Here is a 112,309-nt window from a genome sequence, read left to right on the forward strand (position 1 = left end):
ACCGCCGTCTTCGACCCGGGCGCCGAGGCGGCCCGCGCCACCGACGCGATCCTGCGCGACACCCTGCACGGCACCGACCGCGGAGTGGTGGTCGACTCCCCGCCGGGGGCCGGCAAGTCGACGCTCGTCGTCCGCGCCGCCCTCGAACTGGCTTCCGCGGGGCGCCCGTTGATGGTCATCGCGCAGACGAACGCGCAGGTGGACGACCTGGTGCTGCGGATCGCGGAGAAGGAACCGGGCCTGCCCGTCGGGCGGCTGCACAGCAGCGACTCCGACCCGTACGACAAGGCCCTCGACGGCCTGGACCAGGTCCGCAAGTCCACGAAGGCGGCGGACCTCGCGGGCCTGGACGTCGTCGTCTCGACCGCCGCGAAGTGGGCCCACGTCAAGGGCGTCGAGCCCTGGCGCCACGCCATCGTGGACGAGGCGTACCAAATGCGCTCGGACGCGCTGCTCGCCGTCGCCGGGCTCTTCGAACGGGCGCTGTTCGTGGGCGACCCCGGGCAGTTGGACCCGTTCGCGATCGTCGGTGCGGAGCAGTGGGCGGGACTCTCCTACGATCCGTCCGCGTCCGCGGTGAGCACGCTGCTCGCGCACAATCCCCAACTGCCGCAGCACCGGCTGCCGGTGTCCTGGCGGCTGCCCGCGTCGGCCGCGCCCCTGGTCTCGGGCGCCTTCTACCCGTACACACCGTTCCGCAGCGGCACCGGGCACGGCGACCGTCGGCTGAACTTCGGTGTCCCGTCGGACGGTTCGGGCACGGACCGGGTCATCGACGAGGCGGCCGAGTCCGGTTGGGGCCTGCTGGAGCTGCCGGCCCGGCACACCCCGCGGACGGACCCGGAGGCGGTCCGGGCGGTCGCCGGGATCGTACGGCGACTGCTGGACCGGGGTGGCTCGGCCACGTCGGAGCGGGCGGAGGAGCCGGTGCCGCTGACGGCCGACCGGATCGCGGTGGGCACGGCGCACCGCGACCAGGCCGCGGCCGTACGGGCGGCGCTGGCCGTTCTCGGCGTCGCGGACGTCACCGTGGACACGGCGAACCGGCTCCAGGGAAGGGAGTTCGACGTCACGGTCGTCCTGCACCCGCTGTCGGGGCGGCCCGACGCCACGGCCTTCCATCTGGAGACCGGACGTCTGTGCGTGCTCGCCTCCCGGCACCGGCACGCGTGCATCGTGATCTGCCGGGAAGGAATCACGGAGTTGCTGGACGACCACCCGTCGACCGAGCCCGTACAGCTGGGGGTGACCGTGAAGTTTCCGGATGGCTGGGAGGCCAATCATTCGGTGCTGTCGCATCTGGCGGAGCACCGAGTCGCCTGGCGGCCCTGAACCACGCTCCGGCGGCCCCCGAACCGTCACGGTCCTGGCCCGCAGGGGTGTACTCGACCTTCAAAGCTCTGTGCTCGACCTTTCAAGCTCTGTGCTCGACCCTTCGGGCTCCGCGCTCGGCCCTTCGGGCCCACTTGCGCGGGCGCGAGACAATGGACGGTGGCCCTTTTCCGAGAGGGGCCCCGAACCGTACGAGGAGGAGAAGACATGGCGGAGCCCACGCCGCGTCGGAACGAACCGCGGCTTCGCCCCGCGCCCCTGCTCTTCGAGCCCGCCGAGGCCGCCGGGGATCCGGAGCATTTCTTCGACCTGGAGTCGATCGACGATCCGCGCGCACTGCTCGACCGGTCCACGGAGCTGGCCCAGGCGTTTCGCGCCGCCGCCGACCGGGCCGTCGAGTTCCAGGCCATCGCGGCCGCGCAGCTCGCCGATCCGCGCCGTTTCGACCGGCTGACCACCGCCTCGATCGCCGAGCGGGCCGAGTGGACCGAGGACTACGCGAAGAAGATGGTCGAGTTCGGCCAGGAGTTGCTGCGGGGTGCGGAGGGGACCGGACACGGTCACGGGGTGACGGACACGCTCTGAGGTGGGGGACCGGGGCCGGGACGGCCGGTCTCACCCCGTCCACGCTCTGGCATATGCCAGCCGGGCAAGATACTCCACCTCACCCCCGCCTGTCCCGATTTCCGGCAACCCTCCGGAGCGGGGCGCTCACCACCGGTAGATGTATGCGGCATGAGCAGCACACGGAACCCGTCGAGCAGCAGCCCGCACAGCCCCGGAGCGATGGCGCCCGAGCGGCTGGACGTCTCGGGCGTCACGGCCGAGGGCGCCGCCTGGCTCGCCTCGGCGGGAGCGTATCCGCGCAGCACGCTCGCCCTGTGGCGCGAACGGCCCGACGCCCCGGTCGTCCTGCTCTGCGGCAGCGCGTTCGACGTCGTCAGCGCCTCCGCACTGTTCGGGCGGCGGATGCTCGACCGGCTCTGGGACGAGGGGCCGGGCTCGGGGCCGGTGGCGGCCTATCGCGGACGGATCCTGCTGTTCGCCGCGCCCGGCACCGCCCAGCGGCTCCCCTCGCTCATGGAGTGGGAGGAGTGGGGCGCGGGCGCCGCACTCGGAGGCGAGGGCCGCACGGGGCGCGAGGGCACCGTGGAGTGCGGTGAGCACCCCGGGGCCACCGGAACCAGGGGCGCCGGAACCGGTGAGACGGCCGGAACCGGACGGGCGGTGGCCGACGGGACGGTCGGAGCCGAGGCCGTCGGGTACGGCGGGCGCCCGGGGCGGTGCCGGGAGGTGCCGCCGCTTCTCTGCCACGGCACGGGCGACGCGGTCACCGTGCCGCCGCTGCGCCCCGGGACGGGCGGACCGGAGGCCGTCCGGGCCGAATCCCGCTGGCTGGTCGCCCCCGACACACGGCTGCCCTGGCTTCCCGGCCCCGAGGTTCTGCTCTGGGCGGCCGTACGGGCGGCCCGTGCGGCGGCCTCGGCGGCGGTACGGATATCGATTTTTCCTCGCGCCGATCAGGATGCTAAGGTCTACGACGTCAGCAGGCGCCGCTAGCTCAGTTGGTTAGAGCAGCTGACTCTTAATCAGCGGGTCCGGGGTTCGAGTCCCTGGCGGCGCACGCCAACGAGAGCGGGATGTTTCGCGGAAACGCGAACGTCCCGCTCTCGTCGTTTTCGGCCCCTCACCCCCGTGACCCGCTCGCCGCCCTTCGGGCACCCGGGCCGCGGGAAGGGTCACCGCTCAGCCCGTCGTGATCCTCACGGTCCAGGAACCCGAGGCCGTCCGGTCCTCCACCTGGATCCTGACGTTCGCGCCCGGCACCTTGAAGGTCTCGCCGAGGCGCACGGGGGCGTCCGCGAGCGGCGGGTACACCGAGTCCTCCCAGCAGGCCTCGGTGCGGGGGTGGGCGTCGAGGACCTGGATGGGACCGTTGCCGGACTCGGTCCCGCTGCGGACCCGGTAGACGAGGACGCCCTGCTCGCACGTCGAACTGTCGTTGCCCCCCGATCCGCGCGCCTCCAGGGCGATCGCGCTGTCCGGGCCCGTGGGCACCACCGCCAGCTTGGTGCCCCGGCCGGCCCCGAAGGGCTGCGAACCGGGCGGAGCCGCCACGCCCACCGCACTGGAGCCCACCGCGCCGGAGCCCACCGCACTGGAGCCCACCGCGCCGGAGCCCACCGCACTGGAGCCCTCCGCGCCGGAGGACGTGCGTCGCGCGCCCGCGGCACGCGAGGTCGTCCGCAGCGCGCCGGAGGGCACTCGCGGCCCCTGCCAGCCCGCCTCCCTCTCACGCGCCCCACGTGCCCCGCTCGACCCACCCGCCTTGGTCGACCCGTTCGACCCGTTCGACGAAGCCGACTCGCCCGCCCCGGAAGCCCCGTTCGACGCGCCCGACACACCCGACCCGTTCGACGCGCCCGACCCCGCCGCCTCCGACACCCCCGGGCGCCCCGCCGGCGTCCCCGCGGCGGTCGACGTCCCGGCACCGACCACTCCCCCCGGGCTCGCGCCGGCCGAGCCGACCGGCTGCCGTGCGGGTCCGGACTCCAGCGGTTCGAGCGTCAGCCGGGTGACGCCGGTGCCCGCGACGCACGCCACCTGGTGCGGTTCCAGCCATCCCAGCCGCCACTTGTGCCAGCCGAAGAGGTCGGGGGCGAGGCCGAACTGGCTGCCCATGAGGTCCCAGTCGCCCACATAGGTGTCCCAGTCGCCCTTGCCGTCGGTGGGGCGGTGGTAGAGGTCGGGCAGGTCGAAGACATGGCCGGTCTCGTGCGCGAGGACGAGCCGGTCCGGCGGATGCTTCTCGAAGACGGTGACCACCCGCCGGATGTCCTTGCCGTCGGCGCGCAGAGGCGTGTCCAGGTTGACGACCTTCGTGGCGTCCGAGTCGACGCCCGGCGCGTCGGGGTCCGCGATGAAGTACACGACGTCGTAGCGCGAGAAGTCGATCTTCGGATCGGCCACGGAGAGGGCGTCGCGCAGATAGGCGGAACGGTCGCCGGCGTCCCAGTCGCGCTGTATGGCGTACGACGTGGAGGCGTGCGGCATCCGGATCCAGGTCCGCTGGGGATGCGGCCGGACCGTGAACCTGCCGTAGGAGGCCTGCTCGAAGAAGCGGCTGGTCGCGGGGAAGTAGTCACCCGTCAGCTCGGAGGGCGCGGTGCGCGGGGCGGAGTCGGGGAAGGACAGGAAGACCATGACGGCGTTCAGGGGGCGCGAGGGGCGCTCATAGGCGGCGTTCCAGGTGTCCACGCCCTCCGAGTGGTGCGCGCCGGTCCGCGTCAGGGCGCACGGGGAGACCAGGGGTTCGGCGAGCGCGTGGCCCGGTCCCAGGGAGGTCGCGGCGAGCGCCGCCATCGAGGTGAACATGGCCGCGCCGCTGCGCCAGCGGGGTGCCCCCTCGCGGGCGCGACCGCGCGGGGCCCCGCGAGCGAGAACCCTCAGGGGGAGCGGACGCGGCACGTCGACCTCCGGATGCGGTTTCGGGACACCGCACCCAGCCTGATTGAATTTGTACTATTTCGCCCTGTTTGTCTGCACCGGAAGAGTGAGAGGTCAGGCGGGCCGACACCCCCGAACGTGCACGGAACGTCACGTTCGCTCGATGGGAGAGGGAACCGTCCGGATAACAGGCAGAAACGATCTGTCAGAACAGCTGGTTGTTCCTGGACACTGGACAGTGGCTGCACCGTTTCGCGGGCAGCCTCTATGATCGGCACACTTTCCTGCACGGACACGGCTTGTGCGGCCGCCCATCACCGGCCGACCGCCCCGAGAGACCCATACGAAGAACGAGTGCACTGCGGGAGCGAGCGGTGAGCGGAACGTCCGAAGGGCCGGCGCCCGCGGGAGACCTCGTCCGGCCGGCTGTCACAGAGCGTCACGTCGACACGTCTTCTCGTCCGTCCGCCGGGACCTCTCCCGGCCCATTCGCCCCCTCCGTACCGTCCGTGGCGCCGGGGCCGCCTTCCGGGACGCCCGCACCCCTGGCGGTCCCCGACGGAACGTCACTCCGCACCTTCCACGCGGCCTTCGCCACCGCCCCCCTCGCGATGGCGGTGGTCGACCGCGAGGGCCAGGTCGTCACCGCCAACGAGGCACTGGGCACGCTGCTCGGCGCCCGGGCGGGCACGTTCGTGGGCCGGCGGGCGGCCGATCTGGTGGACCTCGCCTCCGACCCCCGCACCTGGCACGCGTACCGCGAGATGCTGGCCGGGAGCCAGGCCCGGCTGCGCTGCACCCGCCGGCTCAAGCACCCCGACGGCCATGTGATCTGGGCGCAGGTCACGATCGCGCCGCTGCCCGCGCAGGAGGAGGCGGTCCTGATCTCGGTCACCGACATCGGCGTACGGCGTGAACTCCAGGCGCGGCTGCGCCACTTGCAGATGCACGACCCGGTGACCCGGCTGCCCAACCGGGTGCTGTTCTTCGAGCGCCTGTCGGCGGCCCTGGAGGCCGAGGCGTACGAGGAGTGCGGCACCGGCCGGATCGGGCTCTGCTATCTGGATCTGGACGGGTTCAAGGCGGTCAACGACACGCTCGGCCACCGGGTCGGGGACCGGCTGCTCGCGGCCGTCGCGGAACGCCTGACGCGCTGCGCCGAGGAGGCCGGTGTCACGAGGGCGGCCGCTCCGCTGGTGGCACGGCTGGGCGGGGACGAGTTCGCGCTGCTCGTCGAGGACTCCACGGGCACCGACCAGCTCGCGGACCTCGCCGAGTCCGTACTGAAGGCGCTCCAGGCGCCGTTCGACCTGTCGGGACAGCGGCTGTCCGTGTCGGCGTCCATCGGGGTGGTCGAGCGGCGCGCCGCCGGCACCACCGCGACCGGTCTGATGCAGGCCGCGGACACCACGCTGTACTGGGCGAAGGCGGACGGCAAGGGCCGCTGGACGCTCTTCGACCCCGAGCGCAACGCGCACCGCATGACCCGCCAGGCCCTGTCGTCCACGCTGCGCGCGGCCGTCGACCGGGGTGAATTCGCCCTGGAGTACCAGCCGTTGGTGGGTATGGAGGACGGCGGTGTGCACGGGGTCGAGGCGCTCGTGCGCTGGAACCACCCGAGGTTCGGGACCCTCACACCGAACCGGTTCATCGGACTGGCCGAGGAGGACGGCTCGATCGTCCAGCTCGGCCGCTGGGTGCTGGCGACCGCCTGCCGGCAGGCGCGCCGCTGGCAGCTGGACCGTCCTCAGGCCCCGCCGATCTTCGTCAGTGTCAACGTCGCGGTGCGCCAGGTGTGGGACTCCGACCTGGTGGCGGACGTGGCGAAGATCCTGACGGAGACCGGACTGGCCCCGCATCTCCTCCAGTTGGAGCTGACGGAGTCGGCGGTGATGGGCTCGGCCGGCCGCCCCCTCCAGGCGCTCCAGGCGCTGAGCGACATGGGGGTCCGCATCGCCATCGACGACTTCGGGACCGGCTACTCGAACCTCGCCTATCTGAGCAGGCTCCCGGTGTCGGTGCTCAAGCTGGACGGCGCCTTCGTGCGCGGCTTCCAGTACGAGAACGCCGACGGCTCGTCGGGCCACCCCAACCCGGCCGACGAGGTCATCGTCGAGGCGCTCATCCAGCTCGCGCACCGGCTCGGTCTGACGGTCACGGCCGAGTGCGTGGAGACCGCCTCGCAGGCGGCGCGGCTGCGCGGGATCGGCTGCGACACCGGCCAGGGCTGGCTCTACTCCCGTCCGGTGACACCGGAGCGCATCTCCGCGCTCCTGATGTCACCGGCCTGCCCTCAGACCTGAGCGGTCCGGCCCCCTCAGGCCCGAGCACTCCGGCCCCCTCAGGCCTGAGCGCTCCGGTCACCGGTCAACCCGTAGGCGTCCGCGATCAGTTCGTACGAGCGCAGCCGCACGTCACCGCTGTGCGCGTTGCCGGTGAGCATCAACTCGTCGGCTCCGGTGCGCTTCTGGAGGTCGTCGAGTCCGGCGCGCACCTCGTCGGCGGTGCCGTGGATGACGTTGGCGTTCCAGGATTCGACGAACTCCCGTTCCATCGCGCTGAATTCGTAGGCCTCCGCCTCCTCGGGGGTCGGCACCAGGCCGGGGCGTCCGGTGCGCAGGCGGACCATGCTCAGGGCGGCGGCCAGCACCTGGCGGTGGGCCTCCTTCTCCTCGTCCGCGGCGATGGCGGCGACCCCGATGAGGGCGTAGGGGGCGTCGAGGACCGCGCTCGGGCGGAAGGACTCGCGGTAGAGGTCGAGGGCCGGGATCGTGTTCTGCGCCGAGAAGTGGTGCGCGAAGGCGAACGGGAGCCCGAGCGTTCCGGCGAGGCGGGCGCTGAAGCCGGATGAGCCGAGCAGCCAGACGGGCGGCCGGTGCGGGGACTGGACTCCGCCGGGAGAGGTCGACTGGACCGGACCGGGAACGGCGTGGATCCGGGCGTAGGGGTGGCCGTCGGGGAAGTCGTCGTCCAGGAAGCGGACGAGTTCCGCGAGCTGTTCGGGGAAGTCGTCGGCGCCCTCGCCGAGCCGCTGGGTGCGGCGCAGCGCGGCGGCCGTCGCCCCGTCGGTGCCCGGGGCCCGGCCGAGGCCCAGGTCGATGCGGCCCGGGGCCATGGCCTCCAGCGTGCCGAACTGCTCCGCGATGACCAGCGGGGCGTGGTTGGGGAGCATCACTCCGCCGGAGCCCAGCCGGATGCGGTCCGTGTGGGCGGCCAGGTGGGCGAGGATGACCGCGGGCGAGGAGCTGGCCACGCCGGGCATGGAGTGGTGTTCGGCCACCCAGTAGCGGTGGAAGCCGCGGGATTCCGCGAGGCGGGCGATCTCGACGCTGGTGCGCAGGGCGTCGGTCGCGGTGCGGCCCGCGCCCACGGTGACGAGGTCCAGTACCGACAGGGGTACGGGGGCGGTGCCCTGTGCCGTGCCTCGGATCTCGTCCCTCTCGGCCGTCTCGTCCACCGGGGTGCCTCCTGTTGCGTACGCGTTGTCTCCTGCCCCGGGCAAACAGGAGGGTGTCTCCGGTTATTCCCTGCCCGCGGGACGGGAGCTCGCCCGGGTGGGGCGGAGGGGAGATGATTTCGCCCCTCCGCCCCTGCCCGTCCCTTCCTGGGGGCCCGGCCCCGGACCCCGCTCCTCAAACGCCGGAGGGGCTGGATGTCTCAGGCCTGGACGACCGGTTCCCTGGTGAAGAGAGCGCCCAGGCGGGGGGCGTTGACGCGGCGGTCCGTCAGGCGCAGTGCCTCCCAGACCGTGACCTGGCTCGCGGTGAGGACCGGTTTGGCCAGGTCCTTCTCCAGGGCCGTGAGGTGGGCGGCGGTGTGCAGGGCCGTGTCGGGCAGGAGGACCGCGTCGGCGTCCGGGTGGTCCGCCGCGCGGGCAAGTGCGAGGACCCGGGCGTAGTCCCAGCCGGCGGCCTCGGCGGCGGTGACGGCTCCGGAGCCGCCCACCGCGACCGCTTCCGTACCGGCCTCCTTCAGGAACTCCGCGAAGAGCGCGGCCACGTCGTCGGCGTAGGTGGCCGCGATCGCGACCCTCCTCGCGCCGATCTCCCGCGCCGCGTGCGCGAAGGCGAAGGACGTCGAGGAGGCGGGCAGCCCGGCCGCCTTGGCCAGGCCGCGCACCTGCTCGTGGGCGCCCCGCGCTCCGTGCACGAAGCTGCCACTCGCGGACGCCCAGACCACGGCCTCCGCTCCGGACAGGAGCAGCTCCTCGACGCCCGCCGCGAGCCGGGGTGCCGAGCCCATGTCGAGGAGCGCGTCCACGCCGTGGGCGTCGTCCCCCGGGTCCGTGTGGACGACGGTCAGGCGGACGTCGCTGCCGAGCATCTGCTCGATGCGCGGGTATTCGTCCTCGGCCGCGTGGCCGGGGTAGAGGAATCCGAGTGCGGTCATGCCCTGCCTTCCTTCGCTTCGAAACGTACGGGTCCCCTGTGGGCGGCCGGATCAATCAACCGCCGCCGAGGGCCCACCGCCCGGGTACCCGGTCGGAGCAATGCTGCCCACTTCGTCACCCGGCCGGCCGAGATCGCCGGTGTCCCCGCTTCCGCCTCCGGCCACGGGCAGGACGGAGGGGAACGGCCTTGGCGGGCGCCGGCGCGGTGGCGGGAAACCGGCGGGCAACGGACCGTATGCGAGCCCGTGTTGACGGCGGTAGGTTCGGCTGCGAGCGTGGTCGATCCGCGCATCCCGGACGCGTCGGCCCGCCCCGGCCCTCACTCGGCCCCCTCTCCCCCGGTCATTTCGCTCCAGGATCTCCAGAGAAGCGGACTCGCATGGCGAAACGGATTCCCCGATGAACGCCCGTACGGCCCCCGGAGCGTCCCGTCCGCCGTCCCCGGCCACCCTCCTCGTCCTGGACGCCGACCCGCTCCCCCGGCTGGGCCGGCTCACCGGCCGGGTGCGGATCGAGCACGCCGACGAGTCGACGCTCGCGGAGCTGCTGCCGGGCGCCGACGTGCTGCTCGTGTGGGACTTCGCCTCGCAGGCCGTACGCCGTGCGTGGCCGGGCGAGGGGCCGCGGCCGCGCTGGGTGCACACGGCCAGTGCGGGCGTGGACCATCTGATGTGTCCGGAGCTGGCCGCCTCCGACACGGTGGTGACCAACGCGCGCGGGGTCTTCGACCGGCCGATCGCCGAGTACGTGGCCGCTCTGGTCCTCGCCATGGCCAAGGACCTGCCGCGGACCTGGGATCTCCAGCGCCGGCACACGTGGCGGCACCGGGAGTCGCAGCGGGTGGCCGGGACCCGGGCCTGTGTGGTGGGGTCGGGGCCGATCGGACGGGCGATCGTGCGCACGCTCAAGGCCCTGGGTGTCACCACGGCGCTGGTGGGCCGCGTCCCGCGCACCGGGATCCACGGTCCCGGGGAGCTGGACCGGCTGATGGCGCGCGCCGACTGGGTGGTGTCCGCGGCTCCGCTCACCGCCGAGACACGCGGCATGTTCGACGCCCGGCGCTTCGGGATGATGCAGCCATCGGCCCGCTTCATCAATGTCGGACGCGGGCAGCTCCTCGACGAGGAGGCGCTCGCCGAGGCACTGTCGAAACGGTGGATCGCGGGCGCGGCCCTCGATGTCTTCCGGCACGAACCGCTCGGCCGTGACAGCCCCCTGTGGGACGCCCCCGGTCTGATCGTGTCGCCGCACATGAGCGGGGACACGGTCGGCTGGCGGGACGAACTGGGCGAGCAGTTCGTGGAGTTGTACGAGCGCTGGGCCGCGGGCAGACCGCTGGCGAACGTGGTCGACAAGAAGCGCGGGTACGTGCCGGGACACTGACCCGCCCCGGGGAAGGCCCCGGGAACCCGGGCCCGGACGGCCTGACCTCGGCGGACCGGCCGGTCTCACGGTCCGTGGTCCCGCGTGAGTCGGGAGCGATCGGCCGCGGGCGGGGCCGGGAGCGGTCCGCATACATCGCATGGTGTCGGGTAGCCGCGCGCCCATGGCTCCACCACTTGGGAACGCAGATGCGAACGCTACGGGAAACGACAGACATCCGCCCGGGACGACCCGCCGGTCGCTGCTCGCGGGGGTCGCGGCGCTCGGTGCGCTCGGCGCCTCCGGGTGCAGCCGCGTGGCCACGGCGTCGTCGGCCGGCGGAGGCGATCTCCTCGACCGGCTGAAGGCGCAGGGTGTCGTCCGTCTCGGCATCGCGGGCGAGATCCCCTTCGGCTACATCGACAAGGACGGCCGGCTGACCGGAGAGGCTCCGGAGCTCGCCAGAGCCGTGTTCGGGCGCCTGGGGATCCGCCGCGTCCAGCCGGTGCCGACCGAGTTCGGCTCGCTCATACCCGGGCTCAACTCGCAGCAGTTCGACGTCGTCTCCGCGGGGATGTACATCAACGCCGAGCGCTGCGGGCAGGTGATCTTCGCCGACCCCGACTATCAGATGCTCGACGCGTTCATCGTGCGCAAGGGCAATCCGAAGGGGCTGCACGACTACAAGGACGTCGTGGCGAAGCAGGCCACGTTCGCGACCGGGACCGGTTACGCGGAGATCCAGTACGCGGTCGAGGCCGGGTACAAGGAGAGCGACATCCTGATCGTGCCCGACCAGGTGGCCGGCCTGAACGCGGTCGAGGCGGGCCGTGCCGACGTCTTCGCGGGGACCGCGCTGACCGTTCGCGAGGTGGTGCGCAAGTCCACCGAGGCCGAGAGCACCAGGCCCTTCGCGCCGCTGGTCAAGGGCAAGCCCCATGTCGACGGCGGCGGCTTCGCGTTCCGTTCCCCCGAGACGCGGCTCCGGGACGCCTTCAACGTCGAACTGGGAAAGATGAAGGAGAGTGGCGAACTCTTCCGCATTCTGCGGCCGTTCGGCTTCACCAGGGCCGAGATGACCGACATGACCGCGAAGGAGCTGTGCCGCGGATGACATCGGGACTCTGGAAACTCGTCCTCGAAGGGATCTGGGTCACCGTCCAACTGCTGTTCCTCAGCGCATTGTTGGCCGGAGCCATGTCCTTCCTCGCGGGAATCGCGCGCACCTCGCGGCTGTGGGCCGTCCGCTTTCTCGCGGGCCTCTACACCGAGGTGTTCCGCGGCACCTCCGCGCTGATCATGATCTTCTGGGTGTACTTCGTGCTGCCGCTCGCCTTCGGCTGGCAGCTCGTCCCGCTGTGGGCGGGCACGCTGGCGCTGGGGCTGACGTACGGGGCGTACGGCTCCGAGATCGTGCGCGGCGCGCTGAACGCGGTCGACCCGGCCCAGCGCGAGGGCGGTATCGCGCTCAGCTTCACGCCCTGGCAGCGGATGCGGCTGGTCCTGCTGCCTCAGGCGGTGCCGGAGATGATCCCGCCCTTCTCCAACCTGCTCGTCGAACTGCTCAAGGGCACGGCGCTCGTCTCCGTGATGGGCATGGGCGATCTGACGTTCAGCGCCAACCTGGTGCGGCTCGCCCTCCAGCAGAGCGCGGAGGTCTACACGTACGTCCTGCTCATCTACTTCGTCATCGCCTTCCTTCTCACCCGGCTCATGCGCGGCCTGGAGAAGCGGCTGAAGGCGGGGGTCGGCAAGGCGCCGGACCGCGGGCCCGACCGCGAGACGAAGCGGGCGGCGACGGCCGGTGCGGGTGCCGGTGCGACCACCGGCGCCAGCGCGGGTGCGGGTGTGGGCGGGGGTGGCGCCTCATGAGCGCCGTACCTCTCGGGAAGACGACGATCGGTGGTGCCTCATGACCTGGGACTGGAACGCCGTCGGCGCCTTCATGCCGCACTTCTGGGACGGCCTGCTGGTCACGCTGGAGGCGCTGGCCCTCGGCTCGGTGATCTCGTTCGTCCTCGGACTGGTGTGGGCGCTGCTGATGCGCGCCCCGACGCGCTGGGTGCGCTGGCCGGTCGGAGCGGCCACCGAGTTCGTGCGCGACACCCCGCTGCTGGTGCAGCTGTTCTTCCTCTTCTACGTGCTGCCCGAGTGGAACATCACGTTCTCCGCGCTGACCACCGGGGTGATCGCGATCGGGCTGCACTACTCGACGTACACGATGCAGGTCTACCGGGCCGGCATCGAGGGCGTGCCCGCCGGCCAGTGGGAGGCGGCGACGGCGCTCGGCCTGCCCACGCGGCGCACCTGGACGGCGGTGATCCTGCCCCAGGCGGTCCGCCGTGTGGTGCCGGCGCTCGGCAACTACGTCATCGCGATGCTCAAGGACACCCCGTTGCTGATGACCGTCACCGTGCTGGAGATGCTCGGCGAGGCGCGGCTGTACTCACAGCAGCACTTCCAGTTCACGGAGCCGCTCACCGTCATCGGTGTGGCCTTCATCCTCATTTCCTACCCGGCTTCCCTGCTGCTGCGAGCCCTGGAGCGACGCCTTGTCCGCTGACACGAACATCGAGACCGGTCCCCTGGACGACCTCGCCAACCCCCCGGTGGACGGCAGCGAGCTGATCCGCTTCGACAAGGTCACCAAGCGCTTCGGGGACAACACCGTCCTCGACGGGCTCGACTTCCGCGTCGACTCCGGCATGCACGTCACGCTGATCGGCCCGTCGGGCTCCGGCAAGACGACGATCCTGCGGCTGCTGATGACCCTGGCCCGGCCGGACGAGGGCACGATCACCGTCGCCGGGGACCGGCTGTTCCCCGCGCAGGGCAAGCAGGTCCGCGAGGTCCGCAAGAAGATCGGGATGGTCTTCCAGCAGTTCAACCTGTTCCCGAACATGAGCGTGCTGCGGAACGTCACCGAGGCGCCCGTGACCGTCCTCGGCCTGTCCCGCGACGAGGCCGAGGAGCGGGCCCGCGGACTGCTCGACCTGGTCGGCCTCGCGGACAAGTGCGACCAGCGTCCCGGCCGACTGTCCGGAGGCCAGCAGCAGCGCGTGGCGATCGCCCGCGCGCTGGCCATGCGGCCGCAGATCCTGCTGCTGGACGAGGTGACGTCCGCGCTCGACCCCGAACTGGTGGCGGGCGTCCTGGACGTGCTGCGCGACATCGCGCGGACCACGGACATCACCATGCTCTGTGTGACCCACGAGATGAATTTCGCCCGGGACATCTCGGACCAGGTCCTCATGTTCGATTCCGGCCATGTCATCGAGTCCGGCCCGCCGGAGCGGATCTTCGGCGACCCGGAGCACGAGCGGACCAGGGAATTCCTCGGCGCGGTCCTCTGAAGCCGGGGAGCGGACACGGGGCGTGAGGGCGTGTTCCGGGGAAGGCGCGAGGTCCGGCCACCGGGGCATGCCCGAGGTTCCATGCCTTAGGCATATGCCAGCGTGGTGCGCTCCTGCTGAGAGGCATGGAGCGCACCAGGAATCTCGCCAACAGACCGCCACGGACGGCGTCTTGGCCGTTATCGTGTAAGGAGCCCAGCCGTCCGGGCCGACGTCATTTTTGAGCCGGGCCATGAAGCGCAGGGGGAAACCGTGGCGCTGATGAACGAGCCGACCGCGCCGTACCACTCGGCCCAGGACGCGCTGCGCGTCCTGGAGACGGTGTCGCAGCAGACCACCGGCGTCACCGCGACCGAACTCGCCCGCCGCGCCGGCCTGGGCACCGACCGGCTGACCGGGCTGCTACGCATGCTGCGCCGGGAGGGCTACGTCGAGCAGGTCACGGACGGCGCGTACGTCACCGGCGCCGCCCTCGGCCGGCTCGGTTCCGCCCACGGCCGCGAGCAGGCGCTGCGCGACAAGCTCCAGCAGACGATCGACCGCCTGCGCGACTCGGTCGGCGCCGCGATCTACCTCAGCCGCTACATCGACGGCGAGGTGCACGTCACCCAGTACGCGGAGAGCCCGGCCACCCCCGCGGTCAACGAATGGGTCGACTTCCGCTCCTCCGCGCACGCCAGCGCCGTCGGCAAGAGCCTTCTCGGCCAGCTCGACCACAACGGCCGCCGCGACCACCTCGCCCGGCACAAGATGGCCCGGCTCACCTCGCGGACCATCACCAGCGAGCGGCTCCTGCTGTCCCGTCTCGACTCCCAGCCGGCCACCGTGCCCGTGCTCGACCTCCAGGAGTACGCGATCGGCACGGTCTGCGCGGCCGTCCCGATCACGGCGGGCTCCTCCGTCGGCTGCCTCGCCCTGTCCCTTCCGGTCGAACACGCCCACCGGCTCCGCCGCGCCGCGGACACGCTGAACCGCGAGGCGACCCCGGTGCTGCTCTCCCTGGCGATCTGACAGCCGGCCCGCGCGGCCGGCGCGCGGCTGGTCGGAAGCACCCCCACGGACCAGGTAGTATTTCTTTTGTCGCCGACCGCGCAAGCGGTGGGCGAGAGTCATGCGCCGCTAGCTCAGTTGGTTAGAGCAGCTGACTCTTAATCAGCGGGTCCGGGGTTCGAGTCCCTGGCGGCGCACCTGAATGAAGGCCCTCCACTTCGTGGGGGGCCTTTCGCATGTCCCGGTCATCCGGTCCGCTCCGCCGTGACGAACTCGGTCAGCACCCGGGTCAGCAGCTCCGGATCGCGGGCCCCGCACAGTTCGCGCGCCGAGTGCATGGACAGCCCCGCCACCCCCACGTCGACCGTCGTGACACCGAGCCGGGCCGCGGTGATCGGGCCGATCGACGTCCCGCACGGCATCGCGTTGTGCGAGACGAACGGCTGCCACGGCACCCCGGCCCGCTCGCACGCGGCGGCGAAGGCGGCGACACCGACGCCGTCGCTGGCATAGCGCTGGTTGGCGTTGACCTTGATCACGGGGCCGCCGTTGGGCAGCGGCCGGTGGTCCGGGTCGTGGCGCTCGGCGTAGTTGGGGTGGACCGCGTGGGTCATGTCGGAGGAGACGCACAGGGTGCCGGCGACGGCACGGTCGAAGTCCTCGCGGCCACCTCCCCTGGCGGTCACGGAGCGGGCCAGCACCCGTTCCAGGAAGGGCCCCTGGGCGCCGGTCTCCGATCCGCTGCCGACCTCCTCGTGGTCGAAGGCGGCCAGCACCGGTACGGACGCGGGCGGGCGTCGCGAGCCCGCGGCGGCGACCAGGGCGGTGACCGCCGCGTGCACCGAGATCTGGTTGTCGAGGCGGGGCGCGACGATGAACTCCTCGTCGGCGCCCAGGAGTCCGGGCGGCTGGATGTCGTGCAGCATGAGGTCCCAGCCGAGGACGTCCGCCGCCTCGGCACCCGCCTCGTCCGCGAGCCGGGCGAGCAGGGCCCCGGGCTCACGGCCCCCGAGCCCCCACAGCGGGGTCATGTGCCGCTGGCGGTCCAGGGCGAGCCCGTCGTTGACGCTCCGGTCGAGGTGGATGGCGAGCTGCGGCACCCTCAGCAGCGGCTTGTCGACGCGGACCAGCCGGGTCGAACCGTCCCGCAGGGCCAGCCGCCCCGAGACGCCGAGGTCCCTGTCGAGCCAGGTGTTGAGCGGCACCCCGCCGTAGATCTCCACGCCGATCTGCCGCCATCCCGCCGAGCCGGTGTCCGGCGCGGGCTTGACCCGCAGGTTCGGTGAGTCGGTGTGGGTGCCGACGATCCGGAACGGGGTTCCGGCGGGCGCGCCCGGCGGGACGTACCAGGCGAGCAGCGCTCCCCCGCGGACGACATAGCGGCCGCCCTCGGCTCCGGCCGTCCAGTCCTCCCGCTCCCGCAACTCCGCGAAACCCGCCTTCTCCAGGCGCTGCGCCGCGCTCGCCACCACGTGGTACGGCGAGGGACTGGCCCTGACGAAGCCGAGCAGGTCGTCGTTGTGTCCGCGGTCGAGCATGTCATGTGTGGGGGACATGATTGCCTTTCGGATGCCGTCGTGGGGGTGGGGTGGGGGGCGTCGGACCGTCCTGCCGGTGCGCACCGTTCGGCCGGGCGGTGAGCGACACCACGGAAGTCGCCGACGCCGTCGACGCGGCCGATGCCACTGCCGTCACCGATACCGCCCGCTCGGACAGGAGCCGGGCCGGCCTCGCCCCGCGGCTTCCGTGTCCGCGACCCCGATCAGGCAACGCGACGCCCTTCTCCGCTCGGCCCGGGCCTCCGGCGCAGGGGCCCTTCGGCACATCCGCCCGGACATCCTCCCCGCGGAAGGCGGCCGGGAAGCCTCCCGCCGCCGGCGGACCCAGCGACATCACGGCCTAGCGGGTGAGCAGTTCCTCCCTGGCATGCGCCCGGTACCGGGCCAGCAGGGCGTCCGTGTCCGCCGACGTCAGCCTTCGGTACGACGGCTCGCCCGGGGGCCGCCACCACACGGGGTCGGCGCAGCGGAAGCCCTCGCGCCGCAGCGCCACCCGGTGGATCTTGTTGGTGGCGGTGACGGGCATCCGGTCCACGATCCGCAGGAACCGCGGCGCCATCTTGGTGCCGAGGTCCGGCTGGGCGAGCAGGAACCCGGCGAAGCCCGCGGGGTCGAAACGGGCGCCCTCCTTCAGCGCGAGCGCCGCCATGACCTGGTCGCCCGCCACCGGATCCGGCACGGCGTACACCGCCACGCCGGCGGCGTCCTCGTACCGGGCGAGGATGTTCTCGATCATCGCGGCGGCGAGGTTCTCGCTGTCGACGCGCAACCGGTCGTCGCTCCGTCCGGCGAAGTAGAGGAAACCGTCGGCGTCGCGGTAGAAGAGGTCCCCGGTCCAGTACCAGTCCTGCCCGGCACCCTCCGGTCCGGGTGACGTTCCCCGGCGCCGGGCCGCCTCCGCCTCGGGGTTGCGCCAGTACCCCTCGAAGAGACTGACGCCCCGGTTCACCAACTCCCCTATCGCCGCGTCGCCGTTGAGCAGGCGCCCGGCCCCGTCGAACTCGGCGGGCGGGCACACGCGCCCGGTGTCCGGGTCGATGACCGCGAGGTCGTCCGTGGGCGCCGCCCGGCCGATCGCCCCGGCCGGGGTGCCGGGCACGCGCTGGACGGCCGCGCCGCCCTCCGAGGAGCCGTACCCCTCGACGAGCCGCGTCCCGAAACGCTTCTCGAAGGCGGCGGCGTCGACCGCGCCGGCCTCCGTACCGAACCCCATGCGCAGGGGGTTGTCCCGGTCGTCCGGACGGGCGGGCGTGGCCAGCAGATACTGCACGGCGCGGCCGACGTAGGTGAAGTACGTGGCCCCGCAGGCCCGTACGTCGGGAAGGAACCCGGAGGCCGAGAAGCGGCGCCGCAGCGCGATCCCCGCACCGGCCGCCAACGCGGGCGCCCAGTCGGCGATCACCGCGTTGCCGTGGAACATCGGCATGCAGATGTAGTGGGTGTCCTCCGCGCGCACTCCGAAGTGGTCGGCCAGCGAGCGTCCGGCGGCGGAGATCCTGCCCTGGGTGCAGATCGCGGCCTTGGGCGCGCCGGTCGAGCCGGAGGTGAAGAGCAGCAGGAACCGGCTGTCAGGGCCCGCCCCCGTGTCGTCCGGCTTCGCGCCCTCGTAGGTCTTCAGGAGCTCGGCGTAGGCGTCCGTGTCGGTCACCAGGACGCGTACGCCGGGGAGTTCGAGTCCGTCGAGAAGCGGCAGACGGGCCCGCTCGGTGACCAGGAGGCGGCACTCGGTGTGCAGGATGTCCCGCGCCAGTTCAGGGCCGCGCCGGGTCGGGTTGATCCCCGCGACGGCGGCGCCGGCGAGCGCGGCGGCGCTCAACCACAGGGGATATTCAGGGGTGTTGTCGAGCAGCACCCCCACGTGCGGCCGGGCGCCGCGCGGCAGCGACTCGGCGAGCAGTGCCGCGCGCGCCGCCGCGCCCGCCGCCACCTGGTGATGGCTGATCACCCGGCCCTCGAACCACAGCCCCGGCCGGTGGTCGCCCCACCGCTCCCGCACGAGCTCCCCGACGGTACGCCTCCTGGACTCCATGGCGACGTAAGATAATTGACGCTCCGTCAGATGGGGAGCCTCCTGCGCTAACCCCCGAAGAACCCGTCCATGCCGGAGGACATCTGGTGGTAGGTGATCATGAAGCCGACGCAGAAGCTGACCATCACGCCGCAGAACACCAGCATGCCGAGGGTGCCCGCGACCGCCTTGCCCGGGCTCGGCGGCTGCGCCGTGGCCTTCTCGGGGCGCCCGGCGGTGTAGTACGCGGGGACGATGTCTCCCTCGACGACGGTCGCGGGGCCGTGGCGCTCCTCGAAGCGGATCGTGCGGCCGTCGCGGGTCGTGAACTCGTAGACATGGTGCAGGGTCGTGGTGACGGAGGTGTCGTTGCCTCCCCCGCCGACCGTCGTGTACGAGCGCAGACAGCGCGCCTCCGCGGTCAGTCCGCTGCTCCAGGCGTTGCGCAGTTCCAGCCCGCGGCGCACCGTGGCGGCCGCCATCAGGAGCACCCCGACGATGATCAGGCTGGGTATGGCATAGAAGAACACACTCATGACGATCCCCCGGTGGTCCGACACTGTTCCCCGCACGTCGGCATGGTCATGCCGACGTGCGGGGAACATACCCGCCCCGGCGCCGCCGGCGCCTCAAGGAAGGCTCAGAACTCGCCCCCCCCGAACCGGGGCCCCGGAACGCGGGCCTAGAACGTGACGTCCGCGCAGGAGTAGAAGGCGTTCGTCGTGTCGGCGACCGTCCACACGCCGAGGACGACGTGGTGCCCGGTCCTGCCGCCGGGCAGCGTGCCGGTGTGCGTGAGCGTGGCCGGGGGGCGCTGTCCGTTGTAGGGGACCGTCAGGAACGGGGTGGTCTCCAGGTCCGCGCGGGTCAGCGCGTGGTTCTGGTTCCAACCGGTCTTGGTGATGAAGTACTTGAAGTCGGTCGTCGCGTGCATCGCGGTGAACTGCCAGCGGAACGTGTAGGTCTGGCCCGCGGTGACCTTGGTCGTCGGCCAGGCCGCGCCCGCCGGAGTCCTCGGCTGGTCGAGCTGGCTGAAGTTGGCGTGTCCGGCGGAGCAGATGCTGCCGTCGGCCGGACCCGCCGCCGGGAAGCCCTTGAGGCCCTCGACACTCTGCGGCTCCCATTGGATGTCACCGCAGTCGGCCACGACGCCGCCGTTCGCGGCGCACATCTTCTGCCGGCTGAGGGGCTGGTCGGTGTAGCCGTGGGCACTGGCTCCGCCGGTGGAGAGCACGAAGGTGCCCGCCGTCGCGAGGCCCAGCGCCGCCGCGTACATCTTCGCTTTCCGGCCGGTGCGGGACCGGCCGGCGGGGTGATGGTTCGTCCGTGTGCGCATGCTGCCGCTCCTGGAGGACGTGGGGGATGTTCCCTGAGGCGCCCGCGCGAGGTTCAGGTCTAGACCAAGTGCCAGATTATTGCGGGTAGTTGAACATGTCCATACCAATAGCCGACCCGGCCGTTCCGCCCGGCGGCCTCCGCCCCGGTCCGCGATCCACGAGGTCGGCGAGGTCGGCGAGGTCTACGGGGCCAACCGTGTCGACGGGGTCGACGGGACCTACTAGGACACCTCCCCGCGTCCCGTGCAGAACGCCACCGTCAGGTCCTTCACCAGTGCCTTGCGTTCGTAGTCGTCCAGTTCGACCAGCCCGCGCAGGGTCAGCCGGGTCACCGTGTCCTCGACCGAGTCGACGACCGAGCCGAGCACGCTGTCGCGGTGCTGCGCGTCCAGGGCCGCGATCCGGCGGCGCTGCATCACGGCCGCGATCTCCGGCGCGTACTCGATCCGGGTCGGCTGCGCGGAGAAGACCTCCAGGCCGACCGGGGCCGTGTCCGCGGCCACCATCCGGGTCAGCGCCTCGCCGACCGCGTCCGTGTTGCGCAGGGTCAGGTCCCTGATGACGGCCGGCGGCAGCTCGGCCGGCAGCTGGGAGAGCACCCGGGAGAGGGCCGCCTCCACGCATTCGCGCAGATACGTCCGGTGGTCGTCGACCGCGAGGGTGGCCCGCGCGGTGTCCTTGACGCGCCACACGACGAGCACGACCACCCGCAGCTCGACCCCGTTCGCGTCGACCACCGACATCGGCTCGCTGCGCCAGTGCCGCAGCCGCACATCGACCCGGCGGCGCAGCACCAGCGGGTTGACCCACATCAGACCGGTGCGCCGGACCGTGCCGCGGTAGCGCCCGAACAGACCGAGCACCCAGGCCCGCCCGGTCCGGCCGCGGGCGAGACCGCCGAAGCCGAACAGACCGAGGGCGCCCGCTCCCGCGTACGCCGCCCACTGCGCGGGTCCGAGGCCCACGCCCGCGCGCCCGTGCAGCTCCAGCGCCGCCAGGACGGAGGGCGGCAGCAGACCCGCCCACCAGGTGGTGAGAGCACATCCGGCCACACCACAGGCCCCGGCCAGCACTCCCGCGACGCCGGGCAGCACCCGCGCCGCCCGTTCGACCAGCTCGGGATCGGCCTCCGGCACCGGGCGCGGAGGTCTGCCGGGCGCGGGCCGCCGTACCCTCGGCTGCTCCCCCGTACCGCGCCGGCGGCCCACGACGGCGGGCGCGAGCGGCACGGACACCGGGTCGGGGTCGTCACGGAAGAGCAGATGGACGGGGATCTCGGTGGTGACCTCGTTGTGGATGAGCCGGGCGGACCGGTGACCGCCCCCGCACTCGGCCGCCGGGTCGGCCCGGAGGTCCGCCGGGGGTGCTCCCTCGGACTCCGGGGTGTCTGACGTCGTCGTACTCATAGCTGCCTCCATGCCTCCGCGCCTGGAAGTGTGTTCACGAGCCGTGGGGAGCCCGGCCGCTCCGCTCAGGAGAAGAGCCGGCGCTCAGGAGAAGAGCCGCCGCCAGGTCTCCGGTCCCGGATAGCCGTCCGCCGCCCCGCCGCGCCAGCCCTGGGCCCGCTGGAACGCCTCGACGTTGCGCCGGTCCGCCTCGCCCCAGCGCGGCCCCGGGCCTGAGGTGTAGTACGTGCCGAACCCCTTTTCGACCAGCTGCTTTCCCAGCCGGGTCACCTGGGCGTCGTTCGCTCCCGGCCGGAACACCGCGCGCCCCGGATAGCCGGGCACGGCGTGCGAGGAACCCGGTCCCGCGGTCACGGCGGGAATGTTCCTGCCCTTCTTGCCGACCAGGTACGCCCAGGTCTTCGGCCCCGGCAGGCCGTCCGCCCCGGCGCCCTTCCAGCCCTGCGCCCGCTGGAACGCCTCGGTGGCCCGCCGGTCCGCGGCCGACCAGCGCGGCCCGGGTCCCCTGGTGTAGAAACGGCGGCCGCCCCGGTCCACCAGGAGTCGGCCGAGCTGGGTGACGTACGGGTTGTCGGCGCCGGTCCCGAAGTACGCGGCACCCGGATAGCGGGTCGTGGCGGACGGCGGCGAACCGCCCGAGCCCTCCGTGATCCCCCGGTAGCGATAGGGCACGTAGCGGTCCGAGTTCGTCCAGTACGCGTACGGGGTGGACTGCTTCCTGGCGTGCGGCGGAGCCTGTTCGTAGGCGACGTACTGCGTGTGCGTGTAGTCCGTCCAGCCGCCGAAGATGACGACGTGCGAGCCCTTCTCGGGGTTGTCGGGGTTGTGGAAGAGCAGGATGTCGCCCGGTTGGAGCCGGTCCCGGCTGATCCGCACCCCGAAGCTGTCGAGGCTTCCGGTCCATTCGTTGCCGGGCAGGTTCCAGGCCATCGAGACGAAGCCGGAGCAGTCCTGCCGGTACCCGTCCCGCCAGTAGTCGTCCATGCTGTACGGCACCTGCGCGTCGATCCAGGTCATGGCCCGGCTGAGGATCGCGGACCGGGTGGTGACGGTGGCCCGGACCGCCTTGCCCGGCCTGACGGGCAGCGCCGGTTTCCCCGCGGGTCCGTGCAGCGGAGACCGGTGCCCCTGAGGGGTGTCCTGCTGTCCGCCGGCCGGGGGAATGCCGGGCCGGAGGGGTCCGTGCACGGCGGCGACCGCCGGCACGGCGCCGAGCACGCTTCCCGCCGCCGCGGCAAAGGCCAGCGTCAGGGGGGCTCGCGCCGCGCCCGCGCGCGCGAGCACATGGGCGCGGGCCGCCGGGTGCCCCAGAGGTCCGGACGGCCCGAGCCGCGAGGAAATGGGCAGGACACGCGCCCAGTGGACGCATCCGGGGCAATCGCAGTCACTCGCGGGATCGACTTCCTCGAAGACCGGAGTCTTCATGTGATGCCCCTCACGCTCAGGATGGAAATGTCCGCAATTCTGCACATTCGTCAGTTTCTCAACTGTCATCCGGGGCCGCACGTTGACGGTCCGAATGATGTACAGGGCCGCCCTCACCCGCCCCGGAGTCGCCCGCCCGGTCGGGAGCACCCCCGAGGGTCGGGTAGAGTTTTCCCTGTCAGCAGGCGCCGCTAGCTCAGTTGGTTAGAGCAGCTGACTCTTAATCAGCGGGTCCGGGGTTCGAGTCCCTGGCGGCGCACAGACCGGAAGGCCTTCTCGTGAGAACGAGGGGGCCTTTCGTCATGCCCGGAGGCGGCTCGGACCGGAGCCCGCCCCCGCTCCCGCCGGGACCGGCGCCACTCACGGGGGCCGGGACCGCCCGGCGCGGACTTGGCGTCAAACAGTCTAGGAACCGTGGCGCTCACCCGTTCTAGGGTGGGCTCAAGTGGCCTCCATTACAGGCCAGTTGTCTGCTCAGGGCCCGAACGCGTCACTCCGGTGGACGGGCCGAGGACCTCCCGCGCCGGCGCCGGGTCACTCCCGCGACCCGTGCGCCCGCGGTCGAGGGCCGGCCCGGCCGGCGGCTTCGGGAGACCCGGCCGCCGGCCGGGCCCGGTACCGGTTACCGGGCGTGCTCCACCCGCACCCTCGCGAACCCTCGGCGCCTCACAGACCGCTCCCCGTGAGATACGCCGAGACGACCACGTTCGCCGTGTAGCCGCCGGTGGTGTGGTCGAAGGTCCCGCCGCAGGTGATGAGCCGCAGCTCGGCCCGCCCCGGCCGGTCCACCCCGTACGCCCGCCGGGCGTCGAAATGGTCGCGCGGCAGCACCTGCACGTCGTCCACGGTGAACTCGGCGACCGTCCCGTCGTCGCGCATGATCCGGACGGTGTCGCCGGGCTTGACGGTGCTGAGCCGGTAGAACACCGCGGGCCGGGTCTCGGTGTCGACGTGGCCGACCATCAGCGCCGTCCCCGCCGCCCCCGGCTTCGCCCCCGAGGCGTACCAGCCGACCACACCCGGCTGGTCGAACGGCGGCGGGTCGATCGCGCCGCGCCCGTCGAGCCCGCGCGCCACGACGGGGGCCTGCACGCCCATCGAGGGGATGTCGACGCGCTGCGGCCGGGCGGCGCCCAGGGGCTTGAGCGCGGGCGGCAGCCGCACCTCGGGCGGCCGTCCGACGGCCGCGATGTCCCCCGTCGTGGGCGACGACGTCCCCAGCGGCAGATCCGTCACCTCGCGGCCCCACAGCCACAGTCCGAGCAGCAGCACCAGCCAGGCCACACCCGTCAGCAGCCGGCCGACGCCGGGCGAACGCTCCGGTTCGGCCATCTCAGTCGCGGCCGTCGTCGCCCCGGCGCGTGCCGCGGACCACCACGGCGATCGCGGCCACGCTCGCGAGGACCAGACCGACCACGGCCTGCTTGATGCCGGGTCCGGCCGCGTGCGCGCCGTCCGCGGCGGCGAGCCGGGCGGTTCCACCGCCGCCCGCGTTCACGGGCGCGACCGGCGAGGCGGGCGCGGAGACGCTCGGGGAGGAGTCCGGTGCCGGGACGGTGAGCGTGCCCGCCACCCGGTCGCGGTGGCCGTCGCAGTCGACCTGGATGCCGTAGCGGCCCGGTGGCAGCGCGGTCCGCACACGGGTGTCACCGACGAGCCCGCCCCCGCCCGGACCGGTCAGCCGCGCGTCCGAGACGAAGGCGTCCGACGCGGCGGTGCCCGTCCGCCCCGCGCAGCCCATGGCCCGCAGCCTGACGTCGCTGCCCGCCGCCGGGAACACCGGGTTCACGGAGACACCGGCAGGTCCCGCCTCGGCCGCGTACGCGGCGGGCGTGAACGCGGCCGCGACCACCGCCCCGGCGCAGAGAGTGAGCCGCATTGAGCGCATCGTGAAACCTCCAGACAACTGGAGACTCCCCCTCGGGACGGCGGCCCGCATCTTCAGCGGGCCGCCGTTGCTCCGTACGGGTCCCTGCGCGCCGCGGCGGGTTTGGAACCGGCCCGGCTCGGGCGGGCGCCCGGTCCGCGTGCCCACAGGGCGCCCGACGGGCCCACCTGCCCCACCCTCCGGGTGATCAGACGCGGTCGACCAGGTCCGCGATCGAGTCGACGATCTTCGACGGCCGGTACGGGTAGCGCTCGATCTCCTCCGGCGTGGTCAGCCCGGTCAGGACGAGGAAGGTCTGCATCCCCGCCTCCAGACCGGCCAGGACGTCGGTGTCCATGCGGTCGCCGATCATGGCGCTGGACTCGGAGTGCGCGCCGATGGCGTTCAGGCCGGTCCGCATCATCAGCGGGTTCGGCTTGCCCGCGAAGTACGGCTGCTTGCCGGTGGCCTTGGTGATCAGCGCGGCGACCGCCCCGGTGGCCGGCAGCGGGCCCTCGGTGGACGGGCCCGTCTCGTCCGGGTTGGTGGCGATGAACCGGGCGCCGCCCTTGATCAGCCGGACGGCCTTGGTCATGGCCTCGAAGGAGTAGGTACGGGTCTCGCCGAGGACCACGTAGTCCGGTTCGTGGTCGGTCAGGACGTACCCGATGTCGTGCAGCGCGGTGGTCAGGCCCGCCTCGCCGATGACGTACGCCGTGCCGCCCGGCCGCTGGTCGTCCAGGAACTTGGCGGTGGCCAGCGCGGAGGTCCAGATGTTCTCGACCGGGACGTCGAGGCCCATGCGCTTGAGCCTGGCGTGCAGGTCGCGGGCCGTGTAGATGGAGTTGTTCGTCAGAACCAGGAACGGCTTCCCCGACTCCCGCAGCTTCTTGACGAAGGCGTCGGCGCCGGGGATCGGCACGCCTTCGTGGATGAGGACACCGTCCATGTCGGTGAGCCACGAATCGATCGGCTTGCGCTCTGACATGTGCTGGTCTCCTAGCCGTCCTGGCGTACGGACGCACGCGAACCCGGGGCTGCCGGAACGACTCCGTGCCGACGCGCTCAGCCTAGTCAGGGCACCTCGACCGCGGCCGGGCCGGGCCCGGCCGGGTCCCACGGCCGGGGTCCCGGACTCCGGGGTGTCAGCGGCGGCGCGGGCGGATCCGGCGAGCCAGGGCGAGGAGTCCGGCTCCGAAGGCGACGAGCACGAGCGCCAGCGCGGCCAGGGCGGGCCGGTTCGGGCCGCCGGGGCCGGTCATGGCCAGCTGGTCGGGGGACGGCGCCGTGGTGGCGCTCCCGGTGCCGGTCCCGCTGTCCGTGCCCGTACGGGCGCCGGTGTCGGTCCCGGCGTCCGCGGTGCCGTCCTGCTCCTCGTCGGTGCCGGGCTCCGTGCCCGTCCCCGCGTCCTCGTCCCCGGCGGTGCCCTCGATCCGGAAGCGGTAGGCGTTGGACTCCCCCACCCACTCGCCGTCGTCGTCGTGCTTCTGCACCACGGCGGCGTTCACGACGACGGAGTTCGGGGCGGTCGCGCCGGGGGCCAGGGAGAGCCGCACCTTCACCGTCAGGGTGCGGCCGGGGGCCACGGTGAAGCCGGGGAAGCCGTCGTCGAACGGTCCCACGTTCTCGGCCTCGTCGCTCCGCTCGAACCGCACCGCGTGGGCCCGCTCCCCGTCGTAGAACTCCAGCCGCGCCTGCTCCGGCCGCAGGGTCCGCTTCTCGTCCACGAGGACGACGACCGGGTGGATCGCGCCGCAGGGGTGGGCACTGGTGTTGGTGAGGTCGATGTACCAGGTCCCGAAGTCGCCGCCCGCCCGGTAGGTGTCGGGGCCGCCGTGGACCCGGGTCTTGATCGGGAAGTCGTGGGTGTCGGAGGAGACACAGTCCGGGCGGGTGTCCAGCGCCTGCGCCGGCGCCGACGTGAACGTCACGCACAGCGCCAGCGCGGTCGGGGCGAGGGCGGTCGGAGCGAGCGGATGAGACGTACGCAGTCGCATGAGGAGCCTTTGGCCGATCGGGAGAGGGCGGGGATCGGGAGGACCGAAAGCGTCAGTCGGTGCCGGGCAATGGCCCCGTGACCGTGCCATGCCCCACCCCGCCCGTCCGACCGCCACATGGGAAGTCACCCCCGTTCGGCCCCGGTTTTCCCACCATCCGGCGGCACCGCCGACACGGGAGGGGTGCCGCTACGGGACCGAGCGCCCCAAGCTGGGCGTCACGGGCGGGCCTCGCGGACCGAGCGCCGCGGGCCGAGCGCCGCGGGCCGAGCGCCGCGGGCCGAGCGCCGAGCGCCGAGCGCCGAGCGCCGCGGGCCGAGCGCCGCGGGCCGAGCGCCGCGGGCCGAGTCTCGCGGACCGAGTGGGCTCCCCCGGAAGCAGCGGTCCCCTCAGCCGTCCCCCCGTCCGAACAGCGGGGCCAGCAGGAGCTGGGCCGCGCCCTCGGCCACTCCCCGTGCTCCGCCGGGAGCCGGCCGGACCGGCACCGACGCGCCGCCCCCCTCGCGCAGGGCCCGTTCCTCCATGACCGCCCCGACGCCCCGGAGGAAGACCTCTTCGTGAGCGGCGACCGTGCGCCCGCCCAGCAGGACGAGGTCGATGTCGAGCAGCCCCACCAGGTTCGCCGCCCCGGCGCCGAGCACCCGGGCCGCCTCCGCCACGGCCCCCCGGCCCACCGCGTCCAGGCACAGCACCTCGATGCACCCGCGGTTCCCGCACTCGCACAGCGGCCCGTCCAGCTGGATGACCTGGTGCCCGAACTCCCCGGCCCCGGTCCTGGCCCCCCGGTGCACGGCCCCACCGATCACCAGGCCCGCGCCCAGTCCCGTACCGAGATGCAGATACGCGAACGACCCGCCGCCCGCGACGCCGGAACCGGGCCCGGCGCCGGTCCCCACCGCGACCCCGAGCGCCGCCGCGTTGGTGTCCTTGTCCACGACCACCGGCAGCCCGAGCCGCCCGGCCAGCGCGTCCCTGAGCGCGAACCCGTCCCACTCGGGAAAGCCCGTCACCCGGTGCAGCACCCCCAGCGTGTGATCGAGCGGCCCCGGCAGCGCCACCCCCACGCCCAGCGGTGACACCCCGCCGAGCAGGGCCGAGACCTCCCCGGCCGCCCCCTCGACCACCGCGTCGGCGCCGGCCCCCAGATCCAGCGGGGCGCGCCGCTCGGCCACCACGGCCCCGGTGAGATCGCACAGCACCGCGGTCAGCTCGTCCCGGTCGAGATGCAGCCCGACCGCGTGCCCCGCCTCGGGCACCAGCCGCAGCACCGTACGGGGTTTGCCGCCCGTGGACGCGAGCCGCCCCGCCTCCGTCGCGAGGCCGTCCGCCCTGAGCCGAGCGGTGATCTTGCTGACCGCCTGCGGGGTCAGACCGGTCCGCTCGGCGAGTTCCAGGCGGCTGATGCCGGAGGCCCCCGCCGTGCGCAGTAGATCGAGCACCAGCGCGGCGTTGTGACTGCGCAGGGCCGGCAGATTCACCCCCGCCACCCCGGACCCCACCCCGGACCCCACCCCGGAGCTCGCCCGGGAACCCGCCCCGGCGTCACCGTGCCGCCCCGGAGCACCGGCACCACCCCAACCTCCCGTTCCGCCCCCGCCCCGTTCCGCGCGGTCGCCCGAGCTCCGGGGTACACCTGGATTCCCGGGGGTCTCCTGCGTCCCGGCCCCACCCGCACTGATCCTGTTCACGCCCCCATTGTCTCCCGCGCTTGCACTTTGGCAACAGCGTTGCGAAAGTAGGACGCATGACAGGCATGACTGCTACTGGTACGCCCCTTCGCGTGGGTCTCGTCGGCTACGGCCTCGCGGGTTCCGTCTTCCACGCCCCGCTGGTCGCCACGACCGAGGGCCTCGCCCTCGACACGGTCGTCACCTCGAACCCGGAGCGCGAGGCGCAGGCTCGCGCCGAGTTCGGCGACGGACTCCGGTTCGCCGCCACGCCCGAGGACCTGCTGGAACGCGCCGACGACCTCGACCTGGTCGTCATCGCGTCCCCGAACAAGACCCACGTCCCGATCGCGACCGCCGCCCTGAAGGCCGGCCTCCCCGTGGTCGTGGACAAGCCGATCGCCGGCACGGCGGCGGAGGCGCGCGAGCTCGCGGCCCTGGCCGACGAGCGCGGTCTGCTGCTCTCCGTCTTCCAGAACCGCCGCTGGGACAACGATTTCCTGACCCTGCGCAAGCTGTTCGCCGACGGCGAGCTGGGCGACATCTGGCGCTTCGAGTCCCGTTTCGAGCGCTGGCGCCCGCAGCCGAAGGGCGGCTGGCGCGAGTCCGGCGACCCGGCGGAGATCGGCGGCCTGCTCTACGACCTCGGCAGCCACCTCGTCGACCAGGCGCTCGTCCTCTTCGGCCCCGCCGCCTCGGTGTACGCGGAGTCGGACGTCCGCCGTCCGGGCGCGCTGACCGACGACGACACGTTCATCGCGATCACGCACGAGAACGGGGTCCGCTCCCACCTCTACGTCTCCGCGACGACCGCCCAGCTCGGCCCGCGCTTCCGTGTCCTCGGCTCGCAGGCGGGCTACGTCAAGTACGGCCTCGACCCGCAGGAGGCCGAGCTGCGCGAGGGCAGGCGCCCCGGCGCCGGTGCCGCGTGGGGCGTCGAGCCGGAGGCCCTGTGGGGCCGCGTCGGTTCCGGCGAGTCCCCGCTGACCGGTGGCGGCCGTCCCGAGCCGACGGTCCCGGGCGCGTACCCCGCGTACTACGCGGCCGTCGCCGCCGCGATCCGTGACGGCGCCCCGAACCCGGTCACCGCCCACGAGGCCGCCGCCGCCCTCGACGTCCTGGAGGCGGCCCGCCGCTCCGCCCGCGAGTCCGTGGTGGTGTCCCTGTGAACGCGCCCGTCGCCCCGGAGATCGCCGAGCTGGAGGAGCAGGAGCGCCGGCTGACGCTCCCGCGGTTCACCCACGACGACGCCTGGGTCCTCGGCGGCCTCCTGGTCGAGCTCGCCCGTGAGCGCGAGGCACCGGTGGCCATCGACATCCGCCGCGGCGGCCAGCAGCTGTTCCACGCGGCGCTGCCGGGTTCCACCCCGGACAACGACGCCTGGATCGACCGCAAGCGCCGCGTCGTCGAGCGGTACGGCTGCTCGTCGCTGCTGGTCGGCTCGCGCTTCCGCGCCAAGGGCACGACGTTCGAGGACTCCTCGCGCCTCGACCCCGACACCTACGCGGCCCACGGGGGCGCCTTCCCGATCACCGTGACGGACACGGGCGTCATCGGCACCGTGGTGGTCTCGGGCCTCCCCCAGCTGGAGGACCACAAGATGGTCGTAGAAGCCCTGGATAAATTCCTGACCGCCTAGCCCCCCGGTTCCCCGCGCCCGCCAGGGGCGCGGGGAACTGCGCGCCCGGCCCCGACGCACCCGCAGGGACCCACCGGCGTCAAGCCCCGATAGGGGCGCGAGGAACGGCGCGAGCGACCACGACGCCCCCGCGGCCGAAAACGCACCCCGACCGGAGCGAACCCCACCGCGAACGAAGCGGAGCGCTCACGCGTTGGCGAGCACCTGCCGCTGCCGCCCCAGCCCCTCGATCTCCAGCTCCACGACATCCCCCGCCCGCAGGTACGGCTTCGGCTCGGGCCGCCCGAGGGCCACCCCGGCGGGCGTGCCGGTGTTGATGACGTCCCCCGGGTACAGGGTCATGAACCGGCTCACGTACCGGACGACCTCCGCGACCGGAAAGATCTGCTCCGCCGTCGTACCGTCCTGCTTGAGCTCACCGTTCACCCAGAGCCGCAGGGACAGCGCCTGCGGGTCGGGCACCTCGTCCGCCGTCACCAGCCACGGCCCCAGCGGGTTGAACGTCTCGCAGTTCTTGCCCTTGTCCCAGGTGCCGCCGCGCTCGATCTGGAACGCGCGCTCGGAGACGTCGTGCGCCACCGCGTACCCGGCGACATGCGCGAGCGCCTCCTCCCCCGACTCCAGATAGCGGGCGGTCCGGCCGATGACGACGGCCAGCTCGACCTCCCAGTCGGTCTTCACCGACCCGCGCGGCACGAGCACCGTGTCGTCGGGCCCGACCACGGTGTCCGCGGCCTTGAAGAAGATCACCGGCTCGGCGGGCGGCTCGGCCCCGGTCTCCTTGGCGTGGTCGTGGTAGTTCAGCCCGATGCACACGACCTTGCCGATCCGGGCCACCGGCGGTCCGACGCGCAGTCCCTCCGCATCCAGCACCGGCAGCTCACCGGCCGCGGCGGCGGACCGGATCCGGCCAAGCGCGGCGTCGTCGGCGAGGAGTGCCCCGTCGATGTCGGACACCAGGTCCGACAGGTCCCGCAGGGTCCCCTCGGTGTCGAGCAGCGCGGGCCGCTCCGATCCGGCCGTGCCGACGCGCAGCAGCTTCATGGTCACCATCTCCCTCGGTCGCGGGCCGTCGACCGGCGGGTGCGGCCGCCGGAGGACCGTGCGATCCTCCAAGCTCGCCGTCCGGTCCGCAAGACCCCGTTCAGGGACTGGACCGGCCCGGAGGGGCGCCGTCAGACGAGCGCCGCGGCCACGGGGGCGGTGACCCCGGGCATGTCCCGGTAGAGGACCGCCCGCTCCACCGCGCTCCAGGTCGCGCTGGTCACCACGTACAGCGCGGCCGCCAGCGGGACCACGGCCACGGTGAACAGGGTGAAGAACGACATGAACGGCATGAGCTTGGCGACCGAGGCGAGAGCCGCCGCCTGCTCGCTCCGGCCCTCCTCCGGCATCGGTGCGACGACGGCGGTCCGCTTCGTACGGACGTAGTTGAAGCAGGCCACGGCCGTGACGACGGCGAAGAGGCCCAGGTAGACGAGCCCGGCCGGCCCGAACAGGCCGCCGTCGCCGAGCGCGCCCGTCCACCGACCCCCGAGCTGTGCCCCGAACAGCTTGTGCCCGAGCAGGGTGTTGGCCTCGCCGCCGATCTTCGAGCTGGAGAACAGGTGGTAGAGGAGGAAGAAGGCCGGCATCTGGAGCAGGCTGGGCAGGCATCCGGAGAGCGGCGACACCTTCTCCTCGGCGTGCAGTTCCATCAGCGCCTTCTGGAACTTCTCGCGGTCCTTGCCGTGCTCCTTCTTCAGTTCGGCGATCCGCGGCCGAAGCGCAGCCTGGGCCCGCTGTCCGCGCGCCGCCGCCCGTGACAGGGGGTGCACGAGCAGTCGTACGAGCGCGGTGAACAGGATGATCGCCGCGGCGGCGGCCGAGGCGTGGAAGAGCGGCTGGAGCAGGTCGGCGAGGTGCTCGACCAGGTGCGCGAAAAGGGACATGAACGTGGACATGCGTGAGCCCTCCGGGGGTCTCGTCGTGCCGGGAGTACGGAATGCGGCATGACGACCCGCGCGGGTCACCCGTGAGGAAGGACCACTCGGCGCGCGTCACCGGACATCTCGGGGTGCGTCAACGGGAGTGGAGAGCCACCCGGGCGGCCGGTCGGTCGCAGGGGTGGAAAGGAAGGAGTGCCTACGCGGTCGCCTGGAGGGCGTGTCCGGGTGCTCGGGGGCGCGGCCGTCCGCTGGCGTCGGGATCGCGCTGCGGCAGGAAGGCCGTACGGCGGTCGCGGTCGCGGATGGTCGTACGGACCCGGGTGGGCGGCACGGCCGGCGCGCAGCGCGCCACGATCAGGGAGCAGGCGACGAAGGCGGACCCGGCCGCGGCCGTCGCGGCGAACGCGACGGTGGCGGTGAGGCTGCCGGTGTCGAGCAGCGCCACCTCGAGGAGCAGAAGCAGCAGTACGGCGGCGGGGCGGGCGTCGGCCCAGCTCCGGATCATCGGCCGCTCCTCCTCTCGTACGTGGTGCGCGCTCTCGTACGAGGTACGCGTCTTCCTGCGTTCGTTATACAGGATGATTCTCCGCCGACCGCCCGGAATCGGACGCGGTGTGCGCCACACCGTCCGGGCCGCGGTCCGTGTCGATCGGCTCCAGCAGCCGCCTCGGCGCGAGCAGGGCGCGGCTGACCGGATCGGCCGGGTTCCGGTCGAGTCCTGGGCCCGGGGTCATCTCGACGTCCGGGACGGGCACGATCAGGGCGCAGGCGGGGCATTCGCCGTACGGGCCCAGTTCCGTGCCGCAGGCCGCGTGGCGGAAGTAGCGCAGGCGGCTCTCGGTGAAGTGTTCGCGGCCCCACAGGCCGAGCGAGCGCAGGGTGGGCCACAGGCCGATACCGCGGTCGGTCAGGACGTACTCGTCCCGCGGCGGCGACTGCTGGTAGCGGCGCTTGTCGAGGATGCCCTCGGCGGTGAGCGCCTGGAGCCGGGCCGCGAGCACGGCGCGCGGGATGCCGAGGTGCACGAGGAAGTCGTTGTAGCGCCGTACGCCGTAGAGCGCGTCGCGGATGACGAGCAGCGTCCAGCGCTCGCCGACGATCTCCAGCGCGCGGGCGATCGAGCACTCCTGCGTCGCGTAGTCCTTGCCCAGTGCCATGCCCCCACTGTAGCCACTTTCCGACACGTTGGTTCATTGACCGAACCTAGGTGTTACGGTGGACGCCACGAGAAGGTTCAATGACCGAACTGACCAGGGAGGCGAAGGCACCTCATGACCCCGCTGAACCGGCCCGACACCAGGACGCGGCCCGCGCACACGGCCGGGACACCTCAGGCCCCCGTGGCGCACGACGCTCCGCGCACCACCCCGACCCTCGCCCTCACCAGCGCCGCAACCGCCGTGGCCCTGATGACGTACACGGCCCCCATGGTCACGCTCCCCGACACCGCGGCCGCCCTGCACACCTCCGTCTCCGCCCAGGCCTGGCTGCTCAACGGCACCCCGCTGGGCCTGGCCGCGTTGCTCCTGGTCGCGGGCAGCCTCGCCGACGACTACGGCCGCCGCCGGATCTTCCTGGCCGGCACCGTCGCCCTCGGTCTCACCACCGCGCTCGGCGCGCTCGCCGGCTCCACCTGGCTGTTCACCCTGACCCGCGTCGCGCAGGGAGCGGCGAGCGCCGCGATCCTCGCGAGCAGCCTGGGGCTGATCGTGCACGCCTTCCCGACCCCGCGCGGGCGGCTGCGCGCGACGGGCGTCTGGGGCGCCTTCGTCAGCGGCGGCATCGCGGCGGGCCCCCTCCTCGCGGGCGCGATCGCCGGCTGGAACTGGCGGCTGGCGTACGCCGTCCTGGGCGCCGCGGCCCTGCTCGTCGCCCTCCTGGGAACCCGCGCCCTGACCGAGTCCCGCGCACCGCGCGGCGGCCGGCCCGACCTCGCGGGGGCGCTGACCTTCGGCCTCGCCCTGGTGTCGCTGGTGGCCGCGCTGACACTCGGCCGCGACGGCTGGCTGCGCGCGCCGGTGGGCCTGCTGCTGGCCGCCTTCGTCGCCGTCGAGCGCCGCAGCGCGACGCCCATGATCGATCTGGGTCTGCTCAGGCACCGCCGCTTCCTCGCCTCGTCGGCGGGCGGGCTCTTCACGGGGCTCGCGGTGATCGGCCTGTTCAGCTTCCTGCCGGCGCTGCTCCAGCGGACGCTCGGGATGTCCGCCATGGACACCGCGTGGCTGTTCCTGCTGTGGTCGGGGCTCGCCTTCACGGTCGCCCTCCAGGCCCGCCGCCTCGCCGGCCGCGTCTCGCACCGCCATCAGCTGGCCCTCGGATTCGCGCTGCACGCCGTCGGCGTCCTGACGATGCTCGGCGCCATCGGCTCCGGCTCCTGGCTCCGGCTGCTCCCGGGGTTCGTGCTCTCCGGGGTGGGCAGCGGCCTGCTGAACGCCGCGCTGCCGCTGCTGGCCGTCGAGTCCGTGCCCGCGACCCGCGCGGCGATGGGCTCGGGCGCCCAGCAGACCTTCCGCTACATCGGCTCGTGCGCCGGGGTCGCCCTCACGATCGCCCTGGTCACCTCCAGCGGCGGACCGGCGCACGGCGCGAACGTCGCGATCATCGTGTCGGCGCTGCTGGCCGCGGTGGCCGCGGTGGCGGTTCTGGTGCTGCGGGAGCGGGCGTGAGCGGGCGGTGACCGCCAGGGCCGGCGCTCACGGGTGCCGCCTCCGCGGGAGTGACGGCGGAACCCGTGGCCGTCGCGGAACTGGTGCTCGTCAGCGGGGCCGCACGGAGGTGAGCTTGCCCCACACCGCCATGCGGTACCGGGAGGTGTACTCGGGGGCGCACGTGGTGAGCGTGATGTAGTAGCCGGGCAGGCTGTACCCGTACGACGGCCGGACGGTGCTGCGCGGCACCGGGCGGATCACCCCGACGTCCCGGGCGGAGGTCCGCGGGAGCGTCCGGTCGACGGTGTACGTGTAGACGGCGGCCTTCGTCTCGACGGTGATCGTGTCACCGCGCCGGAGTCTCGGGAGGTACCGGAAGGGCTCACCGTGTGTGTTCCGGTGCCCGGCGAGCGCGAAGTTCCCCGCCTGACCCGGCTGCTGGGTCGCCTTGTAGTGGCCGACGTAGCCCTTGTTGAGGACATCAGCCTTGCCTACACCCTCCGCGACCGGCACCCGCAGGGACAGCCGCGGAATGCCGAGGATCGCGTAGGCCTGGGACCGACGGGGCCGCGCCTGACCGCCGCCGCCTCCGGACCCGGACCCGGTCTTCCGCCCTGCCGTCCCGACGCCGGCACCGCTCCCCCCGCCGCCCCCACCTGAACCGGAGCTCATCCCGGGGCCGACATCCCCGCCGGCATGCCCCTGGACCGGGGTACCCCACACCCGCTCCAGCGCCTGCACCTTGCGCTCGGCCCCCTGGCGCGCCTCCCGGTTGGTCCACCACAACTGGTGCACGACCAGGAGGAGCAGCACCACACCGACGGTGACGAGCACCTCGGCACCGCTCCAGACGGCTCGCCGGTACGCGGCACGCCGTCGCCGCGTTCCGTGGTGCACGACCCCCGGAGCCCGCATCCGTACACCTCCCTCGCCGGGCGCACGATAGGCCCCACCTCGCCAACTCTCCAGCCCCGCGCGGCTCCTGGGCGCCCCGGGCACCCCGCCCCGCGGAACCGGCGACCTCCGCACGCCCCTTGAGACCCCTATCTGAACGGCGAGTCCCAGACGGTGCCTTTCGCGACGAGGTCGGTGCGGACGGCGGAGAGGTTGCCCGTTGGCGGCTGACGGCTGACGGCTGACGGCTGACGGCTGACGGCTGACGGCTGACGGCTGACGGCTGACGGCATGAGACCCCCTTCCGCACCCTCCGGAACTTCCACACCCTCCGGAACTTCCAGACATTCCACCGTTCCGGCCTTCGCGAATATGCCCTCGGGGACTCCCGCGTCTCTGGCCAGCAGGTCTCTCTCCTTGGCGGCCCGGCGGCAGTACGGTGTCCACCATGCGCCCCGACACGCCTGCCGAGAACGTCGACCACACCGCCGAAGCGGCTCGCCTGGAGCGGACCGCCGGCCTGTACCCGGAGGACGCCGAGCACCTGCTGCTACAGGCAGCGGCCCACCTCGAACTGGCCGGCGACCGCCCCGGCGCCACCACCCTCTACGACCGCCTCCTCGCCTCGGACGCTCCCCTGGAGAAGCCGTATCTGGTACGCGCCCTCAAGGCGTCGAACCTGTGGGAGTACGACCACGAGGCCGAGGCCCGCGCGATCATCGACGGAGTCAGGGCCGCGGCCCCGCGCGACCCGGCCCCCTGGGTCATCGTGGCGGAGGCCCTGGAGTCGCACGACGAACTGGAGGCGGCCCAGGACACCTTCACCGAGGGAACGACCCTGCTCCTGACGGACGTGGCCGAACCCCCGTACTCCACGCTCCCCCTCCTCTTCGGCCGTCACCGTGTGCGCCGCATGCTGGGCGCGGCGCACGACGAGTGGGACGCGCTGGCCGACACCCTGCACTCGTCCCCGATCTCCCTGGACGAGCTCCACGACCCGAAGCGGGTCTGGTCCCTCGGCTCGGACAACCCGGCGGAACTCCAGGCCGAGATCACCCGCCTCCAGGCCGAACTGGGCACCTACCGCGAGGCGTTGTCCCGCCCGTTCCCGGTGGCGGTCCTGCACTGGTCGGCCCCCGAACTCATCGAACTGACCTCGGCGTACCCGGACCTCACCACCGAGTACCCGTCCCACGACGAGCACCTCGCGACGATAGAGGCCTCCCTGCGCGAACTGGCCGGCTCGGGCACCCCGAACCTCGGCATCGTCACCGCCACGGTCCCCTCCTACGAGGCCTTCGCCGCCTCGGAGGCCTCGTCCCCCGCGGACACGACCCTGCTCCCCCAGTACGCGACGACCCTGGCAGCCCGAGGCCTTGCGGTGGCCTGGCCCCCGCAGCGGGGGGCTGGGTGCTGGTGCGGGTCGGGGGCTGCTTATGGGGAGTGCCACGGAGCCGCGTAAGGGCCGGCGGCACCGCCACGCTCCGTTGTTCCCATGAAGGTGCATCCCGAGCTACGCGTCAGTCGGGGTGCACCTTCGCTTGCATCCTTCATCCGCGACCCGCTCGTGTCAGTGGCCCCTGTTAGAACTGTGCATGACGCAATGAGCGATCAGGGGGGCCATCGTGGTTCAGTCCGGGGATCTGTCACAACCTGTTGCGGGTGTGTACGAGGAACTGATTACCGAAGGCGTGCAGGCACAGATCGACCAGCTGAACGCGGCCGGTTGGAAGCCGATTCACGCTGAGGTCAGTGCCGAGTCGTCACCCCATGTCCTGGCGCGCTACATCGGCGAGGCCGTGGGACGGCGGTTGAGCCGGCTGCCTCATGACAAGCAGGTAGCCGCGGCCAACCAGATCATGCAGTCCCTTGTCAGCAGCGTGCCGGACTCGGATGCAAACGAGCCGACGCCCACGATCGTCGACGGTCCTCGTCAGCTCTTGGCCTTGGCTGAGCGGGAGGCTCCAGGCGCCTACGCCATCAGGCCCCTGACTCCCCTGTCCGAAACAGCACTGATCACCAATGCGCCGGATGACCCGAGCTTGGGCGCGGAACTACGGGCCGAGCTCGCCACCGCGGACCGCATCGATCTGCTCTGCGCGTTCGTGAAGTGGTACGGGATAAGGGTTCTGGAGGACTCGCTCCGTGCGGCCAAAGAGCGTGGGGTCCCCATCCGGGTCATCACCACTACCTACATCGGCGCCACTGACCGACACGCCTTGGACCGACTGGTTCGCGAGTTCGGCGCCCAGGTGAAGGTCAACTACGAGATCAGATCAACGCGCTTGCACGCCAAAGCATGGTTGTTCCGGCGCAACACAGGGTTCGACACCGCATATGTCGGCAGTTCGAACCTCTCCAAGGCTGCCCTACTCGACGGCTTGGAGTGGAACGTGCGGCTGTCCTCAGTCGCCACACCGAGGGTGCTCGATAAGTTCGAGGCGACCTTCGACGCCTACTGGGCCGACACCGCCTTCGAGGCGTACGACCCTGACCGAGACGGCGAGCGGCTCGCTGAGGCACTTGCCAGGGCGGGTGGCACGGGCCCTGCTGGAGAACTCAAGATCAGCCTCTCGGGCCTTGAAGTACACCCCCTCCCCCACCAGAAGGACATGCTGGAGCGCCTCCGCGTCGAGCGCGATATCCGCGACCGCAACCGAAATCTCCTGGTCGCCGCGACGGGTACGGGTAAAACGGTCATGGCAGCGCTGGACTATCGCGAGATGCGTGACAAACGCGGCGGCGAGTTTCCCCGCCTGCTCTTCGTCGCTCACCGTAAGGAGATTCTGAACCAGTCCCTGCGCACCTACCGAGAGGTACTGGACAACGCCTCGTTCGGTGAGCTCCTCCACGGCGGCAAAGAGCCACGCGATTGGACACATGTCTTCGCCAGCGTCCAATCACTCAATCTTCAGCGCCTGGAACAGCTCGACCCCGAACACTTTGACGTCATCGTCATCGATGAGTTCCACCATGCCACGGCCGAGACCTACCGACGGGTGATCAACCACTTTAAGCCGGGCCAACTACTCGGTCTCACCGCGACCCCGGAGCGCATGGATGGTCGCAGTGTGCAAAACGAGTATTTCGATGGACGCATCGCTGCGGAGCTTCGCCTCTGGGAGGCCTTGGAGAACGACCTACTCTGCCCCTTTCATTACTTCGGGATTCCTGACGGCACGGACCTGACTCGCCTCAACTGGCGTTCGGGTAACTACGACCGAGATCAACTCGGCCATCTCTACACAGGTGACGAGGCTCGGGCGCGTATCGTCATCAAGCAGGTTGAGGACAAACTCTCGAACCCCGCGTCCATGCGGGCCCTCGGATTTTGCGTATCCAAGGCACATGCACACTTCATGGCGGACTGCTTCCGTCGCGCGGGATTCCAAGCGGCGGCTCTCGACAGCGACTGCCGCCCCGAGGTTCGTACGCAGACACTTGACGATCTCAAAGCAGGTCGCATTCAAGTGATTTTCTCTGTTGACCTCTTCAACGAGGGTCTGGACATCCCTGACGTTGACACGCTTCTGCTGCTGCGCCCGACCAACAGTGCGACCGTCTTCCTCCAGCAGCTTGGGCGTGGTCTGCGCCGCACACCGAACAAGCCGGTCCTGACCGTGCTCGATTTCATCGGTCAGCATCGAGCAGAGTTCCGCTTCGAAGAACAGTTCCGGGCCCTGACAAATCTGTCCCGCAACCGGCTCGTCAACGGAATCGAGCAGGGATTCCCGCAGTTGCCTTCCGGCTGCCAGATCATCCTGGAAGGCAAGTCCAAGGACCTCGTCCTGGACAACATCCGTACGCAGCTCAAGGCCACCATCACCACGTTGGCCAAGGAAGTCAGGGACTACAGCACCCCGCGCCTGGCAGAGTATCTACGCGAGAGCCGTCGGGACATCCAAGAGCTCTATAAGAGCGACAACTCCTGGACCAAGGTGCTGCGCAAGGCTGATTTCATCCGCGAAGAGGCGCCGCCAGGCGAGGCAGAACTCCTCAAGCGCGTCCATGCCTTCCTGCACGTCGACGATCCTCAGCGCATCCACACGTACCTACGTCTACTCGCAGATGACGCCCCTGACTACGACTCCCTGACCGTGCAGGATGCGGCATACGCCCGCATGCTCTTTTTCAACCTGTGGGACAACGGTGGCGGTTTTTCCAGCTACCGCCAGGGACTTGAGTCACTGCGATCCCAACCTATGTTGCGCGACGAGTTGCAACAGGTTCTCTCACACGCCCTCGAAGAGGCGGACCACTACCCCCTCCTACTAGAAGGCTCCCTCACTCACGTTCCCTTGAAGATTCACAGCTCCTACAACCGTTCCGAAATCCTCTCGGCCTTGGGAGTGGCGCGACTGAACGGTCAAATGCCGAGAGATTTCGGACAAGGAGTGCGTTGGGTGGAGGAACTCAAGACCGATGCCCTCCTCATCACCCTGGAGAAGAGCGAACGGGACTTCTCTCCCACAGTCCGCTACAAGGACTACGCCCTCAGTCCAACCCGATTCCACTGGGAGTCGCAGAGCACCACTCCGGCGGACTCCGCGACTGGCTTGCGTTACCAGCAGCACGACGAACTCGGGAGCCATGTCCTTCTTTTCCTGCGCCGCTACAAGCGCAACAGCATCGGCAAGGCCGAGCCGTGGATGCTGCTGGGACCGGCCACCTACTTCGAACACTCCGGCAGCAAGCCCATGGCGATCACCTGGGATCTGCACCACGAACTTCCTGCCGATGTGAGCTCGTACGCCTCGATCACGAGTTGACTCGCCATCCGTATGCCAGGGGGGCGCGTCACTCGGGTCAGCTCGGGCGCTAGCCTCGGGGGCGAACAAGGAGGCAGTCATGGCGAAGGTACCGGCCGCGGTGGTGGCCGCCGGGGGGCTTGTCGGTGGGTACGGCGTCGCCCGGTGGACGAGGAAGCGGCAGCTCGGCGGGGTCGTCCTCGCCGTCGCCGGAGTCGCCGCCGCCCGGCAGTGGAAGCAGGAGGCCGGCGGGACGGCCGCCGGAGTGCTGACCGCCGGGTACGTCGCCGCGTTCGCCGGGTCGCACCCCCTGGCCAAGAAGGTCGGCGCCTGGCCCGCCGTCTTCGGTGTCGCCGGCGCCATGGCCCTCGCCTCCTGGGCCGTCGCCGGCCGACGCGCCTGAGCCCGGAGCCGGGCAGACCCCCGGCCGAGCCGGATGGGGCAGACCTCCGGCCAGGCGAGCCGAGCCGGGCAGACCCCCGCCTGAGCCGGGTCAGACATGCTTCCGCCCGAGCCCTCGGTCGGACAGACCCGCCGCTGAGCCGAGATCGCGCGGACCCGCGCCTGAGCCGGGGCCGGGCGGACCGACACCCGAACCCCGGGTGGTACCGAAGCCCTCAGGAAGCCGGGGCCTCCGCCCCGCGGAATGCCCTCCGGTACGCGTACGGGCTCGTCCCCACCACGCGTTTGAAGCGGTCCCGGAACGCCGTCGGGGAGCCGAAGCCCGCCTGGGTGGCGATGCGCTCGACCGGGTACGTGGTCGTCTCCAGGAGGTACTGGGCACGGCGCACCCGGGCCCGGTGCAGCCACTGGAGCGGGGTCGTGCCGGTCTGTTCGCGGAAGCGGCGGTTGAGGGTGCGGGTGCTCGTGCCCGCGTGGAGTGCGATGTCCTCCAGGGTCAGCTCACGGTCCGCGTTCTCCTCCAGCCAGGCCAGCAGCGGCTCCATGGTCGTGCCCGCCGGGGCCGGCGGCCGCCCGTGGACGATGAACTGGGCCTGGCCGCCCTCCCGTTCGAGCGGCATCACGGACAGCCGGGCCGCGTGTGCGGCGACCGCCGAACCGTGGTCCTTGCGGATCATGTGGAGGCACATGTCCAGCGCCGCCGACGCCCCCGCCGAGGTGAGCAACCGGCCGTTGTCGACGTAGAGCACGTTCGGGTCCACGGTCACCGCCGGGTACCTGGCCGCCAGTTCCCCGGCCGCGACCCAGTGCGTGGTCGCCCGCAGCCCGTCCAGCAGGCCCGTCGCGGCGAGGACGAACGCGCCGACGCAGACCGAGGCGATCCGGGTGCCGTTCGCGGCCGCAGCGCGCAGCGCCTCCGCGACGCCCGGCGGGAGCGGGGCGGACGGGTCGGCCACGCCCGGCACGATGATCGTGTCGGCCTCCGCCAGGGCCTCCAGGCCGTACGGGGCGCGCAGGGTGAACGCGCCCGCGTTCACCTCCGCGTCCGCCGTCACCGAACACACCCGCGTCCGGTACGCGGGGCGGCCGTCGGGCAGCCGCGCCCAGCCGAAGGTGTCGATCGGGGCGGCGAGATCGAACGGGATGACCTGGTCGAGGGCCAGTACGGCCACGGTGTGCATGGCCAGAGCCTAGACAATCACCGGGTTCTCGTCATGCCAGTGCAACCGCTTGTCGGCATCTGATCAGGGCTGGAACAGCCGGAGACGGTGTGGCCGGAATCCGTTGGGTCCTGGCAGAAGTGCCACTTCTCCATGATCCGCCCGACCCCCTACCGTCACCCCGTGACCAAGTTCCTCCTCGCCGTCCATGTCATCGCCGCGATCGTCGCCGTCGGGCCCGTCGCCGTCGCCGCGAGCATGTTCCCGCCGGCCGCGCGCAAGGCTCTCGAAGCGCCGGACGACCCGGGTGCCCTCGCCACCGTCCGGCTGCTGCACCGCATCTGCCAGGTGTACGCGGTGGCCGGCGTCGTCGTCCCCGTGTTCGGGTTCGCCACGGCGAGCGACATGGGTGTACTGGGCGACACCTGGCTGATCGTCTCGATCGCGCTGACCGCGCTCGCGGCCGTCGTCCTCGCCGCGCTCGTGCTGCCCCGGCAGGGCGCGATCCTGGAGGGAACGGCCGGCGAGAAGGCCGTGGACCCTGCGGCCACCGTGCGGCTCGCCATGTTCACCGGGATCTTCAACCTGCTGTGGGCCGCCGTCACCGTCCTGATGATCATCCGGCCGGGGTCCACGACAGGCGCCTAGGTCGTGTCCGCAAGGTCGCGTCGTCCGCCCGGAGGGCGGGCCCGGCGGCATCATGGGGGTCCCCCCTGCTCGAGCGGAGCCGAGAGCTCGGGGGAGCGTGCTCTCGGCGTGCCGGGCGAAGACCCTCGTACTGGACGTACTTGGGTCTTCGCCCGGTGCGGCGAGTGGGGGTCCCCCCTGCTCGAAGAGCTTGGGGGAGCGTGCCAGGCGTCACCGGGCAGACGAGACTTTGCGGACACGACCTAGGGGCTGTTCAGCGGCGCCCGTTCCGGTGTCGGGCGCCGGGCCCTAAAATCCCGCCATGGACGCAAACCAGCAGCAGTCCCCGGCAGGCGCCTACCTGGCCTTCGTGGAGCGGCAGTTGACCGCCGACGGGTGTGCCACGCGGTGGGAGGACTGGGCCGGGGTGCCCGTACTCGTGGGGCGGCGGGGCGAGTTCCGGATGCGGTGGATGGGCACGAAGCTGCACCTGTTCACGGTGGCCGCGGCCGTCCCGGAGATAACCGTGCCGGCCATCTCCGGGTTCACCGACCAGGTGATGAAGTACGCCAAGGACACCAAGGGCGGTCTGCCGGTCGGGTTCCAGAACGGCATCGGCGCCTTCCCGTTGCTGGTCAGCGACCGGGTCGATCCGGCGGCCGTGCAGTGGGCCGAGGCGCAGCAGCGGGTCAAGTTCGCCTGTATGACACGGCCCGTCGTGGTCGACAGTTCGCGTCAGTACGTGGGGATGTACCGCGGCAAGCCGATGCTCGGGCGCGTCTACGCCTCGTACTTCAACGAGAAGGGCTCGGCGTACTTCCACGGCCAGGGAGCGTGAGCGTGTCACCTGGCCGGCCGCGGTGTCTCACCAGCGGCCCGCCAGGGCCGGTTCCTCCTCCTCGGCGTCCATCAGATCCGGCCTGAACTGCCGTGCCACCGCGCTCGCGACCAGCACCGCGGCGGCCCCGAGGAGCGTGACGGCCGCCCAGGTCAGCGGCCAGGCGTCGGCGAAGCCGTCCGGGGGTCCTGGATGGCTCCGCAGGGACACGTACAGCAGGGTCGCCGGAGGTACGGCGACCACGAGCAGGGGCCAGGCCAGCGCGTCCCTGAGCCCGAAGTGGACGGCCAGGAGCAGCAGGACGGCGGCCAGGGCGAGGACACCCGTGCCCGTCACCGGGGTGGTCTCCACCACGGAGCCGGGCGGCTCGGGGCGGTTGCGCAGGTCCCAGGGCAGGCAGACGAGGTACGCCGCGCAGGACAGGGCGGCGCCGAGCACACGCGTCAGCCAGCGTTCCGGCCAGGGGCGCGTTCGCAAGGGGCGGAGCAGTTTCTCGGTCATGCGTACGAGGGTTCCGCGCCCGGCGGGGCCGCGACAGAGTACGCGTACTCAGAACCGGCGCTCGGCAGCGAGATCGCTCAGGCCGCGTCCGTACGAGCGCGTCCCGGTCCGTACGAGCGCGTCGTACGGGCCTCTCGGACGAGCCGGTCACCCGGTCGCCCGGCTGCCAAGCCTCACGTCGTCCGTGCCGCGGAGGCCGACGCGGGGGCCGTAGACAGCGGGGCGGCGATGTCCTCCAGGGAGCGGCGCTCGGCCTTGACCGCGAGGAACACGGCGACCAGGCCCGCGGCGCACATCAGGGAGGCGCCGATCTGGAAGGCGAGCACCGTGTCGGCGACGACGCCGGACTTCGTGAGGTCGGCGAAGACCAGCGGGCCGCTGATACCGCCGGCCGCGGTGCCGATGGCGTAGAAGAAGGCGATGGCCATCGCCCTGGTCTCCATGGGGAAGATCTCGGAGACGGTCAGATACGCGCTGGAGGCGCCCGCCGAGGCGAAGAACAGCACCACGCACCAGCAGGCCGTCATCGTCACCGCGTTCAGGGAACCCTGGTCGAAGAGCCAGGCGGTGACGAAGAGCAGCAGACCCGAGAGCAGATACGTCGAGGAGATCATCACCCGGCGGCCCAGGGTGTCGAAGAGCTTGCCGAGCAGCAGCGGGCCGAGGAAGTTGCCGGCCGCGATGACGGCGAAGTAGTAGCCGGTGCCGCCCGTGGGCACGTCGAAGAACGTGGTGAGGATGGAGCCGAAGCCGAAAGTGATGGCGTTGTAGAGGAAGGCCTGGCCGACGAAGAGGGCGAGGCCGAGCACGGCTCGCTTCGGGTACCGGCCGAAGACCGTCTTCGCGATGGCGCCGAAGCCGATGCCCTTGCGCTGCTCGATGGTGATCTCGCCCCGTGCCTCCGGCAGCGGTTCCCCCCGTTCCTCTTCGATCTCCTCCTCCACGGAGGTGACCAGCTGGTCCGCCTCATCTCCGCGGCCGTGGATGAACTGCCAGCGCGGGCTCTCCGGCACATGCCGCCTGACCAGCAGGATCACCAGGCCGAGGACCACGCCGAGGCCGAAGGTCAGCCGCCAGCCGAGGTCCTTGGGGAAGATGTCCGTGTTCAGCATGACGATCGACAGCAGCGAACCGCCGATCGCGCCGAGCCAGTAGGTGCCGTTGATGATCAGGTCTACCCGGCCGCGGAACCGGGCGGGGATGAGCTCGTCGATCGCCGAGTTGATGGCCGCGTACTCGCCGCCGATGCCGAAGCCGGTGAGGAAGCGGAAGGTGAAGAACCACCAGGCGTCGAAGGAAAAGGCGGTCAGGGCCGTCGCCGTGAGATACACGGCGAGCGTGATCATGAAGAGCTTCTTGCGGCCGTGGCGGTCGGTCAGCCAGCCGAAGAACAGGGCGCCCGCACAGGCACCCGCCACATAGAGAGCCGCCGCGATACCGGTGACCTGTGCCGAGGAGATGGACAGGCCGCTGCCGGGCTCGGAGAGGCGGCCCGCGATGTTGCCGACGGTCGTGACCTCCAGGCCGTCCAGGATCCAGACGGTGCCCAGGCCGATCACGATCATCCAGTGCCAGCGGGACCACGGCAGCCGGTCCAGCCGGGACGGCACGTTCGTGGTGACCGTGCCGGCGGCGGCCGTGTCGGGGGCCGGTGAGGCGGGGGCTGGCATGAGGTTCCCTCTCCGTCGGGCGAGCCCGACCGGGTTGGTTCCCTCTCCGTCGGGTGAACTCCGGCCGGGTTCCCGCCCCCTGGCCGGTTAAGCCCCCAACGCCCGTGACACCACGTAGATCAGCAGTCCGGCCAGGGAGCCGACCACCGTGCCGTTGATCCGGATGAACTGGAGGTCGCGGCCGATGTGCGCCTCGATCTTCCGGGTCGTGTGCTCGGCGTCCCAGCCCGCGACCGTGTCCGTGATCAGCGAGGTGATCTCCTTGCGGTACGTCGTCACCACGTACACGGCGGCGCCCTCCACCCAGCTGTCCACCTTGGCCTGGAGCTTGGGGTCGGTCGCCATCCGGGCACCGAGGGACAGCAGCGAGGCCCGTACGCGCAGCCGCAGTTCGCTGCGCTCGTCCTCGGCCGCGGACACGATCATCGACCGTACGGCCGTCCAGGCGGAGGCGATGAGGTCCTGGACCTCGCCCCGGCCCAGCACCTCGCCCTTGAGCCGCTCCACCCGCGCACGGGTGTCGGTGTCGGACTGGAGGTCGGAGGCGAAGTCGGTCAGGAACCGGTCCAGGGCGCCGCGGGCCGGATGGGACGGGGAGTCGCGCATCTCGGTGACGAAGCGGAGCAGTTCCTTGTAGACCCGCTCACCGACCTTCTTGTCGACGAAACGCGGGGTCCAGCCGGGCGCGCCGCCCTGGACGGCGTCCATCACCTGGGCGTCGTGGAACACCAGCCAGTCATGGGCCCGGGCGACCACCAGGTCGACGAACCGTCGGTGACCGCCGTCCACGACGATCTTCTCCAGCATCTTGCCCATCCCGGGCGCGATCTCCTGGGCGTCCGCACGGCGGGTGATCGCCTCCCCGACCACGGCCTGGACGTCGGAGTCGCGCAGCACGGTCAGCGCGCCCCGCAGAGCGGCGGCCAGTTCGGCCGTGACCCGGTCCGCGTGCTCGGGGTCGGCGAGCCAGGCGCCGAGTCTGCTGCCGATGCCCACCGCGCGCAGCCGCTGGCGGACGACCTCCTCGGAGAGGAAGTTCTCGCCGACGAACTCGCCCAGCGAGACGCCCAGCTGGTCCTTCTTGGTGGGGATGATCGCGGTGTGCGGGATCGGCAGGCCGAGCGGGTGCCGGAAGAGAGCCGTGACCGCGAACCAGTCGGCCAGCGCACCGACCATGCCCGCCTCGGCGGCCGCCGCGACATACCCCGCCCAGGCGCCCGCGCCCTCGTTCGAGGCCCACTTGGCCAGGACGTAGACGAGCGCGACGAAGAGCAGCAGACCGGTGGCCGTCGCCTTCATCCGGCGCACGCCACGGCGCTTCTCCTCGTCGGCGGGGCTGAACGTGTTCATCGTCCGGCCCGGCGGCACGGTGGTCCCGCCGCCGTCCGGTTCACCCGCATTCATGCGTTCCATTCACTCCACCCGTTCGCCGACCACGTCACGCCCCGTGCACATTGTCCCTTTCTCCTCTCTCCCTGACCGACTCCTGGAACGCCTCGGGAGTTCCCGGCGTCTGTCCGGAGGGGGGAACCGACCGGGCCCAGGGGGCGAGTCGGAGTTCTCCGCCCCCATGCCGCATCATGGAGTGACCGCATCGGAGCCTCGGGCTCCCTCGTCCGAGGGGAAACGCACCGCATGACCAAGCGTCACGGTTATGCCCTGCTCGCCGCGGTCCTCGCCGTGGTCGTGGTCCTTTCCGCAGCCATGTACGCCGGTGTCGCGGCCGGCGACGGTCACACCGCCGAGGCAGCCGTCGCCGGTGACCGCACGTCGCACGACGCCGCCCCCGCCTCCACCGGCACCTGGGTCGGCGCCTGGTCCGCCTCCCCGGCCGGAGCCGAACCCGGCACGGAGCCCGACGGGCTGGCCGGCCGCTCCGTGCGCAACGTCGTGCACACGGCCGCCGGGGGTACGAGTGCCCGTATCACGCTGTCCAATCTCTACGGACAGGCCCCGCTGGCCATCACGCACGCCACGATCGCCGTCGCCGCGAGCGCGAACGACGCCGCCGCCGCGGCCGGCACGATGCGCCGCCTCACCTTCGACGGCGCCACCGCGGTCACGATCCCGGCCGGCAGGCAGGTCATGAGCGACGCCGTACGCGTGCGCATCCCGCACGGCGTGGACGTCCTCGTCACCACGTACTCCCCGACCCCGTCCGGCCCCGTCACCTACCACCGGCGCGCCCAGCAGATCTCGTACGTGGCCCAGGGCGACCGCACGGAGGACGTGAGCGCCGCCCCGTACACCGAACGGACCTCGTACTGGCGCTATCTGACCGCGCTCGACGTGCTCAGCGACGACACCACGGGCACCGTCGTCGTCCTCGGCGACTCGCTCACCGACGGCGTCACCTCCACCGTGGGGGCCAACCGCCGCTGGACCGACGTCCTCTCCCAGCGGCTGCGCGCCGTGGCCGGATCCGGTGACACGCCCCGCTACAGCGTCGTCAACCAGGGCATCAGCGGCAACCAGATCCTCGCCGCGGAACCCGGCAGGCCCGCCGACAACCCCAGCGGACTGAGCCGGTTCGGACGGGACGTCCTCGACCGTACGAACGTCAAGGCCGTCGTCATCGACCTCGGCGTCAACGACATCCTCCGCAACCCGCGACAGGTCGACCCGCGCACCGTGACCGACGGCCTGCGGACCCTGGTACGACGGGCGCACGCCCGCGGACTGCGGGTCGTCGGCGCCACCCTGATGCCCTTCCAGGGGCACCGCGGATCCACGGCCGCGCGGGAGGCCGTGCGCCAGGCCGTGAACGCGGAGATCCGGGCCGGGAAGGTGTACGACGCCTACGTCGACTTCGACGCCGCGCTGCGCGACCCGTCCGACCCGCGCCGGCTGCGCCCCGCCTACGACTCGGGCGATCATCTGCACCCCAGCGACCTGGGCTTTCGGCGGATGGCCGAGGTGTTCGACCTGAGGGACCTGAAGGGATCGGTTCCGGCGGACCTGTGATCCGCCGCCCGGCGCACGACACCGCCCGGGAACCGACACGCCGTCGCCTGGCCATGTGTTCAGTGGCCCGACGCGCCGTCGTCCGCCAGCTCTCCAGGAGTCGACGCGCTTCCGCCCGCCCGTCGTTCAGTAGCCGCCGCGCCGCCGGTGGCGGTCCTCACGGCGTTCACGGTGCCGCTCCCTGCGCTCCTCATGACGCTCACGGCGCTCCTCGTGCCGCTCGCGCCACAGATCGCGGGCCTCGTCCACCGCGTCGAGCACGTCGTCGAGGTCACCGCCCCGCGAACCCTGCAACTCCTTGCGGGCCTCCCGGCGCTCCAGCCTCTCCTGGCGGCGCTCCTCCTTGAGCCGCTGGCGCTCGGCACGGGTGAGCTTGCGCTCCACGCCCACACCGCCCCAGAACGCGAAGCCCGTGACGACCACCCGGGGCGCGCCGGGATCGCCCGGCCGGCCCTCCTCACGGTGGTCGAAGCCGCCCATGATGCCGATACCGCGGACGACGACCTCGACCCCGGGCGGCACGATCACGTTCAACCCGCCCATGAACGCGAAGCAGTTGATGACGACCTCACGGTCCGCGAAGTTCGCCTCGCGCAGGTCGATCTCCCCGCCGCCCATGAAGGCGAAGGAGGTGAAGCGCCCGGGCACCGTCCAGCGACCCTTGCGCTCGAAGCCGCCCAGAACCGCCACACCCCACGAGGACGAACCCTCGCCGCCGACGATCCGAGAACCCCAACTGCCGTCGTCCACCGGCTGCTTGACCATGGAGACCCGCGGGGCGGGCACCCCGCCCGGCAGATCACGGGTGATCGGCGTCAACTCCCCGTAGGTACGGGCCGTGTACGTCGCCTCCAGCCGCTCCTCGAACTCCTCCATGTCGAGACGGCCCTCCGCGAGGGCGTCCCTCAGCTGTTCGGCGACTCGTTCACGATCGGCGTCGGAGGCACGCAGCTCCGGGAGTTCGTCGGTCATGGACAGCAGCCTACGAGGTCCCCCGCCCGCTCGCTATCCGGCCCGCCCTCCCGAAATCCCCTCTACGACACCGCTTTCCCCGCGTACATACGGCTGATGACCGCCTCGATGTCCGGCTCCCGCACCGAGAGGTCCGCCAGCGGATAGTCCGCCGCGATCCGCGCCACCAGCGGAGCCGCCGACATCGCGGCCGGGAAGGCCAGCCACTGACGCGGCCCCTCCACCTTCACCACCCGCGCCGACTCCAGCTCGATCGGCGGCAGTTCGCGCTCCAGGTCCACGACCAGGGTCCGCTCGCTCTCCCCCACCTCGTGCAGCCCGCTCAGCGCCCCGTCGTACATCAGCCGCCCGTGGTCGATCACCATCACCCGCCGGCACAGCTGCTCTATGTCGGTGAGATCGTGCGTGGTGAGCAGGATCGTCGTACCGCGCTCGGCGTTCAGGTCCCGCAGGAACTCCCTGACCCGCACCTTGCTGACCACGTCGAGCCCGATCGTCGGCTCGTCGAGATAGAGCACCTCGGGGTCGTGCAGCAGCGCAGCCGCGATGTCGCCGCGCATCCGCTGCCCCAGCGACAACTGGCGCACCGGCACATCCAACAGAGCGCCCAGCTCCAGGAGTTCGACACAGCGGTCGAGGTTCTCCCGGAACCGCGCGTCCGGCACCCGGTACATCCGGTGCATGAGCCGGTACGAGTCGATCAGCGGAAGGTCCCACCACAGCGTCGTACGCTGCCCGAACACGACCCCGATCCGGCGCGCCACCCGGGTGCGCTCGCGGGACGGGTCCAGACCGGCGACCCGCAGGCGGCCGGCGGACGGGGTGAGGATGCCGGTGAGCATCTTGATCGTGGTCGACTTCCCGGCACCGTTCGGGCCGATGTAGCCGACCATCTCACCGCGTTCGACGGTGAACGAGATCGAGTCCACGGCCCGCACCTGACGCCGCTCACCCCGCAGGAACCCCGTCTTCTTGCGCACGTCGAAGACCTTCTCGACCCCGTCGAGCTCGATGAACCCGGTCCTCGGCCCCGGGTCCCCGCCCGGACCGGCCGGTTCCCTGTCTGCGGCGATGGTCACGACCGTTCTCCTAACTTCCCGTGCTGCGGTAGGCGCGCAGCCCCGCGCGCCAGGCGATCCCGGCCAGCGCGCAGCACAGCGCCGCCACGAGCGGTGGTGCGAACGCGACCCACACCGGCAGGTCGAGCGGATAGGGCCGCCCCAGCACGTACAGCGCGGGCAGCCAGTTGACGAAGGCGAGCGGAAGCACGAAGGTCACCCCGCGCAGCATGTCCTTGGCGAACACGGTCGGCGGGTACTGAAGGAGCGTATTGCCGCCGTACGTGAAGGAGTTCTGCACCTCGGAGGCGTCCTGCGCGACGAACTGGAAGGCCCCGCCCGCCACGAACACCGCCGAGAAGATCCCCGCGCCACTGAGCAGCATCATCGGCATCATCAGCACCTTGAGCGGTGTCCAGTGGACGTCGAGGACGGTGAGCGCGTACCCGAGGACGAGCAGGCCCTGGGTGATCCGGCCGAGGCGGCGCAGCGCGAAACGGTCGGCGGCGACCTGCGCGAGCACCGGCACCGGGCGCACCAGCAGGGTGTCAAGGGTGCCGTCGCGCACCCGGCGCCCCAGCCGGTCCATCGAGCCGAGCGCGAGGTCCGCGAACCCGAACGCGACACCGGACACCCCGTAGAGCAGGGCGACCTCGGGCAGGCTGTAACCGCCGATCCGGTCGACCCGGGAGAACATCAGCAGGATCGCCACGAAGTCGAGCGCGGTCGCCGCGAAGTTCCCGAACGCGGTCATCGCGAAGGAGGCCCGGTAGGCCATCGTGGAGCGGATCCACATCGCGCTGATCAGCCGGTAGGCGCGCAGCCCGTCCCGCAGCCGCTCGTACCCGCCCTGCCGCTCGAACGGACGGAAGTCCACCGCCCGGACCGGCGCCTCACGCGGCGGCCCGGTCACGACCCCCGCCGCCTTCTCCTCCACCGGGTCAGCCACCCTGGACCACCACCCTTCGCGTCGCCACCGACTGGACCAGCCGCCCGACCGCCAGCAGCCCGACCGCCCAGGCGGCCTGCACCGCGTACGTTCCCAGCGGATCCGCCGTGCCCAGCAGCACGTCCACGGGCGCCTGGATCAGCGAGGACCAGGGCAGCGCCCGCACCACCTCGCCGAGCGCGCCGGGGAACACGTTCAGCGGCAGCAGCATCCCGGAACAGAAGATCCCGGCGATGGACGTCAGCTGCGCCACCCCCGCGCCGTCGAGCAGCCAGAACGCCGACAGCGCCACCAGGTACCGGATCGCGAACCCGACGGCCACCCCGAGCGCGACCGCGACCAGGAAGGCGAGCCAGGTCAGCGGATCCGACGGCAGCGCCAGATCGAAGACGAGCGCGCCGAACAGCAGCGGGACCACACCGCGGCCCAGCAGATGGAACAGCGCCCGCCCCACGTCCTGGGCGAGCCACCACATCTGGAGATCGGCCGGCCGGTACAGGTCGATCGCGATGTCACCCGTACGGATGCGTTCGATCAGCTCGTCCTCGAAGCCGCCGCCCATCATCGCGACCACCATCAGCAGGCCCTGGCTGACCCAGACATAGGTGAGCGCCTGCGCCTGGTCGTAGCCGCCGAGGTGCGGCTTGCTGTCCCACAGGGCCATGAACAGATACGCCAGGATCAGCCCGAAGACCGTGTTGGTGAAGACACCCGCGGCGGTGGCGACCCGGTAGGTGGCGTACCGCCGGAACCCGCCGGCCGCGACAGCCGCGTACAACCGCGCCGTGCCCACAACCCGTCCCTTTCCTCAGCGTTGAGCCAAAGCGCAGGAGCCTAATCCCCGCCGGGCGTGGCCCGCCAGGCATTTTCCGGCGCGACGCGTGCCGGACCGGGGAACGGAACACATGGTGCGAGAGTCTTCAATACGGGGCGCACCAGGCGTATGAGGGCGTACAGGACAGTACGACGCGACACAGGAGTCCGGCGAACATGAGCGACGAGCCGCAGCAGCGCAGCCAGGGCTGGGCATCCAGGGAGCCGGGACCGGGACCGGGCGGGCCGGGCACCAAGCAGCAGCCCCAGCCGCGGAAGAAGCCGCAGGGCAAGCGGAAACAGCGGCCGAAGCGGACCGGCCTGCGCAGACTCGTCCCCACCTGGCGCATGGTGCTCGGCACGATCCTCGGCACGGCCCTGCTCCTGGCCGGCCTCTTCGCGCTCGGCTACTTCCTCGTCCGCATCCCCTCGGCGAACGCGGCGGCGGTCAAGCAGAGCAACGTCTTCCTGTACGCCGACGGCAGCCAGCTCGCCCGCGACGGCGACGTCAACCGCGAGAACGTCGCCCTGGAGCACATCTCCAAGGCCGCCCAGCACGCCACCCTCGCCGCCGAGGACCGCGACTTCTACAGCGAGTCCGCCATCGACCCCAAGGCGATGATCCGCGCCGGCTGGAACACCGTCACCGGCAAGGGCCGCCAGTCCGGCTCGACCATCACCCAGCAGTACGTCAAGAACTACTACCTCGGCCAGGAACAGACCGTCACCCGCAAGGTGAAGGAGTTCTTCATCTCGATCAAGCTCGACCGGGAGAAGAGCAAGGACGAGATCCTGGAGGGCTACCTCAACACCAGCTACTACGGCCGCAACGCCTACGGCATCCAGGCCGCCGCCCAGGCCTACTACGGCGTGAACGCCCGGGACCTCACCGTCGGCCAGGGCGCCTACCTCGCCGCCCTGCTCAACGCGCCCAGCGAGTACGACGTGATCGCCCACCCCGAGAACAGGGCCGGAGCCCTCGCCCGCTGGAACTACGTCCTCGACGGCATGGTCAAGCAGAAGTGGCTCACCCGGGCCGCCCGCGCCCGGGTCGCCTTCCCCGCACCCCGGCAGGCCAAGGGCTCGGCGGGTCTGTCGGGCCAGCGCGGCTATCTCGTCCAGGCCGTGACCGCCTATCTGACCTCGAACGGGATCCTCGACGAGGACACCCTCACCCGCGGCGGCTACCGCATCACCACCACGCTCCAGAAGTCCAAGCAGGACGCCTTCGTGCACGCCGTGAACGACCAGGTGATGGACCGGCTCGACCGCAAGAACCGCAAGGCGGACACCTACGTCCGCGCCGGCGGCGTCGCCATCGACCCCGCGAGCGGCAAGGTCCTCGCGATGTACGGCGGCATCGACTACACCAAGCAGTACGTCAACAACGCCACCCGCCGCGACTACCAGGTCGGCTCCACCTTCAAGCCGTTCGTGTTCGCCTCCGCCGTCCAGAACGGCTCGGAGACCGAGGACGGCCGCCCCATCACCCCGAACACCGTCTACGACGGCACCGACCGGCGCCCCGTCCAGGGCTGGAACGGCGCCGTCTACGCACCGGAGAACGAGGACGGCGAGTCGTACGGGGACATCTCCGTGCGCACCGCCACCGACCGGTCGGTCAACTCGGTGTACGCGCAGATGGCCGTCGACGTCGGCCCCACCGACGTGAGACGGACCGCCGTCGCCCTCGGCCTGCCCGCCGACACCCCCGACCTCACCGCCTCCCCCTCCATCGCGCTCGGCCCGGCCACCGCCAGCGTCCTCGACATGGCGGAGGCCTACGCCACCCTCGCCAACCACGGCAGGCACGGCCCGTACACCCTCGTGGAGAAGATCACCAAGGACGGCTCGGCGAACGTCCGGCTGCCGGCTCAGGACGGCACCGACGGCGAGCACCAGGCCGTGAGCCGCGAGGCGGCCGACACCACGACCTCCATGCTCCAGAGCGTCGTCGACGGCGGCACCGGACAGGCCGCGCAGAACGCGGGCAGACCCGCCGCGGGCAAGACCGGCACCGCGGAGGAGGACACGGCCGCGTGGTTCGCGGGCTACACCCCCGACCTCGCCACCGTCGTCGCCGTGATGGGCCAGGACCCCGACACCGGCGCCCACAAGTCCCTGTACGGCGCGCTCGGACAGGCCCGTGTCAACGGCGGCGGCTACCCCGCGCAGATCTGGGCCCAGTTCACCCGGGACGCCCTGGACGGGAGCGACTACACGGAGTTCGACCTCCAGCTCCAGCCGGGCGCGGAGGAACCGGACGACTCCCTCTACGACCCCGGCACCACGGACACCACCGGCGGCCAGGACAGCGGCGGCACCACCGACGGCAGCCAGGGCGGCGCCAACGGCAGCAGGCCGGCGCCGTCGGCGGGCCACACGCCGGGCCTGGGTCCGGAGCGAGGCCGGGAGGGGGGTCCCGCGCGCGGGCAGACCCACGGCAGGTCCGGCGGCACCGGCGCCTCCGGGGGCACGCACGGCACGAGCGGTGGCACGGGCGGCCGCGCGCACACCGGAGGTGCTCACACCGGCACCCGCACCGGTGGCACCACCACGGGCGGCGGCACCGGGGCGGGTACGGGGGCGGTCAGATCCCCAGGTCCTTGATGATCTTCGCCACGTGCCCGGTCGCCTTCACGTTGTACAGCGCCCGCTCGACCTTGCCCTCCTCGTCCACCACCACCGTGGAACGGATGACACCGACGACCGTCTTGCCGTACAGCTTCTTCTCGCCGAAGGCCCCGTACGCCTCCAGGACCGTCTTGTCGGGGTCTCCGACCAGGGTGACCTTCAGCGACTCCTTCTCACGGAACTTGGCCAGCTTCTCGGGCTTGTCGGGGGAGACACCGATCACGTCGTAACCGGCGCCCGCCAGCAGATCGAGGTTGTCCGTGAAGTCGCAGGCCTGCTTCGTGCAGCCGGGAGTGAGGGCGGCCGGGTAGAAGTAGACGATGACCTTGCGGCCCTTGTGGTCGGCCAGGGAGACCTCGTTGCCGTCGGCGTCGGGCAGGGTGAAGGCGGGGGCGGTGTCGCCGGGCTGAAGTCGCTCGCTCATCGGAACCTCACGTGGCCGGGGGGATGGAATGGATACGGAACGAGCGTAATGGGGGGTGCCGAGGGGTGCGGTCCGGTACGAACTGACAGACTGTCCGAATCAGGCAGTCCCTACACGACCACGGAGGCAGCGCGGTGTCGGATACGTCGAGAACGCCGGATACCAGGACTCCGGCGCAGATCGAGGCGGACATCAAGCACCGCCGCACAACGCTCGCCGACACACTCGACGAGATCGGCGTCCGGGTGCACCCGAAGACGATCGTCGGAGACGCCAAGGCGAAGGTCGCCTCGAACATCGACCACACCCTGGGACGCGCCTACGTCGGCGTCAACCGTGTCGTCGGCGACGTGAAGGGCCAGTTCGTCACCGAGGACGGCGCGCCCCGGCTGGAACGCATCGTGCCGGTGGCTCTCGTCGCAGTGGGGCTCGTCGGGCTGCTCGTGGTCGGGACGCGGCGGCGCAAGCGCTGACCCGCCCGCGTACGAAACCGGCCGGGACAGGTAGGTTCAGGGCGTGAGCGCCAACCGTGAAACGCACAGCACCCATGACGACAAGCTGCCCATCCGGATGCTGCACGACCGCGTGCTGGTGCGGCAGGACGCCGCCGAGGGCGAGCGGCGCTCCGGCGGCGGCATCCTGATCCCCGCGACCGCGGCCGTCGGCCGCCGGCTCGCCTGGGCCGACGTCGTCGCGGTCGGACAGAACGTCCGCACGGTGGAGCCGGGCGACCGGGTCCTGTACGACCCGGAGGACCGGGCCGAGGTCGAGGTCCGCGGGATCGCCTACGTGCTGATGCGCGAGCGGGATCTGCACGCCGTGGCCGCGGACCGCTTCGAAGGCTCCGAGGACTCGACCGGCCTTTACTTGTAGGGCATGGCTACCCCGAAGGGGCCGGTGACCATGGTCACCGGCCCCTTTCGCCATTCCTTGCTACGGTGGAGGGACCCCGACGAGACGCGCCGTACCGGGCTCAGCAAAGACGACGCAGCACGCTCCAGCCGTCGTCTCCCGGAGGTACGTCCCATGGCCTGGTTCCTGCTGATCATCGCCGGACTGCTCGAAGTCGGCTGGTCGATCGGGATGAAGTACACCGACGGCTTCACGCGGCCGATCCCCAGCGTCCTGACGGGCGCGGGCATCGTGGCGAGCATGGTCCTCCTGTCCTACGCGGCCAAGTCGCTCCCCATCGGCACGGCCTACGGCGTCTGGGTGGGCATCGGAGCGGCCGGCGCGGCCATCCTCGGCATGACCCTCCTGGGCGAACCGGCAACAGCCGCCCGCATCTTCTTCATCTGCCTGCTCCTGGCCTCGGTGGTAGGCCTGAAGGCGACATCGGGCCACTGACCCTCACCCAGGCCCCCTCACGGGGCGTAACCGTCCGATAAACGGTTCGTTAACCCGTACGAGATCGCGAACGCGCGGTCGAGAACAGAGGGGGACACGGACGTGCGGAGCACAGGCGAATCGGTGGCGCGGGCCACCCCAAGTCAGGTGGGGCCGGACTCGGACCCGTACCGCAGGGAACGCCTCGCACCGGTCGTCGCCCAGTCGCGCAACTGGACCGATCTGATGCGGCAGCTCGGTCTCAGACCGAGCGGAGGCCAACGCCGCGTACTACAGGAGAAGGTGGCGAGTCACGGACTCGACACCCATCACTTCGTCAAGCACAGTCCGTGGCGCAAGTACCCGGATGCCGTCATCGCAGAGGCCGCCGCCTCGTCGTCCTCGCTGCGCGAAGTCGCTCTGAAACTGGGCGCCACCCCGGCCACGGGAACGCTGTCGCACATCCGCCGTCGTATCAGCGCGGCAGGAATCGACATCGGCCACTTCATGGGCATGGATCGGCTCGAACTGGACCTGCCGTTCACCCCGGAGGAGTTGAGGGCCGCCGCGGCCGCGGCCACGAGCGTGCGGGGCGTGGCCCGCACACTGGGCGTTCCGGACGACAGCCGCTCGCGTGCGACGCTCAGCCGCATGCTGGCGGCCCATCGCGTCGACATCGGGCACTTCTCCCACCGGCGCACATCGATCGCCGATGACGCGTTGCGTGATGCCGTGCAGAGCTCCACCAGTTACGCCGACGTGATGCGCGGTCTCGGCATGGACGTCAACGACACCAATCACCGGCGTGTCCGGCGCGCGGCCTCCCGCCTCGGTCTCGACACCGGCCACTTCAGGCGCCGGGCTTGGGGGCGGCCTGAACGCCCGACACCCTCAACCGCGCAACGCGTGCTGGTCGTCCTGCCGGCGGGATCCACTCGCCCCAACCGGGCGCGGCTGCATTCGGCCCTCCAGGAGCTGGGAGTTGGGTACATGTGCGCGTCCTGCGCGAACGCTGGAACCTGGCTGGGGCGACCGATCACGCTTCAGATCGATCACGTCAACGGTGACTGGCTGGACAACCGGGTCGAGAATCTGCGATACCTCTGCCCGAACTGTCATGCGCTGACGTCGACATGGTGCCGCCGGAAAGCCGGGCGACCTTCAGAGGGCACGGAGTCACCCGTACACTGATCGGCACGTAGCAGCACGGACGGAAGGTATGTCCGTTTTTACGCGGTCGTGGCGGAATAGGCTATACGCGCGGGTTTTAGGTGCCCGTGGGAGCAATCCCGTGTGGGTTCGAGTCCCACCGACCGCACAGGTGCAGAAGAAGGCCCGGTCCGGGCAACCGGACCGGGCCTTCGTGCGTGTGGAGTTCGGCAAGCCGGACTCAGCCCAGCAGCTCCCGCACCACCGGTACCAACGCCCGGAACGCCTTGCCCCTGTGGCTGATCGCGTTCTTCTCCTCAGCCGTCAGTTCCGCGCAGGTGCGGGTGTCGCCCTCCGGCTGGAGGATCGGGTCGTAGCCGAAGCCGTTCTTGCCCGCGGGGGTGTGGCGGAGGGTGCCGAGCAACTGGCCCTCGACCACGCGTTCCGTGCCGTCGGGCAGGGCGAGCGCCGCCGCGCAGGCGAAGTGGGCGCCCCGGTGGGGATCGTCGATGTCGGAGAGCTGGGCGAGGAGCAGGTCCAGGTTGGCCTGGTCGTCGCCGTGGCGGCCGGCCCAGCGGGCGGAGAAGATGCCGGGGGCGCCGTTCAGGACGTCGACGCACAGGCCCGAGTCGTCGGCGACGGCGGGCAGGCCGGTGGCCTGGGCGAGGGCGTGCGCCTTCAGCAGGGCGTTCTCGGCGAAGGTGACGCCGGTCTCCTTGACGTCGGGGATGTCGGGGTAGGCGTCCGCGCCGACGAGGTCATGGGTGAGCCCTGCGTCGGCGAGGATCGCCTTCAACTCGGTGAGCTTTCCGGCATTGCGGGTGGCGAGGATCAGGCGGGTCATGCCCGCCAGTATCGCCGAGTCGGCCCCCTGATCCGGTCTCAGGTCGCCCCAGACGCCCGGTCCGGTCCAGCCCGGTCCGGCTCCCCCGTCCAGCCCGGTCCGGCTGAGCCCGTCTGAGCCCGTCTGAGCCCGTCCAGCCCGGTCCGGCTGGTCCAGTCCGGCTCGGCTGGCCCGGCTGACCCGGTCCGGCTGAGCCCGTCCAGTCTGGCTCGGCTGGTCCGGCTGACCCGGCTGGTCCGGCTGGTCCGGCTGGTCCGGCTGACCCGGCCAGCCCGGCTGCCCTACGGCGTGCACACCTTCGTCAGTTCGCCCGCCGCCGCCGTGACGGGGCTGATGTCGGGCGTGGTGTCGCCGTTCTTGACGGCGGTGCGGACGTTCGCGACGGCCTTGTTCAGCTCGTCGACCGCCTTGTTGACGTCGGCGTTGTCGGTCTTGTCGCCGATCCTGTCGAGGTTGTTCTCGATGGCGTTGAGGGACGCGTCGGTCTGCGTCGGGTCGTTCGCGGCGTTCTCGACGGCCTGTTGGAGCGCGGTGACGCTGTCGGCTATGGAGTCGGCGGTCTGCACGCAGTCGAGCGCCTTGCCGACCGCGTCACAGCCGACGGCCGCCGGCAGGGCGACGAGTGCGGCGACGAGTGCGAGTGCGGCGGTACGGCGGCGGTTGCGGTGGCGCGCGGCCATGGAACGGTCCCTCCCCGTGGGCATGGTGTGGTGCGGCCACGTCCGCGCACCGGACCGGTCCGCTGTGCGGTCGGCCCGGTCCGCCCGAAGGGGCCGACGGGCGCACGGCTGGACCGTACGCCCGTACCCATAAGAACGCTCAGGGTTAACCCGCGGTTGCCTGCGAGGCTTCTTCGAGTACCGCGCGCTGGATGGCGGCGAGTTCGTCGCAGCCGCCGACGGCGAGGTCGAGCAGGGCGTTGAGTTCCTTGCGGTCGAAGGGCTCGGCCTCGGCGGTGCCCTGGACCTCGACGAAGCGGCCGTCGCCGGTGCACACGACGTTCATGTCGGTGTCGGCCCTGACGTCCTCCTCGTAGCAGAGGTCGAGGAGGGGGACGCCGCCGACGATGCCGACGGAGACGGCGGAGACGGTGCCGGTGAGCGGTTTGCGGCCGGCCCGGACGAGCTTCTTGCCCTGGGCCCAGGTGACGGCGTCGGCGAGGGCGACGTAGGCGCCGGTGATGGCGGCGGTGCGGGTGCCGCCGTCGGCCTGGAGGACGTCGCAGTCGAGGACGATGGTGTTCTCGCCGAGGGCCTTGTAGTCGATGACGGCGCGCAGGGAGCGGCCGATGAGGCGGCTGATCTCGTGGGTGCGGCCGCCGATCTTGCCGCGGACGGATTCGCGGTCGCCGCGGGTGTTGGTGGCGCGGGGGAGCATGGAGTATTCGGCGGTGACCCAGCCTTCGCCGCTGCCCTTGCGCCAGCGCGGGACGCCTTCGGTGACGGAGGCCGTGCAGAAGACCTTGGTGTCGCCGAAGGAGACGAGGACGGAGCCCTCGGCGTGCTTGCTCCAGCCGCGCTGGATGGTGATGGGGCGCAGCTGTTCGGGGGTGCGACCGTCGATTCGAGACATGGTGTCGAGCCTATCCGCACAGGCGTGAGGGGCTGTCCGCCGGTGGCGGAATCAGCCCCTCACGGGTGAGCGGGTGAGCGGGTGCTCCTGAAGCGGTGGGCGGCGCGTGGCGCTCCCGGGTGGCTTCGGTGGGCCGGTTCGCTCGGGTCAGATGCTGGTCACATCAGGTCTTCGATGTCGGCGGCGATGGGGTCGGCGTCGGTGCCGATGACGACCTGGATGGCGTTGCCCATCTTGACGACGCCGTGGGCGCCTGCGGCCTTCAGGGCGGCCTCGTCGACGAGTGAGGGGTCCTTGACCTCGGTGCGCAGGCGCGTGATGCAGCCTTCGACCTCTTCGATGTTGTCGATGCCGCCGAGCCCGGCGACGATCTTCTCAGCCTTGGTGGCCATGTCCTATCTCCCTGATCAGAACCGCTTTGTCGCAGTAACCCACAGTTGGCCCATCTTCGCGAGCGGTCATGTCGTCGGTGCCGAAGGATGGCGGTCACGACAGAGCGACCCGTCGTCAACTGGTCTACACCAGTCAGCGGGTAGTCGCCAAACCGGCCCGCCCGGAGGACGCCCATGAGTGCCGTCAGTGATGTTTCGCCCGCGCGCGCCCGCTGGCACAAGGCTTTCCAGGGGCTGCAAAAGATGGGCCGCAGCCTCCAGTTGCCGATCGCGGTGCTGCCGGCGGCGGGCATCCTCAACCGGCTCGGCCAGCCGGACGTGTTCGGGGACGAGGGACTCGGGTGGAACAACCTCTCCAAGGTGATGGTGGGCGCGGGCGGCGCCCTGCTCGACGGCTCGCTCGGGCTGCCCCTGCTGTTCTGCATCGGTGTGTCGATCGGCATGGCGAAGAAGGCCGACGGGTCGACGGCGCTCGCGGCGGTGGCGGGCTTCCTCGTCTACTACGGCGTGCTGCACCAGTTTCCCCAGGGCTGCCCGGGCGGTTCGAAGGCCATTCCGGGCATCGGCTGCCAGGTCACCGAGACCGGCGGCGGCGTGACGGCGTTCACGTTCCAGAACCCCGGTGTGTTCGGCGGCATCGTCATGGGTCTGCTGGCGGCCTGGTTCTGGGTCCGGTTCCACCGTACGAAGCTGGTGGACTGGCTCGGCTTCTTCAACGGACGCCGCCTGGTGCCGATCCTGATGTCGTTCGTGGCGATCGGGTTCGCGGCGCTGTGCCTGTGGGTGTGGCCGCCGATCGGTGACGGCCTGGAGAGCTTCAGCGACTGGCTGCACCACGCGGGCTCGTGGGGCGCGGGCGTTTTCGGTCTCGCGAACCGGGCCCTGCTGGTGATCGGTCTGCACCAGTTCCTGAACGTGCCCATCTGGTTCCAGTTCGGCAGTTACACCAAGCCCGACGGCACGGTGGTGCACGGCGACATCAACATGTTCCTGGCGGGCGACCCGCACGCGGGGCAGTTCCTGACGGGCTTCTTCCCGATCATGATGTTCGCGCTGCCGGCGGCCGCGCTGGCGATGACGCACTGCGCGAAGCCGCACCGCCGCAAGGAGGTGGGCGGTCTGATGCTGTCGGTGGCGCTGACGTCGTTCGTCACGGGGATCACCGAGCCGATCGAGTACTCGTTCCTGTTCATCGCGCCGCTGCTGTACGCGGTGCACGCGGTGCTCACGGGGGTGTCGATGGCGGTGAGCTGGGGGCTCGGCGTGCACGACGGGTTCAGCTTCTCGGCGGGTCTGATCGACTACGTCATCAACTGGAACCTGGCGACCAAGCCATGGCTGATCATCCCGATCGGCCTGTGCTTCGCCGTCGTCTACTACGTCATCTTCCGGTTCGCGATCACAAAGTTCGATCTGAAGACCCCGGGGCGGGAACCGGACGAGGAGGTCGAGGACACCACGAAGGCGTAGACCTCCACACGAACCGCCTGGCGCGCTCTTGCGGAAGGCCCCTTGACCTGCCGGTCCGGGGGCCTTCCGCATGAGCGGAATCTTCTCTTCCCGTTATGGCCGAGGCCACAAAATTGGCACCTTCCTTATCCAGCCTTCACCGTGCTACAACAGGTCTACACCACTGGTGGTGTAGACCACATGGCCGCTGCCGAACCCTGTCGTACCCCTTTCCCGTCCCCCGGGCAGCGCCCAGCGCATGGAGGAACTATGAGCACCGCCACCGTCTCGGCGGCACCCGCGAAGAAGCGGGGATCAGGCCTGTTCCAGGGCTTGCAGAAGGTCGGCCGCAGCCTGCAGCTGCCGATCGCCGTGCTTCCGGCGGCGGGCATCCTGCTGCGTCTGGGAGTGCCGGACATCGCGCAGAAGCTGCACCTGCCCGACAAGGTCACGGAGGTGTTCGCCACCGCCGGCGGCGCGATCTTCGACAACCTGCCGATGCTGTTCTGCATCGGTGTGGCGATCGGCTTCGCCAAGAAGGCGGACGGCTCCACCGCGCTCGCCGCCCTGGTCGGCTTCCTGGTCTACAGCAACGTGCTCAAGGCCTTCCCGGTCACCGAGGCGAAGATCCAGAAGGGCGCCGACATAGCGGCGACCTACAACAACCCCGGTGTCCTCGGCGGCATCATCATGGGTCTGCTCTCCGCCGTGCTGTGGCAGCGCTACCACCGCAAGCAGCTGGTGGACTGGCTCGGCTTCTTCAACGGCCGCCGTCTGGTGCCGATCATCATGGCGTTCGTCGGCACGGCCATGGGTGTCTTCTTCGGCCTGGTCTGGGAGCCGATCGGCACCGGCATCTCCCACTTCGGCGAGTGGATCACCGGTCTCGGCACGGTCGGCGCGGGCCTGTTCGGTCTCATCAACCGCGCGCTCATCCCGGTCGGCATGCACCAGTTCGTGAACGCCGTGTCCTGGTTCCAGATCGGCGACTTCAAGAACTCCGCGGGCGTGGTCGTCCACGGTGACCTCAACCGGTTCTTCGCCGGTGACCCGAGCGCCGGAATGTTCATGTCGGGCTTCTTCCCGATCATGATGTTCGGTCTGCCGGCCGCCGCGATCGCCATCGCGCACTCCGCCCGCCCCGAGCGCCGCAAGGCCGTGATGGGCATGATGATCTCGCTGGCGCTGACCTCGTTCGTGACGGGTGTGACCGAGCCGATCGAGTTCTCGTTCATGTTCATCGCCCCGCTGCTGTACGCGATCCACGCGGTGCTGACCGCCCTGTCCCTGGCGGTCACCTGGGCGCTCGGTGTCCACGCGGGCTTCACGTTCTCCGCGGGCTTCATCGACTACGCGCTGAACTGGAACCTGGCCACCAAGCCCTGGCTGATCATTCCGATCGGTCTGGTGTTCGGCGCGATCTACTACGTGGTCTTCCGCTTCGCGATCACCAAGTTCAACCTCCCCACCCCGGGCCGTGAGCCCGACGAGGAGATCGAGGACCTCACCAAGGCGTGAGCCGTCCCGCCGTACGGCCGAAGGCCCCCGGAACCGTCTGGTTCCGGGGGCCTTCGCGTACGCCGGGGCGTCAGATCTCGTACATCGCCCCGGGTACCGCCAGGTCCACCGGGCCCTCGTACGCCGTACGGGCGTCCGTCAGGTTGGTGGCGGCGTCCGTCCACGGGGGGATGTGGGTGAGGACCAGGCGGCGGGCGCCCGCGCGGGCGGCGGTCTCGCCGGCCTCCAGGCCGTTGAGGTGGAGGCCGGGGATGTTCTCCTTGCCGTGGGTGAACGCGGCCTCGCACAGGAACAGGTCCGTGTCCCGGGCCAGTTCGTCCAGGGCCCCGGTCACCCCGGTGTCACCGGAGTACGTCAACGAACGTCCGCCGTGTTCCACCCGGATGCCGTACGCCTCCACGGGGTGCGCCACCCGTTCGGTGTGCACGGTGAAGGGGCCGATCTCGAACGTGGACGGCTTGACCGTGTGGAAGTCGAAGACCTCGCTCATCGAGGACGCGGACGGCGTGTCGGCGTAGGCCGTGGTCAGACGGTGCTCGGTTCCCTCGGGGCCGTAGACCGGGAGCGGGGCGCAGCGGCCGCCGTCGTGCCGGTAGTAGCGCGCGACGAAGTAGGCGCACATGTCGATGCAGTGGTCGGCGTGCAGATGGCTCAGGAAGATCGCGTCGAGGTCGTAGAGACCGCAGTGGCGCTGCAACTCGCCCAGGGCACCGTTGCCCATGTCGAGGAGCAGCCGGAAGCCGTCGGCCTCTACGAGGTAGCTCGAACAGGCCGATTCCGCGGACGGGAACGACCCCGAGCAGCCGACGACGGTGAGCTTCATAAAGCAGAAACCTCCGCTGGCGGGTATCAGCTGGAAAGGGGGGAGACGGGGGTCGTGCGGTCCGTCGAGCGTAAGGCGCAAAAGGGCGGGTCGCTCCTCCGCCAGGGGCCGTTGTGGGCGAACTCACCTGTGCTGTCACCGGTTCGGATGGACGTGGGGCGCGGCGTTTGGATCAGTTCGGACAGCCTTCCGGAAACGCGGGGTGTCCCAGGGCGGGCGGGGGTACGCGCGCGCCGGTACCTTCTTTGCTGTGGACACGTCCTGGTGGCTCGCGTTGGCGGCGGTGGTTCTGCTCGCGCTGGTCGCGGCACTGGTGGACGGCTGGGGGCGCCGCGGGCGCCGGCCGGCCGGACGGACGCGTCCGCCGGGCCGGGGCCGGGGACCGCGCCGCAGCGCAACCGGGCGCGGTGGGCGGCTGCCGCGGGCGGCGGAGATCTGGTGGGCGAACGTCCCGTACGAGGACGGGCCGGGGGCCAAGGACCGGCCGTGTCTGGTGTTGGTGGTGCGCGGGAAGCGGGTGACCGTCGCGAAGATCACCAGCAAGTACCACGACGAGCGGCCGGGGGTGATCCCGCTGCCTCCGGGTGCGGTGGGGGACGCCCAGGGGCGGCCGAGTTTCCTGGAGACGGACGAGCTGCGTGAGGTGCCGGTCGGTGACTTCCGGCGGCGGGTCGGTGTGGTGGACCCGGTGCTGTGGGACCAGGTCCGCTATCTGGCCCGCTGAACCGCTCCCCCGGCCGACCGTCGGACCCGTCGAACCGCTCCCCCGGCCGACCGTCCGACCCGATGAGCCGCTCCCGCGGGCCGACGGAAACGCCGAGGGGCGCGCGGACCGTCGTCCGGTCCGCGCGCCCCTCGGTGAGTCCGTGTGTGGCTAGGCCCAGAGCTGGCCTTGCAGTGTCGCGATGGCCTCTTCGGTCGTCGCCGCCGTGTAGACGCCCGTCGACAGGTACTTCCAGCCGCCGTCGGCGACCACGAAGGCGATGTCGGCCGTCTCCCCGGCCTTGACGGCCTTGTTGCCGACGCCGATCGCGGCGTGCAGCGCGGCTCCGGTGGAGACGCCCGCGAAGATGCCCTCCTGCTGGAGGAGTTCCCGGGTGCGGGTGACCGCGTCCGCCGAGCCGACGGAGAAGCGGGTGGTGAGGACGGAGGCGTCGTACAGCTCCGGCACGAAGCCCTCGTCCAGGTTCCTGAGGCCGTAGACCAGGTCGTCGTAGCGCGGTTCCGCGGCGACGATCCTGACGTCCGGCTTGTGTTCGCGCAGGTAGCGGCCGACGCCCATGAGGGTGCCGGTGGTGCCGAGGCCCGCCACGAAGTGGGTGATGGACGGGAGGTCGGCGAGGATCTCCGGGCCCGTCGTGGCGTAGTGGGCGCCGGCGTTGTCCGGGTTGCCGTACTGGTAGAGCATCACCCAGTCCGGGTGCTGGGCGGAGAGTTCCTTGGCCAGGCGCACGGCGGTGTTGGAACCGCCGGCGGCCGGGCTGGGGATGATCTCGGCGCCCCACATGCCGAGCAGGTCACGGCGTTCCTGGGAGGTGTTCTCGGGCATCACGCAGACCATGCGGTAGCCCTTGAGCTTCGCGGCCATGGCCAGGGAGATGCCGGTGTTGCCGCTGGTCGGCTCCAGGATCGTGCAGCCCGGGGTGAGCCTGCCGTCCTTCTCCGCCTGCTCGATCATGTGGAGGGCCGGCCGGTCCTTGACGGAGCCGGTCGGGTTGCGGTCCTCCAGTTTCGCCCAGATTCGGACGTCCGCGGACGGCGACAGTCGCGGCAGGCGCACCAGAGGGGTGTTGCCGACCGCGGCGAGCGGGGAGTCGTAGCGCATCGGAGACCAGGGTCCGATCAGGCCATGCCGCCGGCGACGGCCGGCAGGATGGTGACGTTGTCGCCGTCGGTCAGCTTGGTGTTGATGCCGTCGAGGAAGCGGACGTCCTCGTCGTTGAGGTAGACGTTGACGAACCGGCGCAGCTCGCCGCCGTCCACGATCCGGGCCCGGATGCCCGCGTGACGGGTGTCGAGGTCGGTGAACAGCTCGGCGAGGGTCGCTCCGCCGCCCTCGACGGCCTTCTCGCCGTTGGTGTAGGTGCGGAGGATGGTGGGGATGCGGACCTCGATGGCCATGGTTGCGGGCTCCTGTCGGAAGGTGTGTCAGGTCGGAAGACGCGCGGCAGCGCGGGCGGGGCAGGGGTACGCCGGTTGCGGAGCCGCGGCTCTCCGGCCGTACGACGGCGGCAGGTCAGTGCGTACAGATGGCGCTTTGCGACCTACAGAGGTCGACGTGCAGCCGCGCCACGAGCAGCATGCCCGGCGTCTTGTCGCTCACGTCGTTACGAACCATGGGCTCATCGTATCGATTCCCGGGACGGGCCCCGGAGTGTGATCTCGCATTCCGGACGCTTTGAGGCCGATGGGTGAGATCAGTAGGTCTCTACGACCTTGACCTCCTCCTCCGTGACCTCACCCTCCACGATGCGGTACGAGCGGAACTGGAAGGGTCCGGAGTCGTCGGTGTCCGCCGTGGAGACGAGGACGTAGTGCGCGCCGGGTTCGTTCGCGTAGGCGAGGTCGGTGCGGGAGGGGTAGGCCTCGGTCGCGGTGTGCGAGTGGTAGATGACGACGGGTTCCTCGTCGCGGTCGTCCATCTCGCGGTAGAGCTTGAGCAGATCGCCGGAGTCGAACTCGTAGAACGTGGGCGAGCGGGCCGCGTTGAGCATCGGGATGAAGCGCTCGGGGCGGTCGGTGCCGGCGGGGCCCGCGACGACGCCGCACGCCTCGTCGGGGTGGTCCTGGCGCGCGTGGGCGACGATCTGGTCGAACAGGGCCTCGGTGATGGTCAGCATGCTGGTCAGGATAGACAGAAGGGCCGTCCCGTACCGAGGCGTGGTACGGGACGGCCCGTATGCCGGACATCCTGAGCGGTGGCCTGTGGGCCGGACGTCCGTGGTGGCGGTCAGCCGACCTTTTCGAGTTCCGGCTCGCGGCGTTCGGTGACCTGGGGGTTGCGCGCCTTGAGGATCGCCCAGCCGACGGCGAGGGCGGCGGCCCAGACGGCCATCACGTACAGGCAGATGCGGGACTCGGCGTCGTAGGCGATCAGGCCGGTGACGAAGAGAAGGAACGCGACGGCCACATAGCTGCACTTCGCGCCGCCCGGGGCGGGGAAGGAGGAGGCGGGCAGCCGGCCGGCGTCGACGGCGCGGCGGTAGAGGATGTGGCTGACGAGGATCATCAGCCAGGTCCAGATGCCGGCCGCGGTGGCCACCGAGGTGACGTAGCCGAAGGCCTTCCCGGGGGCGACGTAGTTGAGGATCACGCCGATGCCCATGAAGAGCACGGAGACCGTGACGCCGAACGCGGGCGTCTTGGTGGAGGACAGCTTGCTGAAGACCTTCGGGGCCTCGCCGCTCTCGGCCAGGTTCCGCAGCATGCGGCCGGTGGAGTACATGCCGGAGTTGCAGGAGGACAGGGCGGCGGTGAGGACCACGAAGTTGACGATGCCGGCGCCGGCCGGGATGCCGATCTTCGCGAAGGCCGCGACGAAGGGGCTCACGTTCGGCGCGAACTCGGTCCACTTCACGACGCAGAGGATGACCGTGAGGGCGCCGACGTAGAAGAGGGCGATGCGCCACGGGAGGGTGTTGATGGCCTTCGGGAGGGTCTTCTCGGGGTCCTCGGACTCGCCCGCGGTGACGCCGACGAGCTCGACGGCGAGGTAGGCGAACATGACGCCCTGGAGGGTCATCAGGGAGGAGCCGATGCCGTTGGGGAAGAAGCCGTCGAACTGCCAGAGGTTGCTGACGGAGGCGGTGTCACCGGCGGAGCTGAAGCCGAAGGTCAGGACGCCGATGCCGATGATGATCATGCCGAGCAGGGCGGTGACCTTGACCATCGAGAACCAGAACTCGATCTCTCCGAAGAGCTTCACGGAGATCAGGTTGGCCACGAACAGGACGACCAGGAAGACCAGCGCGGTCACCCATTGGTGGACCGCCGGGAACCAGTAGTGGACGTAGATCGCGGCGGCCGTGAGCTCGGCCATGCCGGTGACCACCCACATCAGCCAGTACGTCCAGCCGGTGAAGTAGCCGAAGAACGGGCCGAGGAACTCGCGGGAGTACTCCGCGAAGGATCCCGAGACCGGGCGGTAGAGCAGGAGCTCGCCGAGCGCCCGCATGATGAAGAAGATGATCACGCCGGCGAGGGCGTACATCATGATCAGGCTGGGTCCGGCCTTGGCGATGTTCGCCCCGGCCCCCAGGAAGAGGCCGACGCCGATGGCGCCGCCGATCGCGATCATCTGGACCTGACGGCTGCCGAGCCCGCGCTCGTACCCCTCTTCGGGGGCGTCGCCGCCCACGGCCTCACTGCCGTCGTGACTCTTGCCGACCTGCGATGAGGTCATGTCTCGTGCGCCTTTCTCCAAACCGGTCCGAGCCGGTACCACGGCTTCGAATCGGCTTCCGATCCCCCCGGACAGGTGGAGCTTGTGCCTGGCCGGCGGTCCGCCGGCTCGGTGGCGCACCCGGCGGGACATGGGTGGTGTCCTGCCGGGCGGTCGTGAAGATCTATCACGGCGGCGGCGTTGATCGGGGGCGGCCGATGTTGCGCAGACCACAGGAAGAACCGGACAAAACGATGAACCGCGCCCCAAAGGACGCGGTTACGGTGACGTGATCGTTATCCGGATTTGAGCGTCCGCTGAGCGACCGCGAGCGGTGCCGTTCTCGGCCTGCGGATCAGGGCAGGAGCGTGCTGACCAGGGTCTCCTGGAGGCCGCCCAGCCAGAGGTACGCCATCACCATCGGCTTGCGCGGGTCCTCGTCGGGGAGGTGGTAGAGGAGTTCGGTGTCCTCCTCGTCGACGACGTCGAGCCGCGAACCGATGGCCAGGCGCAGGTCGTTGAGGGCGCGCAGCCACTGCTCGGACTGGGCGGCGGTCAGTTCCAGGACCGCTCCGCCGTCGCCGCCGGGTGTCAGCGCGTCGAGCGAGCGGATCACCGTGAGGGCGTTCTCCCGCTTGCCCGCGCGCAGGTCGTTCTCGGTGAAGCGGCGGAACTCGGCGGAGTGGGCCTGCTGCTCGTCGGCCTGCTCGGGCGTGTCGGCCTCGACGCCGGGGCCGCTGTAGGCGTCGGGGAACAGGCGCTTGAGGACCGGGTCGCTCGGCGGTTCGCTGGGGCCCTCGGCGAACAGCTCGGCGAGCGGGTCGGCGGAGGCGTTCTCCGCGGGACCGGGACCGATGAGCTCCAGGAGCTGGACGGCGAGGGTGCGGATGATGGAGATCTCGACCTCGTCGAGCGCGACGGCCGCGCCGCCGCCGGGGAGCGGTTCGAAGTGTCCGGGCATGGAGTGAGTTCGCTACTTCCGGTCCTGCGGGCGGTCGGTTGACAGGGGCCGGCTACTTCCGGTCCTGCTGAAGGGTGGCCCACAGACCGTAGCCGTGCATGGCCTGCACATCGCGTTCCATCTCCTCGCGCGTGCCGCTGGAGACGACGGCCCGGCCCTTGTGATGGACGTCCATCATCAGCTTGGTGGCCTTGTCCTTGGGATAGCCGAAGTACGACTGGAAGACATACGTCACGTAGCTCATGAGGTTGACCGGGTCGTTGTGGACGATCGTGACCCAGGGGACGTCCGGCTCGGGTACGGCGAAGACCTCCTCCGCCGACTCGGTCTTCTCGATCTCTAGAGGTGCGGGAGCCGTCACACGCCCATGCTCCCACCCGAGGGGGGCGCCCGCATAAACGGGCCCCGGAACAGGGCTCCGGACAGGGCTCCGGGCGCGCCGGGAATCGCCGGTCCGAGAGAAATCGTCAAACTGACGAAATGGGGGTACGATCCCTGCCATGAACACAGCGGACCTTGGGCTGCCGGTGGAAGTTCCGTCTACGGCGCTCTTCACGGACCAGTACGAGCTGACGATGTTGCAGGCCGCGCTCGCGGCCGGGACCGCCGGGCGTCGCTCGGTCTTCGAGGTCTTCACCCGCCGGCTGCCGGAAGGACGGCGCTACGGGGTCCTCGCGGGCACCGGACGCGTCCTGGACGCGGTCGAGAACTTCCGCTTCGACCCGGACATCCTCGGCTTCCTGCGTGAGCGCGGGATCGTGGACGAGCCGACCCTGGAGTGGCTCGCCTCCTACCGCTTCGGCGGGGACATCTGGGGCTACCCCGAGGGCGAGGTGTACTTCCCGGGCTCGCCCGTCCTGCGGGTCGAGGGCAGCTTCGCGGAGTGCGTGCTCCTGGAGACGGTGATCCTCTCGGTCCTCAACCACGACTCCGCCATCGCGGCGGCCGCCTCCCGCATGTCCTCCGCCGCCGGAACCCGCCCGCTGATCGAGATGGGCGCCCGACGCACCCACGAGCTGGCCGCGGTGGCCGCCTCGCGCGCCGCGTACATCGGCGGGTTCACCAGCACCTCCGACCTGGCCGCCGGCTTCCGCTACGGCATCCCGACCGTGGGCACCTCCGCGCACGCCTTCACGCTCCTGCACGACCACGAGCGGGACGCCTTCCGGGCCCAGGTGGACTCGCTGGGCCGCGGCACCACCCTGCTCGTGGACACCTACGACGTGGCCGAGGCGGTCCGCACGGCCGTCGAGGTCGCCGGGCCCGGACTCGGCGCGGTGCGCATCGACTCCGGCGACCTGCTGCTCGTCGCCCACCGGGTGCGCCGGCAGCTGGACGAGCTGGGCGCGCGGGACACGAAGATCGTCGTGACCTCGGACCTCGACGAGTACGCCATCGCCTCGCTCGCGGCGGCGCCCGTGGACGCGTACGGCGTCGGCACCCAGCTGGTGACGGGATCCGGCCATCCGACGTGCTCGATGGTCTACAAACTGGTCGCCCGCGCGGAGTCGGCCGACCCGAGGGCACCGCTGGTGCCGGTGGCCAAGAAGTCCACGGGCGGCAAGACGTCCGTCGGCGGCCGCAAGTGGGCCGCCCGGCGCCTGGACGGGCAGGGCGTCGCGGAGGCCGAGGTCATCGGCGTCGGGCCGGTGCCCGCCGAGCTGGCCGACCAGCAGCTTCTGGTCGAGCTGGTCAAGGGCGGTCAGGTTCTGTCCCGCGAGTCGCTCGACGTCGTACGGGACCGGCACGCGCAGGCCCGCGCCCGGCTGCCGCTGTCGGCGACCCAGCTGTCACGCGGCGAGCCGGTGATCTCCACCGAATACGTCTGAGACGCCCGGGGCGGGTGGTGCGGGCGTTACCGGGGTGGCACCGCGCATGAACCCACGGTGAGCGGGAATGCAACGGCAGCGTGCCCGCGCGGGCCGTGGAAGCCGAACGCCCCCTCCCGCACCGCCCCGGAATTCTCTAGGCTCGGTAGTTCAACGGCCGGGCCCGCACCCTTGTCTGCCGCACCCATAGCCGAAGGACACAGCCCATGCGCCGCGCCTTGATCGTCGTAGACGTGCAGAACGACTTCTGCGAGGGAGGCAGCCTCGCGGTGGCCGGGGGCGCCGACGTGGCCGCCGCCGTCACGGAGCTGATCGGGCAGGCGCCCGCCGGCTACCGGCACGTGGTCGCCACCCGGGACCTCCACATCGCCCCCGGGGGCCACTTCGCCGACAACCCCGACTACGTGCACTCCTGGCCCGCGCACTGCGTGGCCGGGACCGAGGGGGTGGGCTTCCACCCGAACTTCGCCCCGGCCGTCGCCTCGGGCGCCATCGACACGGTCTTCGACAAGGGTGCCTACGCGGCGGCGTACAGCGGCTTCGAGGGCGCCGACGAGAACGGGGTGGCCCTGGGCGACTGGCTGCGCGCCCGCGGCATCGGCGAGGTGGACGTCGTCGGCATCGCGACCGACCACTGCGTGAAGGCCACCGCCCTGGACGCGGCGCGGCAGGGCTTCCGCACGACGGTCCTGTTGGACCTGACGGCCGGAGTGGCCGAGGAGACGACACAGCGGGCGCTGGAGGAGATGCGCGCCGCCGGCGTCGAGCTCACGGGCAAGCCGGTGGTCTAGGTCGGGGCAGGCGAGGCTGTGCGGACACGACCTAGGACACGTTCCCGGACCTCCACGGCCCGGGACACGTGACGGCCGGCGGTGCCGGACGTCTGAGCAGGGTCCTGACCGGGTGCCACAGCTCCTGACTGAGCTCCGTGCAGCCGCTCTCGGGGGCCGTGCGCCACAGGAACCCGTCGGGGTGGTGCAGGACCGCGGTGATCTCGTCGGGGGTCGGCGGGGCCGCGTTGCCCCGGAGGTAGACGGCGCGCAGCCCCAGGTTCCGCAGCCGGGTCAGGGCGCGGGCCCGGTTGGGGGCGACGACCAGGAACCGCACGCAGCCGCCCGCCGGACCTGCCGGACTGGGCAGGTTCAGCGCCACGACGACGCTGCCGTTGGGCAGTCTGGAGAAGCCTCCTGCGGCCATGCGGTCACACCCCCGTGTGAGTCGGTGTCGATGTCGGTGTCAATAAGCCGGGCACAGGACGCACCTAAACACGATCGGCGGCAACCCGCCAGGGGTTGCCGCCGATACGCTTCTGACCTGCGAAAATGCTGTTACTTCACCGCAGGGCCGACCTTGAGGGAGATCGTCGAGCCGTCCTTGGCCTGCTGGACGATCTCGATCTTGGTGTTGGTGTCAGTGATCTTGACGCCGCCGGTCGGGTTCCGGTTGTCGTAGTAGTCGCTGGTGTGGTCGTTGAAGACCGACACGCCCTTCGACGACGGGATCTTCGTGGCGACGTCGGCGCTGTGCAGCGTGATACCGCTCGTGCGGTACAGGCTGAACGGGGAGTCGTAGGCCTGGATGCGGTTGCGCATCAGCGTGCCGTTGTCCCACCACAGGGCCTTCGGGTGCGAGTCGACCGGAAGCGCGAGGCCGACACCCGGGTGCTGGCTGGTGTTGTTGTCCGCCTGCGAGGTGTCCCACTTCCAGATCAACAGGCCGGGCTGGTAGGCGTAGTGCTCCACCCAGTCCGGACGGGTCGTCGAGAAGCCGAAGTTGTACGGGCCGACCTTGAGGGTCTTGTCGTACGAGACGTACTGGCGGTTCTCCGCGAGGTAGTACTGCGCGTAGCTCTTGGTGAACGAGCCGCCGATGCGGGAGAAGCCCGCGGCGGTCCAAGCGGGGTCGGCCGTCTCGGCGTTGTCCGAGAAGAGCGCGGTGCCGTCGGCGGTGACGCCGATCTCGTCGGCCGCGAAGCCCTTGAGCGCCACGCCGCCGTCGCTCTGGTAGCGGAAGCGGATGTCGATCTTCTTGCCCGCGTAGGCGTCGAGCGGGTACACGAGCTTCTTGTACGCGTCGACCGTGCCGGTGAGGGCGGGCTTGTCGCTGCCGTCGCGCGGGATGGCGGCGCCGTCCACCGTGCCGTCCAGGGCGGTCCAGTTGGCGCCGCCGTCGGTCGAGACCTCGGTGTACAGGTAGTCGTAGTTCGCCTCGATGTCGTACCAGCCGTCGAGGGTCAGCTTCGCCGAGGACTTGCCCGTGAGGTCCACGGACCGGGTCAGCGTGTTCTTCAGGTTGTCACCGCTGCCGCTCCACCACTGGGACGAGCCCTGAGCGGGGTTGACGACCGTGGTCGTGACGTCCTTGTCCGGCAGGTTGACGACGAGTGCCTGCTTGTTCCAGGTGTTGTACTCGGCGACGCCCAGCTTGTGGGTGGACTGCTTGCCGGCCTTGGCGGTGTCGTAGTTCAACCAGCCCAGCTGGAGCTTGTCCCAGGCGTTGAAATCGCCGGGGAGGTCGCCGATGGACTGCTTGCCCGTGCCGAGCCAGGAGCCCGAGGACATCAGGGTCCAGAAGCCGGTGGAGTTGTCGCCGCCGGCGGTGTCGTAGTGGTCCGGCAGACCGAGGTCGTGGCCGTACTCGTGGGCGAAGACGCCGAGTCCGCCGTTCTCCGGCTGGATGGTGTAGTCGCCGACCCAGATGCCGGAGTCGCCGATCTGCGCGCCGCCGAGCTTGTTGTCCGCGGGACCCGTGGCGCCCGCGTCGGTGCCGAAGGCGTACCAGCGGTGGGCCCAGATCGCGTCCTTGCCCTGGGCGCCGCCGCCCGCGGACTCGTCCTCGCCGGCGTGCACGATCTGGAAGTGGTCGATGTAGCCGTCCGGCTCGTTGAAGTTGCCGTCGCCGTCGTAGTCGTAGCGGTCCCACTGGTCGAACTGGGCCAGGTCCGCCTTGACGGCCGCGTCGGTCTTGCCGGCCGCCTTCTGCTGGGCGACCCACGCGGTGACGCCGTCCTTGACGACGTTCCACACGCTCGGGCAGTTCGTGCTGCCGCAGGCGTTGTTGCCGTAACGCGCCTCGTTGTAGGGCACCTTGACCCAGTCGGCGACCTCGCCGTCGACCGAGTAGCGGCCCGAGGACTGCGTCTCGTAGAACTTCTTCATCGACTCGGTGTTCTTGCCGGTGCCGAAGTAGAGGTTCTGGAAGTGCTTCTGGTTGTAGTCCGCCTGCCAGGCCGTGCTGTTGTCCTTCGCACGGTCCGGCGCGGCTATCTGGTTGTGCGCGGGCCCGGCGGTGCCGCCGAACTTGGGGTCCGTCTTGTCGCCGAACTCGACCAGGATCGTGAAGATCTTGTCGGTCTTCTCGCGGCCGAGCTCCACGTACTTGGAGCTGCCCTTCTTGCTCTTCAGCTGGACGACCTTGGAACCGTGACGGTTCTGGACCTTGGCGTCGCCGGAGATGACCTGGTTCAGCGCCTCCTGGCGCTGGGCGTTCTGGGTCTTGCTCAGCGGGCCGTCGAGGTCGTGGTCGACCGTGTTCCGGACCGGCTGGGGGTCGTGGCGTTCCACGACCGGTGACGCGTGGGCCGCATCGGCCTGCGCCACGGCGTACGTCGAGAACGTGGCGGTTGCCGCCGCGAGGGCGACGCCCACCGCGGCTGCTCTGAACGTCCATGGTCTGTTGGTCACTTGATGTCCTCCCCCGCGCACGTTCACGCGGAGGGGGTTCCGGGTCATGGAGGTCCGCGAGCGTCTGCGCGATTCAAGTGACGACATTTGACCGGAGTTACCAAAGAAAAAACAGATCTTGACTTGAACCTGGCAAGTGCATTATGCGGAGCCTACGTTCGGTATCCGAACGACCCCGAAACGCCCAACGGGCGCGCTCCCACGCCCACTTGCCAGACGTGATGACTCCGTGCGCCCCCTGTGCACCGGCACCGTGGGTAAGGTCACGCTTACCGGACGTTCCACTCGGGCATGCAGGCGAATAGAGTCGATTGGCGAAGCGTCGGAACCCGGCGGACAGCCACGTCGACACCGTTGTCCCACCCCCGACACCTATCCGCACCCTCCCCCATCGCGAGAGGCACCCGGGGGGAGAACCCCCATCCGAGGACACGATTGCCATGCCTCGTCCGACCGCCGCACAGCTCGCCTACGGTTCCTGCACCGTGATCTTCTCCACTCTCGCCATGTTGCTGCTGTCACAGGCGAGTTCGAGTCTGGGGATCGTGCTGATCACCCTCTCGGCGCTCGCCCTCGGACTGCTGGTGGCCATGACGGTCCCGCTGCCCAAGCCCTCACCGGCCGCCGCCGCACCCGTCGTCCACGAGCGGGTACCGGCGCGGCGCGAGACCGCGTCCGTGTCCGCCGCCGCGTCCTCCGCACCCGAGCCGGTGCGCGAACCCGCGGGGCCCTGAGGCCGCTTTCGCGAGCCCGCGCGACCCGGTCCCCGCGACCGGCGGACCGCCGGCATCCCGGACGCCCCGGCCGCTCACCGCGACGGCGGGCCCGTGAACCACGGGCCCGCCGTCGTGCCGTGTCCCCCCGCCGCCCGGCCCGTCGTACGGCCGTCCCGTGCGGCGGTGTCCCGCGGGAGCGGTCAGCCGGTGGTGTCGACCACCACCGTCTTGGCCGCCTTGTCGTGCAGGCCCTGCTTGTAGGGCTTGTCGAAGAAGCTCCAGCCGCCCGCGATCGCCGTCCAGATGCAGGCGCAGCAGAACGCGAACGGGATCCACAGGACCAGGGCGCGGACCAGGGAGGTCTGCACGGAGGGCGTCGAGCCGTTGTCGAGGTTGGCGACCCGGTGGTTGAACAGCCGCTTGCCGAGGGTCTGGCCCGTCTTGCTGATCATCACGGTGTCGTAGGCCACGTAGAGCACCGCGGCCACCAGGGACTGCCCGAGCGACTTGCTGTACTCGATCTTGTTCGAGTCCATGTTGTACTCGGTGACCCCGAACGCCCAGGACAGCAGCCACACCACGATGCCCACCAGGATCATGTCCAGGATCCTGGCCAGCACCCGCTTGCCGCTGTCGGCGAGCGGCGGCATGCCGGCGAGCGGGTCACCGCCGTAGGGGCCGCCACCGCCGTAGGGGTCGCCGCCTTCCTGGTACGGTCCCCCGCCCTCGCCGCCGAACGGGGGCGGCTCGCTGCCGTAGGGCGGGGTCCGGTCACCCGACGCGGGCGGCGGGTCGTACGGGGAACCGCCGCCGGACCCGGGCGGCGGGTCGTACGGGGAGCCCGTGCCCTCTCCCGGCGGGGGCTGCTTCTTGAACGGGTCGTCGTCCGGTGGCCGGCCGGGGCCCGGGGGCGGCGGTTCGCTGCTCATGGCCCGAGTCGACCGCGAACCCCCCGGCTCCGCATCCGGCGAAGGGCCGTCCGGGGGACGGGATTACCGGGCCGGCCCCGCCACGAAGGTGTGCGCCGCCTTGTCGTGCCAGCCCTGGCTCCAGGGCTTGTCGAACAGGCTCCACAGGACGCCGACGAAACCGACGGCCAGCAGGCAGGGAACGCTGAGGACGAACCAGCGGACCAGGGCCCGCCCGAAGCTCGGCGGTTCGTGACCCTCGATGTCGCGCACCTCGATGCCGCACAGTCTCTTGCCGAGCGTGCGGCCCCACTTGGCGGTGGGCAGGACTTCGTAGAGGACCCCGAGGACGAGCAGGACGGCGAGGACGGCGCCGAGGCAGGAGGCGGTCGTGCCGTCGATGAGCCAGACGGTGACCTTCTCGCCCGACTGCCTGGCCGCGTCGATCTTCCCGTCGATGTGGTCGGCCGCCCTGGTGCCCAGCGGCAGCGCGGCCGCCGCGGTGACACCGCCGACGACGACGGTGTCCAGCAGCCGGGCGGCCAGCCGTCTGCCGAGACCGGAGGGACGGGCCGACGCCTGCCGACGGGCGGCGGCCTGGAACACGTCGTCGACCGGAGGCTTCCAGGGGGCCACCCGCCCGCCGTCCTCGGCCGGGTCGCCCGCGAGCTGGTGCACCTGCTGGGCCCAGGAGGGCTGACCGCCACCGGCCCCGGAGGCCGAGGAGGCGGAACCGCCCGGCTGTCGGGGGGCGGCGGGAGCGGACGCGGCCGTCCTCGCGGACGGTGCGGTGGCGCCCGGTGCGGAGCTCCCCGCGGACGGCTGGGCGGGGGCGCCCGGCGCCGAGCTCCGCGCGGACGCGCCGGCTCCGAGGCCGGCACCGGCAGGCGCGGCGGGTGCGGCGGAGGGGCCGGGTGCGGCCGTACCGGTTCCGAAGCCGCCACCGGCCGATGCGGCGGGTGCGGTGGACGGACCGGGTGCGGCCGTACCGGTTCCGAGGCCGCCACCGGCCGATGCGGCGGGTGCGGTGGACGGACCGGGTGCCGGTGCCGGGTTCGAGGCGGCGGACACGCCCGGCGCATGCGCCGAGACCGTGCCCCCGGCCTGGCGCTCCGTACGCGGGGAGGGCGCGCGCGGCGCCGTGTCGCCGCCGGTGAGGAGGGGGTCCGCTGCGGCGGGAGTGACGCCGGCGCGCCCCTGCCCGGACGGTCCGGCACCGGGGCCCGACCCGCTCGGGCTCCCGCTCCGGGCGTCGGCCCCGCCCGAACTCGGCTCAGCCGTACGGCTCGCACCGTCCGTACGGCTCGTACCGCCGCCGTCCTCCGTGCCCTCGGCTCCCGTGGACGCTGCCGGGTCCGCGGGGCGGTGGAAGACCACGGGGCCCGCGGCCGCCGGGGGCCGGGGAGCGGCACCGGAGTCGGCGGGCGGGAAGTTCGCCGTCCCGTCCGTCCTCGCCGACGCCCCGTCGGGCGGACTCACCGGGTCGGCGGATCCCGCGTCACGCGGGTCGGACCCCCTGGGCGCGCCCCAGGACACCCGGCGGTCCTGGTCGCCGCCGAAGCCGGACTGCCGGGAGCGGTCGGCGCCCCACGAGGCGGCGGGCTCGGGCCGGCTGCCGTGCTGGGACTCGGCGGGGGCGGCGGCGCGGGGCTGCGGGTCCTCGTCGAAGAAGTGCGGACCCGTCTCCTCCGCGGCCGGCACACCCGTCCGCCCGCGTGGAGCCGTGAACTCCGGGGAGGACGCCGGGGCGGGCACCTGCGCGGGACGCGCCACGGCGGGCGGGGCGAGCGCCTCGCCCCCCGAAGGCGCCGGGCGGCTCGTGCCCGGCACCCAGGCCGCGCCGTTCCAGTACCGGACGTACCCGGGGATGGAGGGGTCCGGGTAATACCCTTCGCGGGGCCTGTCGTCACCAGGGGCCGGGGTTGGGGCGCTCATGTCCGTCGTCCCGTATCTGCTCGGGGGTCGTGTGGAAGGACCACATCTACCAGACTGGCGCACCCGTCACGGCCGGTCCCGCCGTACCCACTCCTTCGGGGCGAGGTTGCGCACCGCCGCGCGACCGGGCGGCCGAGGCTGTACGCGGTGCACCCGGAGGGAGGCCCGAGCGGGCCCGAAAGAATTTCCCGAACCCGCGTAATGGCAGCGGCGCGAGGCGCTCTCCACTCGTACGGGCCCACCCACAGGAGCCCGTACGACGAAGGGAGCGCTTCGACATGCACACCGTGGTGGAACGCGAGCTGGAGCTTCATCTCGTCCTGTCGCCCGAGCACAGCATCCCGGTGCCGGCGCGGCTGAGTTACCGCGCCGACGACCCGTACGCCGTCCGCATCATCTTCCATATCGGCTCCGACCATCCCGTCAACTGGACGTTCGCCCGTGAGCTGCTCGTCGAGGGGGTGTTCCGGCCCTGCGGCCACGGCGACGTGCGGGTGTGGCCGACGAAGGTCGGCGGCCGGAGCGTCGTCCTGATGGCGCTGAGCTCGCCGGACGGCGACGCGCTCCTGGAGGCGCCCGCCGCGCAGATCACGGCCTGGCTGGAGCGCACCCTCAGGGTGGTCCCGCCGGGCACCGAGGCCGGGCAGCTCGGCATCGACGCCGGTCTGGCCGAGCTGCTCGCGCCGTCCCCTCGGCTCTCGGCGTCGCTCGACCAGGCGGGAGGCCACTCCCCCGACGACCTGTGGCTGCGCGACCCGTGGCCGTCGGACGAGTCGGCGGACGGCGACCAGTCCTGAGGGCCGCCGGGCGGGCGGACCACGGCACGTCCGGGCCCGGGGCTCAGAACAGCTTGCCGGGGTTCAGCAGGCCCAGGGGGTCGAACGCCGATTTGATCGCCCGCTGCATCTCCACGCCCACCGGGCCGATCTCGCGGGCCAGCCACTCCTTCTTCAGCACGCCCACCCCGTGCTCACCGGTGATCGTGCCGCCGAGCTCCAGACCGAGGGCCATGATCTCGTCGAAGGACTCACGGGCGCGCCGGGACTCGTCGGGATCGGTCGCGTCGAAGCACACGGTGGGGTGCGTGTTGCCGTCGCCGGCGTGGGCGCAGACGCCGATGGTCAGGGCGTACTTCTCGGCGACGCGCTCGATGCCGTCGAGCATGTCGGCGAGCCGGGAGCGGGGGACGCACACGTCGTCGATCATCGTGGTGCCCTTGACCGCTTCGAGCGCGGTGAGCGACAACCGGCGTGCCTGGAGGAGCAGTTCGGATTCGGCGGCGTCCTCGGCGGGGACGACCTGGGTCGCTCCGGCGGCCTCGCAGAGGGCGCCGACCAGGGCGAGGTCGGCCGCCGGGTCGTGGGTGTCGAAGGCGGCGAGCAGCAGCGCCTCGGTGGTCTCGGGGAGGCCCATGTGCGCGAGGTCGTTGACGGCCTTGACGGTCGTCCGGTCCATCAGTTCGAGCAGGGACGGGACGTGGCCGCCCTCCATGATCCGGCAGACGGCGTCGCAGGCAGCCCGCGCGGAGCCGAACTCGGCGGCCAGCACGAGCTGTTGGGGCGGCTGCGGCTTCAGGGCGAGCACGGCCCGCACCACGATGCCGAGCGAGCCCTCGGAGCCCACGAAGAGGCGGGTGAGGTCGTAGCCGGCGACGCCCTTGGCGGTCCTGCGTCCGGTGGACATCAGACGTCCGTCGGCGAGGACGACGTCCAGGCCGAGGACGTACTCGGCCGTCACCCCGTACTTCACGCAGCACAGGCCGCCGGAGGCCGTGCCGATGTTGCCGCCGATGGTGCACGTCTCCCAGCTGGAGGGGTCCGGCGGGTAGTACAGGCCGTGTTCGCCGACGGCGCGGGAGAGCGTGGCGTTGACGACGCCGGGTTCGACGACGGCGATGCGGTCGACCGGGTTGATCTCCAGGATGCGGTCCATCTTGACCAGGGACAGGACCACACAGCCGTCGGTGGCGTTGGCCGCTCCGGACAGGCCGGTGCGGGCGCCCTGCGGGACGACGGGGACGCGCAGTGCGGTCGCGACGCGCATGACGTGCTGGACCTGCTCGACCGTGCGCGGCAGGACGACCGCGGCGGGTGCGCCCGCCTCGCAGAAGCTCGCCATGTCGTTGGCGTAGGAGGCCGTGACGTCCGGGTCGGTGAGGACGGCCTCGGCCGGCAGACCGCTCAGCAGACGGTCGAGGAGGCCTCCGGCCGCTGCCGTGTCCTCGTCGTGCGGGGCTTCGATACGGCTCATGATCACAGGTTCGCACCCGGGGCCATCGGTGTGAACCCCATACGCCCGGGGCTTCGCATGCCCGGGACGGGTCTTCGTATTGACGCACAGTGAGCGGCATGGAGATCGAAGAGCGACAGCCGGTGTCCGCCGGGGCAGGGCACACGGTGGCCCCCGGTCCGCGGTCCGGGGAGCCCGCAGGCGAGCAGTCCCCGCGGTCCTCCGGTCCGCGCCGCTCCCCGCTCGCCCGGCGCCCGCTGATCGCGGCGGCGGCCGGCTGTGCCGTGCTCGGCGGTGTGCTGGTGCTGCTGCCCTCGGCGGAGCGGGACGGGGCGCCCCGTCCCGCCCCGGGTCCGGTGGCGCGGGCGGTGAGCGCGGTGGGGGCCGGGGTGCCCGCGGCGCTGCCCGATCTCGCCGCGCTCGTCCGTGACCGCGAGGCCCGGGTCAGAGCCCGGCCGCGCGACGACGTGTCGTGGGCGGTGCTCGGAGCCGCCTACACGGAGCAGGCGCGGCGCACGGCGACGGCCGGGTCCTACCCGAAGGCCGAGAACGCCCTGCGCACCTCGCTCAGGCTGCGGCCCAGGGACAACGAGGCGGCGCTGGAGGGGCTGGCCTCCCTCGCCGGCGCGCGGGGCGACTTCCGGGCCGCGAAGCAGTGGGGCGAGGCCGCGGCGAAGCTGGCGCCGAAGCGGTGGACGACGTATCCGGCGCTCGTCGAGGCGTACACCGGGCTCGGTGACTACAAGGCCGTGGGCAGGGCCCTCGACCGGCTGCTGGCCCTGCGGGACGGGCCGGCGGCGCAGGCCGTCGCGGCGCGCGTGTACCGGGACCGCGGCCGGCGCGAGGACGCGGCGGCGGCGATCTCGGACGCGGCGGCGGGCGCGGCCGGCCCGGCCGAACAGGCGGCCTATCTCACCCAGGCGGGAGACCTCGCATGGGAACGCGGCGACCGCCGGGAGGCCCTGGACCACTACCGGGCCGCGGTGAGGACGGACGCCGACGCGTACGACGCGCTGGCCGGGCAGGGGCGCGCGCTGGCGGCGCTGGGGCGCACCGCGGAGGCGCTGCGCGCGTACCGGACGGCGCTCGCCGGGCGGCCGGTGCCGCGGTACGCGCTGGAGCTGGGCGAGCTGTACGACCAGCTCGGGCGCGGCGCGGACGCGCGTGCCCAGTACGCCCTGCTGCGGGAGCTGGGGCGGCGGGACGGCGCCGCGGGCGTGGACGACGAACCGGTCCTCGGGCTCTTCGAGGCGGACCACGGCGACCCGCAGGAGGCGGTACGGGCGCTGCGGGCCGAGTGGCGGCGCCAGCCCGGCATCGCGGTGGCGGACGCGCTGGGCTGGGCGCTGCACCGGGCCGGGGACGACAAGGAGGCGCTGGACTTCGCCGTGCGCGCCACGGACGCGGAGCACGGGGGCGGTGTGCGCAGTGCGCTGTACGCGTACCACCGCGGGCGGATCGAACATGATCTGGGGCTGGCGGGTCCGGCCCGCCGGCACCTGGCCGAGGCGTTGCGGATCAACCCGTACTTCTCGCCGCTGCTGGCACCGGAGGCCCGGCAGACCCTGGCGGCGCTCGGCGATCCGCCCGCCGGCGGGCCACCGGACTACTCCGTGGACGCGGAAGGGGTGGGCGCCGGGGACCCGGACGGGCCCGACCGCTCCGGCGATCCGACGGGGACGACGGGCGCGGCGGGTGCGGCGGGTCCGTCGGGGACGGCGGAGACATCGGGTCCGTCGGGGGCGGCCGGAGCACCGGGTCCGTCGTCCGGCTCCTCCGGCCCGGCGGGCTCGGCCGGCCCGGCCGACGCGCCGGATCGGCCCGCGCCCCGCTGAGCCGTGGAACGGGCGAGTCCGGCGGACGCCGTGGTGGCGTCCGCCGGACTCGTGGGACGGGCCCGCGGCCCGTCCCGACGGCTCGGAGACCGCCCGAGGGTCAGTGGCCGCCCGGGGGTTCAGTGACTGCCCGAGGGGTCAGTGGCTGCCCGGGGATTCAATGGCTGCCCCGGCGGCTCAGAGGTTGCCGCGCTTCTCCTGCTCGCGCTCGATCGCCTCGAAGAGGGCCTTGAAGTTGCCCTTGCCGAAGCCCATCGAGCCGTGCCGCTCGATCATCTCGAAGAAGACGGTCGGACGGTCCTGGACCGGCTTGGTGAAGATCTGGAGCAGATAGCCGTCCTCGTCGCGGTCGACGAGGATCTTCAGCTCGCGCAGGGTGTCGACAGGGACGCGGGTGTCGCCGGCCCACTCGCCGAGCGTGTCGTAGTAGGAGTCGGGGGTGTCGAGGAACTGGACACCGGCCGCGCGCATGGCCCGAACGGTCGCGACGATGTCGTTCGTGTTCAGCGCGATGTGCTGGACACCGGCGCCGCCGTAGAACTCCAGGTACTCGTCGATCTGGGACTTCTTCTTGGCGATGGCGGGCTCGTTGATCGGGAACTTGACCTTGAGCGTGCCGTCGGCGACGACCTTCGACATCAGCGCGCTGTACTCGGTCGCGATGTCGTCGCCCACGAACTCCTTCATGTTCGTGAAGCCCATGACCTTGTTGTAGAAGGCGACCCACTCGTTCATCCGGCCGAGCTCGACGTTGCCGACGCAGTGGTCGATGGCCTGGAAGGTGCGCTGGGCCGGCGGCTCGACGATCGGGGCGGCGGCCACGAACCCGGGCAGGTAGGGGCCGTCGTAGCCGCGTCGCTCGACGAGGGTGTGGCGGGTCTTGCCGTACGTGGCGATGGCCGCGAGGACGACCGTGCCGTTCTCGTCCTTCATCTCGTACGGCTCGGCGATCGAGCGGGCGCCGTGCTCGACGGCGTACGCGTGCGCGGCGCGGGCGTCCGGGACCCCGATGGCGAGGTCGACGACGCCGTCGCCGTGCTCCGCCACGTGCTCGGCCAGGAAGTGGCCCCAGGTGGTGGCGGGCTTGATCACCGAGGTGAACACGAAGCGGGCGGAGCCGTTCTCCAGGACGTACGAGGCCGTCTCGCGGCTGCCGTTCTCCGGTCCGGAGTACGCGACGAGCCGCATGCCGAAGGCCGTGGAGTAGTAGTGCGCGGCCTGCTTGGCGTTGCCGACGGCGAAGACGACCGCGTCCATTCCCTTGACCGGGAAGGGATCGGCCTGCCGGGCGGTGTCGGGAGTGTGGTGTGTGGTCTGCGTCATGGCCGCAGGCTCCCTCCGTTCCGCAAGGTGCGCAATAGTTCGCCTGTCGACTGAACAATATGTGCAGTGGGAGACCTGGACCGTCGGGCTTTCTGTACATGATGACCATCTCGGAGGCCGCCATGGCGATCGATCATCTGGACGGGCGGCTGCTGGTGCTGCTGGCGCGGGAGCCGCGTATCGGGGTCCTGGAGATGTCGCGGCGGCTCGGGGTGGCCCGGGGCACCGTGCAGGCCCGGCTCGACCGGCTTCAGTCGAATGGAGTCATCCGGGGCTTCGGTCCGCAGGTCGACCCGACCGCCCTCGGCTATCCGGTGACGGCGTTCGCCACGCTCCAGATCCGGCAGGGGCAAGGCGCGGACGTACGGGCCCATTTGACCACCGTGCCCGAGGTGCTGGAGCTGCACACGACGACCGGCAGCGGGGACATGCTGTGCCGGCTGGTGGCCCGCTCCAACGCCGATCTCCAACGTGTGATCGACCGGGTTGTCGGTTTTGATGGCATCGTCCGGGCCTCCACGGCGATCGTCATGGAGAACCCGGTTCCCTTGCGGATCATCCCGCTCGTGGAACAGGCGGCGACCGAGCGCTGAACCGAGAAGCGGGGTGACCTGGCGTGACCTTCTGGCAATACCTGAGCAGCCGCCACGAGCAGCTGCTCACGGACGCCTATCAACACGCCAGCGCGGTCTTCCAGTGCATGGTCGTGGCGACCTTCATCGGCGTACTGATCGGCGTCGTCACCTACCGCAGCGACTGGGCGGGCAACCTCGCCACCACGACGACCTCCGCGATCCTGACCATTCCCTCGCTGGCCATGATCGGTCTGCTGATCCCGATCGTGGGCCTGGGCGTCCCGCCGACCGTGATCGCCCTGACGCTGTACGGGCTGCTGCCGATCGTGCGCAACTCGATCGTCGGTCTGCGCGGTGTCGATCCCTCACTGGTCGACGCGGCCCGGGGGATCGGCATGTCACGGGTGTCCCGGCTGATGCGGGTCGAACTGCCGCTGGCCTGGCCGCCGATCCTGACCGGCATCCGGATCGCCACCCAGATGCTGATGGGCATCGCGGCCATCGCGGCCTACGCCTCCGGGCCCGGCCTCGGCAACGAGATCTTCCGCGGCATCAGCTCGCTGGGCAGCAAGAACGCGCTCAACCAGGTGCTCGCGGGCACGGTCGGGATCATCATCCTCGCGCTGCTCTTCGACGCCGCCTACGTCCTGCTCGGCCGGCTGACCATTCCGAGGGGGATCCGTGCCTGAGACCGCAGAGACTGCGGAGGGACCCGCGGACGCCGAGGGCTCCGCCGGCGCGGCGGCGGCCGCGCGGTCCGGGGGCGGGGGCACGTCGTCCACCACGGGCGCCACCATCGAGCTGGAGAACCTCACCAAGCGCTACCCGGGCAGCCGCGACGCGGCCGTCGACAGCGTCAACATGGAGATCAAGGCGGGTGAGCTGGTCGTCTTCGTCGGCCCTTCCGGCTGCGGCAAGTCGACCACGCTGAAGATGATCAACCGGCTGATCGAGCCGAGCGGCGGCCGGATCCGGATCGGCGGCGAGGACGTCACCGACATGGACCCGGTGAAGCTGCGCCGCAAGGTCGGCTACGCCATCCAGTCCTCCGGGCTCTTCCCGCACATGACGGTCGCCCAGAACATCGCGCTGGTACCGCGGATGACGGGCTGGCCCAAGGCACGGATCACGGCCCGGGTGGAGGAGATGCTGGACCTGGTGGGGCTCGACCCCGCCGAGTTCCGGGGCCGCTATCCGCGCCAGCTCTCCGGCGGCCAGCAGCAGCGCGTGGGCGTGGCGCGGGCGCTGGCCGCGGACCCGCCCGTGCTGCTCATGGACGAGCCGTTCGGAGCGGTGGACCCGATCACCCGCGACCACCTCCAGGACGAGCTGATCCGCCTCCAGCACGAGCTCCACAAGACGATCGTCTTCGTGACGCACGACTTCGACGAGGCGATCAAGCTGGGCGACCGGATCGCGGTGCTGCGGGAGCACTCCCACATCGCGCAGTTCGACACCCCGGAGGCGATCCTCACCAACCCGGCCGACGACTTCGTGTCGGGGTTCGTGGGCGCGGGCGCCGCGCTGAAGCGGCTCAACCTCAGCCGCGTACGGGATGTGGAGATCACCGACTATCCGACGGTCACCGTCGACGATCCGCTCCAGGAGATCTTCGGCAAGCTCCGGTCCAGCGGTACGAACGAGATCCTGCTGCTCGACCGGCGTGGCCGCCCCTACAAGTGGCTGCGGCGCGGCGATCTGATGCGGGCCAAGGGCTCGCTGGCGCGGGCGGGCACCCTGGTGCACGACACGGTGACCCGGGACGCGACCCTGCGGGACGCGCTGGAGGCGGTGCTCACGGACAACTCGGGCCGGGTCCCGGTGACCGGGCGGCGCGGCGAGTACACCGGGGTGGTCGACATGGAGACGCTGATGAACTCGGTGCACGAACTCCTGGAGGCCGACCGCCTGGAGGCCATGGAGCACCAGCACGAACTGGAGGAGGCGCGCGCGCACCAGACCCAGTTCGAGCAGGAGGGCGCCGACGACGGGGAGGCGAAGGCGTGAGCACTCCGCCCGCGTCCCGGCGTCCCGAGGGCGAGCACGAGGTCAAGGGGGTCGCCTTCCGCGACGACAGCGAGGGGGACGGCGAGGGCGAGCGGGAGGCTCCGCCGTCGCAGGCGCCCCCCAGGCGCCGGATCGGCTGGCAGAAGCTGACCTTCCTGCCCGCCGTGCTGATCGCCCTGCTGCTGGCCACCTGGATCTGGTTCCAGCAGGCCGACCTCGACGCGATCTCCAAGAACGCGCTGTCGAACGGCCAGGTGTCCAAGGCCCTGTGGCAGCACATCCAGCTGACGGTGATCTCCACGTTCTTCGTGCTGATCATCGCGATCCCGCTGGGGATCCTGCTGACCCGCAAGGCGTTCCGCAAGCTGACCCCGTTCGCCATGACGGTCGCCAACATGGGGCAGGCCACGCCGGCGATCGGTCTGCTGGCGCTGCTCGTGATCTGGCTCGGCACCGGCGAGAAGTCGGCCCTGATCGGCATCACGATCTACGCGATCCTGCCGGTCCTGTCCAACACGATCACCGGTCTGAAGGCCAACGACCCGACCCTGCTGGAGGCCGCGCACGGTATCGGCATGTCACCGCTGGGGGTGCTCACCCGGGTCGAACTGCCGCTGGCCGTACCGCTGATCCTCGCGGGCGTCCGTACGGCGCTGGTCCTGAACGTGGGCACCGCGACGCTCGCCACCTTCGGCGGGGGCGGCGGCCTCGGCGTGCTGATCACCACCGGCGTCACCACCCAGCGGATGCCGGTCCTGGTGCTCGGCGCGATCCTCACCGTCGCGCTGGCGCTCCTCGTCGACTGGCTGGCGTCACTGGCGGAACTGCTGCTGCGGCCGCGCGGTCTGGAGGTGGGGTCATGAGAGGGCGCGCTCCGGCGGCGCTGGCCGCCGTCCTCGTCCTGACCTCGGCGTGCGGGCTGACCAGTGGCTCCCCCATGACCGACAACGTCAAGCCGGGGACCATCGGGCGGGGCGAGCCGCTCAAGGGCGCGAACCTCACGGTGGCGTCGAAGGAGTTCACCGAGCAGCTGATCCTCGGCGCGATCATGGGCATCGCGTTCCAGGCGGCGGGCGCGAAGGTGATCGACCGCACCGGCATCCAGGGGTCGATCGGCGCGCGCGAGGCCATCAAGAACGGCGACGCGGACGCCATGTACGAGTACACGGGCACCGCGTGGATCACGTATCTCGGCAACAGCGAGCCGATCCCGGATCCGCAGAAGCAGTGGCAGGCCGTGCACGACGCCGACCCGAAGAACGGGGTCACCTGGCTGCCGCCGTCCGCCCTGAACAACACCTACGCGCTCGCCATGAACCAGGCCAACTTCAAGAAGTACGGCACGACCACGCTGTCCGGCGTGGCCGCGCTGTCGAAGTCGGACCCGAGCGCGGTCACCCTGTGCGTGGAGAGCGAGTTCGCCAACCGGGCCGACGGACTGCCGGGCATGGAGAAGGCGTACGGGATGCACATCCCCGCGAAGAACATCACGCAGATGGACACCGGGATCATCTACACCCAGGTGGCGAAGGGGAGTTGTACGTACGGTGAGGTGTTCACCACCGACGGGCGCATCAAGTCGATGAACCTGGTGGTGATGAAGGACGACAAGAAGTTCTTCCCCAACTACAACGCGGCCCCGGTGATCAACTCCAAGGCCCTGAAGAAGTATCCGCAGATCGCCGAGGTCATCGAACCGGTGACGAAGAAGCTGAACAACACGGTGGCGCAGGACCTGAACGCGAAGGTGGACGTGCAGGGCCAGGACCCGCACGAGGTGGCGCTGGACTGGATGACGTCGGAGGGGTTCGTGCAGCAGGACTGAATCCGGCCGGGCGGCGCGGTCCAAAGAAGTGGTTGCAAAGAACCCGTTGCAAGGAAGTCTTTGCAAGGCTATCTTTGTCCACATGACGGAGCAGCCCCCGCTTCCCCCGGAAGCACCCCTCCCCCCGGACCTACCCCTCCCCCCGCAGCCACCTCTGCCGCCCGAACCGCCGCAGCACCGGCGCCTCGACGCCCGTTCGCTGCGGGGGATCGCCCACCCCCTGCGGATGGAGCTGCTGAGCAGCCTGCGCCAAAAGGGGCCGGCCACCGCCTCGATGCTCGCCGAACGGCTGGGCGAGTCCAGCGGGGCGACCAGCTACCACCTGCGGCAGCTCGCCGCGCACGGCTTCGTCGAGGACGCCCCCGAGCGGGGCAAGGGGCGCGAGCGCTGGTGGCGGGCGGTGCACCAGGGCCTGGACTTCGGCGAGGACCTGCTCAGCAACCCGGACCCGGCGGTGCGCGGGGCGGCCGACATGTTCCTGCACGAGGTCGCCGGCAACCACGCCCGCGAACTGTCGACCTGGCTCGGGACCCGTGGCGACTGGTCGGACCAGTGGAGCCTCGCCTCCGACATGAGCGACTTCACGATCCGGCTCACGCCGGCGCAGTCCAAGGAGCTCATCAAGAAGATGCACGACCTGCTCGACAGCTACTGCGCCCTCGAACGCCCCAAGGACGACCCCGAGGCGGAGCAGGTGCGCTTCCACACGCACGTCTTCCCGCAGTCCTCGGACTGATCCACCCGGTCCGACACCGCGCACGGCTCGATCCCACCCGCTCGATCACACCGAGGAAAGGTCACAGCCATGCATCCCGAGACCCACCTCCAGTTGCAGCACGTGCGCGCCGCCGACCTGCGGGCCGAGGCGGACGCCTACCGGCTCACGACCGAGGCCAGGAACACCGACGGGCTGCGCGCCCGCGTCGGCTGGACACTCGTGGAGGTCGGCCTGCGGCTGGCCTCGGCGCCGAGGACGGCCGTCGTCGTCGCCTGCTGACGGACCGCACAGCCCGGCAGCCGCGACGCGCCGGACACGACCTAGCAGCTCGGAACCGAGCCCTTGTTCTTCTCCAGGGCCACAAGGGCGTTCACCGCCCCGTCGAGGCTGGTCACCGGGATCAGCCGGAGGCCCTTCGGCAGCTCCGCCTTCGCGTCCGAGCACTCCGCCTTCGGAACCAGGAACACGGTCGCCCCGTCACGGTGGGCGGCCTGGGTCTTGAGGCTGACACCGCCGACCGCGCCGACCGTGCCGTCGGCGTCGATCGTTCCCGTACCCGCGACGACCCGGCCGCCCGTGAGGTCGCCACCACTGCCGTCGCCGTCCAGCTTGTCGACGATCCCGAGCGAGAAGAGCAGTCCGGCGCTCGGTCCGCCGACATCGGCGAGCTTGAGCGTGACCTTCACATCGCCCTTCTCGTGCAGGTACCCCAGTGCCGCCTCGGTGGCGCTGTCCTGGGACTGCTTCATCTCGTTCGCGTTGTGCTGCTCGATCTCCTTGACGCTGCCTCCGCCCGGGTAGACCGAGTCGCGGGGCATCACGGCCTTGTCCGTGGCGAACCAGGCGCTGAGCACGTCACCGAGGGAGACGCTCGCGTCGGGTCCAGTGGCCTCGATGGTCGTCATCCGCAGCTGGCCGCTGGTCCTCCGGGTGGGCGCGCCGGTGATGGTGATCACCGGGTCGCCCTTGTTCTCGCCGAGGACGTTCGCCGTCAGGCCGGGCTGCGCCAGGGAGAACGGCAGCGGCGCGAACACCGCCGTGGCGAGCAGGGCCACGACGGGGACGGCGCAGACGGCGACGGCTTTGGGGCGCGTGAGGCGAGAGAGCACGGGGTCAATCTAACGTCACCGTCCGACCGCACCTCCGCACAGGTCCTACGGCCTCCGTACGAACCTGCGGCCACCGCGTCCCGCACCCACCCGAACCCACGACCCGCCGCGTCCCGTACCCGCCGGACGACCTCCGTACGAACCCACGGCCACGGCCCGCTGCTCCCCGCGCCCGCCGGACGACCTCCGTACGAACCCACGGCCCGCCGCATCCCGTACCCGTCGGACGGTCTCCGCGCCGATCACGCTCTCGGCAAGGCCCCCGGCCAGGTCAGCGCAGGGCGTCCGCCACCTCTCGGGCCGCGTCGACCACGCGCGGTCCGACCCGCTCCGGGACGGCGTCCGCCAGCATGACCACACCCACGCTGCCCTCGACCCCCGTCACCCCGATCAGCGGTGCCGCGGCCCCGCACGCGCCGGCCTCCAGCTCTCCGTGGGTGAGCGTGTAACCGGGCTCCCCCACCGGCGCCTGCCGGGCGGAGAGGATCGCGCGACCCGCGGCCCCCCGGTCCAGGGCGTGCCGGAAACCGGCGCGGTAGGCCACGTGATAGTCCGTCCACGTCGGTTCGACGACCGCGACGGCGAGCGCCTCGGTCCCGTCGACCAGCGTCAGATGGGCCGTCGCGCCTATGTCCTCGGCCAGTGCCCGCAGCGCGGGCAGCGCGGCCTCCCGTACGAGCGGATGCACCTGGCTGCCCAGCCGCAGCACGCCGAGACCGACCCGGGCACGGCCGCCGAGGTCACGGCGTACGAGCGCGTGCTGCTCCAGGGTGGCGAGCAACCGGTACACCACGGTCCGGTTGACGCCCAGTTTGTTCGACAGCTCGGTGACCGTCAGCCCGTGATCCGTGTCGGCGAGCAGCTTGAGGACGCGCAGTCCCCGGTCGAGCGTCTGAGAGGTCTCCGCGGTCACGACGCCCACTCCTTAGTGGTGAGGTCGACGGCCCTCGTACGGCGGATGCGGCACCGAGTCCCGTCGGCGACGCGCTTCAGAGGCCGCCGTTCGGCCGGCGCCCCGGGCTCTTCCCGGGCCGCAGTCGCTTCACGGCTGCGCTCCGCGGCGGCGCTGCCACGGGGCGTGTGCGTAGCGGGACAGTAGCGAGCCGGTCCGCTCAGCGGAAGCCTCCGTCCAGAATCCGGGCATCCACGGGTGCGAACTGATTCCGTTTGTCCCAGAACGCGGGGCGTGTGCCGCGCGGCGTGCACCGCTCGTATACAGAGCGCACAGGCCGTGGCGCACGCCCGCCTCGCCCCGGCGCGCCCCCTCCGTACGGCTTTCGCGCCTCGCTCCTGGGGTTCCGGATACCGCGGGCCGCGGAGGTAAACGGTCCGCCATGTCACTCAGCGCATCCGGGTGGCCCACTCCTGGACCTTGGCGATCCGCTGCCGGAGCTGTCCCGCCGTGGCCTCCGCGCTCGGCGGGCCGCCGCACACGCGGCGCAGCTCGGTGTGGATCACGCCGTGCGGCTTGCCGCTCTGGTGGACGTACGCGCCGACCATGGTGTTGAGCTGCTTGCGCAGTTCCAGCATCTCCTTGTGGGAGACGACGGGGCGGCGCTCGGCGGGGAGTTCGAGGAGGTCGGCCTCGGTGTCCGGCTTCTTGCGGCTGTGCGCGATCTGCCGGGCCTGCCGCTTCTGGAGCAGCAGCTGGACCTGGTCGGGTTCGAGGAGCCCGGGGATGCCGAGGTAGTCCTGCTCCTCCGCGCTCCCGGGGTGGGCCTGCATGCCGAACTCGGCGCCGTCGTAGAGGACCCGGTCGAAGACGGCCTCGGACTCCAGCGCCTCGAAGGAGAACTGCTCCTGCTCGCCGGTGTCCTCGTCCTGCTCCTTGTTCGCCTCCTCCATCTCCTTCTCGGACTCGGCGTACGGGTCCTCCTCGCCCTCCTTCTTGGGCTTGTCGAGGGCGTGGTCGCGCTCGACCTCCATCTCGTTGGCGAAGGTGAGGAGGTCGGGGACCGTCGGGAGGAACACGGACGCCGTCTCGCCGCGCCTGCGGGAGCGCACGAAGCGGCCGACGGCCTGGGCGAAGAAGAGCGGGGTCGAGATGGTGGTGGCGTACACGCCGACGGCCAGGCGGGGCACGTCGACGCCTTCGGACACCATGCGGACCGCGACCATCCACCGGTCGTTGCTCGCCGAGAAGTCGTCGATCCGCTTGGAGGCGCCGGTGTCGTCGGACAGCACCAGGGTCGCCTTGGTGCCGGTGATCTCGCGGATCAGCTTGGCGTAGGCGCGTGCGGAGTCCTGGTCCGAGGCGATGACGAGCGCCCCGGCGTCCGGGATGCCCTTGCGCACCTCGGTGAGGCGCTGGTCGGCCGCGCGCAGCACGCTCGGCATCCACTCGCCGCGCGGGTCCAGCGCGGTGCGCCAGGCCTGGCTGATGGCGTCCTTGGTCATCGGCTCGCCGAGCCGGGCGGCGATCTCGTCGCCCGCCTTGGTGCGCCAGCGCATGTTGCCGCTGTAGGAGAGGAAGATGACGGGCCGCACGACGTGGTCGGCCAGCGCGTTGCCGTAGCCGTAGGTGTAGTCGGCCGAGGAGCGCCGGATGCCGTCGTTGCCCTCTTCGTACGTCACGAAGGGGATGGGGTTGGTGTCCGAGCGGAACGGCGTACCCGTGAGGGCGAGCCGGCGGGTGGCGGGCTCGAACGCCTCCAGGCAGGCCTCGCCCCAGGACTTGCTGTCACCGGCGTGGTGGATCTCGTCGAGGATGACGAGGGTCTTGCGCTGCTCGGAGCGGTTGCGGTGGAGCATCGGGCGCACACCGACACCGGCGTACGTCACGGCGACGCCGTGGTACTCCTTGCTGAGGGGTCCGGCGCTGTACTCGGGATCGAGCTTGATCCCTATCCGCGCTGCGGCCTCGGCCCACTGCTTCTTCAGATGCTCGGTCGGCGCGACGACGGTCACCTGCTGCACGACGTGGTGGTGCAGCAGCCAGGACGCGAGGGTCAGCGCGAACGTCGTCTTCCCGGCGCCGGGGGTGGCTACGGCGAGGAAGTCGCGCGGCTGCTCCTGGATGTACCTCTCCATCGCCCCCTGCTGCCAGGCACGCAGCTTGTTGGCGGTGCCCCAGGGAGCTCGTCCGGGGAAGGCGGGCGAGAGGTGGTGGGTGTACGAGGAGGCGCTGGCGGCGGTGGTAGTCACGGTCTCCGGTCTGGGTGTCGATTGGGAGCGTCCGGGTCCGCGTGCGGCGCGTCGGATGGGGCCTGACGGGAGGCGCGCGGGCGGCTCGGCTACGTATGACAACCGGGCCACCCTACCGGCGCCCGGCTCCGGACGAGGTGCGGACGAGGCCGGGTCAGCGGTGGATGGGACTGAGCTCACACCGTCCCGGAGGGCCCCTTCGGGCCTCTGGCGACCACATGTCCGGGGGCTGGAATTCCCCGGAGCCGGGTCGTGACCCACGCTCCCAGCAGGGCCACCCCGGCCATCGGCAGGAACACCGCGGCGAAGGCCGCCGGGTGTGAGGCGGAGGCGCCGGACGCCGTCGCGGTGGCCGTACCGGCGACCGTGCCGCCGCCCAGGGCCGCGAAGGCGGCTCCGCCGACGGCGAGCAGCAGGACGTTCGCGAGGGCGTCGGAGATCTGGAGGGCGGCCGAGTTGGCGCCGGCCTCCTCGGGGGCCGAGAGCTGGAGCAGCAGCACGCTGGTCGAGGCGATCACCAGGCCCATCCCGAAGCAGCCGAAGGCCCAGGCGACGGCGACGGTCCACACCGGCACGGCGGGGATCAGCACGCTGGGCGCGGCGGCGACGGTCGCGGCGACCAGCAGCATGCCGAGGAACATCAGGCGCTCCCGGTACGGCTCCACGCGGGGCCGCGCCTGCACCCAGGAGCCCAGCGCCCAGGTCCCGCCGCCGGCCGCGAGGGAGAGCCCGGCGAGCGTCGGCGACAGCCCCCGTTGGGTGACGAGCATCAGCGGTACGAAGGACTCCGCGGCGATGAAGGCGCCGGCGGAGACCCCGCGCAGCAGCACCACGGACGGCAGCCCGCGGGCCGCCCGGCAGGTGCCGCGGGGCAGCAGCCCGCGCACGGCCGGAACGAGCAGGGCGGCACCGGCCGCTGCGGGTACGAGGGAGAGCGGGCGCAGGTCCTGTGCGGCGTACTGGAGCAGCCCCGCGCCCAGCGCGATCGCGAGGGCGAGCCGGATGCGCCGCCGGTCCAGCGGCGCGCGGTCGCCCGCCGTGGCGGGCCCGGAGGCCCGGCGGCGTATCTGCGGCAGCGCGAGCGCGAGCGGTACGCCGACCAGCGCGGGGATCCCGATGAAGACCCAGCGCCAGCCGAGGTGCTCGGTGACGGCGCCGGCGGCGAGCGGTCCGACCACGGAGGGCACCACCCAGGCCGCCGCGAACGCGGCCATGATCGCGGGGCGCAGCCGCTGCGGATAGGCCCGTCCGACGACGACGTACAACGCGACGATGACGAGCCCGCCGCCGAGCCCCTGGACGGCCCGCCCGAGGATGAACGTCCACATGCCGCCGGCCGTCCCGGACAGCAGCAGCCCCGCGGCGAACGCGCCGATGCCGGTGGCCAGGGAGGTCAGCGGTCCGTCGCGGTCGGACCACTGTCCGGCGAGCACCATGCCGAACAGGCTCGTCGTGAAGTAGCCGGAGAACGCGAACGCGTACAGGGCGACCCCGTCGAGGTCCCGTGCGGCGACGGGCATCGCCGTCCCCACGGCCGTCGCCTCGAACGCGATGACCAGGACCACGGACACGATCCCGATGGTGAGGGCGCGATGGGCCCGGCCCAGCACCCCGCCGTCCTCACCGCCGCCCGTGCCGCCGCCGTCGCCGTCGCCGCCGTCAGCGGTCCCGTTCCGGGACGGAGCCGTCGTGACCTCACCCGTTTCCCCTGCTGTCATGCAGGTCAGCGTAAGGTGCGCACCTTTCCTTGACTCCTGTCGGTGGTCGGTGATCAAGCGGTCCTTTGGACCTAGGACCTCCCTGTCCCGGCCTTCGTGAACGGCGTGTGGCAGTCGCGTTGCAGCCGCCCCCGAACCCTTGAGACCGCTCCCCCGCGCCGCCTACGGTCGACCCATCAGGTTCGGAACGAGTGAGCCGTGCCGCACCTGAGAACGGCCGTGTGCCCGAGTGGTTCAGGGGCTCGATTGCAAATCGAGTTACGTGGGTTCGATTCCCGCCACGGCCTCCACGCAGGGGTCGGCCGTCCCGGTTTCGGGGCGGCCTTTCTGCGTTTCCCCGTGGCCGCCGGACGGTCGGCCGGACGGCCCCGGCCCGTTACGCGTACAGCATGCCGACCGAGCGGTCCTCGAATATCTCCGGCCAGTGGCGGCGGCCGTCGTCGCCGGGGAGGGCCGGGGTCCGGTCGCAGGCGGCGGGGTCGACCGTGGCCAGGGTCTGGGTCAGGGTGGCGGCGAGCTGTTCGTAGGAGTCGCTGAGGTGGTGGGCCGCGTCGACGGTCTTCTCACGGTGGAGCAGCCAGAGGGTGAACGCCAGCGTGGAGATGTCCGCGTTGAGCGGGCGCAGGGTGAGGTCGGGCTCGCTCCAGGCGAGCACGGCGCCCGTGGTGCCGTCCAGGACCAGGCTCGTGTCCTCCAGGAGGTGGCCCAGGCGTATGAGACGGTCGGCGCCGGCCGGGAGCAGGCCGGCGGAGAACTCCTCGGGGCGCTCGTCCGCGTAGTACTCGACGAGGGCCGGGAGCGGCACCTCGGTGTCCAGCTGGAAGAGGAAGCCGTCCTCGGGCAGGCCCGACTCCCGCAGGAAGCGGCGGGTCGGCTCGTGGGTCAGGGCGGGCGGGAAGTCGACGTCCTCGAAGCGCATGATCCCGCCCGCTCCGAACTCCTCGTCGAGCAGCCGCTTCGACAGCCCGAGGACGAGCCCCTCGCCGGGTCCGGCGATCCGCGCGAGGGGGCGGATCAGGGCGGCCATGCGCCAGTAGGGAGCCACGTCCGCGCCCGCGGCGTCCTCGAAGACGGCACTCAGCCGGTCCGACGTCTGCGCGACCGCCTTCGGGCCGAACGGGCCGGGAAGGCCCCGGGACAGGGTCAGTTCCTCGGTGGCCGCGGCGAAGCTCAGCAGGGCGTCCAGGGAGGGCGCCAGGGGCGCGAGGTCCAGCCGGGCGGGGTGCTGCGGGACGTACGCCGAGGAGACCTCGCCCGTCGTCCCGTCCAGCAGGATCGACTCCAGGTCCCGGTCGAGGCTGCGCAGCGCCCCTATGACGAGCCGGTCGCGCAGTTCCCCGGCGAGTTTGTCGGCGTCGCCCGCCAGGTCGGCGACGGTGCGCAGGCCGTGCTCCCGCAGGGCGCCGAAGCCGAGCAGCGCGCCGTCGCGGGGCAGTCCGGGGCCGGTGAGCCGGTCCCGGGTGGCCGCGTGCGTGACGAACGGATCCAGCTCGTCGCCGGTCAGTGTGATCGCGCCTTTGACATCGGTGTCAGTCGTACTCATGGCTCCCCCGCGCATGTGAACGCTCCGTGCTTCCCCCGTGGGGGAACGGCCGGTCGTGCCACGGCAGTTCCCCATCGCTCCAGAACGATACGCCGACCCACTGACAACGCCGAAGGGGCGCGGGAAGAAGACGCGCACGCGAGCAAGACGGCCGGGGTGCGGGCCCGTCAGGTGAAGTACACGCCGCCCAGGACGACGACCACGGCCGCCAGCACGAACACCAGCACCCAGACCAGCAGCTTGCCCACGCTGGGCGGGGGTTCGTAGCGCGGCTGCCCGGCATCGGCGCTGGGGACGGCGGGGTCGAGGCCGTCCTGCGCGGGTTCGCCGGCCACCGGCTCCGGCGCGCTCACGAGGCCGTCACCACGGCCGCCTGGGGGCGGATGGGCAGACGGTTGACCGGCCGGCCGGTGGCCGCCCGTACGGCGGACGCGATGGCCGCGGGCGAGGTGACCACCGGCACGGCGCTGGCCGCCTTGGCGCCGAAGGGCGCGACGACGTCGCGCTCCTCGACCAGCTTGACGATGTGGATGTCGGGCGCGTCCAGGGCGGTCGGCAGGGCGTAGCCGGTGAGATCCGGGTGCCGGACCACGCCGCGGTTGGTCCGCAGGTTCTCGGTCAGCGCGGCGCCCACCCCCTGGGTGACGCCCGCCTCGATGCGGGTTCTGAGCTGTGCCGGGTTGAGGATCCGGCCGACGTCCTGGGCGAGCGCCAGCTCGACGACCCGTACCGAGCCCAGTTCGATGTCGACGTCCACCACCGCGCGGATGGCGCAGAACGCGAGGCCCACGAAGGCGTCGCCCTGGCCGGCCTCGTCCAGCGGTTCGGTCGGGTGCGGGCGGCACTGCGCGGTCGCCCACAGCTCCTTGCCGTCCATCGCCTCGGTGACGGTGGTCGACAGCACCCCGTCGTACGAGGTGATCTTGCCGTCGGTGATCTGGAGCAGTTCGGTGGACATGCCGAACTTGTGCGCCAGGGGCTGGAGCAGCTGGGTGCGGACCATCTTGGCCGCGCGTTCGACCGCTCCGCCGGACACCCAGGTGTGCCGGCCACGGCAGCTGGGGCCGGCCGGGGGCTGGTCGGTGTCGACGGGGGCCACGTGCACCTCGTCGATGCCGAGGGTCTCCTGGACGATCTGCCGGGCCAGCGTGGTGAAGCCCTGGCCGGTCTCCACGGCCGCGCAGAGCACGGTGGCGACGCCGTCGTGGACCTTCACGGTGGCCGTCGAGACCTCGTCGGCGCCCTCGGCGCCGAGCATGTGCACCATGCCGAGTCCGTAGCCGACGCCACGGCGTACGGCGCCGGGTTCGCCCGCGCCCTCGGGGCCGCCGGGCAGCAGCCACTCGTCCTCGGGCGTGTCCTTGGGCAGGGCGGGCAGCGGGTAGTCGCGCACGGCCTGGAGCAGTTCGGCGACGGGCGCGGGGCAGGTCACCGTCTGGCCGGTCGGCAGGACGTCGCCGGTGGCCATGACGTTGCGCAGGCGCAGTTCGGCGGGGTCGACGCCGAGCTTCTTGGCGAGCTTGTCCATCTGGGCCTCGTAGGCGGCGCAGACCTGGAGGGCGCCCTCGCCGCGCACATGGCCCGAGGGCGGGTTGTTGGTGCGCACGGCCCAGCCCTCGATGAAGGCGTTCGGGACGACGTACGGGCCGCAGGCGAAGGAGACCGCGGCGGCCAGCGACTCGCCCGAGGTGTCGGCGTAGGCGCCCGCGTCGAGCAGGATCTGCGCCTCGACCTTGACGAGGTTGCCCTCGGCGTCGGCGTGGTGGCGGTAGCGCAGCAGGGTCGGATGCCGGTGGGCGTGGCCGAGGAAGGACTCCTCGCGCGTGGTGGTGAGTTTCACCGGGCAGCCGGTCGCCAGGGCGAGGAGGCCGAGCGCGAGCTGGAAGCCCTGGTCCTCGCGGTCGGCGGTGGCTCCGGGGACGCCGGTGACGACGACCTTCACGCGCGCGGGTTCGAGGCCGTAGCAGGCGGCGGCGGCGTCGCGGTCGCTGTGGGGGTCGGTGGAGGCGATGTAGAGCTCGACGCCGCCGTCGGGGCGGGGCACGGCGAGTCCGGCCTCGGCTCCGATGGGGGCGGGGTCCTGGCGGCCGATGCGGTACAGGCCCTCGACGACGACCTCGCCGACCGCGTCCGGGTCGCCGTGGCTGAGCGGGATGTGCCGGATCAGGTTGCCGTCGGGGTGCAGTGCCTCGGCCTCGAAGGCGTGCTCCGGGTCGGTGACCGGTTCGAGTACCTCGTACTCGACGATGACGGCGGCGGCGGCCATCCGCGCGGTGTCGGGGTGGTCGGCGGCGACGGCCGCGATGGGCTCGCCGTGGTGGCGTACGACGTCGGAGGCGAACACCGGGCGGTCGGCTCTGCCGCGGCCGTGCAGCGGGGTGCCGGGCACGTCCTCGTGGGTGATGACGGCGCGTACGCCGGGCATCTCGCGCGCGTGGCTGGTGTCGATGGACAGGATGCGGGCGTGCGGGTGGGGCGAGCGCAGGACGGCGGCCCACAGCAGGCCCTCGGCCCACAGGTCGGCGGCGTACGGGAACGTGCCCTCGGTCTTGGCGCGGTCCTCGGCGGCGGGCAGCGAGACGCCGAGCCCGTGCGGCAGGGGCTCGGGGCCCGCCTCGGGCGCCGCAGGTGTCGCCGTCGCGGCTTGGTTGGTCACGCCTGGCCTCCGTCCTGGCCGTACGGCTGGTCGTGCTGTGCCGGTACACCGTAGGCGGCGCCGTCCTCGTAGGCGGAGGGGTGGACGCCGCCGGCGCCGGGGCCGGCCTGGTGCGGGATACGGGCCTCGTCGGGCTCGGGGGCGGCCTCGGCAGCGGCGGCGGAGTGCGCCTCGCGTTCGGCGACGACCTCGCGCACCGCGTCCAGGACACCGCGGTAGCCCGAGCAGCGGCACAGGTTGCCGCACAGGGCCTGACGGGTCTCCAGCTCGGTCGGCGCGGGGTTGCCCTCCAGCAGGTCGTGCAGGGTCATCGCCATGCCGGGGACGCAGAAGCCGCACTGCACGGCGCCGCACTTGGCCAGCGCGCGCTGGACGTCGGAGGGCTGTCCGTCGGCGGCCAGGCCCTCGACGGTGCGTACGTCGCTGCCGGCCGCGGTGACGCCGGGCACCAGGCAGGACGCCACGAGCCGGCCGTCCACCTGGACGTTGCAGGCGCCGCACTCGCCCTGCGAGCAGCCGTCCTTGGCGCCCGCGAGGCCGAGCCGCTCGCGCAGCACGTAGAGCAGCGACTCGCCGATCCAGGCGTCGGTGACCGGCCGGTCGGCGCCGTTGACGCGCAGGACGTAGGAGGCGAGGGGGTGGTCGTCGGGCCCGGCCGGGGTCAGGAGCTCCGCGTCGGAGCTCTCCTCGTCCGTCGCGGTGGCCTCGTGGGCCGGATCCGGCTCGGACACCTCGCGGGTCTCCGCCGTCACCGGTTCGGGGTCGGCCGCGAACTCGGGTGCCTCGTGAGCGGGCTGTACGGGGTACTGGGCGGCCTGCGCGGGCGTTTCGACCCCAGGAGCCCCCGCGAGTCCGGCGGGGGCCTCAGCGGTCGCTTCGTGGACGTCGGCGGTCCAGGGCTGTCCGATCTCGCCGGCCCATGGCGCGGCCGCGCCGCCGGGGAGCGTGGGAGGCGGCGTGCCGCCCCACTGCTCGACCAGCGCGGACGTGGTGAACTCGCCCGATTCGTCCGGGAGGTCGCCTCCGGCCACCGGGATCGACCACTGGCCGGTCACGTCGTGCCCGGGGCCCTGCCCTTGGCCGTGCCCGGCGCCGTCGTCGAACTGCCACTGTCCGGTGGACCCGGGCGTGTACGTGAACCGGTCGTCGTGACCGCCCTGGCCCGGCCGGCCGGGGTCGCCTTCCTGCCAGCGACCGGTGCCGCCCTGTCCTGCCCAGGTTCCGCCCCGGTCCGGGTCCGCGGGCTCGGGCGGGGCGGGGGTGATCTGCGGGGGCACATAGCCGTGTCCGGGCGCGGCGAGGGGCTCCCGGGCGGCGAGGAGGGCCTCGATGCCTCCCTCGGGGAGCTTGACGAAGGCGGTGGCGCCGTCGTCGTAGTCGCCCTGCGGCAGCGGGTCCCAGCGGCTCCCTCCGCGCGCGGCGCCCTCTTCGTGCTGGTCGTCGGTCACGACAGTGCCCTTCCAAGTGCTCGTCGGGCCAGCGCGGCTACGGTGCGCCGCAGATGCAGTACGGCGGGCGGGAGCGGTGTCAGGGTGCCGTCCTCGGCGGGGACGGGGTCCGGGATGCAGGCCGCGGCCACGTACTCGCCGAACGCGTGCAGCGCCTCGGGGACGATCGCGCGGCTGTTGTCCCAGTCGATCAGCTGGGCCACCCAGGCCTCGGCGTCCAGGGGGCGCAGCGGCATCGGCGCTATGGCGCCGACGGCGCAGCGCACACCGCGCCGGGCCGGGTCGAGGACGACCGCGACCGAGGCGATGGCGCGTCCGGGTCCGGTGCGTCCTGTGGCCTTCAGGAAGACCTGCGGGGCGTGCAGCAGCGGCACGCGCACATAGCCGATGAGCTCTCCGCCGCGGAGCATGTCCACGCCGGCGAGCAGGTGCGACACGGGGATCTCGCGGCGGGCTCCGCCCGGCCCCGCGATGATCAGCGTGGCCTCCAGGGCGGCCAGTACGGGCAGCGCGTCCCCGGTGGGGGCGGCCGAGGCGATGTTGCCACCGAGGGTGCCGGCGTTGCGGATCTGCGGCGGTCCCGCCGCCCGTGCGGCGGCCGCGAGCGCCGGGATGAGCGCGGCGAAGTCGGGGCGGCCCATGCGGGCGTGCGTGAGGCCGGCGCCGAGCAGCGCGTGGCCGTCCTGGTACTGCCAGCCCCGGATCTCGGTGATCCGGCCGAGGCCGACGAGCGCGGCCGGCCTCAGCTGTCCGGAGTTGACCGCGGCCATCAGATCCGTGCCGCCCGCGACCGGAACGGCCGTGGGCATGGCGGACAGCGCCGCCACCGCCTCGTCCAGCGAGACGGGCAGCGTCACGGCCTGCGCCGTCCGCGGTGCGTGCGTGGTCAAACCGGTTGCCCCTTCCCGCTGCCCCACCTGGTCCCACCTGTGCTGCCGTACGGTACGTGCTGACAGGGCGGACGTGGCAACTCTGGCACATCTTCCCGGCCCCTCGACGCGGGGGTCCGCTAGGAGGCATTCGCCCGCCTCACCAGGGAGATGGACCGTTTTCGCACGGCATCGGCGCCGGCGGCCCATTGTCACTCTTCGGTGACCCTTGGGGGCCTTTTTCCTTGTGGTGCAACGACTCCGGGGCATCCGCCCCGGAGCCGGGGGACCGTGAGCGGTCTCACACGTTCGGGGGCGCCCCCTCGATCGGGCGTCCGAGCACGCCGGGCCGCCGCTGCCAGGGCCTCGGGCCCGAGGGTGCCCGGTAGGCCACGCCGAGGGCGTCGAGCCGCCCGTAGTGGGCGTCCATCCGCCGCTCGAAGCCGGCGAAGTCCCGTTCCGCGGGGGCCGGCAGACGGCTCCAGGCGACCTCGGCGAAGGCGGCGAGCCTCGGGAAGGCCTGGTAGTCCACGCGCGCGGGGTCCTCCATCACCTCGGTCCACACGTTGGCCTGGGTGCCCAGCACGTGCCGCGCCTCGGCCTCGGTGAGCTGCGGTGGAACCGGCTCGAAGCGGTAGACGTCCTCAAGGGTGCGCACGTAGGCGATCGGCACCGGCTCGTCCTCGCCCGCGGCCTGACGGTAGTCCAGGTACACATGCTGCTCGGGGCACATGACGACGTCGTGGCCCGCGCGCGCGGCCGTGACGCCGCCCTGGTAGCCGCGCCACGACGACACCGCGGCGCCCGGCGCGAGTCCGCCCTCCAGGATCTCGTCCCAGCCGATCAGCCGACGTCCGCGCGCGGACAGCCAGTTGTCGAAGTGCCGGATGAACCAGGCCTGGAGCCCGTCCTCGTCGGCGAGTCCGAGTTCCCCGATGCGCGCCTGGGCCGTGGCCGACTCCTTCCACTGGTCCTTGGCGCACTCGTCGCCGCCGATGTGGAAGAAGCCGGAGAACTCCGGGAAGCGGCCGGGATCCGCCGGGAACAGGTCGAGGAGTTCCTCGAAGACCCCCTCGTAGAAGCGCAGGGTGTTGTCAGTGGGGGCGAGTACGTTTTTGGAGACGCCCCAGTTGTCCCAGACGGTCAGGGAGGTCGTGTCGATGACATCGGTGTTGCCCAGTTCCGGATACGCGGCGATGGCGGCCTGCGAGTGCCCGGGGATGTCGATTTCGGGGACGACGGCGATATGCCGCTGGGCCGCGTAGGCGACGATCTCGCGGATGTCGTCCTGGGTGTAGAAGCCTCCGTGCGGCTTCTCCTCCCACAGCGGTGAGGCCCGGTGGCCGAATTTGCTGCGCGCCCGCCAGGAACCGATCTCCGTCAGCTTCGGGTAGCGATTGATCTGGACACGCCACCCCTGATCGTCGGTGAGATGGAAGTGGAAGACGTTGAGTTTGTGCGCGGCCAGCAGATCGAGGTAGCGCAGGACGCCTTCCTTGGGCATGAAGTGCCGGGAGACATCGAGCATCAGGCCGCGCCAGCGGAATCGGGGCGCGTCCTCGACGATCCCGTGCTCGATTTCGTACGCCGTCCGCGGACGGACCGGGGCGCGGCGGAAAGCGTCGGGGCCCAGCAGTTGACGCAGTGTCTGGGCACCCCAGAAGACGCCGGCCGCGTCACCGCCGCGGATCTCGACGCCGTCGTCGCCGACCTGGAGCCGGTAGGCCTCCGGCCCCAGGGTGTCGTCGAGGAGCAGGCGTACGGCGCGCGGGGCGTCCCTCGGCCCAGGTCGCAGCGGTAGTCCGAGTGCGGCGCCGAGTGTCGCGCCGAGCCAGCGGGCGGTGCCTTCCGTGCCGGGCGCGGCCCACAGGACGGTGTCCGCGTCCAGCGTGAACTGCCCCCCGCCGGCGCCTTCGACGGCGAGGGGGGCGGGAATCAGGCCCGTATCCATCATGTCCATCCGTCCTTCAGTCCTTTGCCGCCGCCGGGGCCGGAGACGGGTCGCTGGGGGTTCGCGTACGAACGAGACCGGCGGGTGAATGGCCGTCACCCGGGACGCGGTGCGCATACCGTCCGGTCGGGCTCCCCGGTTCACGCCGGGGAGCGGGGATTTCCGCGCGGACCGCGCGCGGCGGTGACGGGGAGAAGGGACTCCGGAACGGGAAACCCTTCCTCGTGGGCGGGCGCGGGAAAACGTCCCGGCGGCCGCGATCCGGAGGAACACGGAGGGGAAAGGGAGCGGCCGGGGATATCGCGCGCCACGCGCTCCGCCGGGTTCACGGACGCCTTCCGCGCGTCCGCGACGGCCTCGGCGGAACCGCGGCGCGGCACGGCCGGGAAGGGCGGCGGGGAACGCCGTGCGCGGTGGGGTCGGCGAACCGGCCCTGTTCGGCCGGTCCGAAGTCCCGCCCGCGGGGAAGAGGGGTTTGCCGGAGCCCCGACGCACATCGACGGGACGGCCGCGAACTCGATCGGCGAGGCCGTCCGGAATCGGAACCGGAATCGTCCCGGTGCCCCCGCCCGGAGATATCCGGTGAGCGCGACGACGAGCCCGGCGGGGTCCGCCGCGAGAAGGTGTCCGAGGAACCGGCGGACGAATTCCCGCCGCCCCGGGGCGCGCGGAAATGCCCGCGGACGGGCCACGACCCCAGCCCGGTCCGGAGCACCGCGGGCCACGACCCCAGCCCGGTCCGGAGCACGGCGGGCCATGAGGCCTCGGCGTCGCACGGCGCGGGGGACGTCACCGTTCGGGGCGCGGCGGTTCGGGGGCGCGGGGCTTCACCGGTGTCCTCCAGGCAGGGCGCGTTGCGGTGTGCGCAATGGCGGTTTCGCATCGCACAACACCCTGGAGGCTAAGGAGTGCGCGAGCCCGGCCACAAGAGGTCTACACCAGTCTGTGATCACGGAACACCGCGAACATCGCCCCCGCCTCGCACGAGCCGGCCCCTGCCCGGCACGCGACACGGCCGCGGCGCCCCCGTCGGGGGTGTCGCGGCCGTGGTTCGGTCGAAAGCGGTGTCCGGCTTCGGGAAGCGGGTGTCAGCTCCGGGAAGCCGGTGTCACTTCTTGTCGCCGCCCTTGCCCTGGTCGCCGCCGGCGCCCATGGACTCGAAGATCTCCTTGCACATGGGACACACGGGATACTTCTTCGGATCACGGCCCGGCACCCACACCTTGCCGCACAGCGCCACCACGGGCGTGCCGTCCAGCGCGCTCGCCATGATCTTGTCCTTCTGGACGTAATGGGCGAAGCGCTCGTGGTCCCCGTCGCCGTGCGACACCTGCGGCGTCGGCTCTACGAGGGTCCCCGTCCCCGTGCCTCGCTGGGGCTGGGTCTCAGGCTCAAGAGTGCTCATGAACCCAAGGGTACTGGGGCTCGGACCCATCAGTTGAGGGAAGGGTCGCGTGCTGCGGACGGAGGGCGCGGGCGCCGGTGGGCCGGTCAGTTGAGGGAGGGGTCGTCCGGGTACGTGGCCACCATCGCCAGCTCGCTGCGCTGGCGGCGCAGGACCTCGCGCCACAGGCGTTCCGGCGCCGGGGAGGAGACGTCACCGGGTTCGGACTCGACGACGTACCAGGCGCCGTCGATCAGTTCGTTCTCCAGCTGGCCCGGTCCCCAGCCCGCGTACCCGGCGAAGATGCGCAGGGAGCCCAGCGCGGAGGCGAGCAGCTCCGGCGGCGCCTCCAGATCCACCAGACCGATCGCGCCGTGCACCCGTCGCCAGCCGAGCGGCGCGCGCTCCCCCGCCGTGCCGCCCGGGATGACCGCCACCCCCAGCGCGGAGTCCAGCGAGACCGGGCCGCCCTGGAAGACGACACCCGGCTCCCCGGCCAGACCGGCCCAGTTCTCCAGGATGTCGCCGACACCGACCGGGGTCGGGCGGTTGAGGACGACACCGAGGGAGCCCTCCTCGTCGTGGTCGAGGAGCAGCACCACCGCACGGTCGAAGTTCGGGTCCGCCAGGGCGGGCGTGGCCACGAGCAGCCGCCCTGTGAGCGAGGACACCTCGGTCATGCCAGACATGATCCCGCACATTCCCTTCATGTGGGGAGCCAATACGCGTACGGGAGTGAATGCAGCTCAGGGCGCAACGAAGCGTTGCCCGCGCACACACGCGGCGGTGACCCCGTGTACGCGGCGCGGAACGGTTCGTGTTGTGGCCAAGCCATGACCCAGCTGAGTCCTCCTCGGGCTTACTGCACCGGGGTGGGTGGCCATTACCCTTGCTGTTCGGCTCCCGTACGACCGGCCTGCCGACGACCCACCGTGCCCAACTCATCGGAACGCGAGATACATGACCGTCAACGACGATGTCCTGCTTGTCCATGGCGGAACCCCGCTTGAGGGCGAGATCCGTGTCCGCGGTGCGAAGAACCTCGTACCGAAGGCCATGGTCGCCGCCCTGCTGGGCAGCGGGCCGAGCCGGCTGCGCAATGTCCCCGACATCCGCGACGTACGTGTCGTACGCGGGCTGCTCCAGTTGCACGGTGTGACCGTCCGTCCGGGTGAGGAGCCCGGTGAGCTGATCCTGGACCCCTCGCACGTCGAGAGCGCGAACGTCGCCGACATCGACGCGCACGCGGGTTCCTCGCGCATCCCGATCCTCTTCTGCGGCCCGCTGCTCCACCGGCTGGGCCACGCCTTCATCCCGGGCCTCGGCGGCTGCGACATCGGCGGCCGGCCGATCGACTTCCACTTCGAGGTGCTGCGGCAGTTCGGCGCGAAGATCGAGAAGCGGGAGGACGGCCAGTACCTGGAGGCCCCGCAGCGGCTGCGCGGCACCAAGATCCAGCTGCCGTACCCGTCCGTGGGCGCGACCGAGCAGGTGCTGCTGACCGCGGTCCTCGCGGAGGGTGTCACGGAGCTCTCGAACGCGGCCGTGGAGCCGGAGATCGAGGACCTGATCTGCGTCCTTCAGAAGATGGGCGCCATCATCGCGATGGACACCGACCGGACGATCCGCATCACCGGTGTGGACTCGCTCGGCGGCTACACCCACGCGGCCCTCCCGGACCGTCTGGAGGCCGCCTCCTGGGCGTCCGCGGCGCTGGCGACCGAGGGCAACATCTACGTCCGCGGCGCCCAGCAGCGCTCGATGATGACGTTCCTGAACACCTATCGCAAGGTGGGCGGTGCCTTCGAGATCGACGACGAGGGCATCCGCTTCTGGCACCCGGGCTCGCAGCTCAAGTCCATCGCGCTGGAGACGGACGTCCACCCCGGCTTCCAGACGGACTGGCAGCAGCCGCTGGTCGTGGCCCTGACGCAGGCCACCGGCCTGTCGATCATCCACGAGACGGTGTACGAGTCCCGGCTGGGCTTCACGTCCGCGCTGAACCAGATGGGCGCGCACATCCAGCTCTACCGCGAGTGCCTCGGCGGCTCCGTCTGCCGCTTCGGCCAGCGCAACTTCCTGCACTCCGCGGTCGTTTCGGGCCCGACGAAGCTTCAGGGCGCCGACCTGGTCATCCCCGACCTGCGCGGCGGCTTCTCGTACCTGATCGCGGCGCTGGCGGCGCAGGGCACGTCCCGCGTCCACGGCATCGACCTGATCAACCGCGGCTACGAGAACTTCATGGACAAGCTGATCGCTCTCGGCGCGAAGGTCGAACTGCCGGGCAAGGCCCTCGGCTAGCACCGGTCTCTCCGCCCCGGCCGGCCGCTTTCCGGCTGGGGGTCCGGGGGTTATCCCCCGGATGGGCACAGCATGGACAAGCTGATCGCTCTCGGCGCGAAGGTCGAACTGCCGGGCAAGGCCCTCGGCTAGCACCGGTCTCTCCGCCCCGGCCGGCCGCTAACGGCCTCTCCGCGGCGGATGCGTCCGTGTACGACGATGGGGCGGCCCCCCTGAAAGGGGCCGCCCCATTGGCGTTGCTGGGCCTTGTACGGGTCCCGCGTCCCGCGTCCGAGGGATCCGTACCGGCGCCCGGGCTAGTTGCCCTTGGCGGCTTCCTTGAGCTTGCTGCCCGCGGAGACCTTCACGCTGAAGCCGGCCGGGATCTGGATCGGGTCGCCGGTCTGCGGGTTGCGCGCGGTGCGAGCGGCACGGTGGGTGCGCTCGAAGGTCAGGAAGCCGGGGATGGTCACCTTCTCGTCGCCCTTGGCGACGATCTCGCCGACGGTCTCGGCGAAAGCGGCCAGAACGGCGTCGGCGTCCTTGCGGGTCACCTCGGCACGGTCGGCCAGCGCGGCCACCAGCTCACTGCGGTTCATGTTGTTACTCCCGTGTTCTTCTTGCTGTTGAGGCGTGCCACGCGGCGGAGCCGCATATCGGGCACAGTGAAGCCGATGCTGCCAGGGTCCTCGGTCGGCTCCCGGACCCGGGTCCGTGGCCAGACCGTCGCGCCCGAAGACGCATCCTGCCCCCACCTGCGGCGGGAAAGCCAATCCGGCACCCCTGGGAGTCACACGAACACCCTTGGGGGTCACACGAAGAGGCCCCTGCGAGGCCTGAGCCTGGCCGCCACCCTAGAGGCGGCCACAGGCCCCGCGTTCCGCGACGCGCCGGGTTCCGGGCGGTCGTGGCGCCCGTCACAGACGGGAGGACGGCCGGTACGGCACGGGCGTGCGGCCCGGCTCGGCCCGTACTACGCGCTCGTGTTGGCCGCGTCCGCCGCCCCCGCCGCCTTCGCCGCGTCGCGCACCGCTCCGGCGACCGCGCCCGCGACCTTGTCGTTGAAGACGCTGGGGATGATGTAGTTCGGGTTGAGCTCGTCCTCGGTCACCACGCTCGCGAGAGCGGCCGCGGCAGCCAGCATCATGTCCGTGTTGACGGTACGCGACTGGGCGTCCAGGAGGCCACGGAAGACACCCGGGAACACCAGGACGTTGTTGATCTGGTTGGGGAAGTCGGAGCGGCCGGTGGCCACAACTGCCGCGGTCTGGCGGGCGATTGCCGGGTCGACCTCGGGGTCGGGGTTCGCGAGCGCGAACACGATGGAGTTCTCGGCCATCGAGGCCACGTCGTCGCCGTCGATCACGTTCGGGGCGGAGACACCGATGAACACGTCGGCGCCCTGCACCGCCTCCTTCAACGTGCCCGTGAGGCCTTCGAGGTTGGTGTTGTCGGCGATCCAGCGCAGCGGCGAGTCGGGGGCGGCGTCGACGAGGTCGCCCCGGCCCGCGTGCACGACGCCGTGAATGTCGGCGACGACGGCGTTCTTCACCCCCGCGGCGATCAGCAGCTTGAGGATGGCCGTACCGGCCGCTCCCGCTCCGGACATGACGACCCTGATGTCGCCGATGGCCTTGCCCGCGACGCGAAGTGCGTTGGTCAGGGCGGCGAGGACGACGATGGCCGTGCCGTGCTGGTCGTCGTGGAAGACGGGGATGTCGAGGGCCTCGCGCAGCCGGGCCTCGATCTCGAAGCAGCGCGGCGCGGAGATGTCCTCCAGGTTGATGCCCGCGAAGCCGGGGGCGATCGCCTTGACGATCTCGACGATCGCGTCGGTGTCCTGGGTGTCCAGGCACAGCGGCCAGGCGTCGATGCCGGCGAAGCGCTTGAAGAGGGCCGCCTTGCCCTCCATGACGGGCAGCGCGGCCATGGGGCCGATGTTGCCGAGGCCGAGCACCGCGGAGCCGTCCGTCACGACCGCAACGGAATTGCGCTTGATGGTGAGGCGGCGGGCGTCCTCGGGGTTCTCGGCGATCGCCATGCACACCCGGGCCACACCCGGGGTGTAGATCATGGAGAGGTCGTCACGGTTGCGGATCGGGTGCTTGGACTGCATCTCGATCTTGCCGCCGAGGTGCATGAGGAACGTGCGGTCCGAGACCTTACCGAGGGTCACGCCCTCGATGCGCCGGAGCTGCTCGACGATCTCGTCCGCGTGCGAGGTGGAGCTCGCCGCGATGGTGACGTCGATCCGCAGCTTCTCGTGGCCGGACGCGGTCACGTCGAGGCCGGTCACCGAGCCTCCGCTGGACTCCACGGCCGTCGTGAGCTGGGAGACCGCGGTTCCGCTCGCGGGCACCTCCAGCCGGACCGTCATCGAGTAGGAGACGCTGGGCGCCGTTGCCATGGCCGACTTCCTCTGCTTTTCACCGTGTCACTGCTTGTGCCGTCCGATCGTCGCACCTACCCCTGAGTACGCGGTAGTCGCCCCGGATTGCGAACGTTTTGTTCACCGGTGGTGCCAGTTTCGGAAAACGGATTCCACTCTACGACAGTGGTCGGGTGACGAAAGAGGCCCACGTCACGGGTGACGTGGGCCTCTTCGGGTCCCTCGGTGAGGGACGACGTTCAATGACACCGACCCGCCATGCTCGCCTCGCGGCAAGTGGTCGCTCGTAGCGACGAAGGTTGGGCCCGGGGGCTTGGATCGGGCCGGTGTCACGTCAAAGGTAACAAAGGATTCCCGTAGAGCAATTCCCGTCCCGGGAGTTCTTTTCGGCCGGGACGGGACGAGGGGCGGGCTAAGGCCGCGGCCACGGCCCGGACGGGGCCGCAGCCGGGCCGGGAGCGCCCGGCACCCCCCTGCCCCGACGGAGCCGGCGCCCCTGGGCCGGACGGGCGACGCGAGGCGCGTCGGTCTCCCGGCCGAGCCGGGGCGTCGGTCCTACGGAACGCCCGGGGACCCCGTCCGCCGGGGCGTCAGTCCCGCAGGAGGTCGGGGACCCCGGCCGCGTCGGGTTCGTCGCGCCCGCTGGAGACGACGGTCAGCTGCTGCGTGGCCCGGGTCAGGGCGACGTACAGCACTCGCAGCCCGGCGGGCGACTCGTCGGCGATCTCCGCGGGCGAGACGACCACCGTCGCGTCGTACTCCAGGCCCTTGGCCTCCAGGCTTCCCAGGGCCACCACACGGTCCCCGAGCCCGGCGAGCCAGCGGGCGGCCTCCTCGCGCCGGTTCATGGCGACGACGACGCCCACGGTGCCGTCGACCCGGTCGAGGAGGTGGGCGGCCTCGGCGCGCACGGTCTGCGCCAGGGAGTCCCGTACGACCGCGAACCGGGGCTCGACGCCCGTGGACCGTACGGCGGACGGGGACTCGGAGCCCGGCATGGCGAGCGCGAGGACCTTGGCGGCCAGCTCGGCGATCTCCGCCGGGTTGCGGTAGTTGACCGTGAGGGTGAAGCGGCGCCGGGGGCGGGTGCCGAGCGCCTCGTCCCTGGCCTCCGCCGCCTCGTCCGGGTCGGACCAGGAGGACTGGGCCGGGTCGCCCACGACCGTCCAGGTGGCGTGCCGTCCGCGCCGGCCGACCATCCGCCACTGCATGGGCGTGAGGTCCTGCGCCTCGTCGACGATGACGTGCGCGTACTCGGTCCGCTCCTCGGCCAGCCGCTCCGCGCGCTCGCGCTGCGTCTCCTCGCGGTGGGGCATGAGCTCCTCAAGACCGGTGAGGTGGTCCAGCGGGTCCAGGTCGCGGCGCTTCCTGGGCCGGGCCGGCGCCCCGACGATCGCCTCCAGCTCGTCGAGCATGGCCACGTCGTGCACGGAGAACCCCTCCCGCTTGAGCGAGCGGGCCACCCGGCGGACCTCTCCGGGGTTGAGGATGCGGCGCGCCCAGCGCCCGAGGCGCCGCTCGTCGGTCATGGCGGCCAGCACCCCGCGCGGGGTCAGCTCCGGCCACCAGGCGTCCAGGAAGGCCAGGAAGCTGTCCTCGGAGGTGACGTCCTCGTCGAAGGAGGACCGCAGCTCGGCGGCCAGCTCCGGGTCCGCGTGCCGGGTCCCGGCGCCCGACTTCGCCCACAGCGCGTCCAGCAGCAGCCTGCGGGCCCGCGGGCGCAGCAGGTTGACCGGCGCGGTCCCGCCGAGCGCGTTGTGCTTGATGCGGTCCAGTTCGGCGGACTCCAGTTCCAGCCGGCGCCCGAAGGCCACGACCCGCAGCCGGGTGGGCGTGCCGGCGGGGGCCGTGTCGGGCTCGCCGAGGGCGAGCTGCCCGGAGGCGCCGCCGGCGGGTGCGGCCGGGGTCTCCAGCGCCCCGCGGGCCGCCTTCCGCAGCACCTTCAGCATCCGGTACGAGCCCTTGGCGCGGGCCACCGCCGGGGAGTCGTACAGCGTGGCGGCCACGCCGTCGACGAGCGAGCCGATCGCGCGGATCGCGACCTGGCCCTCCTCGCCGAGCGAGGGCAGCACGCCCTCGGTGTAGGCGACGAGCAGCGGGGTCGGGGAGACGATCAGGATGCCGCCCGCGTACCGGCGGCGGTCCTGGTAGAGGAGGTAGGCGGCCCGGTGCAGGGCGACGGCCGTCTTGCCGGTGCCGGGGCCGCCCTCGACATAGGTCACGGACGCGGCGGGCGCCCGGATCACCAGGTCCTGCTCGGCCTGGATGGAGGCCACGATGTCCCGCATGGTGTGACTGCGGGCCTGCCCGAGCGCGGCCATGAGCGCGCCGTCGCCGATGACGGGCAGCTCGTGGCCGTCGAGGGAGGCCTTCACCTGCGGGCGCATGAGGTCGTCCTCGACCCCGAGGACCCTGCGGCCCTTGGAGCGGATGACCCGGCGGCGCACGACCCGGCCGGGGTCGACCGGGGTGGAGCGGTAGAACGGGGCGGCCGCCGGGGCCCGCCAATCGATCACCAGCGGGGCGTACTCGGCGTCCAGGACGCCGATACGGCCGATGTGGAGCGTTTCCGCGATGTCGGCGGTGTTGTCCTCGCGGACCGTCCCCTCGGCGGGCTCCACGGCCGTGTAGGCGCCGTCGGGCCCCTTCACGCCGTCCTTGCCGCGGAGCAGGTCGATCCGGCCGAAGAGGAAGTCCTCGAACTCGTTGTTGAGACGGTTCAGGTGGATTCCCGCGCGGAACACCTGGGCGTCGCGCTCCGCGAGCGCCCCCGGCGTACCGACGTGACCGCGCTGGGCGGCGTCGTGCATG

At 71.6% G+C, this 112,309-nt stretch carries 102 protein-coding genes, 5 tRNA genes and 1 riboswitch (3 of these 108 only partly in view); of the genes, 46 read left to right on the plus strand and 61 right to left on the minus strand.

The features are described 5' to 3' along the window. A protein-coding gene (locus ACZ4AA_RS03545) for a hypothetical protein (RefSeq protein WP_467594524.1) crosses the window boundary here: on the plus strand, position 1 shows a 1-nt sliver of it. 1,592 nt of this gene lie to the left of the window's left edge; only 1 of the gene's 1,593 nt is visible here; its start codon lies beyond the left edge, outside the window; only part of the stop codon is in view: it crosses the left edge, with 1 base visible at position 1. Next, positions 1–1,332, plus strand: partial view of an AAA family ATPase gene (locus ACZ4AA_RS03550; protein WP_467594527.1) — the 3' portion only. It extends 3 nt beyond the left edge of the window; 1,332 of the gene's 1,335 nt are visible here — the last part of the coding sequence; the start codon falls outside the window, past its left edge; it ends in the stop codon at positions 1,330–1,332. Before ACZ4AA_RS03545 ends, ACZ4AA_RS03550 begins: the two co-directional genes overlap by 4 nt. A 207-nt stretch (positions 1,333–1,539) precedes the next feature. Continuing rightward, positions 1,540–1,917 carry a hypothetical protein gene (locus ACZ4AA_RS03555; protein ID WP_467594530.1) on the plus strand — a complete coding sequence of 126 codons (378 nt, stop codon included), beginning with the start codon at positions 1,540–1,542 and terminating at the stop codon, positions 1,915–1,917. Positions 1,918–2,067: 150 nt separating this feature from the next. Beyond that, a complete protein-coding gene (locus ACZ4AA_RS03560) occupies positions 2,068–2,892 on the plus strand; it encodes a hypothetical protein (RefSeq protein WP_467594532.1) in 825 nt (274 codons plus the stop codon). After that, a tRNA-Lys gene (locus ACZ4AA_RS03565) sits at positions 2,883–2,956 on the plus strand. Before ACZ4AA_RS03560 ends, ACZ4AA_RS03565 begins: the two co-directional genes overlap by 10 nt. A gap of 122 nt (positions 2,957–3,078) precedes the next feature. Here the strand turns inward: ACZ4AA_RS03565 and ACZ4AA_RS03570 are convergent. Beyond that, the gene (locus ACZ4AA_RS03570; RefSeq protein ID WP_467594535.1) at positions 3,079–4,800 is read right to left on the minus strand and encodes a M6 family metalloprotease domain-containing protein; all 1,722 of its coding nucleotides are present in this window, start codon (positions 4,798–4,800) and stop codon (positions 3,079–3,081) included. 353 nt (positions 4,801–5,153) lie between these two features. Between ACZ4AA_RS03570 and ACZ4AA_RS03575 the strand changes: the two genes are divergently transcribed. Next, positions 5,154–7,082: a putative bifunctional diguanylate cyclase/phosphodiesterase gene (locus ACZ4AA_RS03575; protein WP_467594539.1), complete on the plus strand. Its 1,929-nt coding sequence runs from the start codon at positions 5,154–5,156 to the stop codon at positions 7,080–7,082. A gap of 38 nt (positions 7,083–7,120) precedes the next feature. On the opposite strand, the gene ACZ4AA_RS03580 is transcribed toward ACZ4AA_RS03575, so the two are convergent. Further along, positions 7,121–8,236 (minus strand): LLM class flavin-dependent oxidoreductase, encoded by a 1,116-nt coding sequence (locus ACZ4AA_RS03580; RefSeq protein WP_467594542.1) that lies wholly within the window; start codon positions 8,234–8,236, stop codon positions 7,121–7,123. Positions 8,237–8,436: 200 nt separating this feature from the next. Then, positions 8,437–9,168: a maleate cis-trans isomerase family protein gene (locus ACZ4AA_RS03585; protein ID WP_467594545.1), complete on the minus strand. Its 732-nt coding sequence runs from the start codon at positions 9,166–9,168 to the stop codon at positions 8,437–8,439. Positions 9,169–9,568: 400 nt separating this feature from the next. Between ACZ4AA_RS03585 and ACZ4AA_RS03590 the strand changes: the two genes are divergently transcribed. The 7 genes from ACZ4AA_RS03590 to ACZ4AA_RS03620 all read left to right on the plus strand — a co-directional run bounded on the left by ACZ4AA_RS03590 (position 9,569) and on the right by ACZ4AA_RS03620 (position 15,071). Continuing rightward, on the plus strand, positions 9,569–10,552 hold the full coding sequence (locus ACZ4AA_RS03590; protein WP_467594548.1) for a D-2-hydroxyacid dehydrogenase: 984 nt from the start codon (positions 9,569–9,571) through the stop codon (positions 10,550–10,552). Positions 10,553–10,715: 163 nt separating this feature from the next. Next, positions 10,716–11,645: an ectoine/hydroxyectoine ABC transporter substrate-binding protein EhuB gene (gene ehuB / locus ACZ4AA_RS03595; RefSeq protein WP_467594551.1), complete on the plus strand. Its 930-nt coding sequence runs from the start codon at positions 10,716–10,718 to the stop codon at positions 11,643–11,645. Next, positions 11,642–12,403 (plus strand): ectoine/hydroxyectoine ABC transporter permease subunit EhuC, encoded by a 762-nt coding sequence (ehuC, locus tag ACZ4AA_RS03600; protein WP_467594554.1) that lies wholly within the window; start codon positions 11,642–11,644, stop codon positions 12,401–12,403. Before ehuB ends, ehuC begins: the two co-directional genes overlap by 4 nt. A gap of 40 nt (positions 12,404–12,443) precedes the next feature. Continuing rightward, the gene (gene ehuD, locus ACZ4AA_RS03605; protein ID WP_467594557.1) at positions 12,444–13,094 is read left to right on the plus strand and encodes an ectoine/hydroxyectoine ABC transporter permease subunit EhuD; all 651 of its coding nucleotides are present in this window, start codon (positions 12,444–12,446) and stop codon (positions 13,092–13,094) included. 7 nt (positions 13,095–13,101) lie between these two features. Further along, on the plus strand, positions 13,102–13,884 hold the full coding sequence (locus tag ACZ4AA_RS03610; protein WP_467595137.1) for an amino acid ABC transporter ATP-binding protein: 783 nt from the start codon (positions 13,102–13,104) through the stop codon (positions 13,882–13,884). 252 nt (positions 13,885–14,136) lie between these two features. Next, the gene (locus ACZ4AA_RS03615) at positions 14,137–14,895 is read left to right on the plus strand and encodes an IclR family transcriptional regulator (protein WP_467594561.1); all 759 of its coding nucleotides are present in this window, start codon (positions 14,137–14,139) and stop codon (positions 14,893–14,895) included. A 102-nt stretch (positions 14,896–14,997) separates the two neighbouring features. Further along, positions 14,998–15,071 (plus strand) — tRNA-Lys (locus tag ACZ4AA_RS03620). 48 nt (positions 15,072–15,119) lie between these two features. On the opposite strand, the gene ACZ4AA_RS03625 is transcribed toward ACZ4AA_RS03620, so the two are convergent. The 6 genes from ACZ4AA_RS03625 to ACZ4AA_RS03650 form a co-directional block, all read right to left on the minus strand. Next, entirely contained in the window at positions 15,120–16,430 is a 1,311-nt protein-coding gene (locus ACZ4AA_RS03625) for a M18 family aminopeptidase (RefSeq protein ID WP_467594564.1), read from the minus strand. 343 nt (positions 16,431–16,773) lie between these two features. Next, positions 16,774–18,462: a long-chain-fatty-acid--CoA ligase gene (locus ACZ4AA_RS03630; RefSeq protein WP_467594568.1), complete on the minus strand. Its 1,689-nt coding sequence runs from the start codon at positions 18,460–18,462 to the stop codon at positions 16,774–16,776. 47 nt (positions 18,463–18,509) lie between these two features. Next, complete coding sequence (locus tag ACZ4AA_RS03635; RefSeq protein WP_467594573.1) at positions 18,510–18,977, minus strand: DUF3592 domain-containing protein; 468 nt, start codon at positions 18,975–18,977, stop codon at positions 18,510–18,512. 146 nt (positions 18,978–19,123) lie between these two features. Then, positions 19,124–19,777 carry a lytic polysaccharide monooxygenase auxiliary activity family 9 protein gene (locus ACZ4AA_RS03640; RefSeq protein WP_467594578.1) on the minus strand — a complete coding sequence of 218 codons (654 nt, stop codon included), beginning with the start codon at positions 19,775–19,777 and terminating at the stop codon, positions 19,124–19,126. A 222-nt stretch (positions 19,778–19,999) separates the two neighbouring features. After that, positions 20,000–21,184 carry an SPFH domain-containing protein gene (locus tag ACZ4AA_RS03645; RefSeq protein ID WP_467594580.1) on the minus strand — a complete coding sequence of 395 codons (1,185 nt, stop codon included), beginning with the start codon at positions 21,182–21,184 and terminating at the stop codon, positions 20,000–20,002. Between the two features lie 84 nt (positions 21,185–21,268). Then, a complete protein-coding gene (locus ACZ4AA_RS03650) occupies positions 21,269–22,609 on the minus strand; it encodes a peptidoglycan-binding protein (RefSeq protein ID WP_467594583.1) in 1,341 nt (446 codons plus the stop codon). Positions 22,610–22,794: 185 nt separating this feature from the next. On the opposite strand from ACZ4AA_RS03650, the gene ACZ4AA_RS03655 reads away from it, so the two are divergent. Beyond that, positions 22,795–22,868: transfer RNA gene (locus ACZ4AA_RS03655), tRNA-Lys, on the plus strand. 407 nt (positions 22,869–23,275) lie between these two features. On the opposite strand, the gene ACZ4AA_RS03660 is transcribed toward ACZ4AA_RS03655, so the two are convergent. The 5 genes from ACZ4AA_RS03660 to ACZ4AA_RS03680 form a co-directional block, all read right to left on the minus strand. Then, complete coding sequence (locus ACZ4AA_RS03660) at positions 23,276–23,941, minus strand: class F sortase (protein WP_467594586.1); 666 nt, start codon at positions 23,939–23,941, stop codon at positions 23,276–23,278. Between the two features lies 1 nt (position 23,942). After that, positions 23,943–24,488, minus strand: coding sequence for a hypothetical protein (locus tag ACZ4AA_RS03665; RefSeq protein WP_467594588.1), 546 nt, complete (start codon positions 24,486–24,488; stop codon positions 23,943–23,945). A 196-nt stretch (positions 24,489–24,684) separates the two neighbouring features. Then, positions 24,685–25,464, minus strand: coding sequence for an HAD-IIA family hydrolase (locus tag ACZ4AA_RS03670; protein ID WP_467594591.1), 780 nt, complete (start codon positions 25,462–25,464; stop codon positions 24,685–24,687). A 157-nt stretch (positions 25,465–25,621) separates the two neighbouring features. Continuing rightward, complete coding sequence (locus ACZ4AA_RS03675; RefSeq protein ID WP_467594595.1) at positions 25,622–26,473, minus strand: hypothetical protein; 852 nt, start codon at positions 26,471–26,473, stop codon at positions 25,622–25,624. 389 nt (positions 26,474–26,862) lie between these two features. Further along, the gene (locus tag ACZ4AA_RS03680; protein WP_467594599.1) at positions 26,863–27,960 is read right to left on the minus strand and encodes an ROK family transcriptional regulator; all 1,098 of its coding nucleotides are present in this window, start codon (positions 27,958–27,960) and stop codon (positions 26,863–26,865) included. A 257-nt stretch (positions 27,961–28,217) separates the two neighbouring features. Between ACZ4AA_RS03680 and ACZ4AA_RS03685 the strand changes: the two genes are divergently transcribed. Both ACZ4AA_RS03685 and ACZ4AA_RS03690 read left to right on the plus strand, forming a co-directional pair. Next, entirely contained in the window at positions 28,218–29,309 is a 1,092-nt protein-coding gene (locus ACZ4AA_RS03685) for a Gfo/Idh/MocA family oxidoreductase (protein ID WP_467594603.1), read from the plus strand. Then, complete coding sequence (locus ACZ4AA_RS03690; RefSeq protein ID WP_467594608.1) at positions 29,306–29,779, plus strand: heme-degrading domain-containing protein; 474 nt, start codon at positions 29,306–29,308, stop codon at positions 29,777–29,779. Before ACZ4AA_RS03685 ends, ACZ4AA_RS03690 begins: the two co-directional genes overlap by 4 nt. A 186-nt stretch (positions 29,780–29,965) precedes the next feature. Here the strand turns inward: ACZ4AA_RS03690 and ACZ4AA_RS03695 are convergent, their stop codons facing one another. From ACZ4AA_RS03695 to ACZ4AA_RS03710, 4 genes are all read right to left on the minus strand, one after another. After that, the gene (locus tag ACZ4AA_RS03695; RefSeq protein WP_467594611.1) at positions 29,966–30,823 is read right to left on the minus strand and encodes a fumarylacetoacetate hydrolase family protein; all 858 of its coding nucleotides are present in this window, start codon (positions 30,821–30,823) and stop codon (positions 29,966–29,968) included. A gap of 131 nt (positions 30,824–30,954) precedes the next feature. Then, positions 30,955–31,710, minus strand: coding sequence for a YidC/Oxa1 family membrane protein insertase (locus ACZ4AA_RS03700; RefSeq protein ID WP_467595141.1), 756 nt, complete (start codon positions 31,708–31,710; stop codon positions 30,955–30,957). A 193-nt stretch (positions 31,711–31,903) separates the two neighbouring features. Next, complete coding sequence (locus ACZ4AA_RS03705; protein ID WP_467594613.1) at positions 31,904–32,212, minus strand: DUF6412 domain-containing protein; 309 nt, start codon at positions 32,210–32,212, stop codon at positions 31,904–31,906. A 64-nt stretch (positions 32,213–32,276) separates the two neighbouring features. Next, positions 32,277–32,864 carry a winged helix-turn-helix transcriptional regulator gene (locus ACZ4AA_RS03710; RefSeq protein ID WP_467594615.1) on the minus strand — a complete coding sequence of 196 codons (588 nt, stop codon included), beginning with the start codon at positions 32,862–32,864 and terminating at the stop codon, positions 32,277–32,279. Positions 32,865–32,978: 114 nt separating this feature from the next. On the opposite strand from ACZ4AA_RS03710, the gene ACZ4AA_RS03715 reads away from it, so the two are divergent. Continuing rightward, positions 32,979–34,373 carry an MFS transporter gene (locus tag ACZ4AA_RS03715; protein ID WP_467594616.1) on the plus strand — a complete coding sequence of 465 codons (1,395 nt, stop codon included), beginning with the start codon at positions 32,979–32,981 and terminating at the stop codon, positions 34,371–34,373. 90 nt (positions 34,374–34,463) lie between these two features. On the opposite strand, the gene ACZ4AA_RS03720 is transcribed toward ACZ4AA_RS03715, so the two are convergent. Next, positions 34,464–35,270: a class E sortase gene (locus ACZ4AA_RS03720; RefSeq protein WP_467594619.1), complete on the minus strand. Its 807-nt coding sequence runs from the start codon at positions 35,268–35,270 to the stop codon at positions 34,464–34,466. Between the two features lie 427 nt (positions 35,271–35,697). On the opposite strand from ACZ4AA_RS03720, the gene ACZ4AA_RS03725 reads away from it, so the two are divergent. The 3 genes from ACZ4AA_RS03725 to ACZ4AA_RS03735 all read left to right on the plus strand — a co-directional run bounded on the left by ACZ4AA_RS03725 (position 35,698) and on the right by ACZ4AA_RS03735 (position 40,400). Continuing rightward, on the plus strand, positions 35,698–36,711 hold the full coding sequence (locus ACZ4AA_RS03725; protein WP_467594622.1) for an SEC-C domain-containing protein: 1,014 nt from the start codon (positions 35,698–35,700) through the stop codon (positions 36,709–36,711). 163 nt (positions 36,712–36,874) lie between these two features. Then, a complete protein-coding gene (locus ACZ4AA_RS03730; protein WP_467594625.1) occupies positions 36,875–40,018 on the plus strand; it encodes a DEAD/DEAH box helicase in 3,144 nt (1,047 codons plus the stop codon). A gap of 79 nt (positions 40,019–40,097) precedes the next feature. Beyond that, positions 40,098–40,400 carry a hypothetical protein gene (locus ACZ4AA_RS03735; protein WP_467594629.1) on the plus strand — a complete coding sequence of 101 codons (303 nt, stop codon included), beginning with the start codon at positions 40,098–40,100 and terminating at the stop codon, positions 40,398–40,400. Positions 40,401–40,614: 214 nt separating this feature from the next. Here the strand turns inward: ACZ4AA_RS03735 and ACZ4AA_RS03740 are convergent, their stop codons facing one another. Further along, positions 40,615–41,580: a GlxA family transcriptional regulator gene (locus ACZ4AA_RS03740; RefSeq protein ID WP_467594632.1), complete on the minus strand. Its 966-nt coding sequence runs from the start codon at positions 41,578–41,580 to the stop codon at positions 40,615–40,617. Positions 41,581–41,742: 162 nt separating this feature from the next. Between ACZ4AA_RS03740 and ACZ4AA_RS03745 the strand changes: the two genes are divergently transcribed. Together ACZ4AA_RS03745 and ACZ4AA_RS03750 are read left to right on the plus strand one after the other, a co-directional pair. Continuing rightward, the gene (locus ACZ4AA_RS03745) at positions 41,743–42,207 is read left to right on the plus strand and encodes a DUF2269 family protein (protein WP_467594635.1); all 465 of its coding nucleotides are present in this window, start codon (positions 41,743–41,745) and stop codon (positions 42,205–42,207) included. 301 nt (positions 42,208–42,508) lie between these two features. Continuing rightward, positions 42,509–43,024: a levansucrase gene (locus tag ACZ4AA_RS03750; protein WP_467594638.1), complete on the plus strand. Its 516-nt coding sequence runs from the start codon at positions 42,509–42,511 to the stop codon at positions 43,022–43,024. Between the two features lie 27 nt (positions 43,025–43,051). On the opposite strand, the gene ACZ4AA_RS03755 is transcribed toward ACZ4AA_RS03750, so the two are convergent. The 3 genes from ACZ4AA_RS03755 to ACZ4AA_RS03765 all read right to left on the minus strand — a co-directional run bounded on the left by ACZ4AA_RS03755 (position 43,052) and on the right by ACZ4AA_RS03765 (position 46,608). Beyond that, positions 43,052–43,525: a hypothetical protein gene (locus ACZ4AA_RS03755; protein WP_467594641.1), complete on the minus strand. Its 474-nt coding sequence runs from the start codon at positions 43,523–43,525 to the stop codon at positions 43,052–43,054. A gap of 173 nt (positions 43,526–43,698) precedes the next feature. Then, positions 43,699–45,195 (minus strand): MFS transporter, encoded by a 1,497-nt coding sequence (locus tag ACZ4AA_RS03760; RefSeq protein ID WP_467594646.1) that lies wholly within the window; start codon positions 45,193–45,195, stop codon positions 43,699–43,701. Positions 45,196–45,282: 87 nt separating this feature from the next. Next, positions 45,283–46,608 (minus strand): DUF445 domain-containing protein, encoded by a 1,326-nt coding sequence (locus ACZ4AA_RS03765; RefSeq protein WP_467594650.1) that lies wholly within the window; start codon positions 46,606–46,608, stop codon positions 45,283–45,285. Positions 46,609–46,830: 222 nt separating this feature from the next. Between ACZ4AA_RS03765 and ACZ4AA_RS03770 the strand changes: the two genes are divergently transcribed. Further along, positions 46,831–48,159, plus strand: a complete 1,329-nt coding sequence (locus ACZ4AA_RS03770; protein ID WP_467594652.1) for an SGNH/GDSL hydrolase family protein — start codon at positions 46,831–46,833, stop codon at positions 48,157–48,159. A gap of 126 nt (positions 48,160–48,285) precedes the next feature. On the opposite strand, the gene ACZ4AA_RS03775 is transcribed toward ACZ4AA_RS03770, so the two are convergent. The 4 genes from ACZ4AA_RS03775 to ACZ4AA_RS03790 all read right to left on the minus strand — a co-directional run bounded on the left by ACZ4AA_RS03775 (position 48,286) and on the right by ACZ4AA_RS03790 (position 51,931). Then, positions 48,286–49,131 (minus strand): DUF1707 SHOCT-like domain-containing protein, encoded by an 846-nt coding sequence (locus tag ACZ4AA_RS03775; RefSeq protein ID WP_467594655.1) that lies wholly within the window; start codon positions 49,129–49,131, stop codon positions 48,286–48,288. 62 nt (positions 49,132–49,193) lie between these two features. Then, a complete protein-coding gene (locus ACZ4AA_RS03780; protein WP_467595144.1) occupies positions 49,194–50,204 on the minus strand; it encodes an ABC transporter ATP-binding protein in 1,011 nt (336 codons plus the stop codon). A gap of 16 nt (positions 50,205–50,220) precedes the next feature. Then, a complete protein-coding gene (locus ACZ4AA_RS03785) occupies positions 50,221–51,138 on the minus strand; it encodes an ABC transporter permease (protein WP_467594658.1) in 918 nt (305 codons plus the stop codon). Then, on the minus strand, positions 51,131–51,931 hold the full coding sequence (locus ACZ4AA_RS03790) for an ABC transporter permease (protein WP_467594661.1): 801 nt from the start codon (positions 51,929–51,931) through the stop codon (positions 51,131–51,133). Before ACZ4AA_RS03790 ends, ACZ4AA_RS03785 begins: the two co-directional genes overlap by 8 nt. A 197-nt stretch (positions 51,932–52,128) precedes the next feature. Here ACZ4AA_RS03790 and ACZ4AA_RS03795 point away from each other — a divergent pair, with 197 nt between their 5' ends. Then, the gene (locus ACZ4AA_RS03795) at positions 52,129–54,561 is read left to right on the plus strand and encodes a transglycosylase domain-containing protein (RefSeq protein WP_467594665.1); all 2,433 of its coding nucleotides are present in this window, start codon (positions 52,129–52,131) and stop codon (positions 54,559–54,561) included. Here the strand turns inward: ACZ4AA_RS03795 and bcp are convergent. Then, positions 54,542–55,009, minus strand: a complete 468-nt coding sequence (gene bcp / locus ACZ4AA_RS03800; protein ID WP_037619171.1) for a thioredoxin-dependent thiol peroxidase — start codon at positions 55,007–55,009, stop codon at positions 54,542–54,544. The two genes, ACZ4AA_RS03795 and bcp, sit on opposite strands and share 20 nt — an antisense overlap. A 134-nt stretch (positions 55,010–55,143) precedes the next feature. Between bcp and ACZ4AA_RS03805 the strand changes: the two genes are divergently transcribed. The 5 genes from ACZ4AA_RS03805 to ACZ4AA_RS03825 all read left to right on the plus strand — a co-directional run bounded on the left by ACZ4AA_RS03805 (position 55,144) and on the right by ACZ4AA_RS03825 (position 57,653). Next, positions 55,144–55,482: a DUF3618 domain-containing protein gene (locus ACZ4AA_RS03805; RefSeq protein ID WP_329299906.1), complete on the plus strand. Its 339-nt coding sequence runs from the start codon at positions 55,144–55,146 to the stop codon at positions 55,480–55,482. Positions 55,483–55,579: 97 nt separating this feature from the next. Continuing rightward, positions 55,580–55,882, plus strand: a complete 303-nt coding sequence (locus ACZ4AA_RS03810; RefSeq protein WP_103554526.1) for a GroES family chaperonin — start codon at positions 55,580–55,582, stop codon at positions 55,880–55,882. Positions 55,883–55,931: 49 nt separating this feature from the next. After that, a riboswitch (guanidine-III (ykkC-III) riboswitch) is annotated at positions 55,932–56,001 on the plus strand. A 34-nt stretch (positions 56,002–56,035) separates the two neighbouring features. Next, positions 56,036–56,356 carry a quaternary ammonium compound efflux SMR transporter SugE gene (gene sugE, locus ACZ4AA_RS03815; RefSeq protein ID WP_467594672.1) on the plus strand — a complete coding sequence of 107 codons (321 nt, stop codon included), beginning with the start codon at positions 56,036–56,038 and terminating at the stop codon, positions 56,354–56,356. A gap of 102 nt (positions 56,357–56,458) precedes the next feature. Then, positions 56,459–57,526 carry an HNH endonuclease signature motif containing protein gene (locus ACZ4AA_RS03820; RefSeq protein WP_467594676.1) on the plus strand — a complete coding sequence of 356 codons (1,068 nt, stop codon included), beginning with the start codon at positions 56,459–56,461 and terminating at the stop codon, positions 57,524–57,526. Between the two features lie 42 nt (positions 57,527–57,568). Continuing rightward, positions 57,569–57,653: transfer RNA gene (locus tag ACZ4AA_RS03825), tRNA-Leu, on the plus strand. A 72-nt stretch (positions 57,654–57,725) separates the two neighbouring features. Here ACZ4AA_RS03825 and rdgB read toward each other — a convergent pair. From rdgB to ACZ4AA_RS03845, 4 genes are all read right to left on the minus strand, one after another. Continuing rightward, complete coding sequence (gene rdgB / locus ACZ4AA_RS03830; protein ID WP_467594680.1) at positions 57,726–58,328, minus strand: RdgB/HAM1 family non-canonical purine NTP pyrophosphatase; 603 nt, start codon at positions 58,326–58,328, stop codon at positions 57,726–57,728. 281 nt (positions 58,329–58,609) lie between these two features. Continuing rightward, the gene (locus ACZ4AA_RS03835; protein ID WP_467594682.1) at positions 58,610–59,008 is read right to left on the minus strand and encodes a hypothetical protein; all 399 of its coding nucleotides are present in this window, start codon (positions 59,006–59,008) and stop codon (positions 58,610–58,612) included. Between the two features lie 145 nt (positions 59,009–59,153). Further along, positions 59,154–59,900, minus strand: coding sequence for a ribonuclease PH (rph, locus tag ACZ4AA_RS03840; RefSeq protein ID WP_467594688.1), 747 nt, complete (start codon positions 59,898–59,900; stop codon positions 59,154–59,156). 158 nt (positions 59,901–60,058) lie between these two features. After that, the gene (locus tag ACZ4AA_RS03845; protein WP_339129571.1) at positions 60,059–60,292 is read right to left on the minus strand and encodes a PTS sugar transporter subunit IIB; all 234 of its coding nucleotides are present in this window, start codon (positions 60,290–60,292) and stop codon (positions 60,059–60,061) included. 174 nt (positions 60,293–60,466) lie between these two features. On the opposite strand from ACZ4AA_RS03845, the gene ACZ4AA_RS03850 reads away from it, so the two are divergent. Beyond that, entirely contained in the window at positions 60,467–61,762 is a 1,296-nt protein-coding gene (locus ACZ4AA_RS03850) for a PTS transporter subunit EIIC (RefSeq protein WP_467594694.1), read from the plus strand. A 249-nt stretch (positions 61,763–62,011) separates the two neighbouring features. Continuing rightward, complete coding sequence (locus ACZ4AA_RS03855; RefSeq protein WP_467594696.1) at positions 62,012–63,259, plus strand: PTS transporter subunit EIIC; 1,248 nt, start codon at positions 62,012–62,014, stop codon at positions 63,257–63,259. A gap of 70 nt (positions 63,260–63,329) precedes the next feature. Here the strand turns inward: ACZ4AA_RS03855 and ACZ4AA_RS03860 are convergent, their stop codons facing one another. Beyond that, on the minus strand, positions 63,330–64,082 hold the full coding sequence (locus tag ACZ4AA_RS03860; protein ID WP_467594698.1) for an MBL fold metallo-hydrolase: 753 nt from the start codon (positions 64,080–64,082) through the stop codon (positions 63,330–63,332). A 250-nt stretch (positions 64,083–64,332) separates the two neighbouring features. Here ACZ4AA_RS03860 and ACZ4AA_RS03865 point away from each other — a divergent pair, with 250 nt between their 5' ends. Further along, positions 64,333–64,806 (plus strand): type II toxin-antitoxin system PemK/MazF family toxin, encoded by a 474-nt coding sequence (locus tag ACZ4AA_RS03865; RefSeq protein ID WP_467594702.1) that lies wholly within the window; start codon positions 64,333–64,335, stop codon positions 64,804–64,806. A gap of 150 nt (positions 64,807–64,956) precedes the next feature. Here ACZ4AA_RS03865 and ACZ4AA_RS03870 read toward each other — a convergent pair whose 3' ends face one another. The 7 genes from ACZ4AA_RS03870 to clpS all read right to left on the minus strand — a co-directional run bounded on the left by ACZ4AA_RS03870 (position 64,957) and on the right by clpS (position 69,785). Further along, on the minus strand, positions 64,957–65,907 hold the full coding sequence (locus ACZ4AA_RS03870) for a PLP-dependent cysteine synthase family protein (protein ID WP_467594706.1): 951 nt from the start codon (positions 65,905–65,907) through the stop codon (positions 64,957–64,959). Between the two features lie 17 nt (positions 65,908–65,924). Continuing rightward, entirely contained in the window at positions 65,925–66,203 is a 279-nt protein-coding gene (locus ACZ4AA_RS03875) for a MoaD/ThiS family protein (RefSeq protein ID WP_037619201.1), read from the minus strand. A gap of 115 nt (positions 66,204–66,318) precedes the next feature. Continuing rightward, complete coding sequence (locus ACZ4AA_RS03880) at positions 66,319–66,420, minus strand: putative leader peptide (RefSeq protein WP_467594709.1); 102 nt, start codon at positions 66,418–66,420, stop codon at positions 66,319–66,321. 79 nt (positions 66,421–66,499) lie between these two features. Then, entirely contained in the window at positions 66,500–66,922 is a 423-nt protein-coding gene (locus ACZ4AA_RS03885) for a M67 family metallopeptidase (RefSeq protein ID WP_467594712.1), read from the minus strand. A 110-nt stretch (positions 66,923–67,032) separates the two neighbouring features. Next, the gene (locus ACZ4AA_RS03890) at positions 67,033–68,484 is read right to left on the minus strand and encodes an amino acid permease (RefSeq protein WP_467594715.1); all 1,452 of its coding nucleotides are present in this window, start codon (positions 68,482–68,484) and stop codon (positions 67,033–67,035) included. 334 nt (positions 68,485–68,818) lie between these two features. Continuing rightward, entirely contained in the window at positions 68,819–69,424 is a 606-nt protein-coding gene (locus ACZ4AA_RS03895; RefSeq protein WP_467594718.1) for a DUF2017 domain-containing protein, read from the minus strand. A gap of 52 nt (positions 69,425–69,476) precedes the next feature. Next, positions 69,477–69,785, minus strand: a complete 309-nt coding sequence (gene clpS, locus ACZ4AA_RS03900) for an ATP-dependent Clp protease adapter ClpS (protein WP_467594722.1) — start codon at positions 69,783–69,785, stop codon at positions 69,477–69,479. Positions 69,786–69,924: 139 nt separating this feature from the next. Between clpS and ACZ4AA_RS03905 the strand changes: the two genes are divergently transcribed. Further along, complete coding sequence (locus tag ACZ4AA_RS03905) at positions 69,925–71,253, plus strand: nicotinate phosphoribosyltransferase (RefSeq protein ID WP_467594726.1); 1,329 nt, start codon at positions 69,925–69,927, stop codon at positions 71,251–71,253. A 206-nt stretch (positions 71,254–71,459) separates the two neighbouring features. Next, positions 71,460–72,044, plus strand: a complete 585-nt coding sequence (locus ACZ4AA_RS03910) for an isochorismatase family protein (RefSeq protein ID WP_467594729.1) — start codon at positions 71,460–71,462, stop codon at positions 72,042–72,044. A 31-nt stretch (positions 72,045–72,075) separates the two neighbouring features. Here ACZ4AA_RS03910 and ACZ4AA_RS03915 read toward each other — a convergent pair whose 3' ends face one another. Continuing rightward, positions 72,076–72,450 (minus strand): hypothetical protein, encoded by a 375-nt coding sequence (locus ACZ4AA_RS03915; protein WP_467594733.1) that lies wholly within the window; start codon positions 72,448–72,450, stop codon positions 72,076–72,078. Positions 72,451–72,581: 131 nt separating this feature from the next. Continuing rightward, complete coding sequence (locus ACZ4AA_RS03920; protein ID WP_467594736.1) at positions 72,582–74,936, minus strand: immune inhibitor A domain-containing protein; 2,355 nt, start codon at positions 74,934–74,936, stop codon at positions 72,582–72,584. A 440-nt stretch (positions 74,937–75,376) separates the two neighbouring features. On the opposite strand from ACZ4AA_RS03920, the gene ACZ4AA_RS03925 reads away from it, so the two are divergent. After that, positions 75,377–75,670 carry a hypothetical protein gene (locus ACZ4AA_RS03925; protein WP_467594739.1) on the plus strand — a complete coding sequence of 98 codons (294 nt, stop codon included), beginning with the start codon at positions 75,377–75,379 and terminating at the stop codon, positions 75,668–75,670. 182 nt (positions 75,671–75,852) lie between these two features. Here the strand turns inward: ACZ4AA_RS03925 and ACZ4AA_RS03930 are convergent, their stop codons facing one another. Next, the gene (locus tag ACZ4AA_RS03930) at positions 75,853–76,581 is read right to left on the minus strand and encodes an RDD family protein (RefSeq protein WP_467594742.1); all 729 of its coding nucleotides are present in this window, start codon (positions 76,579–76,581) and stop codon (positions 75,853–75,855) included. Between the two features lie 63 nt (positions 76,582–76,644). Beyond that, positions 76,645–78,495 (minus strand): RDD family protein, encoded by a 1,851-nt coding sequence (locus tag ACZ4AA_RS03935; RefSeq protein WP_467594745.1) that lies wholly within the window; start codon positions 78,493–78,495, stop codon positions 76,645–76,647. A gap of 278 nt (positions 78,496–78,773) precedes the next feature. On the opposite strand from ACZ4AA_RS03935, the gene ACZ4AA_RS03940 reads away from it, so the two are divergent. Continuing rightward, on the plus strand, positions 78,774–79,292 hold the full coding sequence (locus ACZ4AA_RS03940; RefSeq protein WP_467594748.1) for an SsgA family sporulation/cell division regulator: 519 nt from the start codon (positions 78,774–78,776) through the stop codon (positions 79,290–79,292). A gap of 43 nt (positions 79,293–79,335) precedes the next feature. Here the strand turns inward: ACZ4AA_RS03940 and ACZ4AA_RS03945 are convergent, their stop codons facing one another. Next, positions 79,336–80,751 (minus strand): FAD-binding oxidoreductase, encoded by a 1,416-nt coding sequence (locus ACZ4AA_RS03945; RefSeq protein WP_467594751.1) that lies wholly within the window; start codon positions 80,749–80,751, stop codon positions 79,336–79,338. A 92-nt stretch (positions 80,752–80,843) separates the two neighbouring features. On the opposite strand from ACZ4AA_RS03945, the gene ACZ4AA_RS03950 reads away from it, so the two are divergent. Beyond that, positions 80,844–82,559 (plus strand): tetratricopeptide repeat protein, encoded by a 1,716-nt coding sequence (locus tag ACZ4AA_RS03950; protein WP_467594754.1) that lies wholly within the window; start codon positions 80,844–80,846, stop codon positions 82,557–82,559. A gap of 177 nt (positions 82,560–82,736) precedes the next feature. Here ACZ4AA_RS03950 and hppD read toward each other — a convergent pair whose 3' ends face one another. Continuing rightward, positions 82,737–83,882 (minus strand): 4-hydroxyphenylpyruvate dioxygenase, encoded by a 1,146-nt coding sequence (gene hppD / locus ACZ4AA_RS03955; protein WP_467594757.1) that lies wholly within the window; start codon positions 83,880–83,882, stop codon positions 82,737–82,739. Positions 83,883–84,004: 122 nt separating this feature from the next. Here hppD and ACZ4AA_RS03960 point away from each other — a divergent pair, with 122 nt between their 5' ends. From ACZ4AA_RS03960 to ACZ4AA_RS03990, 7 genes are all read left to right on the plus strand, one after another. Further along, positions 84,005–84,475 (plus strand): Lrp/AsnC family transcriptional regulator, encoded by a 471-nt coding sequence (locus tag ACZ4AA_RS03960; protein WP_467594760.1) that lies wholly within the window; start codon positions 84,005–84,007, stop codon positions 84,473–84,475. Between the two features lie 23 nt (positions 84,476–84,498). Continuing rightward, on the plus strand, positions 84,499–85,146 hold the full coding sequence (locus ACZ4AA_RS03965) for an ABC transporter permease (protein ID WP_467594763.1): 648 nt from the start codon (positions 84,499–84,501) through the stop codon (positions 85,144–85,146). Beyond that, positions 85,139–86,464 (plus strand): betaine/proline/choline family ABC transporter ATP-binding protein, encoded by a 1,326-nt coding sequence (locus ACZ4AA_RS03970; protein WP_467594766.1) that lies wholly within the window; start codon positions 85,139–85,141, stop codon positions 86,462–86,464. Before ACZ4AA_RS03965 ends, ACZ4AA_RS03970 begins: the two co-directional genes overlap by 8 nt. Next, the gene (locus ACZ4AA_RS03975) at positions 86,461–87,327 is read left to right on the plus strand and encodes an ABC transporter permease (protein ID WP_467594770.1); all 867 of its coding nucleotides are present in this window, start codon (positions 86,461–86,463) and stop codon (positions 87,325–87,327) included. The genes ACZ4AA_RS03970 and ACZ4AA_RS03975 overlap by 4 nt, the downstream gene beginning before the upstream one ends. After that, positions 87,324–88,289, plus strand: a complete 966-nt coding sequence (locus ACZ4AA_RS03980; protein WP_467594772.1) for a glycine betaine ABC transporter substrate-binding protein — start codon at positions 87,324–87,326, stop codon at positions 88,287–88,289. Before ACZ4AA_RS03975 ends, ACZ4AA_RS03980 begins: the two co-directional genes overlap by 4 nt. Positions 88,290–88,371: 82 nt before the next feature. Further along, positions 88,372–89,025 (plus strand): ArsR/SmtB family transcription factor, encoded by a 654-nt coding sequence (locus ACZ4AA_RS03985; protein ID WP_467594775.1) that lies wholly within the window; start codon positions 88,372–88,374, stop codon positions 89,023–89,025. A 69-nt stretch (positions 89,026–89,094) separates the two neighbouring features. After that, positions 89,095–89,286: a hypothetical protein gene (locus tag ACZ4AA_RS03990; protein ID WP_467594778.1), complete on the plus strand. Its 192-nt coding sequence runs from the start codon at positions 89,095–89,097 to the stop codon at positions 89,284–89,286. A gap of 41 nt (positions 89,287–89,327) precedes the next feature. Here the strand turns inward: ACZ4AA_RS03990 and ACZ4AA_RS03995 are convergent, their stop codons facing one another. From ACZ4AA_RS03995 to ACZ4AA_RS04010, 4 genes are all read right to left on the minus strand, one after another. After that, a complete protein-coding gene (locus ACZ4AA_RS03995; protein WP_467594781.1) occupies positions 89,328–90,116 on the minus strand; it encodes a S16 family serine protease in 789 nt (262 codons plus the stop codon). 271 nt (positions 90,117–90,387) lie between these two features. Beyond that, a complete protein-coding gene (locus tag ACZ4AA_RS04000) occupies positions 90,388–91,029 on the minus strand; it encodes an IclR family transcriptional regulator (RefSeq protein ID WP_339129602.1) in 642 nt (213 codons plus the stop codon). 428 nt (positions 91,030–91,457) lie between these two features. Next, positions 91,458–93,260, minus strand: coding sequence for a DEAD/DEAH box helicase (locus ACZ4AA_RS04005; RefSeq protein WP_467594784.1), 1,803 nt, complete (start codon positions 93,258–93,260; stop codon positions 91,458–91,460). A 176-nt stretch (positions 93,261–93,436) separates the two neighbouring features. Beyond that, complete coding sequence (locus ACZ4AA_RS04010) at positions 93,437–94,978, minus strand: MFS transporter (RefSeq protein ID WP_467594787.1); 1,542 nt, start codon at positions 94,976–94,978, stop codon at positions 93,437–93,439. Positions 94,979–95,193: 215 nt separating this feature from the next. On the opposite strand from ACZ4AA_RS04010, the gene ACZ4AA_RS04015 reads away from it, so the two are divergent. Further along, a tRNA-Cys gene (locus ACZ4AA_RS04015) sits at positions 95,194–95,268 on the plus strand. Positions 95,269–95,354: 86 nt separating this feature from the next. Here the strand turns inward: ACZ4AA_RS04015 and ACZ4AA_RS04020 are convergent. From ACZ4AA_RS04020 to ACZ4AA_RS04055, 8 genes are all read right to left on the minus strand, one after another. Beyond that, entirely contained in the window at positions 95,355–96,521 is a 1,167-nt protein-coding gene (locus tag ACZ4AA_RS04020) for an SUKH-4 family immunity protein (protein ID WP_467594790.1), read from the minus strand. A gap of 167 nt (positions 96,522–96,688) precedes the next feature. Then, a complete protein-coding gene (locus tag ACZ4AA_RS04025; protein WP_467594793.1) occupies positions 96,689–96,874 on the minus strand; it encodes a hypothetical protein in 186 nt (61 codons plus the stop codon). Further along, positions 96,871–99,177: a xanthine dehydrogenase family protein molybdopterin-binding subunit gene (locus ACZ4AA_RS04030; protein ID WP_467594796.1), complete on the minus strand. Its 2,307-nt coding sequence runs from the start codon at positions 99,175–99,177 to the stop codon at positions 96,871–96,873. Before ACZ4AA_RS04030 ends, ACZ4AA_RS04025 begins: the two co-directional genes overlap by 4 nt. Further along, positions 99,174–100,625, minus strand: coding sequence for a (2Fe-2S)-binding protein (locus ACZ4AA_RS04035; RefSeq protein WP_467594799.1), 1,452 nt, complete (start codon positions 100,623–100,625; stop codon positions 99,174–99,176). Before ACZ4AA_RS04035 ends, ACZ4AA_RS04030 begins: the two co-directional genes overlap by 4 nt. Further along, the gene (locus ACZ4AA_RS04040) at positions 100,622–101,515 is read right to left on the minus strand and encodes an FAD binding domain-containing protein (protein ID WP_467594802.1); all 894 of its coding nucleotides are present in this window, start codon (positions 101,513–101,515) and stop codon (positions 100,622–100,624) included. Before ACZ4AA_RS04040 ends, ACZ4AA_RS04035 begins: the two co-directional genes overlap by 4 nt. A 280-nt stretch (positions 101,516–101,795) precedes the next feature. Further along, positions 101,796–103,454, minus strand: a complete 1,659-nt coding sequence (locus ACZ4AA_RS04045; protein WP_467594805.1) for a beta-N-acetylhexosaminidase — start codon at positions 103,452–103,454, stop codon at positions 101,796–101,798. A 1,099-nt stretch (positions 103,455–104,553) separates the two neighbouring features. Next, positions 104,554–104,850, minus strand: a complete 297-nt coding sequence (locus tag ACZ4AA_RS04050; protein WP_103554931.1) for a DUF3039 domain-containing protein — start codon at positions 104,848–104,850, stop codon at positions 104,554–104,556. A gap of 86 nt (positions 104,851–104,936) precedes the next feature. Further along, a complete protein-coding gene (locus ACZ4AA_RS04055) occupies positions 104,937–105,509 on the minus strand; it encodes a YqgE/AlgH family protein (protein WP_467594809.1) in 573 nt (190 codons plus the stop codon). Positions 105,510–105,789: 280 nt separating this feature from the next. Here ACZ4AA_RS04055 and murA point away from each other — a divergent pair, with 280 nt between their 5' ends. Beyond that, positions 105,790–107,130, plus strand: coding sequence for a UDP-N-acetylglucosamine 1-carboxyvinyltransferase (murA, locus tag ACZ4AA_RS04060; protein WP_339129611.1), 1,341 nt, complete (start codon positions 105,790–105,792; stop codon positions 107,128–107,130). Positions 107,131–107,426: 296 nt separating this feature from the next. Here the strand turns inward: murA and ACZ4AA_RS04065 are convergent, their stop codons facing one another. The 3 genes from ACZ4AA_RS04065 to ACZ4AA_RS04075 form a co-directional block, all read right to left on the minus strand. Continuing rightward, complete coding sequence (locus ACZ4AA_RS04065; protein ID WP_037619258.1) at positions 107,427–107,708, minus strand: HU family DNA-binding protein; 282 nt, start codon at positions 107,706–107,708, stop codon at positions 107,427–107,429. Between the two features lie 374 nt (positions 107,709–108,082). Continuing rightward, positions 108,083–109,516, minus strand: a complete 1,434-nt coding sequence (locus tag ACZ4AA_RS04070) for an NAD-dependent malic enzyme (RefSeq protein ID WP_467594813.1) — start codon at positions 109,514–109,516, stop codon at positions 108,083–108,085. 572 nt (positions 109,517–110,088) lie between these two features. Further along, positions 110,089–112,309: the 3' portion of a HelD family protein gene (locus ACZ4AA_RS04075; protein ID WP_467594816.1), read on the minus strand. Its footprint extends 170 nt past the window's final position; only the last 2,221 of its 2,391 coding nucleotides appear in the window; its start codon lies off the right edge, out of view; its stop codon occupies positions 110,089–110,091.

This window comes from Streptomyces sp. NPDC024698 (assembly GCF_055559015.1).

Coding starts and splice junctions, on each gene's coding strand:
- rph (WP_467594688.1), bottom strand. CDS start 59,900: ATGTCTCGAATCGACGGTCGCACCCCCGAACAGCTGCGCCCCATCACC.
- ACZ4AA_RS03875 (WP_037619201.1), bottom strand. CDS start 66,203: ATGGCCATCGAGGTCCGCATCCCCACCATCCTCCGCACCTACACCAAC.
- ACZ4AA_RS03625 (WP_467594564.1), bottom strand. CDS start 16,430: ATGTCCCCCACACATGACATGCTCGACCGCGGACACAACGACGACCTG.
- ACZ4AA_RS03890 (WP_467594715.1), bottom strand. CDS start 68,484: ATGACCTCATCGCAGGTCGGCAAGAGTCACGACGGCAGTGAGGCCGTG.
- sugE (WP_467594672.1), top strand. CDS start 56,036: ATGGCCTGGTTCCTGCTGATCATCGCCGGACTGCTCGAAGTCGGCTGG.
- ACZ4AA_RS03940 (WP_467594748.1), top strand. CDS start 78,774: ATGCACACCGTGGTGGAACGCGAGCTGGAGCTTCATCTCGTCCTGTCG.
- ACZ4AA_RS03685 (WP_467594603.1), top strand. CDS start 28,218: ATGACAGGCATGACTGCTACTGGTACGCCCCTTCGCGTGGGTCTCGTC.
- ACZ4AA_RS03675 (WP_467594595.1), bottom strand. CDS start 26,473: ATGCGACTGCGTACGTCTCATCCGCTCGCTCCGACCGCCCTCGCCCCG.
- ACZ4AA_RS03810 (WP_103554526.1), top strand. CDS start 55,580: ATGCTGCACGACCGCGTGCTGGTGCGGCAGGACGCCGCCGAGGGCGAG.
- ACZ4AA_RS04065 (WP_037619258.1), bottom strand. CDS start 107,708: ATGAACCGCAGTGAGCTGGTGGCCGCGCTGGCCGACCGTGCCGAGGTG.
- ACZ4AA_RS03985 (WP_467594775.1), top strand. CDS start 88,372: ATGACGGAGCAGCCCCCGCTTCCCCCGGAAGCACCCCTCCCCCCGGAC.
- ACZ4AA_RS03950 (WP_467594754.1), top strand. CDS start 80,844: ATGGAGATCGAAGAGCGACAGCCGGTGTCCGCCGGGGCAGGGCACACG.
- ACZ4AA_RS03640 (WP_467594578.1), bottom strand. CDS start 19,777: ATGCGCACACGGACGAACCATCACCCCGCCGGCCGGTCCCGCACCGGC.
- ACZ4AA_RS03710 (WP_467594615.1), bottom strand. CDS start 32,864: ATGGCACTGGGCAAGGACTACGCGACGCAGGAGTGCTCGATCGCCCGC.
- ACZ4AA_RS03585 (WP_467594545.1), bottom strand. CDS start 9,168: ATGACCGCACTCGGATTCCTCTACCCCGGCCACGCGGCCGAGGACGAA.
- ACZ4AA_RS03925 (WP_467594739.1), top strand. CDS start 75,377: ATGCCTCGTCCGACCGCCGCACAGCTCGCCTACGGTTCCTGCACCGTG.
- ACZ4AA_RS03590 (WP_467594548.1), top strand. CDS start 9,569: ATGAACGCCCGTACGGCCCCCGGAGCGTCCCGTCCGCCGTCCCCGGCC.
- ACZ4AA_RS03770 (WP_467594652.1), top strand. CDS start 46,831: ATGACCAAGCGTCACGGTTATGCCCTGCTCGCCGCGGTCCTCGCCGTG.
- ACZ4AA_RS04070 (WP_467594813.1), bottom strand. CDS start 109,516: ATGGCAACGGCGCCCAGCGTCTCCTACTCGATGACGGTCCGGCTGGAG.
- ACZ4AA_RS03725 (WP_467594622.1), top strand. CDS start 35,698: ATGCGCCCCGACACGCCTGCCGAGAACGTCGACCACACCGCCGAAGCG.
- ACZ4AA_RS04020 (WP_467594790.1), bottom strand. CDS start 96,521: ATGAGTACGACTGACACCGATGTCAAAGGCGCGATCACACTGACCGGC.
- ACZ4AA_RS03960 (WP_467594760.1), top strand. CDS start 84,005: ATGGCGATCGATCATCTGGACGGGCGGCTGCTGGTGCTGCTGGCGCGG.
- ACZ4AA_RS03560 (WP_467594532.1), top strand. CDS start 2,068: ATGAGCAGCACACGGAACCCGTCGAGCAGCAGCCCGCACAGCCCCGGA.
- ACZ4AA_RS03715 (WP_467594616.1), top strand. CDS start 32,979: ATGACCCCGCTGAACCGGCCCGACACCAGGACGCGGCCCGCGCACACG.
- ACZ4AA_RS03700 (WP_467595141.1), bottom strand. CDS start 31,710: ATGTCCCTTTTCGCGCACCTGGTCGAGCACCTCGCCGACCTGCTCCAG.
- ACZ4AA_RS03935 (WP_467594745.1), bottom strand. CDS start 78,495: ATGAGCGCCCCAACCCCGGCCCCTGGTGACGACAGGCCCCGCGAAGGG.
- ACZ4AA_RS03650 (WP_467594583.1), bottom strand. CDS start 22,609: ATGAAGACTCCGGTCTTCGAGGAAGTCGATCCCGCGAGTGACTGCGAT.
- ACZ4AA_RS04010 (WP_467594787.1), bottom strand. CDS start 94,978: ATGACAGCAGGGGAAACGGGTGAGGTCACGACGGCTCCGTCCCGGAAC.
- ACZ4AA_RS03895 (WP_467594718.1), bottom strand. CDS start 69,424: ATGCCCGGACACTTCGAACCGCTCCCCGGCGGCGGCGCGGCCGTCGCG.
- ACZ4AA_RS03750 (WP_467594638.1), top strand. CDS start 42,509: ATGGACGCAAACCAGCAGCAGTCCCCGGCAGGCGCCTACCTGGCCTTC.
- rdgB (WP_467594680.1), bottom strand. CDS start 58,328: ATGACCCGCCTGATCCTCGCCACCCGCAATGCCGGAAAGCTCACCGAG.
- ACZ4AA_RS03795 (WP_467594665.1), top strand. CDS start 52,129: ATGAGCGACGAGCCGCAGCAGCGCAGCCAGGGCTGGGCATCCAGGGAG.
- ACZ4AA_RS03990 (WP_467594778.1), top strand. CDS start 89,095: ATGCATCCCGAGACCCACCTCCAGTTGCAGCACGTGCGCGCCGCCGAC.
- ACZ4AA_RS03775 (WP_467594655.1), bottom strand. CDS start 49,131: ATGACCGACGAACTCCCGGAGCTGCGTGCCTCCGACGCCGATCGTGAA.
- ACZ4AA_RS03835 (WP_467594682.1), bottom strand. CDS start 59,008: ATGGCCGCGCGCCACCGCAACCGCCGCCGTACCGCCGCACTCGCACTC.
- ACZ4AA_RS03720 (WP_467594619.1), bottom strand. CDS start 35,270: ATGCGGGCTCCGGGGGTCGTGCACCACGGAACGCGGCGACGGCGTGCC.
- ACZ4AA_RS03930 (WP_467594742.1), bottom strand. CDS start 76,581: ATGAGCAGCGAACCGCCGCCCCCGGGCCCCGGCCGGCCACCGGACGAC.
- ACZ4AA_RS03670 (WP_467594591.1), bottom strand. CDS start 25,464: ATGTCAGAGCGCAAGCCGATCGATTCGTGGCTCACCGACATGGACGGT.
- ehuB (WP_467594551.1), top strand. CDS start 10,716: ATGGCTCCACCACTTGGGAACGCAGATGCGAACGCTACGGGAAACGAC.
- ACZ4AA_RS03660 (WP_467594586.1), bottom strand. CDS start 23,941: ATGGCCGAACCGGAGCGTTCGCCCGGCGTCGGCCGGCTGCTGACGGGT.
- ACZ4AA_RS03885 (WP_467594712.1), bottom strand. CDS start 66,922: ATGCTGACCATCACCGAGGCCCTGTTCGACCAGATCGTCGCCCACGCG.
- ACZ4AA_RS04050 (WP_103554931.1), bottom strand. CDS start 104,850: ATGAGCACTCTTGAGCCTGAGACCCAGCCCCAGCGAGGCACGGGGACG.
- ACZ4AA_RS03735 (WP_467594629.1), top strand. CDS start 40,098: ATGGCGAAGGTACCGGCCGCGGTGGTGGCCGCCGGGGGGCTTGTCGGT.
- ehuD (WP_467594557.1), top strand. CDS start 12,444: ATGACCTGGGACTGGAACGCCGTCGGCGCCTTCATGCCGCACTTCTGG.
- hppD (WP_467594757.1), bottom strand. CDS start 83,882: ATGACGCAGACCACACACCACACTCCCGACACCGCCCGGCAGGCCGAT.
- ACZ4AA_RS03740 (WP_467594632.1), bottom strand. CDS start 41,580: ATGCACACCGTGGCCGTACTGGCCCTCGACCAGGTCATCCCGTTCGAT.
- ACZ4AA_RS03980 (WP_467594772.1), top strand. CDS start 87,324: ATGAGAGGGCGCGCTCCGGCGGCGCTGGCCGCCGTCCTCGTCCTGACC.
- ACZ4AA_RS03870 (WP_467594706.1), bottom strand. CDS start 65,907: ATGCGCTACGACTCCCCGCTCGCCGCGGTCGGCAACACCCCTCTGGTG.
- bcp (WP_037619171.1), bottom strand. CDS start 55,009: ATGAGCGAGCGACTTCAGCCCGGCGACACCGCCCCCGCCTTCACCCTG.
- ACZ4AA_RS03855 (WP_467594696.1), top strand. CDS start 62,012: ATGAGCACCGCCACCGTCTCGGCGGCACCCGCGAAGAAGCGGGGATCA.
- ACZ4AA_RS03555 (WP_467594530.1), top strand. CDS start 1,540: ATGGCGGAGCCCACGCCGCGTCGGAACGAACCGCGGCTTCGCCCCGCG.
- ACZ4AA_RS03760 (WP_467594646.1), bottom strand. CDS start 45,195: ATGCCAGCCCCCGCCTCACCGGCCCCCGACACGGCCGCCGCCGGCACG.
- ACZ4AA_RS03860 (WP_467594698.1), bottom strand. CDS start 64,082: ATGAAGCTCACCGTCGTCGGCTGCTCGGGGTCGTTCCCGTCCGCGGAA.
- ACZ4AA_RS04045 (WP_467594805.1), bottom strand. CDS start 103,454: ATGGACATGATGGATACGGGCCTGATTCCCGCCCCCCTCGCCGTCGAA.
- ACZ4AA_RS03705 (WP_467594613.1), bottom strand. CDS start 32,212: ATGATCCGGAGCTGGGCCGACGCCCGCCCCGCCGCCGTACTGCTGCTT.
- ACZ4AA_RS03910 (WP_467594729.1), top strand. CDS start 71,460: ATGCGCCGCGCCTTGATCGTCGTAGACGTGCAGAACGACTTCTGCGAG.
- ACZ4AA_RS03665 (WP_467594588.1), bottom strand. CDS start 24,488: ATGCGGCTCACTCTCTGCGCCGGGGCGGTGGTCGCGGCCGCGTTCACG.
- ACZ4AA_RS03915 (WP_467594733.1), bottom strand. CDS start 72,450: ATGGCCGCAGGAGGCTTCTCCAGACTGCCCAACGGCAGCGTCGTCGTG.
- ACZ4AA_RS04055 (WP_467594809.1), bottom strand. CDS start 105,509: ATGACCGAGGTGTCCTCGCTCACAGGGCGGCTGCTCGTGGCCACGCCC.
- murA (WP_339129611.1), top strand. CDS start 105,790: ATGACCGTCAACGACGATGTCCTGCTTGTCCATGGCGGAACCCCGCTT.
- ehuC (WP_467594554.1), top strand. CDS start 11,642: ATGACATCGGGACTCTGGAAACTCGTCCTCGAAGGGATCTGGGTCACC.
- ACZ4AA_RS03755 (WP_467594641.1), bottom strand. CDS start 43,525: ATGACCGAGAAACTGCTCCGCCCCTTGCGAACGCGCCCCTGGCCGGAA.
- ACZ4AA_RS03695 (WP_467594611.1), bottom strand. CDS start 30,823: ATGAAGCTGCTGCGCGTCGGCACGGCCGGATCGGAGCGGCCCGCGCTG.
- ACZ4AA_RS03765 (WP_467594650.1), bottom strand. CDS start 46,608: ATGGAACGCATGAATGCGGGTGAACCGGACGGCGGCGGGACCACCGTG.
- ACZ4AA_RS03845 (WP_339129571.1), bottom strand. CDS start 60,292: ATGGCCACCAAGGCTGAGAAGATCGTCGCCGGGCTCGGCGGCATCGAC.
- ACZ4AA_RS03630 (WP_467594568.1), bottom strand. CDS start 18,462: ATGGAGTCCAGGAGGCGTACCGTCGGGGAGCTCGTGCGGGAGCGGTGG.
- ACZ4AA_RS03645 (WP_467594580.1), bottom strand. CDS start 21,184: ATGAGTACGACGACGTCAGACACCCCGGAGTCCGAGGGAGCACCCCCG.
- ACZ4AA_RS03880 (WP_467594709.1), bottom strand. CDS start 66,420: ATGGTTCGTAACGACGTGAGCGACAAGACGCCGGGCATGCTGCTCGTG.
- ACZ4AA_RS03905 (WP_467594726.1), top strand. CDS start 69,925: ATGAACACAGCGGACCTTGGGCTGCCGGTGGAAGTTCCGTCTACGGCG.
- ACZ4AA_RS03635 (WP_467594573.1), bottom strand. CDS start 18,977: ATGAGTGTGTTCTTCTATGCCATACCCAGCCTGATCATCGTCGGGGTG.
- ACZ4AA_RS03850 (WP_467594694.1), top strand. CDS start 60,467: ATGAGTGCCGTCAGTGATGTTTCGCCCGCGCGCGCCCGCTGGCACAAG.